Here is a 115,343-nt window from a genome sequence, read left to right as displayed (position 1 = left end):
TATGGTACAATGCGTACAACGGCACCGCATCCCCGAACCTACACGGCAGGCGCATGAGTACGTAAACCTATTACGCACCGGGAAATTAAAGCCCGGTTTTCATAAGGCAGATATACAGGGAAGTTTGTTTTAGTCGAAAGTTTGAAAGTCATAAAGTCGAAAGTCCGGTTCTTACACCTTTCGACTTTATGACTTTAGACCTTACAACTTTATGACTGTCCCACAACCTCTTTTATCTCGTCTATAATACGTATAGCAAGCGCATCAGCTTTCTCCTGTGTTTGCGCTTCGGTATAAATACGGATAATCGGCTCGGTATTGCTTTTGCGCAGGTGCACCCATTCTTCAGCAAAGTCGATTTTTACACCGTCAACGGTTGAAATATCCTCATGGGCATATTTCTCCGTCATGGCTACCAGGATAGCATCCACGTCAATCTGTGGGGTAAGCTCTATCTTATTTTTGCTCATGTAGTACTGCGGGTAACTTGCCCTTAGTGCAGCCACATCGGTAATATTATTTTCTGCCAAATAGGTAAGGAACAGCGCCACACCCACAATAGAGTCGCGACCATAGTGCAGCTCAGGGTAAATGATACCACCATTGCCCTCGCCACCTATAATGGCGTTGTTTTTCTTCATCAGTTCCACTACGTTCACCTCGCCTACCGCGCTGGCTTCGTAAGTACCGTTGTGCTTTTGGGTAATATCGCGCAGGGCACGGCTGGACGACATGTTGCTTACCGTATTTCCCGGTGTTTTGCTCAGTACATAATCAGCTATGGCTACAAGGGTGTATTCCTCGCCAAACATTTCACCGTCATTACTTATAAAAGCAAGGCGGTCTACATCCGGGTCTACCACAATACCAAAATCGGCCTGCTCCTCTACAACCAGCTTGCAGATGTCGCCAAGGTGTTCCTTAAGCGGCTCAGGGTTGTGCGGGAAATGGCCGTTTGGCGTGCAGTACAGGCGCACCACCTCTACCCCCATTTGCTCCAGCAGTTTCGGGATAATGATACCACCAGACGAATTAACGCCGTCTACCACTACCTTATATTTCTTTTCTTTAACCAGGTCAACATTTACCAGCGGCAGCTCCAGCACTTCATCAATATGGATGTCCATATAGGCGTCGTTCGGGGTAATTTCACCAAGGTTATCCACATCAGCAAAATCAAAGGCTTCGTCTTCAGCTATCTCAAGGATTTTAGCACCGTCGGCACCACTAAGGAACTCACCTTTTTCATTCAGCAGTTTCAGGGCGTTCCATTGTTTAGGGTTATGGCTTGCTGTGAGTATGATACCACCATCAGCTTTTTCAAGCGGCACGGCTACTTCAACTGTAGGCGTAGTACTCAGGCCAAGGTCGATTACGTTAATGCCAAGCCCCACCAGTGTATTTACCACAAGGTTGTGTATCATAGGCCCCGAAATACGGGCATCGCGGCCTATAACTACTGTTAATTTATCTTTATTGGAATTGTTTTTAAGGAAAGTCCCGTAAGCAGAGGCAAATTTTACCGCATCTACAGGGGTCAGGTTATCACCGGTATTCCCACCAATGGTGCCACGGATACCTGATATTGATTTAATTAGCGTCATTTTAGGTTATTTTGTTCTAAAAACAAAGATAAGGGTTTTAGATTTTTAGATTGTTGGATTTTTAGATTATTAGATACAGGAACACTGATGACACAGATTCAACTGATGTCCAAAGATTTATATTTTACAATCTGATTAACCTGAAGCTTTTTTGCCAACAACTAACAACCGACAACCAACAACCAAAAATTCCTTATATTCGGGATATGAATTTCCTTGCACACATATACCTTTCGGGGGATGACGACAATATTAAAATCGGCAATTTTATGGCCGACAGCATACACGGCAGGCGCCCGGAGAGTTTCCCTCCCGGCATCTGCAAAGGCATTATGCTGCACCGCGCCATAGATACGTTTACCGATGCCCATCCTATATTCAGGCAAAGTACAAAACGCCTGCATGAAAACTACCACCACTATGCGGGTGTGATAGTTGATGTATATTACGACCATTTCCTGGCAAAGAACTGGCACCGGTACCACCCTCAACCGTTAGATGCGTTTGCAGCAGATTTCTACCAACTGCTTACCGATAATTTTGATGTACTGGCCGACCAGACAAAAGAGATGGTGCCACACATGATTAAGAACAACTGGCTGCTGGGCAATGCCCATCTTGACGGCATTGCACGCACACTGCGGCAGATAGACTACCGTACAAAACAACGTTCGGGTATGACCAATGCCATAAATGAACTTCAACAATACTATACTGAATACGAAGCTGAGTTTATCGAGTTCTTTGAAGAAGTACAGCTCCATGTAAAACAGAAACTATCTGAAATGTAATGGGTTTTACAACAGCACTTACACAAAAACTTCAGGACAAGGCTAATGCCGATATTGCCTTGCCAATGGCAAAATACATGAAAAACCTGTTCCCGTTTTTGGGTATAAAGACTGAGGTAAGGCGCGGTATTTTAAAAGAAGCTATTGCCCTGCATAAAGAAGAAGTCAAAGCCAATTACAGACAGATAGCACAGCAACTGTTTACCCTGCCGGAACGTGAATACCATTACTGTGCCATAGATATTTTACTGAAAGAATGGCCTAAGCACTTCACTACGGAAGATATAGAACTTATAGAGGAATTACTGGTCACTCATTCGTGGTGGGACAGCGTAGACCCCATGGCAAAATACCTGCTGGGTGGTTACCTGAAACAGTACCCTGATGCTACAGATGCCGTAATTAAAAAATTTGCTATCTCAAGTAATATGTGGCTGAACCGTTCGGCTATTATTTTCCAGTTGGGTTATAAAAAAGAAACCGATTTGGCACTGTTATTCTCATTATGCGAAAACTTTAGCACTTCGCGTGAGTTTTTCATACAAAAAGCCATAGGTTGGGCATTACGCGAGTGCGCCAAAACCCAGCCGCAGGCCATACGCGATTTCGTAACATCGGCCACACTGAAACCATTAAGCGTACGCGAAGCCTTAAAAAACATCTAAAACAATAGCTTTTTTTGTAGTAAATGGAGTATTTTTGTGATTTAGATACAATCCTGTAATTCCACTTTTCACAATGCAACAAAGCTTCTCATCAAAAATTGGCCTCGCGCTACGCAAAAACCTTGGCCGTCTTGAAGCTTTTTTCCTGATACTGAAAAGCCTGCTTTCCGAAAGGCATTTTATATACGTTTCGGCAGTACTGGTGGGTGTTTCCACAGCATTTGCGGTAATTATCCTGAAGGGTTTTGCGCATAATGTATTTCGTTTTGCTACCTATATAAACGGTTACCTTAAACTCCCGTACATCAACAGTATACTGCCTATAGTAGGTATTTTGCTTACCGTATTGGTCGTAAAACGCGTACTGCACAATAAGATTGAAAAAGGCAGTTCGCGAATATTGGTGGCAGTAGCGCGCAAGGGTGGTATCATGCCCCGCAAACAGATGTATGCCCAGATTATAACCAGCTCGCTTACCGTGGGCCTTGGCGGTTCTGCCGGGCTTGAGTCGCCCATTACCATAACGGGCGCGGCTTTTGGATCTAACTTTGCACGCAAATACAAGCTACACAAAAAAGACCGCATCCTTATGCTGGCTTGTGGTGTGGCAGCGGGTATAGGTGCTGCGTTTAACGCCCCTATAGCAGGTGTGCTTTTTGCCATAGAAGTAGTTTTGGCCGACGTATCCATAACGGCATTCATCCCTATCATGATTTCTGCGGCAGCAGGCGCGCTTGTGTCTACCGTAGTGCTTGATGAGGAGATATTACTATCTTTCAGGCAAAGGCAGGAATTTGACTACCACAATATTATATTCTACGTATTGCTGGGTATACTCGCGGGTTTTGTATCGCTGTACCATGCTAAAGTATTCCAGAAAGTAGAAGGGCACTTTAAAAAACTGAAAATAACAGGCTACCGCAAGGCGTTGTACGGGGCTATCCCGCTGGCAGTACTTATCTTCCTGTTCCCTACCCTTTTTGGCGAAGGTTACGAAAGCATCCGTACGCTTACGGCAGCAAACCCCCAGGCTTTATTAGACAATACCCTGCTGGAGAACATCAACTGCAAAGAATGGATATTACTACTGTTTGTAACGCTTACTATGCTTATCAAAGCCGTAGCCACGGGGCTTACACTGGCCAGTGGTGGTAATGGGGGCAACTTTGCACCGTCGCTTTTTGTGGGATCGTATTTAGGCTTTATCGTATCTAAATTCTTTAACCTTATCGGGTTGGCAAATTTACCGGTGGGCAACTTTACGCTTGTGGGCATGGCCGGTATACTGAGTGGGCTGTTCCATGCACCGCTCACATCCATATTCCTTATTGCGGAAATTACCGGAGGCTACAACCTTATGGTGCCGCTTATGATAGTATCATCCATTAGCTTTGCCGTATCAAAACAGTTTGAAACCTATTCCATGGATGTAAAACACCTGGCAAACAAAGGCCACGTATTTACATCTGACAAAGACCGTAACATATTGAGCAGCATCGATGTTATGGAGGTTATTGTTACCGACATCCCTACACTTTCTCCATTGGCCAAAGCCGATGATATAGTACAACTGCTTGCCAGTTCACAATACGGGCACTTTGCAGTGACCGACGACCGCAACCGCCTGTTGGGCGTTGTAGATTTTGAACGCATACGTGGCATTGTATTTAATTCTTTTAAAATTAAATACAGCACAATGGACGAGTTGATGACGGTGCCAACTGTGGTAGCTTCGGTAGAGGATTCCATAGAAATGATTATGGAAAAATTTGAGGAAGCCCACGCCAATTACCTGCCCATACTTAAAGACGACCGCTACTACGGCTTCATTTACAAGGAAAAAGTACTGGAAGCCTACCGTGAAAAACACCGCGAAATTGTTATAGAATAATTAGCTGATAAGGTTTCGTTAAAGCGCATGCAACCTACCTAAATGCTTTGCTAACTTTAAGTTATGCAAACAGGAGGATATGCTTTTTACGACGTTATCATCATCGGCGGCAGCTATGCAGGGTTGTCGGCGGCACTGGCGCTTGGGCGTTCGCTGCGCAATGTGCTGGTTATAGACAGCGACAACGCCTGCAACAAGAAAGCCGCATACTCCCACAACTTCCTTACCCGCGACCACTTTCCGCCCGGCGATGTAAAAAACCACGCCCGCGAGCAGGTTATCGTATACCCAAATGTGCAGTGCATAGACGGGCTTGCCACTGATGTTTTTACCGAAGAAAAGCTATTTGGTGTAGTGCTGGATAACGGCAGTATTTACCATGCCCGTAAAGTACTTTTCGCCACCGGAGTAACCGACCTTGTACCGAACATCCCCGGGTTTGACAACTGCTGGGGCATCAGCATACTGCACTGCCCTTACTGTCATGGTTATGAAAACCGTGGCAAAAAAACGGCCGTTATAGGCAATGGCGACCAGGGTTTTGTATTGGCAAAAACCATACGGCAATGGACACCGCACCTTACCCTGTATACTAACGGTACCAGCACCCTTAGCCCTGACGAGGTTTTAAAACTGAATAACCACGGTATACTGGTGGTGGAAAATGAAATAGAATCGGTTGAAGAAAACCACGGGCAAATGGTACGCGTACACTTTAGCGGCATGCCCCCCGAAACACCTGAGGTACTATACATTCAACTGCCGTTTAAACAACAATGCCCCATCCCAGAAAAACTTGGCATGGAAATGACCGACAAAGGCTTCATACTGGTTAATCATTGCATGGAGACCTCCATACCCGGTATATATGCCGCGGGCGACTGCCTGTCGTTCTTCAGGTCGGTGGCACATGCGGTAGCATCGGGTAATAAAGCCGGTGCACTCATAAACAAATGCCTTATAGATGAGGATTTCTAATCCATGATAAGCAATAAAAAAGCCACTGGTTAGTGGCTTATATTTTCTACGGCTTTAGGGTCGTGTTTGTGTTTAAACAATAAGGCAAAGGCAATTGCTATAACCAACGCATACGCTGCAAAGGCCAGCCATATATCGTGCCAGTCCTTCATAAGTACAGGGCCGCTGAATACCCCATCAGAAGATACTGTAGTGCCATGGCTGCCTACAAATTCCAGCATCTTGGCATTATCAGGAGTTGTTTGCAGGAAGCCTGCTAATCCTGTAGCATCGGTAAATGAACGTGTAAAAAAGCGGTCTATAACCCAGCCGGCAGTAAAGCTGCCTATTACAGCCCCAAAACCATTGGTCATCATCATGAAGATACCCTGTGCCGACGAACGTATTTTAGGGTTTGTTGTAGTTTCTATGAACAGCGAACCGGAAATGTTGAAAAAGTCAAACGCCATACCGTAAACTATGCAAGACAGTATTATCATCCACAGTCCGGTAACCGGGTCGCCAAAGGCAAACAGGCCAAAACGCAGCACCCATGCCAGCATACTGATAAGCATTACCTGCTTGATACCGAAACGCTTCAGGAAGAACGGTATTGCCAATATAAACAGCGTTTCGCTAACCTGCGAAATAGACATGATTATGGTAGAATACTTCACCACGAACGATTCTGCATACTTAGGATAGTGCTTAAATTCATCCAGGAATACATCGCCGTAAGCATTGGTAAGCTGAAGTGCGCCACCTAAAAACATCGAGAATATAAAGAACAATGCCATTTTATAGGTACTGAAAAGCTGGAAAGCTTCAAGCCCAAGTGTTTCTATAAGATTGGCATTCCTTGTTGCATTTTGTGGCTTGCACGGTGGCAGTGTAAAGGCATATATACCTAATATAACTGCCGCAATACCTGCTATATAAAACTGGTATTCGTTTGCTTTGCTTCCTGTAAGGTTGGTTATCCACATGGCTACAATAAAGCCAATGGTGCCCCATACCCTTATCGGCGGGAAATCCTTAACCACATCGCCACCATTATTCTTTAACAGCGTATAAGATATGGAGTTGCTTAGGGCTATCGTAGGCATATAACAACACATAGCCAGCAACATCACACCTACAAATGTGGAAGGGTCGCCTACCTGCGGCAGGTAAAATAATACACCTGCATATAGTATTTGCAGTGCGCCATACAGCTTTTCGGCATTAATCCATTTATCGGCAATAATCCCCGTAAGGGTAGGCATAAAAATAGACGCAATGCCCATAGTACCGAAAACAAGCCCAAACTGGGTACCATCCCATTGTTTTGTGCCAAACCAATAATTTGCAATAGTGATAAGCCATGCCCCCCAAACAAAAAATTGCAGGAAGCTCATTAAAACAAGACGGTTTTTAATACCCATATAGCGCAGTATGTATTAACAGTATATTAACGAAGGTAAAACTATCACAATTTTTCGTTTTTAGAAAACAGAAGCCCGTTAAATATTACAACGTTAGCGCAAAAAGTGATTTTATTGCAGGTTTATGGTAAGCCCGAAAAGGCTGGTGGCTGCGGCTATGGTGTAGCGTGAGTAGGAATAATCAAGGCGGAGGGTATTAAAGCGTAGCGAAAAGCCAGCCGATATGCCCGCAAAAGTACGTTTGTCTACAAGGCCAAGTTCCTGCGAGCGGCGGAAATTGTACCCTGCCCTTATATTGAAGCTTTTACCGGGAAACAGCTCTGCACCTACAATTACGTGGCGCATGGCATTATTAAAAAAGCCTACTTTTTCTTCTTTTACAGAGCCGTCCAGGTCTTCTTCTGCCCTGTTAGGGTTGCTGAAGGCTATGTTCCACTGCTGCAGGTTTTCGAGGGTAAGGTGCCAGCGTACCGGTACGTTTTCCACTTCCTGGCTTATACCGGCTATTACTTCCAGAGGCAGCGGTTCGTACTGGCCTGCATAAGTAGTAAACTGCGAACCGATGTTTCGCACCGCAAGCCCTATATTAATGTCGTTATCCTCGTCTATATAAATACCGCCAATATCTACCGCACCACCCCATGAATTATAACTCTCAAGAGTAGATGAAATCACCTTGGCATTAGCCCCCAGATAAATATCCGTATACGGCACATTGTACGCATAGCCGAATGAAATGGCTATTTCACTACCGGAAAAGGAAGCTGTACTGTTTCCCAGTTCATCGTAGCCATCAAAATCGCCATAGTTTACATAGTTTACCCCTACATGGAATGTCTGTACGTGGCGGTCATACGTATAGGCATAAGCCGCCGTACCGTAACTAACTTCGCCAAAATAGCTGCCGTAGTTAACAGACAGGTGATTGTCCATTTCGGGGTTGATGGTTGCTGGGTTAAAGATGGCCTGGTTTACATCTTCGTCGTACAGTGTAACGATTTTTCCGCCCAATGCAGCCTGGCGTGGCGAGGTAACAAGGTTTAAGAACTGGTAGGTGTACTTACCCCCTATCTGGGCAAACGATGCCGTAGTGGCAAGCAGTAAAAATAGTAAGTACCGGTTTTTAAACATCATTATTGTATGGCGATTTGCACTTGTATAACGCAGTTGCGAAGATATTATTTTTTAAACAAAAAAACGGCTATGATTTTTAGCCGTTTTTGTTTGATTTTATCTTAACTGAACCCCGGCCTGTCATTGCGAGGAACGAAGCAATCTCATTATAGTGAAAGCTTAAAGTTGCTCTATGAGATTGCTTCGTCGTGCCTCCTCGCAATGACGGAACGTTTGAGTGAAGCTACTCCCTCTCCTTCGGAGAGGACTGGGGTGAGGCTTATAACGCCTTCGCATTCTTAGCCTTTTGGTTTGTAATGGCGTTTTCCAGCACCTCATGCATATAACGCACGTAGTGGAACGTAACCCCCTCCAGGTAATCCTGTTTTATTTCTTCAATATCGCGCCTGTTTTCCTCGCAAAGGATGATTTCCTTAATACCGGCACGCTTGGCAGCCAGTATTTTTTCCTTAATACCACCCACCGGAAGCACACGCCCACGCAGGGTTATTTCGCCTGTCATGGCAAGATTTTTCTTCACCCTTTTTTGCGTAAAGGTAGACACCAGCGATGTAAGCATAGCAATACCGGCACTCGGCCCGTCTTTCGGTGTAGCGCCTTCAGGCACGTGTACGTGTACGTTGTAATTGTTAATCACATCCTGGTTGATGCCTAAATCTTCGGCATTGGCTTTAATATACTCCAAAGCTATGGTAGCCGATTCTTTCATTACCGTACCCAGGTTACCCGTCATGGTAAGGTGGCCTTTACCTTTGCTCAGTATCGATTCTATAAACAATATATCGCCGCCTACGCTGGTCCAAGCAAGGCCTGTAACCACACCGGCTACTTCATTGGTTTCGTACTTATCACGCTCCATTTTAGGGGCGCCCAGTATTTTGATAACGTCTTCGTCAGTCACCTTAATGTTGTATTCCTCCTCCATAGCTATAGATTTGGCAACATTACGCACCACTTTCGCAAGTTGTTTTTCAAGGCCGCGCACACCACTTTCGCGGGTGTAGCCGGTAACTATCTTTTCAAGTTGTTTTTTGCCAATGGTTACGTCTTTCGCGGTAATACCATGTTCGGTAATCTGCTTTGGCAACAAGTGCTTACGTGCTATTTCCACTTTTTCCTCAATGGTGTAGCCGGTCATGTTTATCACCTCCATACGGTCGCGAAGGGCAGGCTGTATGGTAGCCATATTGTTAGACGTGGCGATGAACATTACCTTGCTAAGGTCGAAGCCCATTTCAAGGAAATTATCGTAAAACTCCTTGTTTTGCTCAGGATCCAGCACTTCAAGCAACGCCGATGATGGGTCGCCCTGGTTGCTGATGCTTAGCTTGTCTATTTCGTCTAACACAAACACAGGGTTGCTGGTACCGGCCTTTTTAAGGCTTTGTATAATACGGCCCGGCATAGCGCCAATGTACGTTTTACGGTGTCCGCGTATCTCAGCTTCATCGCGAAGGCCACCCAATGAAATACGGATATACTCGCGGCCAAGGGCTTCGGCTACACTTTTACCGATGCTGGTTTTACCCACACCCGGAGGCCCGTAAAGGCACAGTATAGGCGATTTCATATCCTTGCGCAGCTTCAGTACGGCAAGGTATTCTATAATACGCTTCTTAACATCGTCCAGGCCATAATGGTCGCGGTGCAGTATTTTATCGGCACGCTTCAGGTCGAAGCTATCAGTACTGTATACGTTCCACGGCAGGTCAAGCAAAAGCTCTATATAATTGCGCTGTATAGCATATTCTGCCACCTGAGGGTTCATACGTTGCAACTTAGCCAGTTCCTTATCAAACTGTGCCGACGTTTTTTCGTTCCACTTTTTGGTTTTAGACTTGGTGCGCATTTCCTCTATTTCCTGGTCGTGGCTTACACCACCCAGCTCTTCCTGTATGGTTTTCATCTGCTGGTGCAGGAAATACTCACGTTGCTGCTGGTCAAGGTCAAAACGCACCTTGCTCTGTATGTCGTTTTTCAATTCCAGCTTTTGCAATTCCAGATTCATAAAACGCAGGGTTTCAAGCGCGCGGTCTTTAAGGTTGCTCACCGCAAGCAGGTCCTGCTTATCCTTCACCGGAAGGTTCATATTGCTGGAAACAAAGTTTACCAGGAATGAATCGCTTTCTATGTTTTTTATGGCAAAAGTAGCCTCGGTAGGAATGTTCGGGCTTTCTTTTATAATCTGTATGGCAAGCTCCTTAATCGAATCGATGATGGTTGTAAACTCTCCATCTTCGGCCTCCGGACGCTGTTCCGAAAACTCACGGATAGTTGCTTTAAGGTACGGCTGGTCGCTAACCACCTCAGCAATTTCAAATCGTTTTTTACCCTGAATGATTACGGTAGTGTTACCATCGGGCATTTTAAGTACGCGCAATATACGCGCAACAGTACCCACGGTATGCACATCGCCTGCACCGGGTTCTTCTACCCTTTCGTCTTTCTGAGCAACCACGCCTATTACCTTACCTTCGGCATTGGCATCGTTTATAAGGCGGATGGATTTATCCCTGCCTGCGGTAATGGGAATTACCACACCGGGAAACAGTACCATATTACGTAACGGCAGTATGGGCAGCGTAGCCGGCAGTTCCTCATTGTTCATTTCCTCCTCGTCTTCGGGAGTCATTAGAGGAATAAGGTCGGCATCAGTATCCAGTTCGTTAAGTGACAAACTGTCAATATTTAGTATTCTCTGTTTAGACATATCGTTTTACAGGTCATTTTGTCATTTATAACCGTACAGGCCAGCATAAGCATTTTATCATAAAACGCTGTACTATGCAAATTTAGCATTTTTATCCTGTAACAGCAGGTATTGCTGCACTATGTTAAGACAATGATTGTGCCAATAAAAAAATCCGCCACAATTATGGCGGATTTTCCTGCTGTTTTTATCGTGGTTTTACCAATCGTATTCTACGTTAAACACCCCGTTTGTAACGGTATGGCTACCTACAGTATAGCTAAAAGTACCGGTTATCCAGCCGTTTTCCCTGCTGGTAATTACTACTGTACCGCTTGTAGCCTGAACTTCGGCATTATCGCCTGATTTAAACCATGCCTTAACTTCACCTGTAGGGCCAGCACCCAGCGTATAGTTACCTACGGTAGCCGTATTGTTAAAGAACAACCTTATTTGGTGGTTATCATCTATACCCTGAAGGGTAATGTCATAGTCAGGAGTGTCTTCCACCGTGCTTACAATAAGGTCGGTACCGGCGTAGTTAAAGTCTGTACCATCTACTTTAGCGCTAAATACCTCATCTGTTGGGGTATTGGTTTCGTCTGTGTAAGGAATGTTTTCAAACGAACCTTCGGTAAAGCTTTTGTTGGCCGAACCTTCAAGGTAACCTGTAAAGCTGAATGTACCCGAAATGGTATGGTTAGTAGTATCTATATCGGTAATGGTTACCGTACCTGTATCTTCTCCACCCGAAAGCGAAAGGTTTGTATATACTATTTCATCGCCGCCATCCGGAGAATAGGCAAACAAAGCCTCCTCTGTATAAGTATCTTCGGTAATACCATCTATTACTATAGACACATATTCGCCTGAAGCTCCCCTGAAACCTGTAACAGTTATAAGGCCGTTACCTACAGTAGCCAGTGTTTCATCAGCAGTGTATTGTGTACCGTCTATTTTTACTTTAAAGAAAGAATCACCCGGCTCAGTTGGCTCGGTAATGGTACCTGTGTAAGTAATATTGGTAAAGATACCGTTAGTAAACACCACATCTGCCTGTGTATCGTCTGTATAAATACCGGTAAAGTTAAATGTACCGGTTATTTTGTGGGTAGTAGTGTTTATCGATGTAATTTTTACAGTACCGTTAAGGCCCTCATCGTCTTCATTTACATAGAAGTTACCACCCGCATTAATATTAGGCGTATACATTATGGTGGCATCGGTATAGGTACCTACGGTTGTCCCCGGTATGGTTATCATAAAGGTGCTTCCGTCAGATTTTACTGCCGATAGCACTATATTACCACTAAGCACCGCTGCCTGTGCGGTATTGGCTTGGTACGTTTGTCCGTTAAAATCTACCTGGAATGCCGAAGGGGCGTTATTACCCGGGTTTTCTCCTGCCAGCGCAGGGTCTATCGGCTCAACATCACACGAGGTGAAGCCTATAGCCATGAACAATATAGTAAGTGTAGAAAGTAACTTTAATCTTTTCATAAATCGAATTTTACCGCCAAATATAATTTATTAATCTACACTCTGCTATATTTTGCTGAAAATTTTATGATGGGGAAACTATTTTTACGGAAAAATACCAACGGGTATATCCACACATATATAAATAAAAAAAACGCCGCAATTTTTTGCGGCGTTTGTATATTATAGTGGTGAACTTCCTTAATTCAGGTCATATGAAACAAGTTCCATAGTGCTTGAGAATTCTAATTCCTCGTTTACGCTTTCTGCTTTTATAGGGCCTACATTTTTAGCAAACCATACGTAGCTGGTAGTACTGCTTTCTACTGGTGGTACACCTGCCATTTCAACAGTTAAATCCTGAACTACTTTTACTTTTATAACATCGTTATATGTAGTGCCGTTTACAGTAACAGAAATACCTTTTTCCTGTATGGTACCCGTAAAATCTATCGTTGTGGTAGAATCAGGCATATCTATAGGGAAATCAGGGATGTTTACTTCGTAGCTTGTAATTTGTGTTACGGTTTCCGTCCAGCCCTGGCCCACGTCAAGATTATCTTTAAGCACTATAAATTCGTACGGAGTAACGGTAATTTCAATACCTTCAGAATCCGGTATAAGAACTGCTACCCTTTGATAATAGGTACCATTCTCTTTTCTTAAATACGTAGTTGCGGTACCTGTTAGGTCATCAGTCCCTGAATCTGTAAATGCATGGTTAATTTTATAATACAGCTTGCCGTTTATGGTTTCTGTACCTATAATTTTCATCGGGTCATCATTCTGTGGTTCAGAACTTTCAAACTGCCATTCGTTGTTAATGGCCATTGGCCAGTAATCTCCGGTTGAGGGGCCGTTATCATCGTCATCATCGTCATCGCCCGGATTGTTGTCATCTGGGTTTTGGCTTACAAGCTCAGAGTCTATGGGTTCCGTTTCACACGATGCCAGTGTTACTAAAAACAGGGCAATAAAAACCCTAAGTACAGTTTTTCTCATTTGTTGGTTCTTAAATAAAGGTATTAGTAATCGATTGTTGTCAAAATTACACTATTTTATCTAAAAAACTAATCTTTTTTAGGCACGCGGAACAATAAAATAATGCCAAACACAAAGAATACTGTTAAAAATACTACAGAATAGCGCATGCTGCCAAAAATCTGGTCTACAGCGCCGTATAGCACCATGCCTATTACTATACCTATCTTCTCGGTTACATCATAAAAACTGAAGTAACTTGCAGTATCTGTAGTCTCAGGAAGGAACTTGCTGTAGGTACTGCGAGACAGGCTTTGTATACCGCCCATAACCAGCCCCACAAAAGCAGCAGTTATGTAAAAATGCACCGGCAGCGTTACAAAATAAGCACATACGCATATAACCGCCCATATGGTATTGATAATTATAAGGGCTTTTATGTTTCCTACTTTTGCCGATAGCTTCGAAGTAAGGATAGCCCCTATTACCGCCACCAGCTGTATAAGAAGTATACTGATAATAAGCCCCGAACTTTTGGCACTATTATCGGGCCAGGCAATTTCCTTGGCACCGAAATAGGTAGCTACAAGCATTACTGTTTGCACTGCCATGCTGTATACAAAAAATGCCCCGAGGTAGCGTTTCAGCTGTTTGTTGTCGCCAAGCTGTACCCATACTTTTTTCAGTTCACGGAAACCGTTAAGCATTACTTGCGTGGTAACTTTATTGGCGCTCTTATTCCCTTTTGGCAGATAGAAATACGTATACTGGCTGAATACAATCCACCATACCCCTACCGATACAAACGACCAGCGCATAACCTTTAGCGCCTGCTCCTCGCTTGAGGAACTCATTAGTATGGCAAGCACACCTATAAGCAACACCACGCTGCCTATGTACCCCATAGAATAGCCACGCGCGCTTACCGAGTCCTGCTGTTCAGGATAAGCAACATCGGGCAGGTAAGAGTTATAAAACACCAGGCTGCCCCAAAAGCCGATAAGCCCCATAAGGTAAGTAAACAGGCTGAAATAGATATTTTCTTTATCAAACCAATACAGCCCCACGCACGACAATGCGCCTATGTAGCAAAATGCCCTGAGGAAGTTTTTCTTATTACCGGCATAATCTGCAATACCCGATAGGAATGGCGATATAAACGCAACAATAAGGAATGCAAACGCAGTGGTAAAGCTCATTAGCGGCGTACTCCTGATTTCAATGCCAAAAACAGGTACCAGGGTGTCTTGCCCCTCTACCTTCGGAAATAAAATATCATAGAAAATAGGAAATACCGCCGAAGCGATTACAAGGCTGTATACAGAGTTAGCCCAGTCGTAAAACGCCCAGGCATTGAGCAGCTTTTTACTGCCTTTTTCAAGTTGTGCCATAATGGTTACCGGTTTTTTAGGTAAACCAAAACTACACTATTTTTTTAAATTGGGTTATACGGTAATGCGGTTATTTGGTTATGCGAAAAGCCACCCCGAAAGATGGCTTTCATTATTTTAAATTATGAATTGTAAATGACAAATAGCCTTAATTACAAATTAACGCATCAACAAATAAACGAATCCACAAACAACCTTTTTCATACCTTTGGGTATACCCAACCACAATATATCATGAAAAAACTTTTATCACTACTGATTATTATAAGCGCCGTTTCGTGCCGACAAGAAACAAAAGCGCAAAAAGCAGAAGAACCAAAAGTGCCTGCCGTACCACAAGGGCTTACTGCTGCCAAACCACCCTACATTATAGGCGACTATAAAATAGACCCGCAAAAGAAAACCATAGGCGTATATACCGAGGTAGGCGGTGTGGCGTGGGACGGCTATGCCTACCAGGAAAGAAAAGGCATTGACTTTACCGATACCCTTTACATTATAGGCAGTACACTTACATTTGACACTCCAAAAGAACATAACGGTAAAGGTTTCCAGTCATTTAAAATCATTGAGCGAAACCCAAATACAATGGTTTATACCGATGGCAATTACATTTACAGCTACCCCACCTGGGATAATGCCGTACCCATTTCCTGTGCAGGTATGAAGGTATATAATACATATTTTTACGAAGACAAAGACGGCAGCCTTTTTTTACTAAAAACAGAAAGGTCTCCGCAACTTCATAAAATAACTGCATTAACAGGGCTTGATAAAAACTCACTCACTAAGCTGAATGAAATCTCTTTTACCGATAAAAACGGGCTTTATTTGTGGGGGTCTGACGGTAATACACCCGCCCAATACACTAAGTTGGAAAGCAGCAACGGCAAAACAATAACCCCTATTGTAGGTAAAGGCGCTATTATTTATGGCAATGCAGTATATTCTACCTATGGCAGGCTTACAAAACTGCCGCTTACAGCCTCTAAAACTATTGAAATAGACCTACCCGCCTACAGAAGTGAAAATGTAATTACCGACGGAAAAACGATGTTTGAAAATAAAGGGCACCACGGATATATAAATGAACCCGGGTTTAACGACTATTTTGTTGTAGCCAATGATTTCCTGAGAAGCGGCATTACAATAAAACATTACCTGCCTGCTTTTACGGTGTTTACCCAATCTGCTGCCGATGCCGGTACATTTTACCTGGCATCTCATTACAGGAAAGCAAACAACAGCAAACCAACAGATATGTACAGCATCATTGCCGAAACAAATCAGGGATTGTATTACATTCCGCGTGCAAGGCAGAAAGCGGTTAAGATAAGAAACCTATTATACTACAATCCACTGACTAAGCGTGATGAAGTTGTGGACTTAAAAAAACTGAAAATTTTTAATCTGCAACTTTACGCATACAACAATCGCCTGTTTAGTAACGGTACCATGGTAAAAGAAACGGTAGACGTTACAAAACTACACGTACTGGCGTCGGGCAGTATAACTACTAATTATTTATCCGATGGAGATAAGCTCTATTTCTGTGCCTACGATAATATTTTTGAAAACGGCATTCAGCTGATAAGCCATAAAAATTATACCATACAAGGTGTACCGATAGATAAAATTAAAGTAGTAAACAGTGATATCCTGATAGATGATACTTTTATATATGTAAGAGGCCAGGCAATACCCATTGCCGCATTAGGCATCCCGGTAGTAGTATTTACAGACTAAAAGTAAAAGCCACCCCGAAGGATGGCTTTCATTATTTCAAATTATGAATTGTGAATTTTAAATTACAGGCAGACTTAATTACAAATTACCGCATCAGCAAATAACCAAATCCATAAACAATCTTAATTAATATTTTACGCCCAGCTTGGCTGCATTGGCCTTGGCTTTAGGTATTTCGTTGGTAATATTGGCAATACGCGTGGCATCGCTTGGGTGGGTGCTTAGCAGCTCAGGCACAGATGAACCACCTGCCTTGGCCGACATACGTTGCCAAAACTCCACTGCCTTGTCCGGGTTATAGCCTGCAATAGCCATTAGGGTAAGCCCCACCTGGTCGGCTTCACTTTCGTGGCTGCGGCTAAACGGAAGCACGGCACCATAGGTAGCACCTACACCATATGCCTGTTGTATTATCTGTTGGGTAGCCTGGCTTTTTCCTTGTGTAGCTACCTGTAGCCCAGCTGCACCCAGCTGTTGTGCCATATCGGCAGTCATACGCTGGCCACCGTGGTTCAGCAGTGCGTGCGCTACCTCATGCCCCATTACTGTGGCAAGGCCTGCTTCGTCTTTGGTAACCGGTAAAATACCGCTATATACTACTATCTTTCCGCCGGGCATACACCAGGCATTCACTTCATCATTTTGCACCAGCTTATATTCCCATTCATATCCGTTAAGATAGTCTGACTGCCCTACCGATGCCAGGTATTTTTCGGCAGCTGCCTTTATCTTTTGGCCTACTGAGGTAACCATGGCTGCCTCTTTAGTACCGGTTATAACTTTATTCTCCTTTAAAAACTGATCGTATTGTGTAAATGCCGTAGGGAACAACTGGCTGTTTGGCACAGCATTAAGTTGTTTTTTTCCTGTAAAAGGGTTGGTGCTGCAGGCGGCAATAGTAAGCGCCAATGCACCGGCCATAGCTATGTTTCTTGTTTTCATGGTGAGCTGTTTTATGTTAAAGGCAAAATTATAAAATTAAGATGATAATATTTTTAGAAAAAATATCCTACAAAGTTAAAGTATTGTGAAGACGAACCAAACCTTTAAAGCAAAAACTATGCATGCATGGTATTTTTGTACCTTTGCATACTTTTATCCTTACAATCAATATACTGATGGAAAGTATAACTACTTCACTACAATACAATGCCTCGGCAAAAGTGCCGGGCATCATAATTACTACCGTAAAATTACTGGAGGCTATTTCGCCAACACTTACTGCTAAATTTGCCATTAAGCTGTTTACCACTCCCATAAAGCATAAGCTCCCTAAGCGTGAATTAGAAATGGATAAGCACAGCGCCCAGCAAAAGCTGTATATAAAATCCATTAAGAAGGATATACACGTATATACTTATGGCACCGGCGAAAAGAAAGTACTCCTTATACATGGCTGGAGCGGACGTGGTACCCAGCTGTGCAGCATAGCAAACAAACTGGTGAAACGCGGCTACACCACCATAAGTTTTGATGCCCCCGCACATGGCAAGGCTCCGGGGAAAACCAGTGATATGACCGAGTTTATGGCAGCCGCCCTGCAACTACAGGAAGAGTTTGGCCCGTTTGAGTTTGCCATAGGGCATTCATTGGGTGCTATGGCTTTGCTTAATGCCATAAAACGTGGGCTATCAATCCAAAAAGCGGTGACCATAGGCGGTGGTGACGTAATACAGGATATCATGGACAGCTTCTGGAAAAAACTGGGCATGAAAGTTGCTACAGGTAAGCTGATGATTCGCCTGTTTGAAAAGAAATTTGGGGAAACTATAAACAGTTATTCTGCGTATGTAGCAGCATCAGATGTACACATTCCCGTACTGTTGATGCACGACGACGATGACGACGATGTACCCGTACAGGCGGCACATCATATAAAAGCCCACCTGGCTGATGCCCAACTGTATATTACACAGGGACTCGGCCACCGTAAAATACTGGGTGACAAAACTGTAATAAAAGAAATACTATTGTTTTTAGGTCTATGAGAAATATAATGATATTGCTGGCTATGGTGCTTACACTAACATCTTGCCAGGGGCAGGAAAAGAAAAAAGATGCCAAACCCGCCACAGCCGAAAAGGCGGAAAAGAAATTCCCCGTTACCAAAACCGACGACGAGTGGCGCGATTTGCTAACATCTGACCAGTATGATGTACTGCGCAACAAAGGTACCGAAATGCCCCATACCGGCGAATATGATGAGTTTTTTGAAAAAGGCTCTTACGTATGTGCAGCCTGCGGCAACCCGCTGTTTAAAAGCGATAATAAATTCCACTCAGAATGCGGCTGGCCGTCGTTTGACCAAGCCATAAAAGGTTCGGTAATTTACCAGCACGATAGCGGCTACGGCATGGATCGTACTGAGGTAATGTGCGCCCGTTGCGGTGGGCACCTGGGTCACGTATTTGACGATGGCCCTGTAAAAACCACCGGGCAGCGCTTTTGTACCAATTCGGTATCTATAAAATTTATCCCGGCACCTTAATTTAAAGGCCGGATGTTAAGGTTACACTATTTGCCGGTGAACGTACGGGTAAATGGCGTAATTTAGTATTGTATAAACAACACGAAAGGAAATAAAAAAATGAGCGATTACAAAGTACAGAAAACCGATGCCGAATGGAAAGAACAGCTTGGTTTAGAACGTTATAAAATACTGCGCCAAGCCGGTACAGAGTTCCCGCACAGTGGGCAGTACAACCTACATTTTGATCATGGCACCTATTGCTGTGGCGCTTGCGGAGAACCGCTTTTCGCAAGCGACAGTAAGTTTAAATCAAGCTGTGGCTGGCCTTCTTTTGACGAAGCCATTCCCGGTAAAGTGGAGTATGTTAAGGACAATTCCTTTGGCATGCAGCGCATAGAGATATTGTGTGCCAACTGCGGCAGCCACCTTGGCCACGTATTTGACGATGGCCCTACCGAAACCGGCCAGCGCTATTGCGTGAACAGTGCTTCGGTGGATTTCAGGGAAGAGCATTGATTTTCTATTGATTATTTTATATTTTCTAACCACATAGGCACATAGTCTGTTTACTTTAAAATATGAATCAAAACAGCGAACAAACAGAAAGGTTAGCTTTTATTGAAAAGCTTCAAAAAAGGATTCAAGAGTCCAAAGAAGGAAATTTAATATCCGAAGAAGAATTGAAAGCCTCTGTAGAAAGTTGGTTCAATTCCTAAAAATATAGTTATAAAACCTATGTACCTATGTGGTTAAAAATTAATTCATGAACTTATTCGAACAAACAAACTGGCCCGAAGCATTTAAACCCTTGGTTGAAAAATACAAAGGGAAGCAACACCCATTACATTACGGAAATATTTACCAGCTGCTGGTTATGGTGGTACTCAGCGCGCAGGATAACGATGCACACATTAACAAAATTGCACCTGATTTCTTCAGGAAATACCCCGACATGAAGGCTTTGGCAAAAGCCAATACGGCCGACCTTACCGAAGCACTGAGCAGTGTGCGTTTCCATACCAATAAGATAGCCTGGCTGCAGGATATAGCTTCTGAAATTAAGGAGGACAAGAACATCCCTACTACAATGAAGGAACTTACCAAGCTGAAAGGTGTGGGCAGGAAATCGGCTAACGTGATTATGCGCGAATTGGGCGTACAGGCAGAGGGTATCGTTGTAGACCTGCATGTTGTCCGCGTAGCGCCAAGGTTGGGCATCACTAAAGGGAAAATTGCCGATAAGATAGAGAAAGACCTTATGGCTGCACTGCCACAAAATATGTGGGGCGATGCCGGAATGGCTATATCATTTTTGGGCAGGGAAACCTGCCGCCCTACCAATCCTAAGCACAGCGAATGTGTAATGAATACCGTGTGCGAATATTGCCTGGAACATAAAGTCTAACCTGTAATAGTATTAAAGGTTATCGCTTTGATACCACTCTGCGTAAGAAGTTTCTGTTTCCTGTAACCTCAGGGAAAACAACTCAATACCTTCCGGCAGCAGCGGCACTATTTTCGACGCGAAATCGATAACCATATTTTCGCTTGTAGGCTGGTAATCTACCAAAATAACATGGTGCCCACGGGTTTGCAGTTCCTGCGCCAGTTCTATATGGGGCGTATTTTGGTTAAACACGGTAGCGTGGTCAAATACATCTACAATCTGCTCCTTTACAATCTTTTTAAGGTCGCCAAAATCTATCACCATACCGTATTTTACATTAGCCGTATCGGTAATCGGCGTACCTATTACCGTAACCGAAAGCTTGTAGCTGTGGCCGTGTACGTTTTTGCATTTTCCGTCGTATCCGTACAGTGCATGCCCGGTTTCAAAAGTAAACTGTTTGGTAATTCTTATTTTAGCCATTGTAAATGTATTAGCGGACGCAAAGTTAATAAATAACCTGTGGAAATATATTGCAAATAATCCTATATTTGACCCCGCATTCACACAACAAATTTAAATGGAAGACCTACAGACCAACCCTCTTTACGAACAGGTAATAGATGGGTTGCTTGAAAAGAACTATAGTATTGTAGACGGTTTTTTCTCCCCGGAAGAAGTATTTGCCCTACGCGCCGACCTGCTGGCCAAATACGAAGAAGATATTTTTAAAAAATCGGCCATAGGGCATAACTCAGACGAACACGTTGCCGAAGCAGTACGTGGCGATTTTATCCTTTGGCTTGATGAAACCTCAGAAGGAGTAGAAAAGATTTTCCTGGACAAAATAGCTGATTTTACAGATTACCTTAACCGTACCTGCTATATGGGTATTAAGCAAACTGAGTTCCACTATGCCCTGTACCCTGAAGGTACTTTTTATAAACGTCATTTAGATAATTTCCACAACAGCAACAGCCGTAAGCTATCGCTTATCTGCTACCTGAATACCGAAAACTGGAAACCTGAATACGGCGGCGAACTGGCCATATATGTACCAAATGCTGACGGGACGGAAGAAACCATAACCGTATCTCCCCTACAGGGAAGGGTTGTAGTATTTGAAAGCCAGCTGCTGGAACACGAGGTAATGCCTGTAAAACGGCCACGTCTCAGCATAACTGGCTGGCTTAAAACAAGTAACTGATTTTACTGCATTTTTACCAAATGTTTTTGTAAAAAAAGTTTGGATATTGCAGATTAATTACACTATATTTGCACACGCAAAATGGGGGATTAGCTCAGCTGGCTAGAGCGCTTGCATGGCATGCAAGAGGTCATCGGTTCGACTCCGATATTCTCCACAAAAAAACCGCAAACATTAATAAATGTATTGCGGTTTTTTGTTTTTAGTTACTTCCTAAAAACTGTACTTTATTTCCTGAAGCGGCTTATAACCCATATTACAAGCACTATAATGGCTATTACAATAAAAATCCCGAAGCCCATACCGGCTTTAAAAATATCGGCTATGGCTTCGCATCCGGTAAGCATAGACAGTACCAGCATAAGCACGCCAAGGTTAGCAATACGTTTCATATTTTTTGTTTTTAAGGTTATTGAATACCTAAAGTTAGCCCGATATACAGGGCTTTATAGTTAACAATAATCTAATTGGCAAAAAATTAAGTTTACCGCACCAGGCTAAAATGCGCCCCGAACGTTTTAGCCTCACCATATTCGGTATAATACACCTTAAACCAATAATCTGAAGCCGGCAAAGGCCTGCCATTATAGGTACCGTCCCATCCCCTACCGGGCGCTTCTACCTGTGCCAATAATTTTCCGTAACGGTCAAATATAATTACAGTGGCTTTTATACCGTGCTTGGGCGTTTCTATATTCCAGGTATCGTGGGTATTATCGCCATTCGGGGTAAAATAATTCGGGTAGCCTATGGTAATGCCCTTCTGTAAAACCTCTACCGTTACTTCTAAAAGGGGACTCTCACATCCGTTTACGGTTTGCGTTACATAATATGTAGTAACCCCTGTTTTTTTAGTAGCCGGTGTGGGTGCGGCAGGTAGTAAATATCCGTGTGCATCATACCATTTTATGTTTTCGCCCTGGGCTGTAAGCTGGGTGGCCACATCAAAATTATTATACACCACGTGGGTTTGTGTATCAGGCGTATCAGTTTCAGGATAAACCAGTACGTTAATTACCTCCCTGGGGCTTTCACAACTTGCCAGGGTTTGGCTTACGTAATATTGGAACATGCCTGCCACATCGGTTTGTGGTACAGGTGCTGTAGCGCTGCCGGTTCCGCCTGTGGCACTATTATACCATAAAAGCCCTGATCCTGTAGCAGTAAGCGGTAAAGCCTGTTGAAACTGGCAATAGGTTAACGAGGCGCCTACAACAGGAGAAGGCAAAATATCATAAACCGTAACTGTTACGGCTACCCGGTTACTTTCGCATCCATTTTGGGTTTGGGTTACATAATAGGTAGTGATACCCGGAACAGAAGTACCAGGTACAGGGGCTAATGCATTACCGGTACCTCCAGAAACTGTGGTATACCATAGCAAGTTTGTACCTGTGGCAGTTAATGCAGTGGCTATATCATTTTTGCAGTAAATTACATTACTTGCCTGTGGCACAGGTACCACATCGGGGGTTATGGTTACCGCAGTGGTAGGTGATTCGCACCCGGCGGTATTTTTTATTTTGATATTATACAGTCCCGGGGCTAACGGTGGTGAAACATTAGATGTGCCCCATGTAAGGCCGTTATCATAACTGTACAAAGTTGCTGCCGAAGAAACCGTAACTGCACCTGTAGCAGAAAAGCAGTTGGGCTGGGTTACCGTTACTACAGGGGCGGCAGGAGAACCTGTTTCAAGGTTTATTACAGCAATAGCAGGCCAGGACTCACACCCGGAGGCGTCTTTAATCTTAACATAATATGTACCGGCGGCAAGGGGTAATGATGTATTACTGCTACCCCACGTAGCGCCGTTATCAAAACTATATGCAGTAGCCGGAGTACTTACGGTTATGGTACCGGTTACAGATGTGCAACCTGTAGGCTGCTGTATTGTATAAAAAGGTGCTGCGGTCAGGTTAACATAATCGGGATACATATAAAAGTACAGCCCCTGCGATGTACAGCCGTTAGCGTCTTTAATTCGTATTTGGTAAGCCCCCGGAAACAGTACGGGCAGTACAGGGTTAGTTGTCCAGGTAGCCCCACCGTCAAAACTGTATTCGGCGGCAGGCGTGGTAACCGTTAAACCGCCACTGGTAGTGCAGTCAGCCAATGTCATGGTATAGGTTGCCTCGGGCAAATAGGTGTCAGGCACGTACACCCAACTCACAACAGATATACAGCCGCCGTCATTTTTAACTGCTACTTCATAAGACCCCGGTGCAAGATTTTGCATTACAGGATTAGTTGTCCACGTAAGGCCACCGTCAAAACTATATTCTGAAGCAGGTTCTGTAATGGTTATACTGCCGTTTGGCCCGCAAGAAGCATTTGTTACCGTAACATAAGGGTATTGCTGATTTGGCGGTATTTCCAGGCGTATTGCCGTATTATCAGACACACACCCCGAAGCATATTTGTAGCGTATGTTGTAGTTTCCTTCCGGCAGGCTTTGTGTGGGGTTGGTCACCCAGGTTACACCATTATCAAAGCTGTAATAATCTGCCGGTTGGTTAACGGTAATACTGCCATTTGCTATACACGTAGGGTTTAAGGCAGTAACATCGGGCGCTTTAAGGGCATCGTTAACATAATACTTAGGGCTTATAAAACAATTACTGCCATCGGTTATTTTAACTGCATAATTACCTGTTTGTAAAGGGCTGTATTGTGCATTTACAGCACCCGGTACAGCTATACCTTCATGGTACCACTGGTATTGCGCCGATGGGCTTACAGGCACCTGCGGGCTTGCCGACAAAACCAGGTTACTGTTACAATACATACCAGTTGCCGTAACAATTGCCCCAAAAACGGCACCTTTATTTAATAACAAGTTGTCAAACAAAAAATAAGGCAATGCAATATAATTATTAACGATAAGCTCATACCCGTTATCAGGAAATGTTGACGGCGGGCCTATCATTATAGCATTAATATTTTGCGATGGTGTAAAACTTATAGTCACCTGCGACCAGTCTTGCGTAGGGTCATAATTTACCTGCCCCAGCACTACCCAATCCGGGTTTGCCGTTTCGGGGCTTAGGTTAGTAAGTACAGGCAGGTCACTGCACTGGGGTGCACCATAGAGGGTTACATCTATAGGACCATAATATATAGAACCGTCATTACCAAGGCTCAACTGGGTATCTGAAGCAAATGAAGCTACATTCATGGTTAAGATATAATTTTCACCCGCCAGTAACGGTTCCATAAGGCAACTGCCTATATATTCTTTATCATCGGGTAAAAAAATAGCCCCTGCAATGCCCTCACCGTCCGGAAACGGCATAAGCCCTAATGCATCTATAGAATTAACACCTACATAGTTACAGGTATTAAAATAGTCTGATGTACCACTTGTGGCCTGTTGCCATTGCGAACAGAAAACCAATTGGGAATGCCAGCTGGGGCACTGGTCAAAGGCTTCAAAAGATGCATTGGGTATTATAGATGTTACGGCCACGCCATTGCACAGGCAGTCCGGGTCATTAAGGTCTGTAAGGCCGTCGCCGTCATCGTCAATTGCATTATTACAAATTTCCTGGCCCGACAGGCATAAACTGCAAAGGAATACTAATGAAGTAATTAAGCTTTTCATGTGGCTGGTTTATTGGTTACCTGCAAAATTATAATTATTGCCTTATGTAATAAAATTTTGTGTTTAAATATTATGCCTTAACTTTACACTCCAAACATTAACTGCATTATGAGCCATAAAATATTGCTTACAGCCCGCGAAGTCAATATCATCCTGCATCGTTTGGCCTGCCAGCTCATCGAAAAACACCTCGATTTTTCTGAAACCGTACTCATTGGCATACAGCCCAGGGGTGGTTTTGTGGCACGCCGCATTAAGCAAATCCTTGAAAAAGAGTACAACGTACCCCATATAGAAATAGGCTTTTTAGACATTACGTTTTTCCGCGACGATTTTCGCCGTGGCGATAAGCCGCTGGAGGCTAACCGTACCGAGATAGACTTTATTGTAGAAAACAAAAAGGTAATTTTTATAGACGACGTGCTCTACACCGGGCGCAGCATACGCGCAGCGCTTACCGCCATACAATCGTTTGGCCGCCCAAGCGAAATAGAGCTTATGGTGCTTATAGACCGCCGTTTTAGCCGCCACCTGCCCATACAGCCCGATTACCGCGGCCGACAGGTAGATGCCATTAACAACGAAAAAGTCAGGGTATCATGGGAAGAAAACGAGGGCGAAGATTCTGTATATATAGTTTAACAAACGCGATAACAACACACTACTACACCAGATGAAAGAACTAAGCGTTAATCATTTATTAGGTATAAAGTATATCAACAAAAATGATATCGACCTTATTTTTGAAACAGCTGACCAGTTTAAGGAAGTAATAAACCGACCGATAAAAAAGGTACCTTCACTGAGGGATATTACCATTGCTAATATTTTCTTTGAAAACAGTACGCGTACCCGCCTGTCGTTTGAGCTGGCACAGAAAAGGCTTAGTGCCGATGTGATTAGCTTCAGCGCGGCGCAGTCGTCTGTAAAAAAAGGCGAAACCCTTATAGATACAGTAAACAACATACTGAGCATGAAGGTAGACATGGTGGTAATGCGCCATGAAAAACCGGGTGCTGCACACTTCCTGTCCAAACACGTTAATGCCAGTATAGTGAATGCCGGAGACGGTGCACACGAACACCCTACACAGGCATTGCTGGACTCGTATACCATCCGCGAGAAGCTGGGCGGTGTTGAAGGCAAAAAGGTGGTTATTGTAGGCGATATACTGCACAGCCGTGTGGCGCTGTCTAACATATTTGCGCTGCAAATGCAGGGTGCCGAAGTGAAGGTATGCGGGCCAAAAACACTGATACCACGCTATATAGAATCGCTTGGGGTAACCGTGGAGCCAAACCTGCGTAAAGCTCTGGAATGGGCCGATGTGGCTAACATGCTGCGTGTACAAAACGAAAGGCTGGATGTAAACTATTTCCCGTCTACGCGCGAATATGCACAGCAGTACGGCCTTGACAAGGCATTCCTTGATTCGCTTAATAAAGAAATTGTAATAATGCACCCGGGGCCTATAAACCGCGGGGTAGAGATAACCAGCGACGTGGCCGACTCACAACAATCTGTAATACTGGAACAGGTAGAAAACGGTGTAGCGGTGCGTATGGCTGTCATTTACCTGCTGGCAAGCAAAATTAAACAGTAATAAAGCTACTGAGCTTCTGAGTTGCTTAGCAGCTCAGAAGCTCAGCGGCTCAGAAGCTTTTAAAATGAAAACAATTATACTTACAGATACCAATGCCGATGCTGTAGCCTATTTAGATAAGCTTACGGCAGGTTACAACGATTTTAAAGATAACAACGTAATTATAGACCTTAGTACACAGGACGGGCTGACGTTTGAAAGCCTCCTGCCCTACCTGCCACTGTCTGACCAGCACCGAAAGGCTAAAAAATCGTTTGTATTGGTGGTGAAGGATTTCGACATTGATGAAAACCCCGATGAGCTTATTGTGGTACCTACCGTACAGGAAGCGCACGACATTATAGAAATGGAAGAAATAGAACGCGACCTGGGCTTTTAGCTTTTAATTAAGGTATAGTTTATTGCTTATTTCGTAACTTGTGCGGCTCGCATCGTTTTTTATCCGATGCGATACAAACACGATTCTAATGACAATAACCATATTGGGCTGCTATGCAGCCACACCGCGTACGCTTACCAACCCTACTTCGCAAGTATTGGAAATGAAAAACCGCATGTTCCTTATAGACTGCGGCGAGGGCACACAGGTACAGCTGCGTAAAAACAAACTGAAATTCAGCAAAATAAACCAGATATTTATTTCGCACCTGCACGGCGACCACGTGTACGGGCTTATCGGCCTTATTTCTACTTTTGCTTTACTGGGCAGGAAAACCGACCTGCACATTTACGGCCCTAAAGGCATTAAGGAACTGATAACCGTACAACTACGCCTTTCTAATTCATGGACTACCTACGACCTTTATTTCCACGAACTGGAGTCGCGCGAACCTGAGGTGATCTTTGAAGACGACAAGGTTAAAGTAACCACCATACCTTTAAAGCACCGAGTATACACTAACGGTTACCTTTTCCAGGAAAAAAACATTGAGCGTAAGCTGAATATTGAAGCCGTGGAAAACTACGGCATAGATACCGTTTACTACAACAAAATAAAATACGGCAGCGATATTACACTGGACAGTGGCGAAATCATCCCGAATGCGGCATTGACTTTCGACCCGCCACCGGCAAAAAGCTATGCCTTTTGCAGCGATACCATTTACCTGGAAAGCATTATCCCCATTATACAAAACGTAGACGTGCTGTACCACGAAAGCACTTTCCTGGAAAGCGAGGCACGCTACTGCGAACCCACCATGCACAGCACCGCAAAACAGGCCGCAGAGCTGGCACTAAAGGCCAATGTCGGCACACTGCTACTGGGCCACTACTCTACCCGTTATGAATCTATAGAGCTTTTTAAGGCCGAAGCCCGTACTGTTTTTGAAAATACCGAGCTGGCAGACGACGGAAAAGTGTTCGAGTTTTAGGTTTACCCATACATAACACACGTATTCTTAAAGTATGTTAAAGTGTTAAATAGACATTAATTGTACCGGTTTTATGGTTCGGTTACAAAATATGTTACTAACTTAGAGGGGAAATATATTACACTTTTTTATAACCTTTAAGTTACTTTGCTATGGAAAGAATTTACAACAGCAACCGTGCCGGAGTAGACCCTGCCGCCATTTCGTATGAAAAGGCCGCAATAAATGCCGAGAAGAGCGTAAACGAGGTTGAAGAAGTGTCGTGCAGCCTGCAATTAAAAAACCTTTTGCTTACAAACCTGAGGCTTTTAAAGCTGAACGACCTGCGATCTATTATTTTTTAATGGAGTAAAACTACACGTTATGGACAACAAACAAAACAACGATAACCGGGAATTTGAAAACCTTAGCGATGCCGAAAAAGAACTGCTAAAGTTAGCCGAAGATGGTAGCGATTACAACGACGGCAGCGAAAACCCGGACGATGACACAGACAAATACCTGGCTATGGAACAGCCGGGTGTAAGTTATTCGCACGATACTAATGCGCTTCGTAATTCAGACAACCTGAAGTATACGGGTAATGAGGAAGACGATGAATGGAATGATGTGGGTGGAAACAGCCGCAACAGCGATGCTTTTAACCAGGATGATTACCTCCTGGAAGACAATATAGACCTTGATGAAGACCAAAACCAATCGGTTTCCGGTGATGACGACGATTTTGAAGAACTTAACGAGCGTTACACTAACTGATACGCTTGCTTACGTCCTCCACAAACAATACGTCCCCGGTAACACTGAGTTATTGGGGATTTTTTATTTGGCAAGCAGCCAATATAAATACTACGTAAAAATACCTATTAGTAAGTTCAGGTAATTTTGCGCTGATGCAGGTAATTTATATTTTAAATATTTGCTGCCACAATCATTAACCGGATTATGGCACATTTTACAAAGACAATACTGAGGCACTCTGCATTGTGGACAGCCCCGGAAATATCAAATAAAAACCTTAATGGTTTTCCTGACGCGGTGCTTTTTAACCGTAATGAGGGCTTTGAAGTACTGCACTTTATAAACCGCTATATGGATTACAAGGGCTGGCAGGCAGAACAAACGTTCCAGAAAATAGAAACGGTTATAAAAACAAGGCTACCGTACATGGTACGCACCCACAAAGATGCACAACAATGGCTGGATACCCACTTTAAACACTAAACGTATGGAGGCCATTATTGAAGAAACAAGGTTTGAAAAAGAACACCTTTTTTATAACTATAACTGGAACAGGAAACAGGTAAAAATACCTGTAGGCAAAAAAACATTTAACCGCAGCCACGGTAACGAAATGCTGCATTTTATAAACGAGTTCTTCAACTCGCATAACCTTAGCAGTACGGCATCGTTTAAAAGGGCTGAGCATTTGTTATACAATCATTTGCCCATAAACATAAAAAACCGCGACGAAGTACGTTCATGGCTCCTTAAATACTGGGATCACGATTTTTACATAAAATAGTTTGCAACGATGTGCATACTTCCTTCCACCAATACACGAAAGGGCCGCTACGAGCGGCCCTTTTACTATTATAATGTAATAAGAATGAGAATCTATTCCTCCGGTTTACTTTCGTAAGCTCCCATATCGGGTAGTGCGCCCCTTGCAGTGCCGGTAATATCGATATTAGGGCTGGTAACCACAGCCGGGTCGGCAGTGCCTTCAGGGCCTTCGCCGTCTGTGCCGGTTATCAGTTGCAGCTTGTTGTTTCGGGCGTCTATAAAATCAGGCCTGTGCTGTGAGCTGGTGCGTGCTACCTTGTTGTTAACGTATTCTACAAGCGCAGGGTCGTTACCTCCAAAAGGATACAGGCTGTCGTTTTCAAGCTGGTTAAAATCGACCACCTTCAGCAATGAATGGTTAAACTTAATATGGAAGTTAGTACCACTCTCGGCCTGTTTTTCCAGTGAAAGCCCCACATTACCCGAACCGTATACAATACAGTTGTCAAAATTAGCGATAAGGTTAGTAACTTCTGTAATAAGTACTTCATTCTCAGTTCTCTGCCTGTAATCGTTAAGCAGCAGCGGTACCTGGTTGTAGCTATTGAAATAATTGGCAAACGTACAGTACTTAAAGTTATACGTACCGCCAAAGGTAAAAGCCGCCGATGCAACACCCGCATTATTTACCACGGTATTTTCGCCGGTAATGTTTGCCCTGATGCCATAGAAACCAAAGTTGGTACAATTGTATATCTGCGAGTTTTTAACAGTAACCCTTGGTATCGGGCTGTCGTCGTTTACCATGGCGTAGATGCCTATATTAGCATTCTTCAGGGTAAGGTGGTTTATGGTATTATCCTGGTCAGACATGATGAGTACCGCACCCCACTGCCCTGCCACATCGGCAAAATCAGGTTCCAGGCGGTCACCCTCAAAGATTACCTCATTCTCCATTTCCTCAGAACTTGACTGCGTACCATTTACCACCAGCCTGCCTCCGGGGCGTACCATAAGCCCGGAATCGGCATGGAAATGCACCCGTGCACCGGGGTCTACCGTAAGCGTTTTACCGGTAGGCACCGTGGCATAGCCATATATTACATAAGGTTTGGTATTGCTCCAGTGGTATTCGTTACCGTTGTTCGGGTCATTATCATCAAGGTAAAAACCGTAAATATTCGTTTCGCTGTCAAAAGGCACACTTTCATAATTCCCTTCATCATCCCGCTGCGGATACAGGAAATATGCATCCTGAACCAGCGTAACCAGTTCTACATTCTGGGTGCCATTGGTACTGGTAAATTGTATCTGGTCGGTATATAAAAAGGTAGTAGTGTTATTGGCGTACTCGCTGTAGTCTATAGTACTTTCTATAAACACAAACATACTGTCTTTGGCCAGCAGCTCCACATTGGTAAACTCCTTGCCCGGCATACCGTCTACCATAAGGCGGTATTTAGAGTTTTGTCCCTGCCCCAGGCGTATGCTCGGTATCTTAATATCCTTGTTGCTACGGTTATATACCTTAAGGGTGTAGGTGCTAGATCCTATGTTAGTAAACACAGTATCAAGGTACACGGTATCTTTACTGAATTGCAGCCCTCCTGTGCTGGTTTCAAAAATAAAATCTTCGCGGCATGAGGTAAACGTAATGCAGAAACCGATAAACAACAGGTATAAGAGTTGGCGCATATGCAATAACAATTTTTGGTAAAAGTACTTATAATATTCCTAAAGTTAAAAACATCTTACAGCTAACGCTTTTTCGCGGCATTTATTTTGAAACCGGTACCGAAACCTACGTTTTTCGTACCTTTACAAAAATTTACCTGTATGGCATTTGACAAAGAAAAAGCACTGAAAATGTGCAACGATTATTGCAGGAACACCCTGATGGACACCCTTGAAATTGTATATACCGATGCCGGCGAAGGCTTCCTGGAGGCAAAAATGCCCGTAAATTCGCGCGTACACCAGCCTATGGGCCTGCTGCACGGCGGCGCCAGCGTGGCACTTGCCGAAAGCGTGGGCAGTGCGGCATCTCTTTTATTTGTAAACCCCGAGCTGCAGGAAGTACGTGGCATAGAAATATCGGCCAACCACCTGCGCAGCAAACGCGATGGCGTAGTTACCGGCACCGCACGAATAGTGCACCAGGGCCGCAGCCTGCACCTGTGGGAAATAAAAATCACCGATGAGGAAGGCAGGCTTGTTTCGCTTTGTAAAATAACCAATATGGTATTGCCCCGCAGGCGCAATGATTAGTAATGGAAGAAATTTTTAAATGCCTGGGGCAGCAAATGGCCGAAGGCAAACCCTTTGCCCTGTATGCAAAACCCGGCGAAGCTGTTGTAAATGCACTGTTCCAACAAACGGATACGCCCCATACACTGAACGGGCTGAACGGAAAGGGTTTTGTGTTTGCTCCTTTTTATAATGGCGAAACGGCTTTTATTCCGCTTAATGAAGCAACCGTGCTTACTGCTGCTATCGGCAATGATAGCATTGCCCATAACCAACCGAATGAACCTGCTATAGATGCTGAAGCCAAAACAGCGTTTGAACACCTTGTGGCGCTGTGCGTAGATGAAATCAAGGCCGGGAAATTCCATAAGCTGGTGGCATCGCGTACTGAGTCCGTGGCAACCGACAAAGACATCACCGCTATATATACCGCCCTGCTGCACACCTACCCTACAGCTTACCGCTACTGTTTTTACCACCCGATAAGCGGGCTCTGGATGGGCGCTACGCCCGAACAGCTGCTTAAAGCCTGTAACAACACCATAAATACCGTAGCGCTGGCAGGCACTCAATTGTTTGATGCCGATAAAGAAGCCGTTTGGGAAAACAAAGAACGTGAAGAACAGCAGTTTGTTACCGATTATATATTGGGCCAACTCGATCCTTTTACCGAAGCCATAACCGCTACCACGCCCTATACCCACCGTGCAGGCGGATTGGTACATATAAAAACAGACATATCGGCTACGCTAAAAGACGGGAACGCATTGACGGATATCATCTCTACCCTGCACCCTACCCCTGCCGTATGCGGGCTGCCTAAGGAAGCCGCACGAGATTTCCTTGTGGCCAATGAAGGTTACGACCGTGAGTACTACAGCGGCTTTTTGGGCGAACTGGATATGGAGGGTACAACCGACTTATTTGTAAACCTGCGCAGCATGAAAATGCATAAGGGTAAAGCCCAATTGTTCATAGGCTGTGGCATTACCAAAGACAGCGACCCCGAAAAGGAATTTTACGAAACGGTGAACAAGAGCAAGACCATGCGCAAGGCATTGTGATTTTAGATTGAATATTTTCTATATATTATTGAGATTGTCTGAAATTCAGGCTATCTTTGCAACGGCTCAGTAGCTAAGAAGCTCAGCAGCTCAGAATCTAAGAAAAAATGAAACTCGACATACTTGTATTTGGTGCCCATCCTGATGATGTGGAACTGAGCTGTGGCGGCACCATAGCCAAAGAAATAGCGCTGGGGCGCAAAGTAGGCATTGTAGACCTTACCCGTGGCGAACTGGGTACACGCGGATCTGCCGAACTGCGTGATGCCGAAGCCGCCGATGCAGCACGCATACTGGGCATACACGTGCGCGAAAACCTGCGTTTCCGTGACGGCTTTTTTGTAAATGACGAAGCCCACCAGCTGGAAGTGATTAAAATGATACGTAAGTACCGCCCTAAAATTGTTATAGCCAATGCCGTAGACGACCGCCATATAGACCACGGCCGCGGCAGCAAGCTGGTTAGCGATGCGTGTTTCCTTTCGGGATTGCGCCGTATAGAAACTACGCTTGATGGTGAGGCACAGCAGGCATGGCGCCCTGAAGTGGTGTACCATTATATACAATGGAAAAACCTGAAACCCGATTTTGTAGTAGACATTACCGGCTTTACCGATGTAAAGGTGGCATCGCTTATGGCATACAAATCGCAATTTTATGACCCAAACAGCACCGAACCAGTAACGCCCATTGCCACAAAAAACTTTAAAGAGAGTATACTTTACCGCTCTGCCGACCTGGGAAGGCTAATAAATACCGAACACGGCGAAGGTTTTACGGTAGAAAGGCACGTGGCAGTGAACAGTTTAGGAGATTTATTGTAAAAAGTGAAAAATTTCCTTGTGAAAACAGGAAAAGCATACTATATTTGCACTCGCAAAACAGGTAATACTGCAAGCGAACTAAAATGGTGATTGTAGCTCAGTTGGTTAGAGCGTTGGATTGTGGTTCCAAAGGTCGGGGGTTCGAGACCCCTCATTCACCCCTAAATGCTGAAAGGCTGTCTATTTTAGGCAGCCTTTTTTTGTACACAAAATTCATCGCTTCTACATTTAGCAATTAAAAATTAATTATCGGATTTTACCCAAAGCTAAGTAGAACAAAAATTAGCTGCATACATCTTTTTGTTACAGATGAGATCAGAACGATTAGTATTTGGCGTTTTTTAACAAAAATATTGTAATTTTTTATTTTGTTTTAAAACAAAATGATACACATAAACCAAAATTAATGTTAAAAAAAGAAACTTAACTTTAATTCGCACAACTTCATTTGTACAAAAATCCCAAATTCACAAAAAACATTAAAAATTTGTCATTTAAATGTTAAATAAATATTTTTGAGTTGCTTAATGAAAAAATAGATGACAAAAAATTACACACTTTGGGCAGGGAGCCAAATTCCTGCCCTGTACCCCGTGGGTTTCCTCCACCCGTACAAAATCAATTCCCAAAAACCGGTCTGTGCTATAATGAGCATAATGCTAATTACACCTACTGCACCACTACGCAGCACCAAAACCAGTTATTCCTTACAACCCTACCATCACCTGCATCTGTAAAGCTGCACTAAATTACCAGTTACTCCATTATGGATTTACACCTTTACTTAAAAAAGCGCCGGACAACCGGGGCCACAGAACGCTTATACCCTGTTTTTGGCATAACATCGTTACTTATGTTAATGTTATTATGCACATCTACAGGTTATTCACAAACAACTTACACGTTGGGTACCGGTACTACCAATAATACAAATCAAGGTATCACGCCTTTTTCAACACTTTACGAAGACAACCGCATACAGTACTTGTACCTGGCTTCAGAATTTACCGGTTTACCTTCGGGTTCTACCTATATCCATTCTATAGCATTTTATATAAGTACTGTAGGCGGGCCGGCACCCGAAAACGTAAATATAAAAGTGGGCACACTACCTGCCGCCACTACTAACATTACTGCACTTACGGCGGGGTTAGCCACCTATTATTCGTCTTCAAGCCTTAATATAACAGCAACCGGCTGGTATACATTTACTTTTACCACCCCTTTTGCCTGGAATGGTACCAGTAATGTTTTGATTGAAGTATGCCGCGACAATAGCAGTTGGTCTTCAAATTTTGGGGTACAAACCACCCAGTTTGCTCAGGGGGTATCGCGTACCTTCGGATATTATGATGATGCCACTACAGGTTGTACTATGACAAGCGTTAGTCCTAATGGTGGCTCGGCTCCCGCCGGTCAGCGCAGGCACAGGCCAAACGCACAATTTGTAGTGGGTCCGATACCGACCTGTATGGCGCCGGTAAGCCCTGCCGTAAGCAGTGTTACCAGTAACTCTGCAACCATAAGCTGGAGTGCACCGTTAAACGCCCCTTCTAACGGGTATCAATACTACGGTAGTACATCGGCAACAGCGCCGGTTGCAGGTACTACACCTACAGGCAGTGTTACCAGCGGTACATCTACTACTGTTGGCTCACTTGCAGCAAACCAAACCTACTATTGGTGGGTACGCTCTAACTGTGGTGGAAGCACCAGTACCTGGACAAGCGGCGGAAGCTTTACTACTATGCAGACTCCAGCCACACTACCTTTAACAGAAGGCTTTGAAGGCACTAACAATTTAACAATCTTAAACGGTAGCCAAACCAATAAATGGTTTATAGGTACTGCACTGAATAACGGCGGTACAAAATCACTTTACATAAGCAATGATTCTGGTACAACTAATGCCTATAATAACGGAGCCACATCAACAGTACATGCATACAGGGATGTAACCATACCTGCAGGTACAACAACTACTGAACTCAGCTTTGACTGGAAAGCAAATGGTGAAATTTACCCTGATCCTGATTTTCCTGAATACTACGATTACCTTACCGTATGGCTGGTACCTACAAATTACACCATAACAAATACTGAAATTACCGCAGGCAGCGGGCGTATACAGGTAGGAGGCATCTTTGGCGGGGTTACTACCTGGCAAAACTACCTTATATCTACACTTGATGTAAGTTCTTTTGCAGGCAGTACCATGCGCCTTGTATTTGAATGGACAAACGATGGACTGTTGGGTACAAACCCACCAGCTGCAGTAGATAACATCAGCCTTAAAATACCTTCGTGCTTTACACCATCGGTGCCGGTAGCATCATCAGTTACCAGCACTACTGCTACAATTTCATGGACTGCGCCTGCTACAACACCATCTAACGGATACCAGTACTACCTTAGTACTTCATCGGTTTCACCGGTTGCAGGCACTACCCCTACCGGCAGTGTTACAAGCGGTACATCGGCAGCACTGACATCATTAACTTCAAGCACTACCTACTACTGGTGGGTACGTTCTGACTGTAGTACAGAAACAAGCAGCTGGATTAGTGGTGGTAACTTCGGTACGCTACAAGTGCCTGCAACATTCCCGTATTCGGAAACTTTTGAAGGTGCTGCGCAATGGTCTTTTACCGGCGGAAGTACTGCAAACTATTGGAATATAGGCACTTCTACTAACAATGGTGGTACAAAATCGCTTTACATTACTAATAATGGCGGTACCAGCAATGCTTACAGCACCGAAGATTCTTATGTAGTATCTCATGCTTACAGGGATATCGAAATTCCTTCGGGTACAACGGCCGGAGCGCTATATTTTGACTGGAGGTCGGTAGGTGAAGAATACTTCGACTATCTTACGGTATGGCTGGTGCCTACCAGCTACACGCCGATAGCCGGCACCTATATAAGCCCGGATACAGGTATTGTACAAGTGGGGGCTGATTTTTATTACCAGGGTACTTATACCACTTACATAAACCCTGAGGTAGACCTGAGCAGCTTTGCAGGTGGCACAGTACGCCTGGTTTTTGAATGGACCAATGATGATAGTGTGGGTTACCAGACCCCGGCAGCTATAGACAACATTAAGTTTAAGCTTCCGTGCAGCGCTACTATATCGGGTGTTACAGACGGAAGCCGCTGTGGTGTAGGAAGTGTTGAGCTTACTGCTGCATCAACAGAAGCTATAGAATACCGCTGGTACAGCGCTGAACTAAACGGCACACTGATAGGCACAAGCACTTCAGGTACGTGGAATACACCTTCGCTAACCTTTACTACTACCTACTACGTTACTGCATTTAATGGCAGTTGCGAATCGGATGTGCGAACAGCCGTTGTAGCTGTTGTAAATGGCGGCCCTAACGATATTGGTGTAAATACTGCCGCGTCACCAACAGGTGCAGATGCGTGTAATACAGATTATGTAGCACTTACAGCATCTAACAACACCTCTGCCAGTGTTATAGCGGAAGGATTTGAAAACAGTGACGAGCACACGTTGTTTACTGCTAATATAGACAACGGAGGCGGGGTATATTATGAACCGTACTACACACAGGGCAGCCGTGCTATTTCGCTTGCAGGAGATGCCGATGTATGGGAAATCGGCGGCCATACGCTACTAACACTAACCACCCCGGTAGACCTTACAAAATATGCGGGCAGTGTAACTCTTACTTTCGACCAAATTTGCGGTACACAGGCGGGTAGTGACTTTGGGGTTGTGCAGTTTTCTACAAACGGAGGGAACACCTGGAGCAGTTTCCCTGCCAGCACCTACCTGGGTTCGGGCACGCTTACTAATGGAAACGTAAGGTTTGATGCCAGCAGCTACCCTGAATGGGCAAGCACTTTTACAAGTGTATCTGCCACCCCGGGTACAGCACCTGCTACGTCACTGTTCAGGTCTGAAACCATAAACCTTACACCATACATAACCAGCAATAACTTTGTGATCCGTTTCAGGCTTAATTTCAATGACAGCAACGACTACTACGGCTGGATACTGGATAACATAAAAATAAACGGTATACCAAAAGTGAGCTGGGCGCCTACAACAGGTTTGTATACTGATACTGCCCTTACCACAGCCTATACCGGCAGTGCAGCAGCTACCGTATACGCATCTGTAAGCGGTGTGCAGGCCTATACCGTCACTGCCGCTTTAGGCAGCTGTACCGATACCGGCACAGGTAACGTAGAGATATATAAAAAGGTATATTCGGGCACGGGAGCTGACTGGGCTACCGGCACCAACTGGACACCGGCAGGCGTACCTACATCATACGACTGTATTACTATACCAGGAGGTAAAACCGTTACGCTGGCCTCGGGTACAGGGCTTTCTAATAACCTTACTGTAGGCGCCGGCGCTACCCTAACGGTAAACACTGGTGCTACACTAAGTGTAGACAACATACTGTCGGTAAACCCTACAGCTACGCTGACCGTACAGAACAACGCGGCGCTACTGCAAGGTGAATCAACCGTAACCAATGCAAACAGCGGTAATATAACCCTTCACAAAACCAGCAACCCGCTGTACAGGTTAGACTATACGCTATGGTCATCACCGGTAACCGGCTGGAATGTAGGGCAGTTCTCACCGGCTACATCAACAGGCCGTTTCTATGAGTACCTGTACACCACCGCAGATGTAGGAGCGTACTCTCCGGTACTTGGTTCAACAGGCTTTACTGCGGCCAAAGGTTTCCTTATCCGTATGCCAAACGTACTGAGCGGCAACGTAACGGGTACCACAGGAGATTATGTTACCACCCCTGCCGAATACATAGCAGGCAGCGATAACTACCTCTTCGACGGTATCTTTACCGGTACACCGAATAACGGTACGGTAACCTATCCGCTAAATAACGACGGCAGGTTTACCGCCATAGGTAACCCATACCCATCGCCAATAAGCGTTGTAGAGTTCTTTGACGGAAACAACACAGTAATCGATGTGGCATCGGGTATCTACCTTTGGAGGAAGCGCAACAACAGCTCTAACTCATCTTACGCAACACTAAGCCAGGCAGGTTATGTGGCTAACCCGGCAGCGGGTGGCGGCTCAGAACAGTCTGTTTACTTCAGTGGTAATGAAAGCGGCTGGACGCTTGCAGCAGGCCAGGGCTTCTTTGTACAAACGGCATCATCGGTAACATCAGGTTCGGTAACCTTTACCAACGCTATGCGTACCACATCGCCGGGTGCTGCACAAGGCTTCTTTAAGTCGGCCGGAAGCAGCGCATCGCGCCTGTGGCTGAATATGGTAGCCGAAAACGGCACCACAAGCCAAACCATGGTAGGTTATTTTGACGATGCCACCCTGGGCCTTGACTATGGTTTTGACGCGAAGAAATTTACCGAGGGCAATGCCGTAGCATTCTACTCATTGGCCGAAACCACGCCTCTTGCCATACAGGCAAGGCCGGGCTTTGAAGTGGCCGACGTAGTACCTATGGGCTTCACCGTGCCAAGCGCTGGTACATTTACGGTAACCCTTGACCATGTAGACGGACTGTTTGAAGACGGACAGAAAATTTACCTTAGGGATAATGTGGAAGGCATAGTGCGCGACCTTACCCAGCTGGATTATACCTTCAGCAGCGAGGCGGGTACGTTTGAAGGGCGTTTTGATGTGATTTACACCACTACAGCCCTTGGCACAGACACCCCTGTGCCGGATGCCAATCAGGTTATTGTATACACCGAAGGCACAACAATCGGCATCAACAGCGGTAACGCCATGATGGAGAATGTTACCATATTCGATATACGCGGGCGCAAACTGTTCAGCCAAAGCGGCATCAACAACACAGAACTGAAAATAAGCAGCCTTACTGCGGAGCAGCAGGTGCTTATTGTGGAAATTGATACTGTAAACGGCAAAGTGAGCAAGCGTATCGTGTTCTAAAAACGGCTGTTTTTTAAGTTAAGCATTTATACCCAAAAAAGAAGCCCCGCTACCATAAGGCAGCGGGGCTCATTTTTTACCTAAACAACTTCATAATTACGCAGTAAGCGCTTTCTTCAGCACAGTGATGGCTTCAGCAGCATTGCTCAGTTGCGCGTACTTTAACGCGGTATAACCTTTACCGTCGGTTTCTTTTACCCTGGCGCCGTTATCCAGCAACAGTTTAATGATCTCTACCTGGTTGTAGCGGGCAGCAAGCATAAGTGGCGTAAGGCCATTACTTTGCTCATTAACATCGGCACCATACTCAATAAATTTTTTCACAGTGTCTACATCGCCTTTCACAATGGCTACAGCAAGCGGGGTATTGTTTCCGTACTCGCCGCGAAGCTCTTTTACAAATGTGTTGTTAGTGATTGTAGCTGCAGTAGCTGCATTAAATGACAGGGCAAGTGCAAGACCTGCGAAAACGATCGCTTTTTTCATGATGATTGAATTTTGATGATTGATATTTAATTTCTTAACGGTTGATTAGGCCGTTTGAAGTAATAGACGCAAGCAGGTACGCAAACGTTACGGCAAAACATGCTTTTAACAAAATTTTAACATTTAACCCATTGAAATAAATACCAAAAACATAGCCGTAAGTACAGGACAGGCAGTACATGTTTTTTCCATATCTTTATTCAAATCACTGAAAACCAATACATGTACAAACCATCAATAGTAAATTTCCTGCCGTTATTTTTTCTTCTTGCTATTTGTAACAATGTTACATTGGCACAGGAAAAAAATATCCCTGTTACCTACCCAAGCCACCATCCTAACGAAGAAGTTTACCTGCAAACCGATAAAAATATTTATGAAACTGGCGAAAACCTTTGGTTTAAAGGCTACGTTTTAGATGCACAAAGCCTCTATCCTTCCCTGCAATCGAAAACTTTGTACGTAAGCCTGCTGCAATTGCCCGATAAAAAAACCGTATGGCAAGAGAAATATGCCGTAAAAACCGGTTTTACCGATGGCCACATTTACATAAACGATACCCTGCAACCGGGTGAATACGCCATAGTAGCACAAACAGGTTATTCGGTAAATACTGATGAACCATCCATTACATTGGTACGCAGGATTGAGGTGATTAAAAATATTTCGACACTGGAAGTCCGTAGTAAAACACCCGCCGTAACCACAAAACCTGAGGTAATCGACTTTAGGCTGCTGCCCGAAGGCGGACACCTGGTAGCGGGCATTACAAGTAAAACTGCTTTTAAAGCCGTGGACAGCAAAGGCAACCCCGTAGATGTAAAAGGGACTATTTACAACGGCAGCGAAAAGATACTCACCTTTGAGAGCCGCCACGCCGGTATGGGCAGTTTTTTTATGACTCCCGATATCGGAGGGAACTATTACGTAAAATTAGACAGTTACCCGCAGCAATTCCCCTTACCCGAAATAAAACCTGAGGGACAAGTGATGCAAATGCTGTACAGCAAAAATGATGTGCTTACGTTTAAAGTATCGCAAAGTGCGAGGCTGCCTGCAGGGCAAATGCATGTGGCGCTGCAAATGCAGGGCGTGGTGTACAACACGGCTACCTTTACCCTAAAAGATGAAAAGCTAATAAAACTGGAAGTGGGTGATTTACCCGCAGGTATTGCGGAAGTTACATTATACAACAATGATTTACAGCCTGTTGCCGGCCGATTGGTTTTTATAAATGAAGACAAGAAGCTGAATATTAGCGTTACAACAGATAAATCCGTGTATAATACTAACGAAAAAGTAACGCTTAAAGTAAAGGCCAAAGACAAAAGCGGCAACCCTGTAAGCGGGCACCTGGGCATGAGTGTGTCGGATGTTATTTATAACGACCCGCGCTATACCGAAACCCTGCAAAGTTACTGCCTGCTCTCGGCACAGGTAAAGGGGCGCATTTACGACCCGGGTTATTATTTCGATGAAAAGAACAAAAGCCGCATGCTCGCGCTGGATTTGCTGTTGCTTACGCAAGGATGGCGCGCCTATAGCTGGAACGGTGAATATTTAAAGCCCCAGGCTGAAAAGGTAAAGCCTTTTGTAACAGATACTATTACGGGAATTATCTACGCCAAAAAGAAAAAGGCCGAAACAGTGCTGGATAAGCAATATGTAATGTCGTATTCGGTAGATGTGGAATCGCAAAACGTTTTGATACAGGTGAATGATAAAGGCGAATATACCATACTTCCCGAAGACATGCAGCAATATGAGCGCGGTTACCTTTATTTCAAGCTCTTTTACGGCACAGGGCTCCTTGGCATCAAAAAGCTGTACGACCCGGCGAATGAAAAAATTACGCAACTGATAACCTCTAATGAAATTGTATTCAGTTTACCGTATATTCCCAAACAAAAAGCCGTCCCCATACCCGAAAAACGCCTTAAGGTAGCGGCTAACGTTAACCGCCTGAAAGAAGTTGTAATAACCAGCAGGGTAAAAAAGAAGCGGCGCTTTGGGGATAAATACATGGGCCAGCTGGACAGTATTGTAAATTCTACCGATTATGTGTGCATGCTGAATGTGCTTAATTGCAGGAACCACCCTTTAAATGGGCGACGGCCTGTAGAAGGTGAAGTTTATAAAAGCCCCGATACTGATTTGCCAATGGCTCCGTACAGGTTTAAAAACTACACTGAAGACGAACTGATGGAGATGTTTAACATTGCCCGAATAAAGTGCTACTACCCTTCTAAGGAATTTTACAGCCCGGTATACGACATAGAAATGCAGTACAATGAAGCCGATTTCCGCAATACGCTGTATTGGAAACCCGATGTGGTTACGGATGAAAACGGTACTGCCGAAATAGAATTCTACACCTCAGATGTAAATTCCGTTTTCAGAATAAACGCCGAAGGTATTACTGCCGATGGGCTTTTAGGAAGTTTTACTAATGAATTTAAAGTGGATTTGAAGCAGTAGCTTCAAATCCACTTTAGTTTTTTTATTGTTTTATCAGTGCTATAACCTGTTGCACACCATTACTTTCATACTTCAGCCAGTAGGTACCTGCCTCCCAGCCGCTGCATTTAATCACTTTGCCTGTAGCAACTTCAGCAGGCGTAGCAATCTCTTTATACACTACCCTACCCAAAGCATCGGTAACGGTTATGCTGCCACCTGCGGTGCTGTCTTTAAGCTGTACGGTAAATGCACTGGCCGACGGGTTAGGATACACCATAATGTTTGCAACATCATTTTTATCAACACCGGCAGTACCCGATACTTCTAACAACGCAGCAGCAGATACAGCTGCATCTGTACAATCGGCAGTAACTATACACCTGTACAGGTTATCATCCATAGCGGTTGTAGCAGTAATGGCCAGCGTAGCAGCATTGGCATTGGCTATATTTATCCAGGTAACACCATCATCTGTACTTACCTGCCACTGGTAGGCAAGGTTATCCACCACTTCGGCAACAACTTCAAACTGTACCGCAGTACCGGCAGTTGTAGCAATGTCTTCGGGCTGCCCAGTAATGTCTATCAGTACATGCTGGTATTCCAGCGCACCTAAATCTACCGCAAGGCTGCTTATCCTGTTATTACCGTCGGCATCTAATAACGGGTTTAACGACAGGTACGAGTTTACCCCCACATTTACCGCAGGGCTACAGGCCGTAAGGCGGTAATCGCCGTTAGCCGCATCTACAAATTCAGGGTCGGTATTTAAAACCACACCGTCAAGCTGGGTGAAAATGGTAGTAAAATCATCGGTTACCATCGAGTTTTGGATGGTAAGGTTAGGATTTGTCATACTCGAAGCAGGAAATACCGCTACAGGGGCTTTACCATTATCGGGATTATCAATAATGGAATTCTTTATAGAAATAATAGCACCCTGGCTGCCTATCATATTACCTGTAACTGCCGCGCTGTTATTAACAAAAGTACAGTTAGTAAGCGTTACATAACATGCATAAGCAGACAGCCCACCCACACTGTAGGTAGATACATTGTTACTAATAACCACACTCTCTGCATTTAACCCTACATTCTGGCCCGGCCCGTTTACAACAATACCGCCGCCACCATTTCCTGTGTTGCTGTCAATTTTTCCACGGCTTAAATTAAAAATTGCACTTGCAATAAAAAATCCCCCTCCCTGCATCCCCGCAGTATTGTCATGGACATCAAAACCATCTATATTTACAGTATAATTTTCATCAGATGATATGGCTCCGCCATACGTTGATGATGAATTATCATATACTTCAAGGTTTGAAATGTTGGCTTCAAATTGCTCAATACCCCAGTTGTAGAAGCCTATGCCCCCACCCTGGTATCCCTGGTTACCACTAATCCTTATATTTTCCATTTCGGCACCGCTGTAATAAAACAGCATACCGCCGCCATATTGTTGCGCATTATTATCCCTTATCCAAAGGTTCTTTAGCGTAGGGTGTGAATCCTGAAGTAACATACCTGCACCTCCTGATTCCGGAACCGGAGCAGGCGCTGCCGAAAGACCATCCTGCAATATAAAACCATTCAGCTCAGCGGTAATATCGTTGTTTTGTGATACCACTACGTGTTTGGCATGCGTGCCATTTTCCATTACTGCGCTCAGTATAGTTTGGTTGGTATCAAAGTTAATGTCCCTTTCATCAAGTGATGTAGCGCCGGACGTAAAGCCACCGTATACCTTTTGGTTATTGTTCAGGTAAAATGCCTGCTGCTCCATCCACCCCATAGTTGTAATTACATGGTATTCACCTTGTGCCACCCATACTTGGGCAGGCCTTACCACAGCGCCGTCTACAGTACAGCCGCATGCCAGGGCATCTTCAAGGCTGTTAAACGCATTGTCCCAGCTCGATCCGTCCTGTACCGTATTGGCAGAATTGGCATCTACATAAATAATATCGCCCCAGGCATTTTGCGATTCTATAGCACCTACATCTACGGCGCTGCCTGCTACACGAGGGTTGCCTTTAAGGTCGGTTGTTTCGGTTATATAATCGCTGTTCCCAAAATCTATATACGCACCACAAGGCTGTGGTGTATAGTTCCCGGCAAGCGGATTTATAAATTCCATAGTGGCAACCTCACTATTCTCTATAATAGCCGACCCCGTAGGGAAACCATAGCTGCTAAGAGAATTATAAAAATACAGGTCATTAGTAACGTTTGAAGCTATGATTTGCATAATAACACTATTCCGTATCGTTAAATCCATACCTTCAAACCGTACCCCTTCAGCCTGGAATTTTGGCCCTACAGTACAGTTAGTTATTGTGGCATCCGCATTGTTACCACTAATGTACAGGTTCCTTCCAAGACCCGTATTGCACTCGTTGTTATGGAAAAGGCATTGGGTTATACTTGCACCCTGCCCACCGTAAATGTTAAGGCCACCGCCATATACAGTTCCCGAAGAGGTGTATTCAAGATAATTCTCAATAAATTTTACGCTAATAATTTCCGGCTCACTTACTACAAACAGGTAAATACCTGCACCGCCCATGTTTTGGCTGTTGCCAGTCAGCTGGTTAGAGGCCACAGTACCACGGTTAAACGTAAAGCTGCCTCCGTAAGCAAAAATACCTGCCCCCGAAGTATTTATCTGCGGTAAACCCGTGGTTTCAACCGTAACCAGGTTATTTGAAACCGTAACGTTATTCAGGGTTACATTGCTCTGGCGGCTAAAAATACCCGCACCTCCGCCAAAACCGTCTGTATTGAGGTTGTTTATAGTAACCTCAATAGTATTATCCTTTAAAATAAGGTTCTGCAGTTCCATTACCGAAGACAGCAGCTGTATACCCGCCCCACCGTTATAAGGGTTTACCAATGCATTGTGTGCATCCTGTATTGTAAAACCATCTATAAGGTTTAGGGTACTGCTTGCATTTTCCGCCTTTAAAATCAGTTTAGCATGTAATGTTTCGGTAAGCTGCCCGCTTAAAATGGTTGTGGCGCCTGTAGTATCGGCGCGTTCGGTAAGCAATGCTTCGGTACCCGAAAAGCCGCCATACAGCTTTACGCCGTTTTTAAACACAAATGAAACATTAATATCCGAAGCATGCGGGGTGTATGTACCCTGCGCAACCCAGATTTCATCGCCACTCTGGGCGTTTTGCAGTGCCGTAGTAAGGCTGCCATAGGCCTGTGCCCACGAAGTACCGTTTCCGGTGCCGTTTGGTTTTACATAAATTGTGGCGCACAAAGCAGTGCAGGCCCATAATAGGGCCGCAAACGTGAAGTAGTTCTTTTTCATAGTCTTGAATTGGAAATGTTTGTCGGAAACTAAAGTAATGAAAAAAAGAATATTCTTACCCGTTTGCACAAAATATTCTGAAAAACAGCTATAAAACAGAAAAGCTTTATAACATCTGAAGCTTTTTAACGTGATTTAAAAGCTTTCGAACCTGAGACATCCTTATCCGTTGCCTGTCGTTTGGGCACAAATTGCTTAGTTGAATTGAGTGAAGTTCCTAAGTCGCTCAGGAACTCAGTTTCTCAGCGACTCTTAAAAACAAAAAAGCCCCGGCGTTAACCGAAGCTTTAAAGTGATCACATCAGGATTCGAACCTGTGACCGTCCCGCCCAAAGCGGGATACACTATCCTGCTCAGCTATGCCCCTAAAACAAAAAAGCTCCGGCATGAACCGAAGCTTTAAAGTGATCACGACAGGATTCGAACCTGTGACCGTCCCGCCCAAAGCGGGATACGCTATCCTGCTGAGCTATGTCATTAAAACAAAAAAGCCCCGGCATGAACCGAAGCTTTAAAGTGATCACGACAGGATTCGAACCTGTGACCGCCTGCTTAGAAGGCAGGTGCTCTATCCAGCTGAGCTACGTGACCCCAAAATATCTTATTGTAAAAATACAAAAAAAAATCCCGCTTGTTCAGCGGGATGTTTTAATTAGTCGGGGTGGCAGGATTCGAACCTGCGACCTCCTGGTCCCAAACCAGGCGCGATGACCGGGCTACGCTACACCCCGAAAAGAAGCGGAGAGACAGGGATTCGAACCCTGGCAACGATTGCTCGTTGACAGATTAGCAATCTGCTCCGTTACCACTCCGGCACCTCTCCTCCTTTTAGCAACCATCGGTGTTATACCGTTTTTGCGAGTGCAAATGTAGCGCATTTTCTAAATCATTTGCAAGTATTTTTAAAGGTTTTTTTACTTTTTTTTCATTTAAAACGGAAACTATTTAACAATCAACCTTATGCGTCCTGAAAAATTTTTACTCTTCTATGCACTTCAGGTTGTCTATAAAGTAAGTTTCGGGCTTATACGTTTTTTTCATGGTTTCGCTTGCCAGCTCCCGCTTCACCGGGTAGTCTACCGTTTCGCCCACGTACTTTACACGGATAAACGATATGGCCGATTCTTTAAGGTCTTCAAGCGAACCTTTGGTAAACAGGAAGGGCCCTGTAAGCGTACGGATGTTGTTCTTCTCAATTTCGTCAAACATCAGGCTGCTGCATTGGTCTTCGGTAGCACTGATAAGCGTTACTATCTTGTTATTGGCCAATTGCAGGTAAATGCGCGAAGCCCCGTCCAGGCAATACGACTTGGGGAAGTCCTTAGACTTGGCAAGTAACTGGAAGTTAACCAACGGCAATCCCTGGCTGTTGCTCAGCGAAAAGAACAAAAACTGCGAGGTACCACCAAATACTTTTTCGTACATAAGGTGGTCAGGAGTGGTTTTAAGTTCCTGTCCCTTAGTAGTATCGTTTACAGAATAAGTACAGTCTTTCTGTGCGAAAAGGCTGCCCGAAATGGCCAAAAGGCCTATTATAAATATCTTTTTCAATGTGTTATAAGGTAATTAAAGGTTAATTAGCGGTGCCAAATATATAAATTACACCAAAGCAAAGATAAAATTGTTGCCGCCTTAATTTTCTGTAAGCTAAAATTTAATAGATTTGGTACAGGACACAATTAAGTAACTATTATGAAACCTCATTTTTTTATATTACCGGCTGCAGCAGCGGCCTTTGCGGTTTTGGGCTTTACTTCAGGGCAGCCTGATACCACTCCCACCAAGAAAAATACCCTGAAAACACCCGAAGAAAACTATGCCAACTACTGTAGCGGATGCCACGGAGAAAAAATGGATGCCTTTACAGACAGGCAATGGAAACACGGCAGCGAAGTTAAAGACCTGATTGTGAGCATAAAAAAGGGTTGGACAGACGAAGGTATGCCTGCCTTTAATAAAACCTTTACCGACAAGGAAATAGAGGAACTGGCAAAATACATTAAAAAAGGCATACAGAATGTATCTACTTTCAACTTTGATAATGAACCTGTTACAGGTACCTTTAAGAGTGAAAGCCTTACAGTGAAGCTCGATACCATTGCTACAGGGATTGACATAGCCTGGGGTATGGCATTCCTGCCCGATGGCAGCCTGCTGGCTACCGAACGCGGCGGTAAATTGTACAAGATTAAAAACAAAAAGAAGCAGGAGATTACCGGCGTACCTGAAGTGTTGGCTGAAGGACAGGGAGGCTTGCTTGACATCATTTTAAGCCCTGATTTTAAGAAGGATAACCTTGTATACTTCTCCTATTCCAAACCGAAAAAAGAGAACGGTAAAACACTGGCTACCACAGCCGTAATGCAGGCAAAACTGGACGACGATAAGCTTACCGGACAGAAGATAATCTTCGAGGCGCTACCCTACTCTACTACCCGCCACCACTACGGCAGCAGGCTTGTTTTTGACAGTAAAGGCTACCTGTTTATTAGCGTGGGCGAACGTGGTAACGAACAACAAAACCCACAATCACTTGATAACAACCAACTTGGAAAGATACACCGTATAAACCCGGATGGCACCATACCTGCCGATAACCCGTTTAAGGACAAAGACGGAAAGCCTACCAGCATCTACTGCTATGGCAACCGGAACCCGCAAAGCCTTGCCATAAACCCCTGGAGCAATGTGCTTTGGGAAACCGAACACGGCCCACGTGGCGGCGACGAAATAAACATCATCAAGCCGCGAAACAACTACGGTTGGCCCGTAACCAGCTATGGTATTAACTACAACGGCACTACCATAACCGATAAGGCCACAGCACCCGGCATTACCGAACCTATACTGTACTGGCTGCCAAGCATAGCGCCATCTGGTATGGCGTTCATAACCAGCGATGTATACAAGCCGTGGAAAGGCGCACTTGTAGTTGGCTCACTGCGTTTTAAATACCTGAATCTTTGCTATTTAAACGGCGATAAGGTAGTTAAAGAGGAGAAACTACTGAAGAACATAGGCCGTGTACGCGACGTACGCCAGGGACCGGATGGCTATATTTATGTGGCAGTAGAAAAACCGGCTTCGGCGATTTACAGGCTGATTCCAATGTAACAATTTATTAATTTTTTAATGTATCAATTTTTATGACCGGATGATTTTCCTTGTTACATTAAAGAATTATAAAGTTAATATTTTTCTTACAAATAATCTTGAATATTCCACTTTTTGTATAGATTTATCTAAAAGCGAGTGGAATATTCTTTTTATTCAAAACACTAAATATCAACAAACTAACAAAAAAACATCCTCTAAATACAGCTAATATTCCACAGCAATTTTATCTTGTTTCCACACTAAAAAATTGCTGAAAATATTTTTGGTTTTGCATTGCCATCCGAAAAATATTATTTTACTTTGCAATTCAAAGTACTTTAAAAATGGAGAATTATTTAAAGGACATCCAGGACATAAAAAAGATGATGGACCGCTCTACGCAGTTCATCTCCCTGAGCGGCCTTTCGGGTATATTGGCAGGTGTATATGCACTTATAGGCGCCTATGCAGCCAAAATGATAGTGGGTAGCAACTACCGCTACATAACCCCTGAAAGCTATGAATTTAAGCTGTGCCTGGGCATTATGGCGGCGGTACTGCTATTGTCGGTAGGCACTGCCCTGATACTCTCGGCAGCAAAGGCAAAAAAACAGGGCACCACACTTTTAAACAGCACCGCAATACGGCTTGCAGTAAATTTTGCCATACCACTTGGCACAGGCGGCGCATTTGCCTTACTTTTGGTACAGTCGCACCATTATGGGCTTATAGCCCCGGTAACACTGATTTTCTATGGGTTAGCCTGCGTTAACGCCAGTAAGTACACCCTGCGCGATGTACGCTACCTAGGTATTACCGTAATAATCATTGGCCTTATAGCCACCTATGCCATAGGCTACGGGCTTGAGTTTTGGGCACTGGGCTTTGGCGTATGCCACATACTGTACGGCAGCATCATGTATTTTAAATACGACCGTAAACAATAGTTTTGAAGAACATTTTACAGCATATAAATAAAGCGTTTGACCATCGCATACGGCTGGGTATCATGAGTATACTCATGGTAAACGAGTATGCCGACTTTAATACCCTGAAGGAACTGCTGGGTGTGACCGACGGTAACCTGGCCAGCCATGCCAAGGCACTGGAAACCGAAAACTACATTACCATAGAAAAGCAGTTTATCGGGAAAAAGCCCAACACGCGCTATGTAGCTACCAATGAAGGCCGTAAAGCCTTTCGGGACCATATAGACGCGCTTGAAAAACTGATACAAAAGAGCTGATATTTTTTTATCCATTTACTTTGAAAAACAAAGTACTTTATAATGAAAAAGAAAATATTTTTAATAATGATAATCATAGTTATAGCCACTTACCTGTACCGCGTGAGGTATATAGCACACTTTGAAATAGTTAATACTACAGATGCCACAATCGATTCGGTAATGGTAACTACAGGGCATGATACAAGCATAGAGTATGTGACTATAAAGCCTTATGATACAATAAAATACAACCTGAATATGTATAACGTACCAAACGTAGATGGTGGTTATGGAATCTCTTATAAAATCAACGGACGAAAAAGAGGTTACGGGTTTGGATATTATACAAATGGATTGCCCCTTGATAATTTAACCACAATAAGCATTACAAAAGACACCATACATATTGATTTTGAATCCCCTAAATACCAATAACCATGAACGATACACTTAAATTCCATATACTGCGAAACAGCAGGCGCTACCTCCCCATCATCCTGCTATCGGTGTTTAGCATAGCACTGCTGCTCATCAGGGTAAAAATGACCCAGTCAGTATTCTACATGTTTCTCATCTGGAACCTGTTCCTCGCCGGTCTGCCTTTGGTAATGAGCATCATAGCCACCAACTTCAGCAGTGTACGGAACAACCGTTACCTGCTCTACCCTACCCTGTTGGCCTGGCTGGTACTGCTGCCCAATGCCCCCTACCTGATTACCGATTTCCTGCACTTTAAACGCGAAACCACCGTGCCGTTCTGGTTAGACATACTGTTGCTGGGTTCGTTTAGCATCAGCGGCTTCCAGTTAGGTTTGGCCTCCATGAAGAATATCTACGTACTGCTTGCCAGGGTTTGGGGCAAAACCTCTGCTATACTATCTATGGGCTGCGTGTGCCTGCTCAGCGGGCTGGGCATCTATATAGGCCGCGTACTGCGCTACAACAGTTGGGACATACTGCGCCACCCCCTTAACCTTGTACAGGAAATAGCCGGCAGCATTACCAATACTGAAACCTGCTATACCGCATGGGGCATCACGCTTGGGTTCGGGTTCCTGCAATTTTTACTGTTCGACCTGTACACCACTTCTAAAAACTAAAAAAATTTATATCTCAACTTTGAAATTCAAAGTAAAATACTATCAATGCAATGGAAACAATGAAAGAAAAAATCGAAGCCGTACGCCGTGAGTTCGACCGCAAAACCGGGAAAATAACTGCCTTTAACCTGCTTAAATATCCTGAGGAAAGCTTTGGTTATCAATTAGGTAAGTTCCTGTTAGGCAGCAACTACGGGCAAAATGTATATGCCTTCCCCGAAGATGCACTGCAAATGTTGGTAACCGGGAAAAGCACCCTTACCGACGAAATAGCCCTGCAATACTACCTGTTCGGCAACGGCAGCCTTAGCCTTCAGGTACTGGCTACCATGTGCGCCGGGCTGGCCATAATGCCGTGGAAGCTGCCCCACTTTTACCGCATGTACCGCAAGGGAAAATCGGCATTAAGGGTATACGACATCGACCATTTGGGGCTGCTGCACCTGCCGGTAAGCCGCATTAAAGAAACCTTCATGATACAGGAGCCATGAAGCGCCTTGGCAAACCAACCATCCTGTTGTGGCTGCCCGTAGTGGTATGGGCAGCCACTTTTACCTACGGCACCTGCCTGCTGTTTTACATGCTGAATGTAGCGTGGGACTATTATAACAGTGACTATGTAATAGGCAGTGCGGCTGTGGTTATTTTTATCAATATCACAACTGTGGTCTTTACAATGATAATGTCCTCTACAGAACGCCCTTACAGGAAAGAACTAAACTACAGGCTGTTACTGCTGTTAACCAATATTCCGGTTGCCTTTTTATACATACAACTGGTACGGGCATACGCATCTTTTTTAAACTGATACTATTATGGAGCTACTGCTGAACTTTTTTAATCCAAAGCATTATGGCAAAATTCCTGATGCTGAAATCCCTCCTTACATTAAAGATTTCCTCAGGATACCGTTAGGGCTTTTTGTAATATCATTTGCCATAGGTACGGTTTTACTGCTTTCCTATCTCATTACCCATTTAGAAAGCCTGATGGTTTTGGGGCTGTTTTACGTATTGGCTGCTGCAATCATCAACCTTATTGTGTTAGGATTCGCCTTAATCATAGCCATTGCCAATTATCATCATGCTTTACTGATACTACAGAAAACATTGGTAATGCTTATGAATATCCCAATAACAATATTGTACATACATCTCATTACACTTTAATAATCAATATAACATAATTCTCATGGAAACAATTAATACACCACAACAGGAACAACCGCAGGGCTTTATGCAAAGCACCACGGCACGCGTAATTATGATAGGCGTACTTACACTCGCACTATTAATCCCGCTGGCTTATGTAGCCAATCTTATAGAAGAACGCCAGAGCCTGCAGGAAAGTGTAAAACAGGAAATTGCCGGCCAATGGGGCGGCAGCGTTTACTTCTATGGCCCGGTGCTTAAAGTGCCGTATACATCCTATACCGACACCCAGGTAATCGACCAAACCACAAAAAAAGTAGTGGTAAACCGTACTGCCACAACCATGTACGCCTACTTTTTCCCGGAAACCCTGAATGCTAATGCAGAAGTAAAAACCGAAGAAAAACACCGTAATAACTACAAGACCACTGTGTTTGGCAGTACTATGGATTTCAGCGGGTATTACAACTCACCCGATTTCAGTAAAGGAGATATAAAGCCCGAGAATGTACAATGGCAGAAAGCTACCGTACTGATTAATACCGATAACCTGAAAAGCATTAAAGATGCCCTGAACATAACCCTGAATGGCAAAACGTACGCCTTTGAGCCGGTGGTACAATCAGCGAAAAGCAAAACCGAAGCACTGGAAACACCCGCACTGGGGATAGACTTGACCTCTGGGCGCATAAAATTCAGCCTGAAGATTGGCTATAATGGTACGGAGAGTATCAGTATGGTGCCGATAGGGAAACTAACCTCTGTAAGCATGCACAGCAACTGGCCCGACCCGAAATTTACAGGCGAATTTTTACCGGCAGAAAAGCATATTGATGCTAAAAAAGGTTTCACTGCCAACTGGAAGGTATCACACCTTAACCGCCCGTTTGTACAGCAGTACTTCGGTTCGCTGCCTGAATTAGATGCCTATAGCCTTGATACCGAATTTCATATAAAAAACAACGAATACCAGCAAAACGAGCGTGCCGCAAAATACGGTTTCCTTGTAATAGGCCTTACCTTCCTGATATTCTTCCTGATACAGACGATAAGCAAAATTTTCATCCACATTTTTCAATACTGCATGATAGGGCTTGCGCTGATCATGTTCTACACCCTGCTCATTTCCATTACAGAACACAGCAGTTTTAACTTTGCTTACCTTATAGCAGGTACGGCAGTAGTAGCTATGATAACGCTCTATACCCGCACGGTGCTGAAACAACAGAAACTGACACTACTGGTAGGTGCATCGCTTACGGTACTGTACACCTTTATCTACGTAATCATACAGCTTGAAGATTATGCCCTGCTGGCCGGCAGCCTTGGCCTGTTTGCCATACTGGGCGCGGTGATGTACTTCTCCCGAAAAATAGACTGGAAGCCAACCCACTAATTATATAACCTACCAATTTATGTCCTGTTTTCCATCCCTGCTAAACCTGTGCGGGGATGGATTTTTAAAAACCTGAAATTATGCTTGTTAATCTACTATTTGTTATACTAATTATCTTGATAGTGGCCTTTTACATCTTCCGGAAAAGGTTTGGTGTATTGGTATTACTCCTGTTTCTTTTCCCTACCGTTATTGTAACCAACCCTTATTGGGGCGAAAGGGGTTCGTCCGGTATTCAGGAAATGGGGATTGCCATACCGCTTTTTAGCTGTATTGATATCCTTATAGAACTTGCAGGCCATAACTATGGTATGATAGCCAATCAGGGTAATCCCTATTACCATATACTTTTTGTGGTAGAAATATATTCCGTCTTCTTGCTTTGGTTCCTGTATGTATGCCTTAGACGATATACCGTTAAAGGGTTTCGTGCCAACTTTGACCTGTTTGCTAAAAATTTCTATACAACGCCTTACTTTTGGGCACCAATGCTTGTGTGTGGAATAGGTATATTATTACTGACAGATTATAGAGCCAATCCCATGACCAGCTATCATTTCAGCAATAAATACCTGGTATTCGAAATGTCTTATATTATTGCTTATTTTGTGGTGTTGTGCCTCATAATGCGTAAGTATTTTTTCCTAACGGCTGAACAAAAATTACTGGCGCTGTTTATGGTACTGTTGTTTCCTGTTACTGGTTTTTCAGCTGAATACAACGCAGTTTCCAATTTCGGCTCTGAAGAATATTACCTCGAAAACCATGTGGCATTATACCCTTTACTGTATTCGTTACCAAAAACGTTGCTGAGCCTTTTTACCTATTTCGCCAACGAAAAATTCAGCATACAAAAAGCCGCTTTTGCATACGGTATTATACAATCAGCCACAGTATTGTACCTGTTCCCCTCACTATTTAACGTGAATAACGAAGATAACTACCGGCCATAATTGGCAATTATATATTCATAAGGAAACCGGTAAGGTTCTCTTTTCGGGGCAAATCCAGTTTTTTACGCAGGCGGTAGCGGGCAAGTTCCACGCCCCCGTCGCTTATGTTCATAATCTCTGCTATTTCTTTGGTACTCATGTTCATAAGCAGGTAGGTAGCAAGGTCCATTTCGCGTGGGGTAACGGTTGGGTACTTCTCCTTAAGGCGCTTCAGGAAGTCAAAATGCACGTTGCGGATGTGCTTCTCCAGGTTGTTCCAGCTTTTATCGGTATTCAGCTCCTTATTGATGGTCTTGTTCAGGCGGTTAAACTGGTTTCGTGTGGCATCATCCATCACCTCAGGATTAATGTCCTTCAGCTTATTGATGATACCGTTCAGCATCTTGTTCTTCTTCACTACCTGTAGTGAGTTGTTAACCAGTTCTTTATCCTTGGTAAGTATCTTCACCTTAAGCTGCTCGTTTTTAAGGCGTTCTATTTCTTTTTCAAGCTCAAATTGTTCCTGGCGTATCTTGGTTTCACGTTCCAGGTACAGACGGCGCTGCTCCAGGGTTTCGTAGTAGCGGTTTTGGCGTATTTTGGCCTTCACCCTGCGGCGTACCACATACACCCCACCTGCCACCAACAGTATATAGGCCACATAAGCCAGCGGATGCCTGTAAAACGGCGGGCTTATTACAAAGGAAACCTTAGCCGGATCAGACTGTTCACCGGAACTGTTACGTACCTTTACCAGCATACGGTAATTCCCTTCGTGCAGGTTGGTGTATTCCTTAACCGAAACATTGGTCCAGTTGCTCCATTTATCGTCAAAGCCGTCGAGCTTGTAAGAGAACTTAATGTTCTCAGGGTTATCATATGTTGGCGATGAAAAGTTAAACTTCACACTATTGTGCTTAAACGGTATACCAATGTCTTTAATGGCAGGGCGGTTGCCGGTATACAGCGTATCCAATCCAAAGGAGAAACTTTTTATAAATGCCTTGGGCTTGGCGGTACTGCCATAATACAGGTTCGGGTTAAAATGCGCCAGCCCCTCTGTAAGGCCTATGAAAATATTTTTATCGTCTATGGTATTTACTGATTCAAAGAAATACACCAGGTTACCTGTTATGGCCGAGAATGGCGATTTCACATCCTTATAGCTGCCGTTTGGCTGTTTCATGAGCATCCCCATAGAAGCATCCCCATAAAAATAACTGATGTTACCCTTTTCGTCTTCAAGGCAATAGCGAATCATGGGCAGCTGGCTGAACAATTCCGTCATGCCCTTATCTTCGGTAAAGTGGTCGGTAGCGGCATTGTAGGTAAAGAAGCGGTTTCTGCCCTGCAGGTATATTTTACCCTTTATCATCTGCACGCTGGTTATGGATTTCACCTCCTTAGAAAGCGATGAATACGTATTAGTAACTACAAAGCGTTTCAGGTCGTTGCTCAGCTTCAGCTTATACAGCACAAAGTTCTTCAGCAGCCATACATTACCACCATCGGTAACAAAACGGCTGTCGCTAATATCAAATCCCTCCACCTGGTTCCGGAACTGCCACCCCGACGGTGTATGTTCCAATACCGCAAAACCGTGGTAATTGCTCGCCATAAGGTAGCCCGGCCTTCCGGGTATGGCTTTAGTGCCCAGGTAACCGCGCTTATCATCGAGCCAGCGCACTGCCCTGCCGCCCGAAATGGTAAACAATCCTCGGTTGTGCAGACACAGCATTTCACCCTCATGCACTTCCAGCGACCACGCCTGCCCTGTAGTACCGGGGGTAAACGAAAAGCTTTCCTCCTTAAACGGCTGGCTCCAGGCATGGCTGTATACCCCTTGGTTTGTAGCCACATACAGGTTGCCCTGGTAAATAGCCGACGAATACACCGAACTCAAATCAAAGCTGGTGCCGAGATAGGTAAACGGCGAGTTGATATTAATATAGGCAATTCCATTATCAAGCCCCAGCCAAAGGTTTTCCATGGAATCGGTATACGAACTTAGGGCGGTATTATTAAACAATCCCTTTTTGTTGTTGATGTGCTGTACAATATCGCCATCGGTATTACAGATAATAACACCGTTCAGCACCGAATTAAGCACTATGAACCGCCCGTTAAGCATCCGACCTCCGAGGGAATTGTTCTTACTGATAAATTCATTGGCGTCGCACTGCCACGGCACCACCTTATTAAAGTCATACAGGTACAAGCCTTTATCCATGGTAATAACCAGCAGTCGGTTATTGGTAAAAGGCAATATGCCCCATACTTCGGTGCCGTTAAACATTTGGGTGCCGGGCAGTGCTGTAAGGGTACCATTTCGGTATTCCAGCAATCCGGCTGCTATATCCTGGAAATACAGGGTACCGTTTGCCATAAATGAAAACTGGAAACGGTTGGGTGGCTCTAATATACTCAGTTTGCCCCTGCTATATATATAGGTGCGGAAAAACGTCTGGAAAAAAACCTCCTCACCTACTATATGTACTTTCCATACAAAGTCAATGATTTTTTTAGAATTGGCCGAAGCCAGCCGCGAAACCGAATGGTATACCAGCTTGCCTTTATCATTTGCCTCAAAATACCCGAACTCATTATAGCCGCCTACGTAAATTCGGCCATTGTCGGCTACCTTCAGCGAACGCACTGTAACATTAGGTATGATGAACTTGCTCCACGAAGTACCGTTAAACTGTAGCAATCCCGCAGTATTGGCAAAATAAAGGTTGCCATTCTTATCCTGGCCTATATCCCAATTTTGCGCTCCGCCCAGATAATCCGACTTTTTATAGTTGATAATCTTGGGCAGCCCTATATTCTTTACCTGTGCCATAACGCTTACAGGTGTTACCAGCAACAGTAGTATGATAAAAATATGTCGTATAAAATGCATTATTGTTGTTTTTGGATGCACTAAAATATTAAATATCCTTCTCTTTTAATAAAACGTTATAGTTGGCAGGCCATTTATAAGGTAAAATCACTCCAAATAGGCCATTTTCGAATATGAATTTTATTACATAATCTGCTAAAAAAACCTCCATTTTTCAACTTTGCTTCAAAAGCTAACAAATTGAAGGATAATCAGCTACAACGTTATAACTACAAATATCATCTTTGTAAGGGTATTTTGTACAAAATTAACAATTTAACTAAGTATAAAAAATATTTTTTATTATTGATAATCAAATATTTAAAAATATTTTGATGTGTTTTTATATAGTACAAAATTTAAAATTGATGTGTTTTTGTAAGGAAAACTGAATGATAAAAACGAAAAAATAGACGTATAATTGCTCATTATTAATAAATAATCAACCCAAATTTTAACGAGTATGAAATTTTTAAAATTACGTATTTTCCATGTAATTTGTCTGCTCTTCGCGCTTACCTCATGGGCGCAGGAAACTGCCATTTCAGGGCAGGTAACAGACGAAACCGGTATGCCGGTTCCGGGTGCTTCTATTAATGTAAAGGGCACCCAAAACACTGTATCGTCAGACATTGACGGTAACTACCAGATTAAGGCAGGCCCAACTGCCACACTGGTGTTTAGCTTTGTAGGCTACACCTCTATTGAAGAGGCCGTAAATGGCCGCACCACCATTAACACTACCCTTGCCCCTTCTGCAAAAACCCTGGAAGAAGTGGTAGTGGTAGGTTACGGTACGCAAAAGAAAAGCGTGGTAACCGGCGCAATTTCCAGCGTTAAGGCTAAAGACCTTGAAAACATGCCGGTAACAACTGTAGGTCAGTCATTACAAGGGCGTGCCTCGGGTGTGTATGTGGCACAAAATGCCGGGCAGCCGGGTTCGGGCGCTACTATACGTGTAAGGGGTATTACCTCTTTTAACAACAACAACCCGCTGTGGGTTGTAGACGGCGTTATTGTAGATAACGGAGGCATCAACTTCCTTAACCAAAGCGACATAGCATCTGTTGAAGTACTTAAAGATGCTGCTTCGCAGGCCATTTATGGTGCACGTGCTGCTACGGGTGTTATCCTTATTACTACTAAAAAAGGACAATCAGGTAAGCTTAGTGTAACCTATAACGGCTTTGCAGGTGTATCAAGCGCTGCAAGGAAGCTCGACCTGCTAAATGCATCGCAGTATGCTTCCCTGAGGAATGAGCAGTATGCAAACGGTTACACCGGCGGCAATTTCCAGCTGCCATTCCCTAATGCTGCTACGTTAGGAAAAGGTACAGACTGGCAGGATGTTGTTTTTCACGATGCGCAAAGGTCGCAACACGAACTGAGCGTTAGTGGCGGTACAGATAAATCTACATTCTACATGTCTGTGGGCCTTACCGACCAGGAAGGTATTGTTATGCCAAGCATATCAAACTATATCCGCAGGAACATCAGGTTAAACTCAACACATAAAATTGGGAAATATGTAACTGTTGGGCAAACACTGGGTTATTCTAATGAGAAAACTATAGGTATCGGTAATACAAACAACGAGTTTGGTGGGCCGCTGGCTTCAGCCATTAACCTGGACCCTACCACACCGGTAGTTATTACAGATCCTTCTATTATCCCTTCACTGCCAAACCCGGGCGACTATGCACAGCAGTATGCCGTAAGAGACAATAACGGTAACCTGTACGGTATTTCTAAAGATGTGGCAAACGAAATGAGCAACCCACTGGCGTATGCCAAAGTGCGCGAAGGCAACTACGGCTGGGCAGACAACTTTATAGGCAATGCTTACCTGGAAATAGCACCGCTTGACGGCCTTAAGCTAAGGTCTACCGTAGGTGGTAAGCTATCGTACTGGGGTAATGAGAGCTTCTCGCCAAAATCGTACCTGAATACGAACCAGAATAACCAGAGCCAAAACAGCCTGTACCGCGAAACGAACCGCGGCTTCGGGTGGAATATAGAAAACACCATTTCGTATACCAAAGAATTTAACGGTCACAACGTAAGCGTATTGGGAGGCCAGGGAGCGTATGTAGACAACGATACATATGGCCAGGGTGTTACCTACCAAAACCAACCGGTAAATACCCATGCTGATGCTTCATTTAACTGGCCTACCGCATCAAGTGATATTATTGCGTGGTCTAACACAGGTAGCAAACACATTGTAACATCGTTATTTGCAAGGCTTAACTACGATTACAAAGAAAAATATCTCGTAACCGGTATTATACGCCGCGACGGTTCTACACAATTTGGTGCTAACTACAAGTACGGTACTTTCCCGTCATTCTCACTGGGCTGGGTACCTACCAAAGAAGATTTCTGGAAAGAAAACAAGGTGGTAACAAACCTTAAAATACGTGGCGGATACGGCGTTGTAGGTAGTGATGCCGGTGCCCCCTTTGCATACCTTGCGCTTGTAGGCGGTAACCGTAACTATACCATAGGACAGGGCGATTATAACGTTACTGTAGGTTACAGCCCTAATGCACCAAGCAACCCTGACCTGAAATGGGAAGAAACTGCCCAAACAAACGTAGGTTTTGAAGCCACATTATTTAATGATTTCTCGCTTGAATTTGACTGGTACAAAAAGAAAACTTCGGGCATACTTCAGGGCATACGCCTACCGGGTTACGTAGGTGCTACCGGTGAGCCTCTGGGTAACGTTGCAGACATGCAAAACACAGGGCTTGATATTTCTGCTACTTACCGTAAACAAATAGGCGGCCTTAAGCTATCGGTTACCGGTAATGCCTCTACACTTAAAAACAAGGTAACATCGGTAGGTGAAGACCGTGAGTTTAATTTAGGCCCAGGCTTTCAGTCTATGGGAAATATAACAAGGTATGAAGTAGGCTCGGCCTATAACGAGTTTTATGGTTACCAAACTAACGGTATTTTCCAGAACCAGGCCGAAATAGACAGCTACACCAGCTCTAATGGTACTATAATACAACCAAATGCACAACCGGGCGACTTTAAGTGGAAAGACCTTAACGACGACGGTAAAATTACTGCCGATGACCGTAAATATCTGGGTTCTCCACTACCTAAAGTTACTTATGGTTTAACCATTAACCTTGAGTATGCTAACTTCGACCTTACACTGTTTGGCCAGGGCGCAGGCGGAAATAAAGTATTCCAGGGCCTTAGGAGGCTGGACCTTAACTATGCCAACTGGCAGACTGCAGCACTAAACCGTTGGACAGGCGAAGGTACTTCTAACAGCTACCCAAGGATATCTACGGTAGATAACAACAAGAACTTTACAAACATGTCTAATTTCTATCTTCAGGATGGCGATTATTTCAGGATAAAAATTGTACAGCTGGGCTACTCGCTTCCTACGGGAATCATATCTAAGGCAGGCCTGGCAAAAGCAAGGATATATGTTACCGGCGAAAACCTGTTCACCTTTACAAAATACACAGGCTACGATCCGGAAATCGGTGGAGACGTATCGGGCATAGACCGCGGTTACTATCCTCAGGCCAGGTCGTTTATGATGGGCGTTAACTTATCGTTGTAATTAAAAAAAATTGAAAAATGAAAACAAGGACTTTAAAAAGAAGCTTAATTATACTTACAGCCACTGTAACGCTGTACAGCTGCTCTGATGACTTTCTTGTAGTAGACCCTAAAGGAAGCTACCTGGAAGACAATTACTATAAAGACGAAGCACAGGCCTATACGGGTGTTGTAGCTGCTTATGATGTGGTAAGGAAACAATCGGGCGGTTTTGAGAACATGATTTCTATACTAAATGCCGGTTCAGATGATTTTTATGCCGGTGGCGGTAGCTCTACCGATGGTGCCGGTATACAAAGCTGGTCTAACTATAGCATAACGCCAAACCTTTTACCACAAAGCTATTGGAGCGATTTTTACCAAGGGGTATTCCGTACCAATGTACTGCTGGCCAAGCTGCCGGGTGTAGATATGGATGAAACCGTAAAAAAACGTTTTGCTGCTGAGGCAAAAGCACTTAGGGCATACTACTACTTCCAGCTGGTAACCATGTTTGGTGATATACCGTTCTATACCACTAACCTTACGCCGAGCCAGTACTATACTATAGAAAAAAGCCCTGCGGCAGATGTGTATGCACAAATAGAAACTGACCTTACTGAGGCAATCCCGGATCTGCCTGCCACGCTAAACCTTGCTACAGAAGCCGGTAGGCTAAACCGTGGTGCTGCACAGGCCATACTGGGTAAAGTATACCTTTTCCAGCACAAGAATGCGGAAGCCGCTGCACAGTTTGCAGAGGTAAACGGTACACCGGGCGGTACTAATCAGTACGGTAACCACCTGCTGGCTAACTTTGCCGACCTATGGGTAATAGACAACAAATACAACGCTGAGTCTATCTTTGAGTGTGCGCATACTAACAAAAGTAATGCAGACTGGAGTTTCTGGGGTTCTGGTTATGATGAGGGTAACTCACTTAACGTAATGGTAGGCCCACGTGGTTACAGCGCTTCTAACAGCAATGCCCCTAACTACAGGACAGGCTGGAGCTTTAACCCTGCTACACTGGGCCTTGTGGCCGTACTAAACGGCGACCCGCGTATGGATGCTACGCTGGCTAACGTAGGTGGCCTTGCCGCTGCCGGCGATGCTGCTTACTCTCCGGGGTATATGGATACGGGTTATTTCCTTAAGAAATTTATGCCGCGTACTACCGATGTAACTGATGGCGGTGGTGCTGCCGACCTTAACTTCAGGCAAAATACCTACATCATCCGCCTTGCTGATACCTACCTTATGGAAGCCGAAGCACTTAACGGACAGGGTGCAAGGGCACAGGCTCTGCTTGATGCCGTTCGCGCCAGGGTGGGCCTTGCCTCTACCCCGGTATCGCTTGATGCTATTTACCTGGAGCGCCGCAAAGAACTGGCAGGCGAAGGCCACCGTTGGCACGACCTTATCCGTTCAGGCCAGGCTGCCACAGTACTTGGGCCACGCGGGTTTGTAGCCGGTAAGCACGAGCACTGGCCTATACCGCTAAACGAGACCCTTAACACCATGATTACCCAAAACCCAGCTTACAACTAATTATCAGGATTATGAACAAGAATTTATTTACTATAAATAAAGCGTTTGCAGCCCTAAGCCTGGCTTCGGCTATACTGCTTGCAGGCTGTACCCCGGACGAGGTGAAAGGCGGCAACCCGCTAACCCAGGCCGACCTTGATGCCAGCTTTTCGCTGGTGCAGGATGCGTCAGGTAACCATATTAACGTTACCGGCGCAACAGACAGCGACATACAATACCACACCTGGAGGTGGTACAACCCTACCGACCCTTCTGAGGATTCGGGTGAAATTAAAGGCAATAATGCCAATATGTATTTCTTTCCCGATGCAGGTACCTATAAAATACAGCACCGCGTTGTGGGCCGCGTAGGTGGTACCAACAGCGTATCTGAACAAACGGTAACTGTAACCACACCAGACCCGGTAGCCGGTAACCTGATACTGAACGGTAAGTTTACCGAAGGGCAGGGAGCATGGCAAATACTGAACATCAGCTCATCTGGCGCTGCATGGACATTTGACGGCGGACAGGCTACCATAACAGTATCGGGCTCTAACCAGCAGGGTATTTACCAGCCGGTACAGGTAGTGGCAGGCCAGCCTTATAAAGTAGACATGAAGGTAAGCGGCAGCGGATCTACAAACACATGGTTTGAAGTATACGTATCGCCTACCGCACCTACACAGGGCAGCGACTACAGTGCAGACGGTATACGCCTGCAACTGAATACCTGGGCAGGCTGTGCCACGTCATCGTTCAGCGGGCTGCTTACGCAGGTAGGTTGCGGCGGTAGTGGTAACCCTATTACATTTACACAAAGCGGCACCGTGTATGTACTGATAAAATCAGGTGGTGCCAGCAGTACCATAAACGTAGACAATGTTGAGTTCAGGCGTATAACTCAATAACATAAACCGCATTTGGGTTAGTTTGCAATAGCCTGTAACCAATTTTTTTGAGTACAGGCTATTTTTCTTAAATACAAACTTGTGCAGCGCTTTGCACGCAAAAATTTTCTAATGAAGAAGAACAGTATCATGGCTTTTGTGCTTTTAGCAACTGCACTGGCTAGCGCACAGCAACCAAAGGCCAAAAAGAAAGAGCACTACAATGCAGCAGGAAAAAATATAACAGTGTACACCACTGCCGAAAATACCGCACACAAACTCACAAGTACAGCTACGGGTACATTTTCGTCGGCAAAGCAACCACTGGAAACAGATATATCGGTGTTTGTAACACCCGATAAGGCATTCCAGCCCATACTGGGTATTGGCGGTGCCATAACCGACGCCAGCGCCGAGGTTTTTGCAAAACTCCCTGCCGATAAGCAACAGGAGTTTTTGGCAGCCTACTATGATGCCAATAAAGGTATAGGGTATTCCCTTATTCGTACCAATATACACAGTTGTGATTTCAGCAGCGGCAGTTACACTTACATTACCGAAGGCGATAAAGAGCTGAAAACCTTCAGTATAGACCACGACAAAAAATACCGCATTCCCCTTATAAAGCAGGCACTTAAAACCGCTACAAATAAGGTAACGCTATATGCAAGTCCGTGGAGCCCTCCTGCCTTTATGAAAGACAATAAAAACATGCTGAAAGGCGGTAAGCTACTGCCCGAATATTACCAGGCATGGGCCAACTACTACGTAAAATTTATCAATGCTTACGAAAAAGAAGGCATGCCGATATGGGGAATCAGTTTACAAAACGAACCTATGGCTACACAAACCTGGGAATCGTGCATATTTACTGCCGAAGACGAGCGCGATTTCCTGAAGAATTATCTTGGGCCAACCATTACCAAAGCATTTAAGGACAAGAAAATCATCGTTTGGGACCACAACCGCGACCTGATGACCCAGCGTGCCGATGTAATATTCTCTGACCCTGAAGCGGCCAAGTACGCCTGGGGTATGGGTTTCCACTGGTACGAAACCTGGACAAAGGCCGAACCATTGTACAACAACGTGGCGCGCGTACATGAGGCCTACCCTACCAAGAACCTTATGTTTACCGAAGGCTGTATTGAAAGCTTTAACGCTGCCCAATACCAGTCGTGGAAAAATGCCGAGCGTTATGGCGAACAGATGATAAACGACTTTAACAACGGCACTACCGGATGGACCGACTGGAACATACTGCTGGATGAGCATGGCGGGCCAAACCACGTGGGCAATTTCTGTTTTGCACCTGTACATGCCGATACCCAGAAAGGCGAACTGATATTCACCCCGGCGTTTTACTACATAGGGCATTTCTCAAAATTTGTGCAGCCGGGTGCCAAACGTATTAGCGCATCCCCAAGCAGGAGCGTACTGCAATGCACCGCGTTTAAAAACACTAACGGCACCATAGCTACTGTGGTACTGAATAAAACCGATAAGCCGGTAGATTACAACCTTATCATCGGCAGCCAGCGTGCGGTTTTCACTATCCCGGCGCACGGCATACAAACACTGGTGTATTAGGCATAATCCCTTTAAACACACAATTATGAAAAAAATACTATTACTAATAACCCTTTTGACAGGTACAGTTGGCTTCAGCCAGGGGTACCTCCATCAGCAGGGGCAAAATATCGTAGACGGTAACGGCAATAACGTACTGCTGCGCGGCCTGGGCCTTGGCGGCTGGATGATACAGGAAGGCTATATGCTGCAAACCTCAAGCTTTGCGGGCACACAGCGCGAAATCCGCCAGAAGATAACTGATGTCGTTGGCGAAAGCAATGCCGAGGCATTTTACCAGAAGTACCGCGACAACGGCATTACCAAGCGCGATATTGACTCGCTAAAAGCGTGGGGGTTCAACTCCGTGAGGCTCCCAATGCACTACAACCTGTACACCCTGCCCATAGAGCAGGAACCCGTATCGGGCCAGCAAACCTGGCTTGACGAAGGCTTTGAGCGTACCGACCAGCTATTGGAATGGTGCGCCGAAAACGAAATGTACCTGATATTGGACATGCACGCAGCTCCCGGCGGACAGGGTAAGGATGCTAACATTAGCGACTACGACCCGTCTAAACCATCGCTTTGGGAGAGTGATGCCAACAAGCAGAAGATGATAGCGCTTTGGCATAAACTGGCCGACCGCTACAAGGACAGCCCCTGGATAGGCGCTTACGACCTGATAAACGAACCAAACTGGAACTTTACCGGTACCAACCAAAACGGTTGCGACGAGGGCAATAACGGCCCACTGCGCAGCCTTATGGTGGACATTACGGCAAGCATCCGCGAGGTAGACACAAACCACATGATTATTATAGAAGGGAACTGCTGGGGTAACAACTACAACGGCATTTTTCCGCTGTGGGACACTAACATGACGCTGAGTTTCCACAAGTATTGGAACAACAATTCAACCGGCTCTATACAGGGCATGCTGAACCTGCGTAACCAGTACAACGTACCGTTATGGCTTGGCGAAAGCGGCGAAAACGGCAATGTATGGTTTACTGATGCCATTAAACTGGTAGAAAGTAACAACATAGGCTGGTCGTGGTGGCCTATGAAAAAGGTGGAAAGCATTTCGGGTATGGCCAGTGTAACCAAACCTGCTGGCTACCAGCAACTGCTGGACTACTGGGGCGGTAATGGCAGTGCACCTGCGGCTGATGAGGCTTTTTCGGCACTGATGCAGTTGGCCGAAAACTACAAGCTACAGAATACAACCATAAACTACAATGTTATCGATGCCATGTTCCGCCAGGTACAGACCACCGATACCAAAAAATACAAAAACCATCCCCTGCCGGGCAAAATATACGCTACGGAATTTGACTTTGGCACCAACGGCTATGCCTATAAAGATAACGATGTGGCTACCTACCATACCGACGGCGGCTCTTACCAGGGCTGGAACCAGGGCTGGCAAATGCGTAACGACGGTGTGGATATAGAAACCGTTAACGATAGCCCGAGTAACGGCTACCAGGTGGGCTTTATTCAGCCCGGCGAATGGATGCAGTACACCCTTGAGGTAACTGCCGATACCGCTTATGACTTTGACATCCGCTATGCGGGTAACGGCGGTAAACTGCACTTTGAGGATGAAAACGGACGCATATCTGAAACCATTATCCTGAGCGGCACAGGAGGTTATACCACCTGGGGAACCGCCACCATTACTGATGTAATACTGCATGCCGGTACCAATAAAGTGAAACTGTACGTAGACGGCACAGGCTTTAACCTAAATTATTTCGAGCTTAAAAACCCTTCAGCTACCACCGATGCGGCTTTTAAAATTATTGATGCCGGTACCAATGTACTAGGCGATAAAATCGAGGTAAGCTTCAACAAGCCGCTTGCTTCGGGCATTGATTTCAGCCAGAGCGCATTGGCACTAAAAGTAAACGGCACGGCTGTAGCGATTTCAGGCTTTACACAAGCGGGAACCAGCGGCTTCAGCTTTACACCTGCTACTGCCATAAACGCTAACGACGTTATTACCCTTACCTACAACGGTACCAACCTGCTTGCCACTGATGCCACTACCCAACAGGCATTTACAGACAAAGCAGTGACTAACCGTGTAGGTACCATACAGGCCATACCGGGCACCATACAGGCAGAAAGCTTCTACGTAAACAACGGCCTTACCCTGGAAACCACTACCGATACAGGCGGTGGCCAGAACATGGGCTATACCAATACCGGCGATTACCTGGATTACCTTGTAAATGTAGCCCAGACCGGTAATTACAAAATAGAATACCGCTTTGCCAGTAATGGCGCTGTGGGGCAGATAAAGCTTCAGCTTATCAACGCTGAAACGCTGGACGTTGAAACCGTAACCCTGGGCGTTACCGGTGGCTGGCAGACATGGCAAACCAAGACATCGCAAGCGCAAATGCCTGCCGGAAGGTACTACATGCGTATGCTGGTAATGAATCCTGAGTTTAACCTGAACTGGCTGCGCTTTACCTACATGGAACCCGATGACGACATGGACGGTGTGCCAAACACCCAGGACCTGTGTGCAAACACCCCTGCGGGCAGTGTGGTAGACTTTAACGGTTGCCCGATATTCACCCTGCCGCAAAATAACTTCACGGTGACGGTAGCAAGCGAAACCTGCCGCAACGAAAACAACGGCAGCATCAGCATCGCCGCATTGGCAAACCATAACTACACAGCTACGCTTACAGGGAATAACTATAACCAGAACGGCAGTTTTACCACAACCAAAACCTTTACTGACCTTGAGGCAGGTAACTACGAGCTGTGCATTACATTGGCAGAAGCCCCATCGTACCAACTTTGCTACGATGTAACCATTGACCAGCCGGACGACCTTGCCGTACTGTCGCGAGTCAGCGGTCAAAACCGTAAGGTAACGCTTGACCTGTATGGCGGCGAAACCTATACCATCGACCTTAATGGCGACAGCTTTACCACCACCCAAAATACTGTAGAGCTAACCCTTGCACCTGGCGAAAACACTGTTAGCGTAAAAACCAATAAACCATGTCAGGGCACGTATACGGAGAAGTTTGTACTGGATGCTTCAGCGGTGATTTACCCTAACCCGGTAGATGGTGCCAACGTGTACATAGACACCCCGTACAAGGCAGATACAAACGTAACGGTAGAAATATTTGATACGCTGGGAAAAAGGGTATACAGCAACAGTTATCCTTCGCAAAAAGGAAGCATGCCTACAGACGTATCTAAACTGTCTCCGGGCGTGTATATGGTGCGCGTGGTTTCGGCAGGTAATGTTACTAACTCAAAAATCGTGAAGCAATGAAAAAGATAATGATAGCCCTTGCAGCCTGCTCGGCAATAGCACTGTCGTGCAGCAAAAGCGATGACGGCAACGGCGGTGGCGGCAGCGAAACCGCAGTAACCCTGTCTGCCCCGGCTAACAATACCGAATGCCTTACCGGTACCGATGTTTCGGCTACGCAAAATAAGGTTACCCTGAGTTGGGAAGCCATAGACGGCACTGAAAAGTACTTTGTATACATAAAAAACCTGAGTAACCAGGCTACGCTGCAAAACAGCGCCGGTACTGCCACAAGCTATGATGCCACGCTAAGTAAAGGCACGCCGTATTCATGGTATGTGGTGGCAAAAAAGACTTCGGGTGAATCGGTTACGAGCCCTACCTGGAAGTTTTACAATGCAGGTACTGCGGTAACCAGCCATGCCCCCTTCCCTGCCGATGTTGTGGCCCCAGCCATGAGCAGCACGGTAAACAGCGGTAACATAACCCTGCAATGGAGCGGCGCCGATGTAGACAACGACATAGCCAGCTACGACATTTATATGGATACTACTACTAACCCTACTACGCTGAAGGGTACAATAACACAATCGCAAATGAGCGTAACCGTAACTGCCGGTACGTACTATTGGAAAATAGTAACCAAAGACCAGGCAGGTAACAGCACCGCATCGCCGGTGTATCAATTCAAGGCCAATTAGAATGTAAGGCCCTTTCCAAAAACGCAAAACTCCCCGAAGCTTCGGGGAGTTTTTTTATTATTCAAATGCGGTAACCTTTACGCCGTCTTCCTTACCCAGCTTAAAGTAAGTACCGGTTACGGTTATCATTTCATCGGTTTTAACGGCCTTATACTGCTTCGGATCCTTCATGTTGGGTATACTTACCGTAGCATTAAAAAACTGCCCTTCAGCCACCTTTAATTTGGCCGTATAGCCATCTTTGCCGTGGGTTATCTCAGTCACCTTACCGCGTACCGTAAGTTCTTCACCCTCTTTAGGGCCGTCGGCAGGGGCAGCAGTGTCATTGGCGGCAGCCACAGTAGCAGTATCGGCAGGTTGTGCCAAATCAGGGTTACCCTTTACGGTGTACGACTTCAGTTCTTCAGGGTTGGCCGTTTCTTCCTGCTTTTTGTTGCACGAAGCCAGGGCTAAAAATGCGCCTAACGAGGCAATAACAAGGTTCTTTTTCATGGTGTGTATGTTTTTATGGCAAAGGTATTTCAAATTCGTTTACGCCATAAAAAAACCGGTACAAAAGCTGTACCGGTTTAAGCATATTTTAATAAAGCGTTTTGCAGGATTAATGCCCACCGCCGCTTACACGGTCGAAACTGATGCCCTGGCGGTTCAGTATGCCTTTTACAACAACAGCATAGATAGCAAGGTAAGCAAAGCAAAGCACACCTACAATGTAGCTGGCCTGTATGCCTATAATACCGGCAATCCAGCCTTGCAGCAGGCTCACTATACCACCACCCATAATCATCATAATAAGTAATGTACTTCCCTGTGTAGTATTTTTGCCAAGGCCACTTACCGCAAGGGTAAAGATACACGGCCATAGCGTACTACAGAACAGGCCGACACTCATAAATGCGTACAGGCTTATAGTACCGGTAGTAAGCATACCTACTATAAGGCCTACAACTCCTAATACAGAAAACAGTGCCAGCATGGTAGCAGGGTTACCTTTACTGATAAAGTCGGCTGCAATAAGCACTACAATAACTGCAGCATAATATTTAAACGGAGCAAGGTCGTGCCCCATAATGGCGCTTGCACCTAAAAACACACCAAAGGCAAGGTATGGCGCTATTATTTTGAAAATAGCCTGCAGGGTTTTATCATTAGTAAATGCACCTACAGCACCACCCCAACGGCCTATCATAAGGCTTGCCCAGTAGAGTGACACATAAGGGCCTACCGCACTTTCTACAAAGCCCAGTTTTGAAACCAGGTACGCCGGAAGGTTACTGGCAGTAGATACCTCTACACCTACATAAAGGAATATGGCAAACATACCCATAACAAGTTGCGGGTATTGCAGTGCCGATGTACGCGCCGGTGAAACATCTTTTACTTCCTCCTCCACTTCAGCTTCAGGCTGGTCTGGCAGTTTAGAAAATTTAAGGAACAAGGCAACAAGCAAAAATGCCGCACCCAGTATAAGGTAAGGTGCTTTTACGCTGTTAATGTCCACATCTGTAGCGGGTGCCGATGCTTTGCCAAAAATGGCAAAACTTATTAATAAAGGGCCTATTGTAGTCCCTAAGTTATTAATACCCCCGGCAAGCGTAAGGCGCTGAGAACCTGTAGCAATAGGCCCTAATGAAATAGCCAGTGGGTTTGCAACGGTTTGCTGAAGCGAAAACCCAAGGCCTACAATAAAAAGGCCTGAAAGCATCAGTGCAAAAGAACCGGTTTCAGCAGCAGGATAAAATAAAAGGGTACCAAATGCCGAAATGGCAAGGCCCACAGCAAGCGAATTTTTGTAGCCAAGACGTGCAACGATATCTTTCTTGGTGGCAGCCGAGATACCGATGTACAATAATGAACCCACGGTATATGCTACATAAAAAGCAAACGATACCAGCTGGCTTTGCCATGGCTCTAAACTGAATGCCTTTTGGAATACCGGGATAAGGATGTCGTTACTCGCGGCAACGAACCCCCAGAAAAAGAAAACTGTGACCAGCGGGATAAACTGTCCCCATTTGGTTTGCTCATTGGATGAACTCATAGTTTGGTTAAATTTGGGTTTAAGAGTGAATAAATGTTTGGGTTACTTATAATTGTGTTTATCTTATTCTGATTTTTTAACCTCTCCACGTGGCCCTATGCCGTTTGCATTAAAGGCTTCTATGGCAAAATAGTAGGCATCGCTCCTGTCCAGGCCGCTAAAGTAATACTCATTTTGCCCATATACCATAATTGAACCGTATAATTTATCAGGTTCTTTACCAAAATAAATCACATAGCCATCGGCATTTGGCTCCTGCTGCCATTTAAACCATACATTGCGGCGCTCTCCCTTAATCCTCGGTGCAGCACGCAGCGGCACAAAGTTATCAACGGCAGCGGGTTTCTCCCCTGCCCCTTTGCCAAAGATACGGAATCCGCTGACAGCAAACTTACCCGTAGGCATTTGTATGTTTTCCAGTTTAAGGTAACGGGCTTTGGCAGGTTTTTCCAGTTCAATGTAATCGTGGGGAACGTCCTGGGTATTCTTGCTCTTATCTATAAGTACTGTCCATTTCTTCCCGTCGTTAGACTGGTAAATGATGTACTTATGCCCGGTAGTGGTTTCGGGCTTGCCCATAAGCTCGGCATCCTGGTCGGCGTAATTAATCTGGATGGCATTAATCGTGCTCACCTCACCAAGGTCGCTGATGATGTATTCGCCTTTTTTTGCCGACTTGGCGCTCCAGTAGGTCTTTATATCCTCATCCGTAATATAATTTGCCTGGTAGCCGCCAAGGGTAGACGACACCTGTACGGGCTTATTGTAGTTAAGCAGCATCCAACCGCTGAAGGATGAAAGGCCGGTATGTCCTTTCTTTTCGGCAGGAAGGTAGGTAGGGTAATCGCCGTAAGCGGTATTGGAATATAAAGTCCCGTCGTTATCAAAACCCGCAGGCCAGATGCCCAGACGTCTTTCGAAGTTATTTTTTGTGGCAATAACTACGGTAGAAACATGCCAGTAACTGCCAAATCCATCTTCATACGTACCGCCGTGGCCTGCACCCTTTGCAAAGCCGCCCGGCTTATACGAAAACGGGTTGAACGACTGGTATACAAACGGGCCAAGGGGTTTATCACTTACAAAAACGCCGTCGCCATACCCGCTGAACTCGGTACCCGGGGCACCATATTGCAGGTAGTACTTACCGTTGTGCTTGTTCATATAAGCACCTTCCATAAAGGGCTGCATAAAGGTATTGTCGTTATGCTCGCCAAAGCGCTCCCAGCCGTGCTCATCGTCGTTCAGGGCAATGAGTGGTACGGGTTCGCCTTCCGGCTGGAAGGTTTTACGGTTCAGCTTTACGCCGTATATCGGGTACAGGTTGCTGCTGCCATAGTAGATATAAACTTCATCAGTATCTTCATCCCAAAAGATGTGCGGGTCCCAGGCACCGGCTTCAAACTTGTGTACCAGTTCTTTCCAGTTGTCGCCATCGGGCTTAGTGCTCATCCATATCGGGAAATCCTTCCCATGGGTAGAGCCTACCACCAGCATGGTATCGCGCACAAACGATACCGAAGGTGCACAAAGCTCATCGTACACCTTATGTTCCGGCCTCAGGAACTTACGCGGGATAAACTTCCAGCTCAGCATGTCCTTGCTGTGCCAGTAGCCCCACTGGTTGGTAGAAAAAAGGTAATACTCGCCTTTAAAAAAGGTAATTACCGGATCGGCCGTAGCACGGTGTTTGCCCTGTGTAACAAAGTTAGGTATGGGGCAATAACCGTAGTCTACGTTTATAGGGTTGCAATATGTTTTTTGCTGGCTGTAGCCAAATGTAAGGTTGGTTAAGATTAATAATACAGTTACAATATGTTTCATTAACGGTTTCTAATTGAGTGGGAAAAAGCTCACCGCCGTTCCCCCTCCTGCTGCCAGCTTCAGCTTCAGCTCAGATTTTGAGGTAACGGTCTGTGTCTTTATTTCGTAGCTCTTAGGGTTATTCTTCCAGTCGGCTTTTTTGCCATCCTGGTAAATAACCGCCTTGTATTTTTTACCCGGCGTAAGGAAATCAAGCGCTACCTTACTTTCGCGGGCATGCTCGTCGGTTATGGCGCCAAGGAACCAGTTTTCGCTGTTTTTGTCCTTACGGGCTATGGTAACATAGTCACCCGGTTCGGCCTCCAGCACTTTGGTATCCTGCCAGTCTACGGCCACATCCTTTATAAACTGGAATGCATCGGCATGTTTCTCGTAGTTTTCAGGCAGGTCGGCAGCCATTTGAAGCGGGCTGTACAGCGTTACATAAAGCGCAAGCTGTTTGGCCAGCGTAGTATGTACCTGCTCGTCAGACCCCGGCTTGTATACATTCATTTTTATCTCGAAGATACCCGGTGTGTAGTCCATCGGGCCTCCTAAAAGGCGTGTAAACGGCAGTATGGTTTCGTGTGCAGGCGGGTTGCCGCTGCTCCATCCGTTAAACTCATTACCACGAGCGGCTTCGGCAGCTATGTAGTTTGGCCAGGTACGGTGCACCCCTGTAGGGCGGCTCGATTCGTGGCTGTTTACCAAAAGCTTGTATTCTGCAGCTCGCTGTGGCACATAGTTAAAGTGGTTTACCATGGTTTGCCCGTCGTGGTATTCGCCACGCGGAATAATACGGCCCACATAACCGGTTTTTACTGCCGGGTAGCCGTACTTCACCATGTTTTCAAGGCCACGGTCCAGGTGGCGCTCATAGCTGGCTACTGCACCCGAAGTTTCGTGGTGCATAATCATCTTTACACCTTGTTGCTTAGCATATTCGCTTATGGCTTTAATATCAAAATCAGGGTATGGCGTTACAAAGTCGAACACTTCATCTTTCCAATGGCCGTTCCAGTCTTCCCAGCCGGTATTCCAGCCTTCAACCAGTACGCCGTCAAATCCGTTCTTTTTGGCAAAGTCGATATAACGCTTGGTATTCTCGGTAGTAGCACCGTGCGGTACACTTATGGCAGCGCCGGTCTGCTGGTTCTGTGCGTTTTGCGAACCCTTGTAATCCCAGCTGCTCTTACCTACGTGCATTTCCCACCAGATACCTACATATTTCATGGGCTTAATCCACGATACATCGGTTATTTTAGACGGTTCGTTAAGGTTAAGCACCATTTTTTGCGAAACTATCTTACGGGCATCGTCGCTTACCATTACAGTACGCCACGGCGTATTAAACGGTGCATGAAGAAACGCAAGGTCGCCCACAGCATTTGGCGCAAGGTTAGCCGTAAGGCTGAAGTTGTTGATGTTCAGGTCAAGGTGCATTATAGGGTAGTTGATAACTGCCGCCTCAAAAATGTTGATGTACAGCCCGTCTTTAGACTTCATCATCAGGGGCGATTGTATCACGTACCTTCCCCCTACCGATTTCAGCGCTATACCGTTGTTCAGGTTCAGCTTGTCGTTGTCTACTTTGCTCAGTGGGGTTTCGTTGTACACGTACTCCTGGCTGTCGTAGTCGCCCGGAATCCAGAATGCCTTGTGGTCTCCCGTAAGGTTAAACTGGGTTTCTTCCTTGCTTACTATAAAGTAATCAAGCTGGTCTTGTTTCGGGAACTCATAACGAAAGCCCACACCCTCGTTAAACACACGGAATACTATATCTACCCTGCGTTTGGTGCTTTGCTGCAACAGGGATACTTTTAGCTCATTATAGTTGTTCTTAATCACGGCCACTTCGCCCAGCACCGGCTTCCACTCATCATTTACAGATGACGACTGGCTGTTTACCACCGTAAAATCCTTATCGAAATCAGGCAGGTCTTTCAGCTTAAAGCCAAGGTAACTGTCTATGATTACAGCCTTGCCTTTGTACGTAACGCTGTAGTAGGGCTTACCTGCCGGGTTAAGTTTAAAATTTACACTTATTTCTTTGGATGGAGATAGTACGGTTTGTGCGGTTGCAACAAAAAATACGAAGATAAATAATGCGGTTAAGCGGAATTTCATGATTAAAAAATTTTCTAAATATACATATATCTAAAAACATCATAATAATTAATATCGCAAAAATAGCACGCCATTTTAAGCACAACACTAAAAACCACCTCTCAAATATTGCCTTTGCTGATATTCTATCAATTCCAATGCTTCGTTACGCAACATTTTAGTAAAAAGGCTGCCCCTAACCCGGGCAGCCTTTTGGAGCAAATTAACCAAACACTTATTTAACCAACTCGAAAGTACTTTTTAATGTAGCGTCAGAGCTTCCGCCAACGTATATTTCGAAGCCACCAGGCTCGGCTACAAACTTCATATTGATGTCGTAGAACCTAAGGTCGTCCGGTGAAATTTCAAACGTTACGGTTTTTGTTTCGCCTTTTTTAATCAGCAGCTTGTTGAAGCCTTTCAGCTCGCGTACCGGGCGGGTAACCGAACCTATAAGGTCGCGTACGTACAGCTGTACCACTTCTTCACCGTCGTAGTTTCCGGCATTTTTCACATCTACGCTCACCGTGATTTTACCGTTAGCCGAAAGCTTTTGTGTGCTAAGCTTCAGGTTAGAATACTGGAACGTTGTATAGCTAAGGCCGTAACCGAAGGCATACAGCGGGCTGTTATCTGAATCGGTGTAACGCGATTTGTATTTCTGTTCTGCATCTTGTGGGCCAAGGTACGGACGGCCTGTATTTTTGTGGTTGTAGTAGATAGGCACCTGCCCTACACTGCGTGGGAATGTCATAGGCAGTTTACCGCTTGGGTTGCTTACGCCGTAAAGCGTTTGTGCAATGGCATCGCCACCCATAGTACCAGGGTACCATGCTTCAAGTATGGCATCCATGTTGTCGTTTTCCCAACTAAGGGTAAGCGGGCGGCCGTTCATAAGTACCAATACAACCGGTTTGCCCAGTTTCTTAAGTTCCGCAAGGAACTCTTTCTGGATGCCCGGCAGGTCGATGTTTACCTGGGATGCAGCCTCACCGGTCTGGTTTTCAAACTCACCCATTACGGCAACAATAACATCGGCATTTTTAGCAGCATTAATAGCCGCCTGTATACCGTCGCGCTTGGTGTCTTTTATCTCAACACCTTTTGTAAACGATACTTTACTCTTATCGGTAACCAGCTTGTTTATACCTTCCTGTACACTTACGGCATAACCGTTACGGTCGCCTGTAGCAGCCCATGAGCCTATAATATTGTACTCATCATTAACCAGCGGGCCTACAAAAGCCACTTTCTGGCTTTGCTTCAGCGGAAGTACGTTGTTGCTGTTTTTAAGCAGTACCATTGATTTATTGGCAGCAGCAAGCGCCGCATCAAGGTATTCTTTTTTATAGATGGTAGCCTTTTCGCGCTTATCGTCGCTGTAGCGGTACGGGTCTTCAAACAGGCCAAGGTCGTACTTGGCTTCAAGGATACGGCGGCAGGCGTCGTCTACCTGTGCCATAGTTACCTTGCCTTCCTCAAGGTTCTTTTTGGTATACTTCAGGTAAATTGCGCCCACCATGTCCATATCGATACCTGCGTTAAGCGAAAGCTCGCCTGCATGTTGTTCGTCTTTAGCGTATCCGTGCGCTATCATTTCGTTCATACCGGTATAGTCGGTAACCACAAAACCTTTAAAGCCCCACTCGCCTTTCAGTATATCGTTCATAAGCCATTTGCTTCCTGTAGACGGCACACCGGCTATTTCGTTAAACGAAGCCATAAACGTAGCCGAACCGGCATCTACCGTAGCCTTAAAAGGCGGCAGGTATACTTCGCGCAGCAGGCGTTCGCTCATGTCTACGGTGTTATAGTCACGGCCTGCCTCAGCAGCGCCATAAGCGGCAAAGTGCTTGGTACAGGCCAATATGGTATTCAGGTCGTGCAGGCTTTTGCCCTGGAAACCTTTTACACGTGCAAATGCCATTTTGCTACCCAGGTAGGTATCTTCACCGGCACCTTCAGACACACGGCCCCAACGCGGGTCGCGGGAAATGTCTACCATCGGTGCAAACGTCCAGTGCACACCCGATGCAGCTGCTTCGGCAGCAGCCACCTCGCTCGATATGCGTGCTACCTCAAGGTCCCACGAAGCCGTTTCACCCAATGTGACAGGGAAAATAGTACGATAACCGTGAATAACATCATACCCGAAAAGGATAGGAATCTTAAGGCGAGAATTGTCCAGGTTCATTTTCTGCACCTTACGGGTATAGTCTACACCTGTGGCATTCAGTATACTCCCCACGTTACCTTTCTTTATTTCGTCTACCCAGTTGGTACCGCTTTTAGGGCCGGTAATGGTACCATCGGCGGTAAACTGCACCAATTGGGCAATTTTTTCGTCAACGGTCATCTTACCCATAAGTTCGGTAATGAACTCGTTTTTCGGTTTGATGGCGGTGGCTGTCTTTTTTCCTTTCTGCGCATAAACCGATATTGTGGTACAGGCCAAAAGGAGAAGTACTGTTCTTTTATTCATTCTTTTTCTTCGTTTGTGGTTTTTATAGTAAAATGTTTATGGACGTTGTTGTTTCAGCATCCATTCGTACACCGCCGGGTCATCATATACCCGTGTCCAGCTGTCGTGGCCGGCATCGTCAAAAATGGTAAGCTCCATGTCTTTGGCACAAGGCTTTAGCTGTTTGTAAATGTCAATGGCATAGTGCACCGCTACCGCATCATCCAGCAAACCGTGGTAGATGCGTATAGGTATGCTGCCCAACTTCGTGCAATCCTCCATCATCGGTACGCTGTCGACATATCCGGCAATAGGCACTAAAGCCGCAAACGCTTCGGGGTGTGCCTGGGCTACTTCCCAAACGCCCCACCCGCCCATGCTAAGGCCTGTGAGGTAAATGCGTTTTGCATCTATGTTATTTTCCTTTACAATTTTCTGTATCAGTCTGTATACCGCTTCTGCATCGTACAGCTCGTTATCGGGGCATTGCACACCCAAAACGTACGCATCAAGCGTATGGGTTTTCAGGTATTTAAACGGCCCGTGTATTTTAAGCAGTTCCGTATCGGTACCCCTCTCACCCGAACCGTGCATGAACACAATAAGTGGTTTCTTCTCTTTTTTGGCATTCTCCGGAATGTGCAGCGCATACGTAAGCTGCCGTGTTACCGTGATTTCCGTTTTAAAAGAACCAGAAACATCTTTTTGGGCAAGCGCCGCTGTACTAAGCATCAGGGCAAAAACCGCAAGGGTTATTTTCTTCATGCCTAAAAGCCGTATTTACCCGAATGGAAGCCAAGGTTCAGTAAGCCCTGTTTTACCTCAGGTGCGTTCATAAACAGGTTCCAAAGCAGGCCGCTGCGGTAATTTTCTATCATTACCGGTGTAGGCCCCTGGTCTATGGCCAGATACCATTTTACGCTCCAGTTATATTGCTGGCTGTGCGCATCATAAAAGCCTGCCGGCCCCCACGCCAGTGAACTGTGGTTTTCGTACAGGTTCCTCATAAAGGCAATGCTCTGCTGTGGTGTGTACACTATAGAACTTGCCGCCGCTGTAGGTGAAATCACACCCGTGTCGTTATTCGGCTGGTGTGCAGTATAGCCTGTAGTGCCATCGGCATTACGTGTATATGAAGCCGTAAGCCCCCAGTAGTCTGCACCGTAACCGGCAAAATGGTGCGGGTTTTCCACACAATATTTATAATCGATCATTACCTGGTTGTAGTTAAGGTCCCAGTAGTTAGCATACTGGTCTGTAAGCTGGTGCGGGTCTAACCCCAGGTAAGAATAATGTGCCCAGAATAGTGGCCCTCCGTACTCTTCGGAGTAGTTGTGCTTCAGGATAAGCGGGTAACCGTATTTGGTATTCGCAGAAACGATATTACCGTTCCTTGCCCAGCCCTTGTGGTACGGTGCGGCTGTAATGCCGTGTGTAGGCGAAGCGCTTGCCAATATGTAAGTAATAAGGCATTCGTTATAGCCTTCCAGCGGGAAATTCATTTCCCAGTTATAGTTAGGTGACCAGTGCCAGTACAGCACATCCTGCCCGTTTCGGTACCAGTCCCAGTCTACACCTTTCCAAAGCGCATCGTAGCGGTTAGCCAGCGCTTTTTCATCGGCAGTACCGTTTTTAAGGTACTCGCGTACACAGATAAGCCCTTCGCAAAGGAAAGCGGTTTCTACAAGGTCGCCGCCGTTATCTTTTGTTCCAAAGGGTTTTACATGTCCGGTATTGCCGTCCATCCAGTGTGGCCATGCCCCGTGGAAACGGTCGGCATTTTCCAGGAAAGTGGCTATTTTGCCCATACGCTCTGTAAACTGCGCACGGGTAATGTAACCACGCGAATCTGCTGCTATAAGCGACAGTATACCGAATCCGCTACCGCCCGTGGTAACAATGTTAGCATCGTTATCAGGGTAATTACCATCCGGATGGTACCTTTCGCGTGCCAAACCTGAATTTGGCTCAGCATAATCCCAAAAATATTTTACAGTCTGCTTTTCAACAAGGTCAATCAGCTGCTCGTCGGTAAGCGGCGTAGCAGGTGTTTCGGGCGTAGTACCCGAAGAGTTTTTAGTGTCTGCGCTGTTACACTGTACAAACAATGCAGCAACCGCAGCTATAAGGGGAAGTTTTATTTTAAAGTTGAAATGATAGTACATAGCAAAAAAAAGTGTCCTTTCCCCCGAACCTCACACAAGGGGGAAAGGACTTTATTAATAATTAATAACCGGGATTTTGTGCCATACCAGGAGTTTGTATCAGCTGGTCATACGGTACCGGGAACAATTCGTGGGTACCTACAGTAAAGGTTTTTCCGGCAGCTGTCATGGCAGCCTGTGCCTGGCCTGTACGTACCAGGTCGAACCAACGGTCGTGCTCAAAGGCAAGCTCCAGGCGACGCTCATTCCATATTGCAGCCCTAAGTGCAGTACCTCCTGCCGCTGTAGAAGCTGCAAGATTTACACGTGCCCTTACTACATTCAGTGCTGTAAGAGCTTCGCTGGTATTACCCAGTTCGTTAGCGGCCTCAGCTTTTATAAGATACACTTCTGCAAGGCGAAGGATACGGATATTTTTATCGGCATCATCGGCACCGGCATTAGCGCTTGAGTACGCTTTTTCATTGTACATAGGGTTTTCTACGGCAGCACTTACTTCGCGTCCATCATATAGTGTTTCACCTGCAAAAATGATTGTAGCATCCCTGCGTACGGCATCACCTTCGGCATTAAACGCATTAAGCAGGTTTTGCGAAGGCGTGTTAAAGCCCCAACCCCATCCGCTGGTACCGCGGGCACCCTGGGTTTGCGTATACTGTTGTACGCCATGGGCAACAACTTCACCACGCGCCTGAACTTCAAAGATAGATTCAGTGCCGTTTTCGGTTTCTACCCTCCATAGCGTAGCGTAATCTGCCTCAAGACCATATTGACCCGAAGTAGTTACAGTGTTGGCCATATCATATGCCTGTTGCCATTTTTGCTCATAAAGGTATACTTTGGCAAGCAGTGCCTGTGCAGCGCCTTTAGTAGCACGGCCAAGGTCAGCCGATGCATATTCACTCTTCTGCGGAAGCTTGGCTATTGCATCAAGAAGGTCTTCTTCAATATAAGCATATACATCTGCTTTAGGAGCACGTACAGTAAGGTCTATGTGTTGCAGAGGCACATCGCCCCAACCCCTTACAAGCCAAAAATAGTGTAGTGCTCTAAGGAATTTAGCCTCACCAATAAGCCTGTTTTTATAAGCTTCGTCTGTAAGCCCATAGCTTTCAGTATACTGGATAGCGTAGGTAGCACGGCCAATGGCTTTGTACCAGTTAGCCCACATGGCACCAAACGAACCCGAACTGCTGGTAAACTGTAGTGCATCAAGCTGGTCTTTATCGCCACCTGTATCGCCGGGTGAGCTGCCTTTATCAGCATTATCTGAAATTATTTCAGTAATACCAAGGTAAGAGAAGGCATAATCCCACTCGGTAAGCATACCGTAAATACCGTTTACATATTCTTCTGGAGTGGTAGCTACCCCACTGTCTTCTTCAGTAATGTTCCTCCTTGAATCTACATCAAGAAAATCATCACAACCGGCCAGCAGCATTGTGCCTGCCATAAGATATATTAAACTTTTATATCGTTTTTTCATAACCAATTTTTATTATAGATCTATTTGAACCCCAAAAAGGAATGTTTTAAGCGTAGGATATGCAGAAAGCTCTATACCTGCTGTTTCACCCGGTATACCGTTATTGTTCAATTCCGGTGTAAAGCCAGAATATTTAGTGAACATGAAAGGGTTTTGTGCTGTAGCATATACCCTTACTTTGGTAATGTCTTTTACTACATCTTTAAAAGTATAACCTACTGTAATATTATTAATCCTGAAAAAATCACCATCTTCAAGGTAGTAGCTTGATGCTATTGCTGTACGGTTTGCACCCGGATTTTTGTTGGTAGAACCCTCACCTGTCCAGCGGCCGTTAAATGTATCAGCAGTAATGTTTTCACCACCGTCTATACGGGTACCTTTAAGGCCGTTGTATACTTTATTACCACCTGCACCGTAACCGTCTACAGAAAAGTCAAGCCCTTTCCAGTTGAAACCAATATTAAGACCTACAGTATATGTTGGCAGGTATGAACCAAAGAATTTTTTATCCCTGTCGTCTATCACACCGTCACCATTCTGGTCTTTGTAACGAATTTGGCCCGGCTGGGCACCGCTTACGTGGGCATTAGCATCAATATCGGCCTGGTTTTGCCATACGCCGTCTGCCTGGTACATCCACCATGCATATACGGGCTGGCCTTCCTGAAGGCGTTTTGTAATTTGTCCGTTTGCAAGGCTACCGCCTGTTTGGCCGTCATAAGCAGGTTTTACATTTTCAAGGGTGTTTTTGTTTTTACCAAAAGTACCGCCTATATAGTAGCTAAAATCCTCTCCAATCTGGTCTTTCCAGTTAAGGGCAAGTTCAAAACCTTTATTACTTACTTCACCACCATGGTCATAATAATTTTCGGTGTAAGGTGAATCCAGTAACGGTTTTACACGCAGTATAGCATTGGTTGTAGTACGGTCATACAAATCTACACTACCTGTTAGCCTCCTGTTTAGTAATTCAAAATCTAAACCGGCATTAAGCTCTTTGGTTTCTTCCCAGCTTACGTTAGCAGCAGGTGAACCTACATAAGCACCACCTACAAGCACCTGGTTAGGACCAAAAACATAGTTGTTGTTGTTACTTCCCGAAGCATTGTAAATTACGGTATTGTTAAACGGTACCTGGGCGTTACCCATTAAACCGTAACCGGCACGGATTTTAAGGAAATCAAGGCCTTTAATATCGCTCAGGAAGTTTTCTTTAGTAAGTGCCCAACCTGCAGCAACCGATGGGAAAGTCCCCCAATAATCACCGTTTTTCTTAAAGTTACTGTTACCGTCCCTCCTTATGTTAGCTGTAAGGAAATACTTCTCATTATAATCGTACTGTACCCTTCCGAAATAAGAAAGTATTTGGGTAGGCGTGGCATAATACTGAGTAGCGGTTATGCTTGCAGGGTCTGCCTGCTCTATATTCCAATATTGTTTTTGTGTAGGAACATCGTAGCCTGAGATAGAAGAATAATAAATATCATCCCTCTTATCTTTAGTGAAACCTGCAACTACAGTAAGGTTATGATTGTCAAAAGACTTGTTAAACGTCAGGAATGTATCCCAGTTGTAACGGAAGCTTTCTGTATCAGCATACGAAAGCATGTTGTTTGCATTGGTGTAGTTACCTTCCGGTGCTCCGGCCTGAAGTGCATCATATTGTGCATCAGTCCTTGTAGGGTCGGCGGCAAGCCATGTACCACGCATGTTGTTGTAAATCCTTGTTTTAGCAAAACTCTTACTTGCACCAAAACGTGAATTTACTTTTAACCAGTCGGTTACTTTAAGCTCGGCATCAAACATACCCTGAAGCTGCGACATTTTAGTTTCTTCATTGTTAAAGTAAACTGACGCAAGAGGGTTGCCTATCGAGTTCAGGCGGCCTATACTTTCGCCGGGGCCTGCGGTGTAACCTACAACACCTGTGTTTTGGTTGTAGAAACTTTGCCCCCATTGCCCTGACTCAAATCGTGTAGGTACTATAGGTGCCTGCCTGTATGCCTCGTCAAACGCGCTAAACGGTTTAGGGTTTGTTTTTGTAAACGAATAGCTTACATTTTGGCTCAACTTAAGCCTGTTATCAAAAAAGTTGTAGCTTGTATTAGAACGTAGTGTGTTACGGGCTATTTTGTTACTGTCTAAAACACCGTCTTCGGTATAATTATTAAAGCTGAAATAGTAGTTACCCCTTTCACTACCGCCCGAAAGAGCCACATTGTTATTTTGGGTTTGGCCAACATCTGTTAAAGCATCATACCAGTTTGTATTATAAGGCTGGTTTGCCGAAAGGTAAACAGGTGCCGGTAATGTAGCTTGGTTTTCGTTGTAGTACTGTACGTACTGGCTGGCATTGGCCATCTTCACCTGGTTAAGGGTAGACCTTGCACCGTAAGAAGAACTAAGGCTGATGTTCATTTTGCCATCCTTACCCTTTTTAGTCGTAATAAGTACAACACCGTTTGCAGCGCTACTACCGTAAATTGCAGCAGATGAAGCATCTTTAAGTATGTCCATAGAGGCGATATCAGCCGGGTTAATATTACTGATATCGGCAGTTACCACACCATCTACAACATAAAGCGGCGTGGAACCTGATGATGCCGTACCAAGACCCCTGATACGTACCGTAGGGGTAGCACCGGGAGCGTCGTTTGTAACAATTTGTACACCGGCCACTTTACCCTGAATGGACTGCATGGCATTGTACTGCGGCTGTTTCTGGAACTGGTCTGCTTTTACAGTACCTACAGCACCGGTAAGGTTAGAACGTTTTTGTGTACCGTAACCTACAACTACTACTTCCTGAAGGTTTGTTGAGGCACTGGCTTTCATTGTAATTTTCATTGGGGCAGCTGTGGCTACTGCCGTAACGGTATCAAACCCCAGCATGGCGAAGGAAAGTTGTGCCCCTTCGGTGGCTGCTATGGTAAAATTACCGTCGAAATCTGCCGTGGCAGACACATTACTGCCTGCTACAGTAATGTACACATCAGGTACAGGTAGGCCGCTTTCATCGGTTACCTGGCCTGTAATTTGCTGCCCGTGGCTGATACCCCACATCAGCAGCAAAAAACCCAGAATAAAGTTTTTCATAAAAGGAACTATGTTAAAAGTTAGCTCTACGAAAGTACAAAGCTAAAACGTTATAGCTGTATTAATTAACACTTCTCAATACTACATCAAAAGGAGTAAAAAATGTTTTAAATAATTGATATACAAAAATTTAAAACTAACCTTTATACATCATTAAACAGGCAAATGATGTAGTGATGATGTATTGAGGAATCCTTAATATAGAGTGAAATTTTAAGAAAATCGAAAATTTAAAATGCTAATTATACGCTTATCATAAATCGAGTAAGGCTCTCTTCGGTAGTTATGCCCAGTTTTTTCCTTAAACGGTATCGGTGCAGCTCTACCCCGCGGAACGATATATTCATAAGCGGAGCTATCTCTTTAGAGGATAAATTCATCTTTAAATAGATGCAAAGCTTAATATCTTTAGATGTGAGTTCAGGATATTTCGACGTAAGTCGGGCTACAAATTCTTCATGGCTTTTTACAAGGTTCTTCTCAAAACTCTGCCATTCATTTTTGCTGATAGAACTGGTTTTTATAATCTTTTTTATACGGGTAACAAGCTTGGCAGCGTCTTTTTCGGCGTCCAGCGCCTCCTGTATGCTTTCTATCATTTCGCTGTGCTTGGCTATGCTCAACGATTTACCGGCCACCTCACTGGCTTTGGTCTGCACTTCCATTTCCAGGCGGTGTTTTTCAAATTCCTGTTGCCTCAGCTTCATTTCGCTTTGGTGCTCCACTTCCATAATCTGGGTCCTGTGGCGCATTTCTTCCTCATTAAGCCTTACTTTTTGCAGGTATTTTAGGTGGTTCCAACGGTAATACAGGAACAGCACCAGCACAGTAAACCCTATATATATCAGTACCATATACCATGAAAAATACCATGGCTTGTTTACGTGAAAATCGTAACGGGATACTAAGTTATACCCTGCCCCATTATTGTAATATACTTCTATTTCATGGTTGCCACTCGCCAGGTTGTTCAGTACTATCTTGCCCGAACGCAGCGGTGTGGCTGCACTGCCGTCTATACTATATTGCAATTCACCCTTCTTGAACCCAAATAATGGCGATATTACATCAATCTCTATAGTAGTATTGTGTTTTATCTCAGTATCATCCGTTACAAGATTACCTTCATAAAAAGCTTCAGTGGTAATTTCAGGCTTTTGCACAGCAGGCAGTTTTTTGGCTATGGTGAAAAAACCGTCATCAAGGTTTACAATGATCTTATCGGGCGAATTGTATACTTGTATGTTCTCTATAATTAGGCGTCCCTGGTAATATTTTTCGGGGATAAGGCGCCACGAAAAGCCTTTCCCTTTCTGGGTTACGATATACAACAGGCTGTTTTTAAATATCAGGAAGTTGTCGTCATCTACAGGGATTACGTCTGATATGGCACCAAACTCGTCATTAAATACCTTATTCTTTTCCAGCTTACCTGACAGTGAATTATAGGTATACCAAGAATTGTTTATAAGGAACAGTACCTGGTTGCGGAAGCTGAATATTTTTACGCCATAGTCGCTCTTTATGTTATTCTCTGCCGAAACGTTCTGTACCTGCTTTACAGTAAAATTATCGTCATAAGTAATGCGGTACAGGCTACGGTAATTGTCTGCCGCCCATAGTTCACCCGGATGGTTTTGGGCTATGTTTCGTATCGGCTTACGAAGTTTATCCAGTATTTTATATTCCGAAAGCTTGTTGATGTCGGTATACACCGCTATGCCTGAATAATTTGCCTGGAAATACACGCCATCAAATTTACTTTTAAGGAACTTCCACCCCCCGTTAACGGGGCTGACTTTATTCAGGCTGTTGCCGTCGTATTCAAAAGTACCGTCGTTATGCCCCAGTATAAACTTATTCCCGTTTTGGTACACGTCCCACACCTGCCCCTGCGAATTTGGTATAGCATCAAGTACACCATCTTTACAGGTAAAAATACCGTGGTTGGTTACCAGCAGGTAGCCATTGGGTATCACTGAAAGCGAATATACCGAACCAAGTATACCGGAATTATCTGTAAATAAACGTATAGGAGAATTTACCTCGACATGTGCAATACCGTTATCAAGCCCCAGCCAAAGATCGTTTTCACTATCAGTATTCATGCTGAGCACCGCATTGTTCTTCAGGGCATTCTTGCGGCTCAGATTTACAAAAGTGTTATCGGTAAGGTTTACGATATAAAGCCCCTGGCGCGATGTACCTATAGCCAGCTTATTATTACCCAAAAACTTGGCCGAAAGAATGATTTCTCCTTTTACAATAGTATTCAGCGGACTTTGCCATGACGAAATACTACTGCCGTTTGCAATAAAAACACCATCACTTTTGGTAAAAATATAAATGGAACCATTATGCGCCTCCATACCGTGGATAATAGCGCCATCACGCAACACTTCCCACCCCTGTACAGGGACAAAAGTGTTACCAGCCAACCTGAATACTCCCTGGCTGGTGGTGGCAGCATAAACCGCATCGTTAACAACATAACAGTATGATATTTGCGACGGGAAATTCAGGCGGAGGGTTTTGCCGTTTTCATGAACATATAGTGCATTAAACGACTGGAAATACAGTTTTTTCCCAAACCGGAAAATCTTCCATATCTCTTCATTACCCGAAAATCCCTTAAAAACTCCTTCATCAGAAAGGGATGTGTACTCCATTTTACCGTTAGTCCTTGTCCAGCATCCAAATTCCTTATACGAACCACAGTATATTTTATCACCTTCACAAAAAATTGACCTTATAATGGTACGGTTTGGCAAGGCATAGTGTTCCCATTTCACACCATTAAAACGTACAAGGAAATGGTTATTGGCAAAATACATGGCCTTATCATTACCCTGAAGCACATTCCATACCTGGTTATCACCCTCGTACTCGTATTTGGTAAAATTCTCTACGAAAGGCAGCATTTGCTGGGAAAAAACGGCTGTCGTATATATAAGTGAAGTAAATAACAGTAGCAGTACGCGAATTTTCATCTGAAAAGGTTTACAAGGCAAATTTACTAACTAATTTAAGGCAAAACAGCCTAAAAAAATACCCCTCTTAATGGAGGGGTACATTTTCTTTTACATATCCGTTAAGGTATTTAAAGCGTGGCGCCAGCCTGCCGTGTTCGGCAATGACCGCCCGCTGTAAAATACCGTCTTTATCATTATTAAAAAACGCCGGGATTACATGCTGTAAAAACATTTCGCCAAAGCCTTCGCTGGAATCACGCGGCAATTCGCACGGCAGGTTATCAACCGCCATTACCACTACCGCCGCAGGATGGTACATGTCTACCTCCTCCCCTGTCGACGTGTTATAACCGTAAAACGGCTCGGCAATGGTAGATGCACGATGCGTACATGCCACCGGGCCACCGGTATCACACGAAATGTCTGCCACAACCTTTAGCTTGCACGCCTTATCCTTCAGCATGGCAGCCGTAAGAATATCGGGCGCATTATTTCCATGAAAATGTCCGGCAATAAATATATCTGCTACATTAGCATATTTAGCAAAATCCGACTCGAACTCCTCGGCACGGGTAAAGAACTCTACATTACCCATTGCAGCCTCGCCGTCTTTGCGCTTGTTGTAGTCCAGCACATCTATATTAGTGTATACCGGCCTATCGTAGTTTTTATTTAGGAAATCAGCGGGGCTCACTTCCTTTATTTTAATTGCATCAAGTATCTCCTTGGCGCCTATGCCCACTTTGCCTTTGCCTGTAAGGACAATTTTAACCGGGGGCATGTATATCCTTTTAAGCCTGGCTACAAGCTCCTCTTTACCGGCAAGTGTTTCGGCCTTTGGCAAATTATGCAATTCAAACTTCATGCAAAACGCCCTGAAAGCATTGTACGTACCTACTATACCTGCGTAACGGCCAAAACCAATAAGCCTTTTACCCGTTTCATCTATTACCGTTTCGTGGTCGTACAGGGTAATGTCTTTGTCTAAAATTGCCTGCAGCATCTTCTGGTTGTGCTGCTGCTTTTTTATAGTATGTGAAAAAAAGAAGTATTTCTTACCCGGTATAAGTTCCGCTACGGGGATTTCCTTAACGCCTATCAGAACATCGCAATCGGCAAGATTATCGGTAATTTCAAAACCAAGCCGTGCATATTCCTCATCTTTAAAAATACGTATATCAGAGCTTTCCACCTTAAATTCCGCATCAGGGTACTGTTCCCTAAAGGCTGCAAGTTTTTCGGGAGAAAACACTACCCTTTTATCGGGCGGGGATTTTCTTTCTTTAAGTAAACCAAATTTCATAGCTTCTAAAACCTTATTGCATTGTTTGTAATTGTTAATTTATCAAATACGAAAACGATATAATAAATATAAATCACTTTCAAAACAAATCAACACGTCAAATATAACAAATATTCAACAGAAAAGAGTTTTCACAGAAATAATTATTTGTTACTTTTGCAACACATAAAAAGGTATGATCTTTGTAAAGATTATACCCGCTTACGGGGTCGACTGGTTTTGACAGCAGGCCGATGTGAACAGTAAGCACGCCGGGAAATGGGGCTGTTCCCGTACATCATTGCTCCAAAACTTTAAACGGCGAAAATAACTACGCTCTTGCTGCTTAATTCTGAACTATAGTAAGAATAGCCTCGTCCCTGCAAGGCAGGGAGGCGGGATTCTCCTGAAAAGCCCTGGTTTATGGCGTTTCGATTAGGAGAACCGTAAAAGTAAACCTGGGGATGGCTTCGCTTCGCGGCTGTCCTGAGACAACTGAAGCTAAGTAGTGTGTGGCGGTTTCCGGCCAAGCATACTATCGAAAACCCAAGCGGAAACTAAGCGTGTAGAAAGCTCTTTACCTCCTTGTTTGGACCCGGGTTCGATTCCCGGCGACTCCACTTTCAGCTTTCAGGCGACTTTTTTAAGAAGCCTGAAAAATGATGAAAACATTTCAAAAAACCCTAAAAACCTGCAAGTTACGTGATTTGCAGGTTTTTTTATTTCCCCTGCAATCACCAAAATTTTTAAAAACGCTCAAAGTTTCTGTGGCAAAATCGTGGCAATTTCTATCTGGCAAAAAAATTGTCACGATTTTGCCACAAAAAATCAATTAAATAACTGATTTACAAGACATAAACAACATTAACAACTTGACTGAAGAACGGCATAATTGTAAATTTATTAATGTTTAAATTTTGTACAAGTCTGGCTATTATTTTTGGTGCAAAATTGATTCGGGTACGCCACTCCACGTCTCCTGTAGCCTCCGGGCTTCCTCCTGTGTGATGCTGATTACACTGCCATGGCGGGGGTTAAAGTCCTTCGTAAAGGATTCGGGTTCTTTTGTAAATAGGAAAAGGTCCGTACTGCGTTGGAATTCGTAGCGTTGATTAGCATACAAGTCGTACATCAGGATATACTCATTTGAACTATTCAGCTTAAAAATACTGGAGCCTTCAACAACTATTGCTTTTTCAGAATAAGCATCAAGATATTTATAATCCTCAATCCACGGTCCTTTAAGGGATTTTGAAGTTGCCTGCTGAATTCCATTTTTATATTCTTTGCCATTCTCATCTTTAGTATAGCTTTTATAAAAAAAGTGATACATTCCATCTTTGTATACAATATCACCATCTATGGCGCCATATTTTGCCCTGAACATTAACTCAGGCTCTTTCTCAAAACCGGAAAAATCCTTATTGGCATACGCACAATAAAAATCAAGGTTAGTATCGCCCTCAAAGCGTACCGTAAAGTATACCATATATTTTTTCTCACGGGTATCATAAATCGTCTGAGGTGCCCATACCCATTTTACATTTGAAAATTTCTTGGGATAGCTTTTTGCGAGGTCAATACTATTATGACTCCAGTTTATAAGGTCCTCTGACTTTAGCAAAACAATACCGGGATTATGGTCCCATCCATTTTTAACGGTATACATATCGGTAGCAGTCATGTAAAATGACTTATTATCATGTCCCCGAAGGATATGTGGATCCCTGATTCCGCCCGTTTGAGAAATTACTTTTGACTCTAACACCGGATTGTTATTGTTAAGGGCGTACCAGTTCTTTGCATCAGCGCTAACCCCGAAACGGAGTTGCTCCTGGTTGGCTTTTGGACCCGACCCTTCAAAATAGGCAAACAGGTAACCTGCAAAATTATCTTGCTGTGCGCAGGCATTGATTGAAAAAACCAAAATTAAAATTCCTATGATACTTTTCTGCATGAGATTCTATTGTAATTTCTTATTGTAATTTGACTGACCATTAATTAATGGAAAAGCCTGCAGGAAACCACTCCTGCAGGCACCCTTGTAAAAAATACCTAAACAAACTCTCAATTTATTTAGTTGCTGTAACCCGGGTTTTGTACCAAATTGCTGTTAGTCTGCAAAATGGCATAAGGTATAGGGTATAATATTTTTGTGGCATCGGATGGGTCATGCGAAAACCATGATTTTGTAGTAAATACACCAAACCTTATAAGGTCTTGCCTGCGGCGGCCTTCCTGGCAAAATTCCCAGCCTAACTCATCGAGCATGCGGCCGTAAATAATATTTGCCCCGCCTTCGTAGGTTTGCGAATATGTGTCGCGCCTTCCGTAGTCGTAGGTGCTGCCTGCTGCCAGTTCGGCATCTGTTACCACCGCTTCGGCAGCGTTATCAAAGTAGCGTGTACGCACCATGCTAACCAATGCCCCTGCACCCGGCTGGCCTGAACGTAGCAGGGCTTCGGCTTTCATCATAAGTATGTCTGCGTACCTGAACATAGGGAAATCATTACTCAGGCGGTTAGTAGCACCAATCTTGTATTCAAATTTACCCCACCTGTATCCGTCATCTTTATCAGACTCATCTATAGAAGGCACCGAATTAGTATAGTTAATGCTAAGCAATTGGCCGGAGCTACTGTATTGCGGTCCCTGTATGTAATTTAAATCAAGGCGCTTATCGTTAGGGTTAAAACTGCTTATAAACTGGGGTATGGCACATACACCACCCCAGGGCGAATTTGTAAACTCATAAGTGCTCTGGTTTTCCTGTGCAAGTGTTTGCATGTGGAAGTCAAATGCATTCCAGTCAGTTACATACTTTTCGTCTAAAGGAAGCGCATATATAATTTCTTTTGAGTTTTGGTTTTCTGTAACAAAAACATTTTTTTGTGAAGGCTCAAGGATATAATTGCCAGATGCCATTACCGCATCGCATTCTGTTACACATTGCTGCCACATAGACTGGCCACGCCAAATTTCGGCATTCAGGTACATTTTTGCCAGCAGGGTGTGTGCCACCCACTTGTTCATCCGGCCGTAATATGCACCGGTAGGTGTTTCAGATAGCAGCTCAATATTGCTGTTAATTTCAGAAACAATGAAATCAAAAACCTGGGCGCGAGTAGACTGCATAGGCAGGCTTGTATCGGCATAGTCAGTTACTATCGGCACATTACCATACAGGTCTACAAGTATATAGTAATAAGATGCTCTTAACACTTTCAGCTCGGCTATAACCGAGTTTTTTATATCATCGGTTGTAAAGGTTATAAGGCCGGTATCTATCTGGTACAATATCCTGTTTACGGTATTAATACCTTCAAAAGTACGTGCCCAGCCCTGATATATACCGTCGTCATTACTGGTCCAGGTATGCTGGTGCCATCTTTTATAAATATAGCCGTCTATCCAGCCTATGCCTATACGGGCAGGTATTACATCCTGATCTGCAGATAGCTCCTGGGTCCTTACAACACCGTTCCATAACAGCATTGTTTTACGCCACGGCACGTAAGCAGCATTTACCAGTGCACTGATGTCCGTTTCCGTTTCGGGGTGGTACTGTTCGCTTACAACACTTCCGTAGGCGTTATCATATACGTCTGTACAAGACGATATGCTTCCTATAATTGCCAAACCGGCAATGATATATAGATTTTTAAGTTTCATTTTCTTTTTCGTTTATGGGTTAAAAATTAGCCTGTACGCCAAAGGCAAATGTCCTTGTGGTAGGGAATTTTTGCCTGCTGTCTATCCCCGGCGAAAGCCCCGATGTGTTCACTTCAGGGTCTATACCTTTATACCCAGTTATAATCAGTGCATTGTTTACAGAACCGTAGAGCCTTAATGATGATATGGTTTTGGTTTTTAGGTTCTTAAAATTATACCCCAAGGTTATGTTATCTATTTTCCAATAGTCACCATCTTCTATGTAATAGCTGTTAAATTCGGCCTGTACATCGCGGCTTAGTGTGGTTTTGCCAAAAACCTTGTCGTTTACAGATGCCAGCCTGTTATCCCTGTAACCGTTTTGTGTACCTTCAAAGTTCATACGGGCTTCGTTAATAACCTGGAAGTTAAATGCCCCCCTCATGTTTACGGTCAGGTCAAGGTTTTTGTAATTAAAGGTGTTGTTAAACCCGGCGTACCATTTAGGTATACCGTTACCCAGGTAGTGCCTGTCTTCGGGCGCGTGGGTAAACTGGTCATAAGGTACCCTTTCGCCATTCCTGTCCAGGTAAATCCATTTGCCGTTATCATCAACATCTACAACTTTAAAACCGTAAAAGTTACCTATAGATTGTCCTACCTGTACGCGGTGCGAGTTAGCCCACTGGCCTTCATAGTTTACAGCGCCGGTGTCAAAATAATCGTAGTCGGTTTTAAACACACTGCCGTTCAGGCTTTTAAGTTTGTTTTCGTTGGTAGAATACGTAATGGTTGTATTCCAGCTGAAATCTTCCGTTTGTACGGGTATAGCATTAATAAGCACCTCTATACCGCGGTTTACCATATTACCGCCATTAGCTACTATGGTAGGGTATAAATAAGGTGGTGTAGGTACGTTATAAGAGTATAGTAATCCTTTTACATCGCGGTTATATACGTCTATGGAGCCAGATAGCCTGCCGCCAAGCGATGAAAAGTCAAGCCCTATGTTTGTTTCGGCTTTTTCTTCCCATTTAAGATCCGGGTTAGGGTTAGATGCCGGGATTACAGTACGTATCCATTGCCCGTCTACATAAGCATAATCGCCATAGCGTAGCAGTGCCACCCCAAGGAACGAACCCGATGGCTGCGAACCGGTAACACCATAGCCTACCCTTAGCTTAAGGTCATCAAAAACCTTCTGGCCCTTCATAAAGTTTTCATTGCTTATGCGCCATCCTGCAGAAACTGCCGGGAAAGTACCCCAAATATTATCTGTGCCCCACAGCTGGCTGGCACCTTCGTGCCTTACACTCGCCATAAATAAATACCTGTCGTTAAACGAGTAGTTAACACGGCCAAAGAAGCTTATAAGGTTAGTAAGCAGTTTACCCGAACTCATTCCGGCAAATCCTTCCTGCAACGCACCGCCTGTGCCTATATTATGCCATCCGCCGAAGTAGTCGTCCTGGAAACCGTAATTGTTCATGCCCCACCATTCGCTGTCATTTTCTATGTAGCTATAGCCACCCAGTACCGTAAACTTGTGCTTCTCGATTTTCTTATCGAAAGTGGCGGTAAGTTCCATTTGCTTCTCAGTATTGGTAGACCCTCCTATAGATGACCAGCCCGGAAACCCGTCGCGTATTGCAGAAACATGGTTTAATGTTTCTGAGTATCCATTAGTTGTAGGGATTCTGCGGAGTGAAAAGTTACCGTTTAACGACAGGTCGCTTATAGGCTTGTAATTTATGGCTCCCGTATACCTCATTTCAGAGCTTTTTACATTACCGCTGCCTTCGTTTAGTAGCGAAAGCGGGTTTACATAATCCAGTTTGCTAAGGTTTTGGTACCAGCTGCCATCGGCATTCCTAACCGGGTCGGTAGGATTATAACGCAGCGACTGGAAATACGCAAATTGGTTAAAACTGCCACCCGGGGCTGTTGATGTATGCCTGTTTTCGCGACCCATTATCCCGAAACGGACAGACAGCTTGTCGTCAAACATTTTGTGGTTTACTTCTATCCTTCCTCGAAAAGTGCTGTTATCTGACTTTAAAAAGATACCTTCCTGGTAGTTGTAGTTAAGGTTTGCAATATAGTTTGTCTGCGAATTCCCACCCTGAAAAGTAAGGTTATGCACATGTATTATGGGTGTGCGGGTAATTTCATCGAGCCAGTCGGTATTGGCGCCATGGTCTGCATCAGGGTAAAGTTCCCTGAACTCGTTTGCAGAAAGGAAATCAAGCTTACGGCTTATTTGTGCAGTACTTACATACCCGCTGTACTCCACTTTGTTTATGTTGCCACCTTTGGCCTTTTTTGTGGTTATGAGTATAACGCCGTTAGTACCCCTTACACCGTAAATAGCCGCAGCCGAACCATCTTTAAGTACGTCTACACTTTCTATGTCTTCGGGGGCTACGGTATTAAGTGCTCCCGGTATGCCGTCTATAAGTACCAGTGGATCGGTATAAGCCCCTGAAAGGGTGTTGTTTCCCCTTAGCTTTATGCTTGTTGTTGCAGTAGGGTCACCGTTAGAATTTGTAACCGCTAAACCCGCAACTTTACCTTGTATCAGTTGGCCCGCATCACGCATTTGCCCCTGGTTAAATTTGTCCGATTTTACGCTTGCCACCGCACTGGTAACATCGCCCACTTTCTGCTTGCCGTAGCCTATTACTACAACTTCGTCAAGCACTTTTGTATCTTCTTCCAGTGCTATAGTAAGCGAATCGGTATTATTAATGGTAATTTCCTGCGTGGCAAAGCCGATGTAGCTTATTACCAATGTACTGCCCTGTGGAGCGTTAATAGTAAACTTACCGTCTACATCAGTAGTTGCCGATGTTTGTGTGCCTTTAATAACTATAGATACGCCAGGCAGCGGCATACCGTCTGTTTTAGATGTTATGGTACCGGTTATGGGCTGCTGTTGCCGTATGTTACCATAGGGCGTACCATGTGCCAGGGCAGCTGGCGTAGCGCATAATGTGGCACCTACCGTGATGCGCATAAGAAACCTGGTGAGGTTCTTACTAATCATGTAATGTTTGTCCATAAAATAAGTGTTTGGTTAAAGTGTTTACGTTTTTTTTACACCACGAATACGTTTTCGTGAAAAGGTTAAAAAAATATAATGGGGAATTTGAGGTTAATGTTTAAGGTATCCACGGCCCGTTACCAGGCCGTGGAATAAGCGGGGATGCTGCCCCTTCCCTTAGTACTTATGTACTACGCTTTATCTTTAAAATTTTATTTCGGTTTTTTTACCCTTGTAGGTTACAGCCTTACTGGTGCCATCCGGTAAAACAATGTTGAATTTCCTGGTTTGCAGTATTCCGCTGTACGTGCCTTTCCTTTCAGATATCACCAGCTTATGTGATTTTTCGTTCCACGAGAATGTAATGTTTGCATACGCTCCTTTTTCGTAGTTGTAGTTGTCAAATTCATCTTCGTACAGGATAAAAGACCCATCGGCACCGGGGTAGATGTTTACAGTAAGGTTATCCCATTTTTTCTCTGTTGCATATTGCACATCAGGCCCCAGGGGCAGTATGCTTCCTGCTTTTACATACACCGGTATAATGTCTATCGGGGTTTCTTTTTCTACCGTTTTGCCGCCCGTAAGCTTTTCATTTGTCCAGAAGTCGTACCAGTCTGTACCGGCAGGCAAATAGGTTTGTCTGGTTTTAACCTTAGAAAAATCTTCCGTTGATTGCTTTTTGCCATCCACAGTGCTTTGCTTTACATACATTGCAGCGGTAACCGGGTTTACCAGCAGGGATTTACCAAACATATATTCCTGTGTGTTTTCCCAGGTTTTACGGTCGTTTTTAAAATCCATGAACAAAGCGCGCATCATGCTTGAGTTATCAGCAGTTACTTCCCTTGATGCCGAATAGATGTAAGGCAGCAAGCTGTAGCGCAGCTTTATGTATTTTTCTACCGCATCATAAACACGGTCTCCTTTTTTGCCAAATTCATAAATTTCCCTTGGGGCATCGGTTCCGTGGGAACGCATCATTGGGCAAAAAGCGCCAAATTCTACCCAACGGGTGTAAAGCTCCCTGTATTCGGCATCTTCATTCTTTTTAGGGAAATCCCTGATAAAGAAACCGCCCAAATCACTGTTCCAGTACGGTATGCCGCTCAGTGAAAAGTTAAGTCCTGCAGGTATCTGGTTTTTAAGGGTTTCCCACGATGCCTCTGTGTCACCAGACCATGTGTTAGCGCCATAGCGTTGCTGGCCTGCAAATGCCGAACGGGTAAGTATGAATACACGTTTGCCCGACGAGGCTTCGCGCTGGTGCGTATACACACCGCCTACAGACATAAGCGGGAAAGCATTGCGCACTTTCCTGAAACTGCCTAAGTAGGTTTTATTGTCATAGTCCTCAGGCTTTATATGTAAATGGTCTGGTTCGCTGGAATCCATCCACCATCCGTCTATCCCTTTAGAAAATAAGCCGTTGTTCAGATAGTTCCAGTAAATATCCCTGGCTTGCGGGTTGTAGGCATCATACACCAGTACGCCGGAAGGATAGTCTGCGTTTGGCGGCCATTTTTCTGAACCCGATTCCGGCCAGGTATCAAAGTTCATTAGCATGTTTTTTGCTTTTAGTTCCCTGTACTGCTTTGTCATAGGGCCAAAAGACGACCATATGGAAATAATCAGGTGGGCATTCTGTGCATGGACTTCATCAATCATTTTGTTTGGATTTGCGAAATCGGCGTTTAAAAAATCCATGGCATTCCATAAGTAATTACCGCCCCAGTATTGCCAGTCCTGTATTATACCATCCAGCGGAACGTTTAATGCCCTGTATTTTTTTACAACATCTACCAGTTCGTTTTGGGTTTTATAGCGTTCCTTGCTCTGCCAAAAACCAAATGTCCATAGCGGGAACATGGGTGCCTTACCGGTAAGTACCCTCATGTTATTTATAACCCCGTCGGCATCTTTACCATACATAAAGTAATAGTCTATGCCATCGGCCACATCTGAGGTAAACGATGTACCGGCTGCATCATCTTTAAAATCTGTAGGTGAATAATTATCCCAAAAGAGCCCGTAGCCTTTTATGGACTGGAAAAAGGGTACCACATCATCTAGGTTACCCTGCTCCAGCCTGTAGTTCTGGTTGCGTTGGCTAAGGTTACCCCTTTGGTGCTGGCCCAGCCCGTATATGGGTTCTTCTTTTTCAAGTTCAAAAGCCTGCCCCGCTGTGTAAGACGGGGTACCGCTATCGTTAAATGGGGTAAAATGTACCCCTCCTGTTTTTTCTTTTAACAGCACCAGCCCATCGGCCTTGTAAAAAGACAGTGTGCCGGTTTGGGTATCAAGGGTAACACTAATTTTCTTTGTTTTCAGTGTAACTACCGAACCCTTGCCTGTAACGTCAAAAGATACACTTTGTGACTTTGCAATTACGGAAAGGCTTTCCTTATGGAATACCTTCCCCGAAGGATATTTAACCACCCTTATGATTTCAGGAGTGTAAAGTTGTAATTCAATGTCATTCCCTGCCACTGTGGCTTTGAGCCCCTGCTTTGTCTTTTGATAGTTTTGAGCTGATACAGCCTGCGCAAGGCCAAAGACCACAAACAAGGTAAAAAAGATGTTTTTCATTATTGTGCTGTTAATACTGGTTACAATTCAGGCCTAACTAAAACGATGTAATTGCTAGGCTATCCGATGGACAATTGTAAAAGTATTATGGAGGCTAAAGCACGGCTATAACATTTGTTGAAACTGTTAAAACAAATGTTGAATTGTCATAAAATACTAAAAATGAGTAAATTAAAAATAAATCTATTTTAAGAAATGTAAATTATTCAATACTATGTCCCCAAAATGTATCAAATCAGGTCACACAGATTTATACTAAATCAGATTTACTGAAATGTTTTTAAGCCTCTTTTGTAACAGTTCAGTTAAAGCGTAAATGTAGTTAAAGAAAATACAGCGGAATATTATTCGTGTTTAGTGACGGTTTTGAATTGCAGTATCTGTCCTGTACTGGCTTGGAGTTTTAGCGAAAGCCTCATGGAAACATTTTGTAAAGTATGAAACGCTACTGAAGCCTACCTCCTGGGCAATGTCCGATACGGGAGTTTGTGTAGTAGTAAGCAGTTCGGCTGCCTTTCTTAGGCGTATCTCCCGGATAAAGGCTATTGGAGAAAGCCCCGTTAAGGCGGTAAGCTTACGGTAAAGCCCCGTGCGGTCCATATTCATATCGGCGCTGAATTTCTCTACGGAATATCCCGGTTGCGAAATATTATCATGGACAAGTTTCAATGCCTGATCCAGAAGTTCTTTATCCAATGGAGTGTTGGTTACCTCTTCTGTACGTATCTCTTTTTCTTCTACAAACGCCCGCCTCCTGGAATCGCGGAATTCCAAAAGCTTACTGATACGCACATTCAATATTGCAATGTCAAACGGTTTAACCAGGAAAGCATCAGCCCCTGAATCATACGCTTCAAGTCGTGCTTCGTCAGACGTCCTGCCGGTAAGCATGATTACAGGGATATGGCTCACTACGATATTCTTGCGTAAAGCAGTACAAAATTCAGGCCCACTCATTTCCGGCATCATCATATCGCAGATTATAAGGTCAGGGCTGTACTTTATAGCATTATGCAGGGCTTCTGCCCCATTACCGGCTACAATGATGTTAAAATTGGTTTTCAACTCACCCGCAAGGTATTCCCGTAGTGCCTTGTTGTCTTCGGCAATAAGCAGTGTCTTACTGTCGGTGGTATGGTGCATTGTACTCAGGTCGTTAGGCTCCTCACGGCTTACGGATAGTATCACTTCAAAACGCGTACCACTGCCCGGTGTGCTCTCTACAGTAACATTCCCCCTGTGCATTTGGGCATACTGCTTTACCATATAAAGCCCTATACCACTGCCCGGTGACTGTCCGTGTTGGTTATCTGCCTGGTAAAAACGGTTGAAAATATTTTCAAGTTCTTTTTCAGAGATACCGGCTCCGGTATCGCGTACAGTTATTTTTAACAGCTCCGCTACGGGGTCATAATCCACATTAACATAAATGGCCCCGCCACCCGGTGTAAACTTCAGTGCATTAGAAAGCAGGTTGCCCACAATGCGTGTCACTTTCTGCCGGTCGATATATATCCCTTCAACGGTATCGCTGATGTCTGTCTGCAAACGGATTCCTTTTTCATTTGCAAGTTGCATATAGCCGTCGCACAGCTCTTCAATAAACCGCAGGCTTTCATAAAAATGCAGGTGCAGTGCTTCGCTGCCACTGTCTATTTTCTTAAATTCCAAAAGCTGGCCTACTGTTTCCAGCATCATCTGGGCACTGCTGTTAATCTGCTGTAATTTCTTTTTGGTTGTACCTTCTGTCATGGTGTCCATCAACGCCCTGAGTGGGGTAATAATCAGGGTAAGCGGGGTACGCAGTTCGTGGCTTATATTGGTAATAAAATCTGTTTTAGCTTCCTCTATGGCACGCTCCTGCTGCTTCCTGCGGCGGGTACGGTTTGCAGTGGTAACACGTACAATTACAAAAAGTGATAAAGCAACAACCATTATAATATACAAACAGTATGCATATACCGTTTTCCAGAACGGGGGTGATATTGTTAGTGCAAGTATCCTTGCTTTTCCTATCCAGTTTATGCCATCGGCACTGGCCTGTACAACAAACGCATATTCACCGGGGGCCACATTGGTATAGTTAGCTTCACCAATACCGGATTCCGGACCATAATAACGCCATCCTTTATCAACACCATCCAGCCGGTAACGGTAATAGGTTTGCGCCGGGTTACTGTAGTTTAACCCCGAAAAGGTTATCCTGAAAAAGTTTTGGTAATAGTCAAGCTCAAGGTGGCTTTTCTGTGCAATGTTAATATGCATCGCGGGATAGGATTTTCGGCTGTTACCCGAAATCTGCAACCCGGTTAATACCGGGTTAAGTGCAGGCAGGCCGCTTTTGTTGCCGGGGGTGATATAATTAAAGCCATCAATGCCTCCTGCAAAAAATGTGGCATCAGCCCCTATAAAAACCGAGCGTTCTGAAAATACATGTTCCAGCACACCGGTAAGGTTATTAAAATTCTGCACATCAAAAGTGTAACCCCCATCGCCTTGTTTTTTAAAAACGTGGCTGATACCCCTGGATGTGGTTACCCAGAAAGAATGGTCAGTATCTTCAATGATACCTTTTATACTATTGTTAACAAGCCCTGTTTCAGTATTCAGTTCGTATAACTTTTGTTCTTTTGTACTCCAAACAGTAAGCCCGTCATAGGTACCCATCCACAAGTCTCCTTGGGCGTCGGGCAGCAAGCACGTATACTTGTGGCTTACATGGCGAAACATCTCAGGCCTATCCCTCCCCTTGTCAAGGGGCAAGCTGAAGGTATTTTTTACAATGTCAGTTACAAAAGGTCCCTGAGAAGATATCCCAATTAGTTTACCATTCCAAATTGCTACCTGTTTCACATTGCCGGGGCTGCTTATTGCTTTAGTTTCCGGTGCCAGGGTACAATCGGACTCTAAAATCCCTTGTGTGGCGGTACACAAGTACATTCGCTTGCCACCGGCAGGTGCAATATAATTGACAGGTATGTCTAATACTTTCTTTGCCCGTTTACCTTCAACAGTATACAATCCGTCTGTAGCTCCAATCCAAATCCTGCCGTTGTAATCTTTGTAAAGCGAATTACACCCTTTGTTGAGCAACGGTAAAGGCCGCATTTCTTTGGCAAGCGGTAGTGTTAACATATATAGCGCAGAGCCGGTACCTACAAGCAGTTCGTTTTTTGCCGTTTGGTGGAAACAGTTAATGGAAAACTCAGTGTTTTCATCCATTCCAATATTACTTTTTTGAAAGCTTTGGAAACGAAAACGGTCAGGATGATAATAATACAGCCCCCTGTTAAGCGTACCAAGCCAGAAACCTCCCTGGTTATCCAAAAGTATGGTACTGATTTCATTGTGTATTTTTGCCCCGCCTACAATATTAATTTCCTTTACCAGTTTTGCTTCACCTGTTTCAGCAGGAATATGCCACAGGCCCTGCTTACAGCTCATGAATATGTCTCCTTTTCTATTGAGTGCAAAACAGTTTAGCCAATAATCATTAGCCTGAATAAGCACCTTTGCTTTTCGGGTAATTATATCAAATTGTACAAGCTGCCCCTTTGAATTACCCACCCGTACAATATAAAGGTTATTATCTGTAACCGTTATATGGCTCCATTCTGTGAAGTCTTTTGTGTTACCGGGGCCAATAGCCTTACTGAAAACTTCTCTCTTTGTTTTGCGGTCGAAACACCGTAACGTGCCTGACTTGTAAAGCAGGTAAATGCTATTACCGGCCCGTACCACATCATATAACAAATCATTTGGATTATGCTTCAGGGCAACATCATTAAGGAACACCGTTTTAACACCGTTCTTTTTTTCCCTGCACAGCAGCATGTTGCCTTTGGTTAATACCCAGATATCTTCATGGTTGTCAATGTATAAATCTGAAAGTTCTTCGGTTATTCCCAGATGCTTTAACACTGCATCAGGTTCTTTCTCACTCCGTTCCCCTACCAGGTCTATTATAGCCAGCTTCCTTCCGTTTTTAAACCATATACGGTTAGATTCAAGATAACTATGGTGGAACCCTGTATAGCCGGGCAGCGCAACTGAATTTTCATCGTCAATATGAATGGTCTTGAAACCTGAACCGTCGTAGAGGTTCAGCATCCCTTCGGTAAACACACCAATCCTGCCGTCTTTGAGCTGTAAAATATTCCGTATCTGCTCTTCGTTAAGCTGCTCCCTCCCCTCAACAGGTGAAAAAAGCATTGTTTGGGCGCTGCCCATATGACAGCACAAAAGCCATAGTGCCAGTATAAATAGCCTATACATTACTTTCTTTCCACTACCGGCAAACCAATTCAGTGTCATTGGAAATAAAAAATTAAGTCAAAATAGTCTTTGGGATTAGTCTTAAGTAGAAACAAATATAAAAAATACATTTATTTTTTATATAAGATATTTTAAATGAAAATAATAAGACTAAAATCCAATATTGCTAATTTTGAAATTAGACTTATGTGATTAAATTACGTTTGTCCCTTCAAATGAAATTTTTAAGTTCTTTATTACCATTGCCCTTTACCAATACTAAGGTTTTACCGGATTTAATGTAGAAGGGTGGAAACAGGTTAAGCTGTGCTGTTAACCTAATGGTATCATACGAAGCTTCTAATACTTTATCCCCTTCAGGTTTACCGGGTCGCATTGGGTTCCCGTATTTTAATTGTTAAAAATGTCCACGCTTTTTTCCTGGTTCATGCTATTTGATTTTTTTTAAAATCTGGGGCATGGCTGCCATATTTTGCTGATGCACATTCGGGGTGGTGGAATTACTATTTTGTCCGTTTATTATGTTGAAAATTGTTGCAAGAAAAAATATCAAAACGCGTTTAATTGTGCTCTTCCTTGCCATACATTCACCAAGCAATTAAACTAGACTGTTAAATTAGTTATGGGGATGGAGGACGGGATTCTGCGATGGGATAGTAATGCAGTAACTGGGATTACTATGGCCGCTTTTGACTTGGAATCGGTTCAATTCTCTTCAAAATTTGAATGTTGTTAAGATTTATTATAGTATAGTTCAATTTTGCTTTTTGTTTCACGAGATAGTACTTGAGGTGACTTGCTATAGCTTTTTTTATTCATCATAATCACATTAAAGAATAATAACTACTCATCGGGTGTTTATTAACACACCATAAAATCATCATAAAATCATCATAAAATCATCATAAATCTAAAAAACCTTACGCTGAAAGCCTCGCCAACACTGACAAATCTTCTATAAAAGTGTTCAAAAATTGTCAGGGCAAGCCACCGATGCCTTTTGCAACTCGCGAAATGTGTTTTTTTATTGTATAATCAGCATAACAAAAATATCATTTCACAGGACTAATTCAGTTTTACTTTCTTAGCGCCAGTACCCACTATATTAAGCTCCACGAGTTTATTATACATTTCAACGCCAAGATATTCTGCCGACTCTTTTGTGAAATGAAGCTGGTCTGATTGCAATTCACCGCGAGACATATCTATTACGTAAAAGTTCTTATCCTCAGCGGCCAAGCGGTACATCGCATTTTCAACATCCGGGCTATATTGCTTATTTGCACGCGATACCGTACCACATATAAATGGGAGTTGGTTATATTTTGCATCACCGGTTTTTACAACAAGGAAATTACGCACGTGCGCCACTACGCTTTTCAGGTTCTCATAATAATGGCTGCCGTACTTACTGTCGCTTTCGCCCTGGTGCCATAAAAATGCCTTAATACTGTAGCCATTTTTCAGCTTAGAGAGTGTATTGTCTATGCAGTCATTAATATTTCCTTCAAAAGAAAGCAGTAATGATTTACCTCCCTTAGTAGTTGGTTTGTTATGCCGTAACCAGTTTTCATCGGCCTGCCAATAGTACTTGCTGTTGCTCACTGCGGCAGTATCTATGGCAGTTCCACCCAATGACCATTTTATAACATACAAATCCTGTTGCAGTGATTGTTCCAGCCAGTAATACGTTACAGCATCATACGCCCATCTGTGCGGGTTATTTTTATTCCTGATTGCGGGCCAAAAAGGTGTAAAAGTACCATTTAAGGTATCGGTAGTGCTGCCTTTGCTTATTTTACAATACCGGTACGCCTGATTTTTGTAAGCATTCAGTATATATCCGGGCAGGCCGTCATTACCCACGCGCCCATCGGTATTGGATTGCCCGGCTGTAATAATTACGGTTGCAGGCTGCTCCCCTTTGATGTGACCGGAAGAACAGGACACTAATATTGCTATTAAACAACTGAAGTAAAACTGCTTCATAACTTCTTAATATTTACAGTGATTTGCCCTCCAAACGGGTCGAAATCAAAAAGCACCTTATCAGGATGAATTACCACACTGAGCTTTTTACTGCCTTGTGTTATGCTTACCTGCTTAATATTCTTTTCATTTATTACAGCAGTCAGCATTTCTGTATACAATTCTTTATTAAGCGGTAATGATGGTGTAAGCACATAATGCCCTTTACTACCTTTTACATCCAGCTTACTATTTTCATACTCTTTCACATAGGCCGCTACTTCCCTGAAAGTACCTACCCAAACTTTGTCGCGCATTTCACTAACCTTTTTCAGATGCTGCCAAAAAAACTCCGGATTGCCAAATGCATCATAACCATAAGTAATGCCATGGGTCATTCCTACCCCCCATCCTTTGTTTTTAATGAGTGAATCTACCCAGGCCGTAAGGTCTTCTGCGGTTGACTTACTGCCTATAGAACGCTGCTCTGTACGAGTTCCCACACGGTTTTTTGATGCTATAGCTACAACTTCAGGATTTTTCCTGTTGCCCGGATAACAGTAGGTACGTGGCAAAATGCCGGTATTGGCCTGTATGGCACTGTCATTCTTATACAGTTCCCTTTCTATTTCTTCAGGTGAACATTTGGTAAGGTTTTTATGCGCCCAGCCGTGGTTAGATACTTCCTGCCCCAGCAAGCTTACTTCCCTTATCTGTGCCCAACTCATGCGCGTAGTATCGGGCTTAGCAGCTGTGCTTACCCGGCTGCCATTAATCCAAAAGGTTCCTTTAAAACCATGCTTTTCAAGCTGGGGTACCACATGGCTGTAATGTTCTGCAAGGCCGTCGTCAAACGTATAGCTGATGGCACAATCCCGGTCGCCACGGTATTTTGCAATATGTATATGTAAGCTTTCCTGTTGTGTCGGAATGAGATACAACAATGCCGAAAATGCTAAAGCAAGTATCAATCTCATAGTTTAGTGTTTCAAGTTAAACAAAAAGTTCAACACACAGGCCCTCAGGCCTGCGTATTGAACTGAAAAAACTACCCAAACCCTTATATTTTGCTGTAAAAAATTATTGTGGGTACCCTCCATTCTGCTCAAGGACAGCCTCCCTGTTCCTTTCAATTTCAGAATACGGTATGGGAAGTAAATTATGATGGGGCTTTACATCGCTATAGTACGGATTGTGGGCTATAGTCCTGGTATAAAGCAGCCCGAGGCGGTTTAGTGTAAGCCTTCTTTTCTCCTCTACGCCAAATTCCCTCATACGTTCATCAAGCAGGTAATCTATGGTTACACTTGCCGGTGCTACAGGCTGCGCATTAGAACGGTTACGTACCACATTAATATCTGCGGCAGCAGCAGTAAGGTTGTTCAGCCTGAAATATGCTTCGGCACGAAGCAGGTAAGTTTCAGCCAGGCGGAACATATACTGGTCAGTATACGTACCCCCTGCTCCGTCTTTTAATTGGAATGTTGCTACGTTAGCATACAGGTTTGCCGGATGGTCAAAGGGTGTTGTAACCTTAGACTGGTATGCGTAAAACGACCTGCTGGGTACTGTTACCCCTGCCGGAGGGTTCTCCGTAGAAAGTATTTGCCCATACAAAGGCGAATCAGGGTTGGTACTTTTAAATTCCCTTACAAAGTTGTGGTTTGCGTTACGGATATCATTACTCCAGTCACTTTGCCAAATTGTATTGCTGAAATACACTGTAGATATAGCCCAGCCTATGCCACGTCCACCGGTATAGTCGCCTACGGGCCAGTTAAACGGGCGCTTACCACCTATTACAATATCTCGGACTGAAGGGGCATGGTGACGCTCATATAACGGCGAACCTGTACGGCTGGCCGACTGCGCACTGCCCCCGGGCACATCAGTTTCAAACTGTATGGCCCACAACGTCTCGGTATTGCCTGTGTGGTTTTGGTTATTACGCTGAAAAAGATCCCAGTATACATCGCCCGGCTGCACATTTACACGATTGCCAAAACGCTGCGTCATAAGGTCTGTAGCAGGGTCGCTAATAACCACACTGGCTGCATCTACTGCATTCTGGTATTGCCCCGCAGCCAGATACACTTCACTTAGCAAGTGGCTCGCTACAAGGCGGTGTACCTGCCCCGGACGTGCCGATGCTTTTGGCAATAAATTTTCGGCGGCATACTGCAGGTCCAGTATTACCTGTGCTAAAACCTCATCTTTTGTAGCCCTGGTAAAATCATATTTCGGCTTAGTAACAGCCTCGGTTACCAGTGGCACTCCACCATAAAGATACACCAGCGTGCGGTAACTGAACGCCCTGAAAAAACGTGCTTCGGCCTCTACCAACAGCCTTTGCTCATCGGTAAGGTCGGCCTCGTTTACACGGCTAAGTATAACGTTAGCTTCAGATATTATCTTGTAAAAGTTTGTCCAGTGCACCACAGCCACGCTGTTACTGTCGCCAAACGGGGTCATGGTAGCCTCGTAATTGGTAAAGCGCATTACATCGGGTTGCCCGTCAAAAACAAGGTCGGTACCATAAATATAGTCCATATTATTACGGTCGCCTTTAGAATAAAATTCAAAACGTACCCTGTCATACAGGTAGTTTAACGAAAACTGGAAATCTTCGTACGTATTCAGTGCATTAGAAGCAGCCAGGAAATCAAGCGGCTCTTCTTCCAGGTAATCTTCCTGGCACGATGTGTAAGTAAACAGCGTTACCAGCAGTGGTAGCAGTATATATTTTTTCATAGTGTTTATATTTTAGAACGTAACATTTAAACCAACAGAATAACTTTTCATTACCGGCCTGCCGTTTTCATCAAAGCCCTGGCCCGTTTCGGGGTCCCAGCCTTCCCATTTGGTCCAGGTGGCAAGGTTTTTACCGCTTACAAACAGGTTAAGGTCTGATATGCCCAGGCCCAGTTTGCTTACCAGGTTTTGGCTGAAGCTGTAGGACAACGAAATGTCCTGAAGGCGAATAAAGCTGCGGTCTTTATATACCGGTGTGCTTATGGCCGGCCCTACCTGCGAGCGCGGAAACGTACCGCCGGGATTGCGTGGCGACCAGTAATCTATGTCAGAAAAGTAGTTGTAGCGTATAGAGTTATCGCTGCGAAGCCCCCCAACGCTTGTAGGCAGCGCATTGCCCAGGTAACCGTCTTTACCGCCCTGCACCGAGTTAAGGAACACATTAAGCGTAAAGCCTTTATAGTTAAATGTGTTTAGCAGGCTTACCCTATAAGCCGGTTCTGTGCGGCCCAGTACTACACGGTCGTCTGCCGTAATTTCGCCATCGCCGTTAGTGTCTACTATGCGCTGGGTGCCGGGGCTGTAACCTTCGGGTATATCATCGCCTATCTGGTACAGGCCATCATAAGCGTAGCCAAACAGGGTACCTTTACTTTCGCCAATAAAAAGCCCGTCGGCGGTAAGGTCATCTTCTACCCCATCGCCATCGGCATCAAGGCCTACAAGCGATACAATCTCATTTTTATTGGTAGAAAAGTTTGCCGTGGTACTCCACCTGAAGTCTTCGCCTTTAATATTTTGTGATGTAAGCTGTATTTCAAGGCCCTTGTTTTTCATTTCGCCAATGTTGGTCTTGGTAGTGGCAATACCTATAATGGTGGGGTTGGCTACATCATATATCAAATCTGTGGTTTTGTTTTGATAGTACTCTACCGTACCGGTAAGCCTGCTGTTGTAAAGCCCAAAATCAAGCCCCAGGTTAAGGCCGGTATTTTTTTCCCAGCGCAGGTTAGGGTTTTCAAGCCTGGTAGAATATTGGCCAAACTCAGGAGTACCACCATCGCCATATACATAGCTTCGCGTACGCGAAAAGGTAGCCAGCGATGAGTAGCGGCTGGTAGTATTGCCGGTAGTACCGTAGTTAGCCCTTAGCTTTAAGAAATTTAGTACCTTGTTTTCTTTAAGGAATGATTCTTCAGATACTACCCAACCCACAGCCGCCGCCGGGAACACACCCCATTTTTCATTTCGGGCAAATCCTGAGAAACCGTCGCGACGCACCGTTGCCGTTAGCAGGTAGCGGTCTTTAAGCTTATAGTTTACACGCCCCATTTGGTAATTTAGCGTTTCCTTCCACGCGCCCGATGCCGCAAACTGGTTAATACCCTGCTCAAGGCTGTTGTAGCCCAGTATAAGGTTGGCAATATCAGTCGAGTTACTCTCCGTAGTGCTGTTTTGCCTTTCTATTGCGCCATACAGCAGCGTTACATCTACATTGTGTATACCAAAGCTGTTTTTGTAGTTTACAATATTATCTATGGTATAGTCGCTGTAGCGTGTATGGTTTTTATAGGCAGCCCCGGTAAGGCCGGCGTCATATTTACTGGCGCCAAAGTTTTCGCCTATCCTGTAGTTGTTACCGTAATTTACACGGTAGGTAAGCCCCTTAACCGAAGGTATGCTAAGCACGCCGTAAAAGTTGCCAAAGAAATCGTTCTGTGTAGCATGGTCCTGCACATCGAGGGTTAAAAACGGGTTGGGCACGTTAGTTAACGTAGGCGATGGTACAAGATTACCGTCGGCATCATAAGGCGTTAAAAAAGGAGCCTGGCGTATCAGGGCGTCAAGGTCGGGTTCGGCACCGCTGTAATCATTTAGCGCCGCGAACGACTGCACACCCACCGTAAGCCAGTCTGTAGCTTTGGTCTCCAGGTTAACCCTGATGTTTTTCCGCTTAAAATTATCGTTAATGATAAAGCCTGTCTGGTCTGTAAGCCCTGCTGAGATAAGGTAATTAACATTTTCTGCCCCGCCCGATACGCTTACTTCATGCTTTTGTATCTCGCCGGAGTTGGTTCCTCTGTCCCACCAGTTAAAGTTGTTATCCCTTATATTATTGTTTTCGTCAATCATGGTGTTATCCATATACTCAACAATATTAAAATCAGGATTAGGTGTAGTGTATTCCGGCGCCAGGAAAGCGTTATCATAGTTCAGGTCGCGTATTTTCTCCAGGAACTCACTGCGGTTCATGGGCCTTAAGTCTACCGTAGGGTTTTGCGAAGCATACGACCAGTTGTAGCTGATTTTTGGTTTGCCCTTTTTTCCTTTTTTACTGGTAATAAGCAGCACGCCATTACCGGCCTGAGCGCCATATACCGTAGCCGAACTGGCATCTTTAAGCACCTCTATAGATTCTATGTCGTTAGGGTTTATAGAGGCCAGCGAACCGTTGTACTGTATACCGTCAAGTACTATAAGCACACTGTCGTTACCGCCAAATGTATTGGCCCCGCGTATTTGTATAGACGGCGTGCCACCGGCCGAGTTAACCTGGCCTATGTTTAGCCCCGGTACCGTACCCTGCAAACTTTGTATAATGTTTACATTAGGCGCTTTCCTGAAGGCTTCAAGGTTAGCGCTGGATACCGCTCCGGTAAGGTCTTTTTTCTTCTGGGTACCATAGCCAACTACAATTACCTCATCAAGCACTTTTGGGTCGGGTTCCAGTGCAATAGTCAGTGTGGTTTCACCGGCAACGTCCACAGCTTTTTTTACATAGCCCAGAAAAGAGAATACCAGCTCAGGGTTTTGGGTACCTGTAGGGATGCTGACAGAGAAATTCCCGTCCATATCGGTAGTTGTTGCCACAGGCGTACCGGTCAGGGTGATGCTGACACCGGGCATGGGCATGTTCTGCTCGTCATGCACGGTACCGGTTACTACCGTATCCTGAGCGTTTATGCCCCAGGATGTGAGTAGCAACAATAAGAAAAGTAATGTAATTTTATGTTTCATATGTATTCAGTTTGGTTAATATTTATGTTCTTATTATGGTTTCTTTTGGGCAAGGATTTACCTGCCCGCATAATCGTTCGCGATTTTACGGGTACTACGGTTACAGTAAATTATGGCTGATGAAGCGCTGTGCCTGTTGCGGCGATTTAGCTATTTTACTTTTTCATATACTTCAGCTTCTACAATGCGCAGCTGGCCTTTGGCATCGGCGGCATTAGGGTCTTTATAGAGGTCGAGTTCTTTATTGCCGGTTATCTCCACGATTTCTCCATAGGCATCTTTGTCCTGGCTCTGCCCCCTGAGCTGTATTTTTACAAAGCGTCCTTTGGTTGGCTTTATGGGTATGTTTATGTAACCAAGGCTTTTTTCGGTTTCGCCTGTGTACACTTCTTTACCATCTATGCTTATGTTTATGGGGTAACTGCGCATCCTCCAGCCGGTAAGCTTTAGTTCTATTTCGCTTATTTCGGCATCGCGCTCCAGTTCGTAGGTTATCCAGCCGGTTTTTATATCGCCGTTGTTTGTCCATTCGCTCAGTTCGTTGTCGTCATAGCTTTGGGCAATATTACCACTGTTTGCACCGGCCAGGGCATTTACAATTTTAATGGCCTTGCGGCTTTCTTTATACGAAGGCGTGGCAGGCGTAGCGCCCCTTTGCAGGTTAGACGGCTGGTGGCTGCCACTTATATATGCCGATAATCCATCTTTACTTTTTGCGGCTACCGAGGTTAATTCCAAATTGGCAGCAGCTAAGCCTTTGCCGGTTGCCGTCAGTGTTATTTTACCGGCTTTATCCGTAGCACGAACCAGTACACGGTTTACGCCGCACTCTACAGGCAATACCTTAGAAAGTATATAATTGTCTTTTCCTTTGGCTATGCCCCCCCTCCATTCGGCTGGGCCATTCAGTTCAAAGGCTATTTCATCGTTAGACAACGGGCAACGGTTACCGTTGGCATCCACCACCTCAACCTGAATTAGTGCCAGGTCGGCTCCATCGGCTTTAAAGCCATCGGGTGCGTGCATTTCTGTTAGCTTTATGGCCACGGGCTTGCCTGCGGTTTTAAGCACGGCACGGCTCAGTTCTTTCTTAGCGGCATCATAGCTTACGGCTTCTACGGTACCTTCCTGCCATTTTATATTTTTAAAAGTGAACAAAAAGCCGTTACTGCGTTCGCCCATGCCCTGCGATTTTCCGTTTACAAATAGTTCTGCCTGCTCTCCTGATGATACTACATAAACATCCTTAACCACATCGGGCGTGTAGTTCCAGTGGCCTATAATGTGGGTACGATACTTTTCTACATCTACCCAGCCATCCCACATAACCTGATGGGCAAAAAAGGCATCTTTCGGTATGCGCATAGGGTCTACCTCGCCACTTCTGCGATAATTCTCCGCCCCACGGAAATGGGTATTGGAATCAGAGAATATAATATTTACCCCACCCGAGCTTACCCTGCTGCCGGTGCCGGGGCGCACCCGGTAATAATCCCACCAGCGGGCAATGTCTTCTTTGGCAAACGAATCCTGGTTTTGGTTATACGCCTTGGCATCGGGCTTTTTCTCGGTAGTATTGGTTACGGTAGATTTATATGCCTTAGAACCATCGCCGTTTTTATGGAACGGGTACGAATAGTCATCCCAATAGATGCGCAGCGCCTCATCTCGGCAGTACTCTGTAGCCCACATGGGTATGTGCGCGCTTTTGTTGATGTACAGCATTTCGCCGCCATACTCGGCTATCTTACTGTCCAGCATTTCTCGGGATCCTATAGCACGGCCACCGTAAGGGTCGTACGCATCGCGAATGGCTTTCATTTCGGCCATGTGCGCCTCAGATATCGATTCGTTACCGCATTCATAAAAAATAATACTGGGGTTGTTGCGGTTGTATATAATGGCATCGCGCATAAGTAGTGTACGCAGCTCCCAGCGGCGGCCTTCCACGTCTTTTTCTGAGTCGCCCGCCGGCATGGCCTGCATAAGACCTACGCGGTCACAGCTTTCTACATCCTGTTTCCAGGGGGTTACGTGCATCCAGCGCACAAGGTTGGCATTGCCGTCTACCATCAGCTTGTTAGAATAATCGCTGAGCCAGGCCGGTACGCTCATACCCACGGCGGGCCACTCGTTACTGGTGCGCTGTGCGTAGCCTTTCATTTGCAGTACGCGGTCGTTTAGCCATACCATGCCGTCGGCAAAGCGTGTCTTGCGGAAACCGGTGCGGGTAGTTACCACATCAACGGGCTTGTTGTCTACATAAAGTGTTGTATGCACATTGTACAGGTAGCCGTAGCCCCAGCTCCAGAAGTTAAGGTTGCCTACCTCCTGCTCTGCTGAGAGTGTTGTGGTTTCGCCCGGCTTTAATGTTATGGCAGGGCTGCCAAAGGTTTTTACCACCTTGCCGTCCATATCTTGTACAGCTACCTCATATCGGACACTTTTAGCAGTTTTATATTCATTCCGCACTTCCGATTCAGCGTGAATGGTAGCTGTTCTGTTCGTAATATTTATCTGTTTGGCATAAATGTAGGTGCCCGTGGTACCCAGGTTACTGTACAGCGGCAGCGTTTGGTACACATTATCTTTTACATGCAGGTATACGTTTTTAGGTATGCCGCCGTAATTGGCATTAAAGTTTTTGTCGTTCCACTGGTAATTAGACTCCGTGGCACGCTCTTTATATTTCCATGAATTGTCTATACGTACCGCAATTACATCGTCCTTGCCATTAGCATTAAGGTACGCCGTTACATCAAGCCCTACTGCCATAACCCCATTTTCGTGTATGCCGACTGATTTCCCGTTGATGTAAAACTCACCACCAAAGCGTATGCCTTCAAACTCCAGGAACACTTTCTTACCTTTAGCTTCTTTCGGCAGGGCGAAGTGCTTACGGTACCACACTATGCCTGTACTAAGGCTGTCAATGGGTACCTTAAAAGCTTCGTCTTCATTAAAGGCACGGGGCAACGTAACTTTTTTCCAGCTGTTATCGGTTAGTTTCGGGTCGGCACCGTTTTCTACCTCACCAACAGCTACCAACCAGCCGCTGTTAAAATTATATTTAGCCTGCCGTGCATTCTTAGGCTGTGAAAAGAGCTTTGGCGTATTAAAAACTATCAATAAAAATGCAATTACTACTTTTAAATGTTTGTTCATGGTTTTATTTTAAAATAGGAATACTATATTCCTGTAGACTGTTATTTGTATGTAAAAAACAAATTACGAAAACGTTATTGTTAACAAGGCAAATGTATAATATCAGGTAAAAGTGAACCCGTAAAATCGTCCCGAAATACGGGTAAAAACAGTTCAAACTCCTGAAAATACAGGTTAAACGCAAAAAAACATCAGAATTTTTACAGGTAGAAAAATTTTGAACTTTAATTTTTACCAAATGTATATTTACACTACTACGCCCGCTTGTTTTTTATATAATCGGTAGGTGCGAGTCCAAATTCTGATTTAAAGCATTTCCTGAAATAATCGGTATCGCTAAAGCCTACCATATACGCAACCTCATTTACCGTAAATTTAGATTCAGACAACAGTTGCTGTGCCTTTTTAAGGCGTATCTCCTTCAGTATTTCTGATAAACTTAGCCCCGTGAGGTCTTTCACCTTTCGGTAAAGCTGGCTCCTGCTTACCCCTACCCCAGCGCAAATAGCATCTACCCCCAGTTCGGTATCTGAGAGGTTACTTTCTATAAAAGCCAGCAACTTTTGCAGCAGCTTTTCATCGGCAGATAGGGGAACATCGTGTGTAGGCTGAAACGAAATTTCTTTACGGTATTTTTCTTTCAGGTTTTGCCTTGTGGCAAGCAGGTTTTGTACCCGCGCCGAGAGGGAAGACAGGTTAAAAGGCTTGGTAATATAATCATCGGCGCCGGTTTCCAAGCCTTCAATTTCAGATTCCACGGGTGTTTGCGCGGTAAGCAGTACTACCGGTATATGCGATGTTTTTATGTTGTTTTTCAGCTTGCGGCACAGTTCAAAGCCGTCCATGTGCTCCATCATTACGTCTGATATAATAATATCAGGCACCTCATTCACGGCGGTTTCAAATCCTTCAGTACCGTCAGCCGCTTCCTTCACGTTATAAAAATTGGAAAAGTAATCTTTTAAGTAGGCCCTTAATTCAGGATTGTCTTCAACCAAAAGCAGGGTGTACGGTTTATCGGTTTTGGCAGCATATATATCTGTTATAGCAGGTAGCAGCTCCTTATCGATATTGATATGTTCAACCGTAACCTGCGGTGCGGTGCCAACAGCAGTAGAAACCAAAGGCAGTGTTATTGTGAAAGTAGTCCGGCTTTCGTTTGGCCTTACATAATTACTTTCTACAGTTAGCGTACCGTTGTGCAGTTCCACAAGCCCTTTGCTATAGGCCAGGCCGAGGCCGGTACCGCCCGTACTTTGCTTTTTTCCCTGCTTAAACGGCTGGAAAATAACCTCAAGGTCGTCTCCGGCTATTGGCTCATTGCCACGGTTGATAACTTTGATTACCGCATTTTGGTTATTTTCATCAGATGCAAAAGAAAAGTTGACTTCAATATATCCCGCAGCAGGTGTAAACTTCAGTGCATTAGACAACAGATTATACAATACCTTTTCGAGCTTATCTTCATCGTAGCCGAATACGCAGCTGTTTACATCGTGCACCAACCTAATTTGAATATTTTTTGCTTCGGCACCACTCCTGAACGATGCTATTACCCCACCCAAAAACGCTATAACATCATTGTTTTGCAGGGTTAGCTGTAAGTTACCGGTTTCAAGCTTGCGGAAATCAAGGAGCTGGTTAACCAATTTTACCAGCCGGTCTCCGCTAAGCTGCATGGTTAACAACTGCGAGTATATGGCGCGGTTCTCTGCAAACATACCCAAAAGCCTTTCTAACGGCGCCTGTATGAGGGTAAGTGGTGTTTTAATTTCATGGGAGATGTTTGTAAAAAACTGTAGCTTGCTTTGGTACAACTCGTGTTCCTGATGATGCATAAGCTCTTCATAGGCTAATTTTGCCTTAAGCCGTGTAACCCTCAGCGAATACCTGTGGTA

The 115,343-nt window shown here is 44.6% G+C and carries 78 protein-coding genes, 6 tRNA genes and 1 other RNA gene (2 of these 85 only partly in view); 43 read left to right on the top strand and 42 right to left on the bottom strand.

Translation table 11 applies throughout. The annotated features are described in order from the left end of the window. Positions 1–133: the 3' end of a deoxyribonuclease V gene (nfi, locus tag ACZIX4_RS04895; protein WP_463334485.1), read on the top strand. 584 nt of this gene lie to the left of the window's left edge; only the last 133 of its 717 coding nucleotides appear in the window; its start codon lies beyond the left edge, outside the window; it ends in the stop codon at positions 131–133. Between the two features lie 76 nt (positions 134–209). Here nfi and glmM read toward each other — a convergent pair whose 3' ends face one another. Continuing rightward, positions 210–1,604, bottom strand: a complete 1,395-nt coding sequence (glmM, locus tag ACZIX4_RS04890) for a phosphoglucosamine mutase (protein ID WP_463334484.1) — start codon at positions 1,602–1,604, stop codon at positions 210–212. Between the two features lie 206 nt (positions 1,605–1,810). On the opposite strand from glmM, the gene ACZIX4_RS04885 reads away from it, so the two are divergent. The 4 genes from ACZIX4_RS04885 to ACZIX4_RS04870 all read left to right on the top strand — a co-directional run bounded on the left by ACZIX4_RS04885 (position 1,811) and on the right by ACZIX4_RS04870 (position 5,929). Further along, entirely contained in the window at positions 1,811–2,395 is a 585-nt protein-coding gene (locus ACZIX4_RS04885) for an acyl carrier protein phosphodiesterase (protein ID WP_463334483.1), read from the top strand. Then, entirely contained in the window at positions 2,395–3,060 is a 666-nt protein-coding gene (locus ACZIX4_RS04880; RefSeq protein ID WP_463334482.1) for a DNA alkylation repair protein, read from the top strand. Before ACZIX4_RS04885 ends, ACZIX4_RS04880 begins: the two co-directional genes overlap by 1 nt. Before the next feature lie 73 nt (positions 3,061–3,133). Further along, on the top strand, positions 3,134–4,951 hold the full coding sequence (locus ACZIX4_RS04875) for a chloride channel protein (RefSeq protein WP_463334481.1): 1,818 nt from the start codon (positions 3,134–3,136) through the stop codon (positions 4,949–4,951). A 63-nt stretch (positions 4,952–5,014) separates the two neighbouring features. Then, entirely contained in the window at positions 5,015–5,929 is a 915-nt protein-coding gene (locus ACZIX4_RS04870) for an NAD(P)/FAD-dependent oxidoreductase (protein ID WP_463334480.1), read from the top strand. Between the two features lie 29 nt (positions 5,930–5,958). Here ACZIX4_RS04870 and ACZIX4_RS04865 read toward each other — a convergent pair whose 3' ends face one another. From ACZIX4_RS04865 to ACZIX4_RS04840, 6 genes are all read right to left on the bottom strand, one after another. After that, positions 5,959–7,332 (bottom strand): nucleoside permease, encoded by a 1,374-nt coding sequence (locus tag ACZIX4_RS04865; RefSeq protein WP_463334479.1) that lies wholly within the window; start codon positions 7,330–7,332, stop codon positions 5,959–5,961. Positions 7,333–7,443: 111 nt separating this feature from the next. Next, positions 7,444–8,463, bottom strand: coding sequence for a type IX secretion system protein PorQ (porQ, locus tag ACZIX4_RS04860; RefSeq protein WP_463334583.1), 1,020 nt, complete (start codon positions 8,461–8,463; stop codon positions 7,444–7,446). Positions 8,464–8,725: 262 nt separating this feature from the next. Then, positions 8,726–11,176 carry an endopeptidase La gene (lon, locus tag ACZIX4_RS04855; RefSeq protein WP_463334478.1) on the bottom strand — a complete coding sequence of 817 codons (2,451 nt, stop codon included), beginning with the start codon at positions 11,174–11,176 and terminating at the stop codon, positions 8,726–8,728. 198 nt (positions 11,177–11,374) lie between these two features. Then, positions 11,375–12,655, bottom strand: a complete 1,281-nt coding sequence (locus ACZIX4_RS04850) for a DUF6252 domain-containing protein (RefSeq protein WP_463334477.1) — start codon at positions 12,653–12,655, stop codon at positions 11,375–11,377. 180 nt (positions 12,656–12,835) lie between these two features. After that, positions 12,836–13,636, bottom strand: coding sequence for a hypothetical protein (locus ACZIX4_RS04845; protein ID WP_463334476.1), 801 nt, complete (start codon positions 13,634–13,636; stop codon positions 12,836–12,838). A gap of 68 nt (positions 13,637–13,704) precedes the next feature. Continuing rightward, on the bottom strand, positions 13,705–15,006 hold the full coding sequence (locus ACZIX4_RS04840) for an MFS transporter (RefSeq protein ID WP_463334475.1): 1,302 nt from the start codon (positions 15,004–15,006) through the stop codon (positions 13,705–13,707). A gap of 234 nt (positions 15,007–15,240) precedes the next feature. Between ACZIX4_RS04840 and ACZIX4_RS04835 the strand changes: the two genes are divergently transcribed. After that, a complete protein-coding gene (locus tag ACZIX4_RS04835; RefSeq protein WP_463334474.1) occupies positions 15,241–16,752 on the top strand; it encodes a hypothetical protein in 1,512 nt (503 codons plus the stop codon). Positions 16,753–16,878: 126 nt separating this feature from the next. Here the strand turns inward: ACZIX4_RS04835 and ACZIX4_RS04830 are convergent, their stop codons facing one another. Next, complete coding sequence (locus tag ACZIX4_RS04830) at positions 16,879–17,694, bottom strand: M48 family metallopeptidase (RefSeq protein WP_463334473.1); 816 nt, start codon at positions 17,692–17,694, stop codon at positions 16,879–16,881. Between the two features lie 176 nt (positions 17,695–17,870). On the opposite strand from ACZIX4_RS04830, the gene ACZIX4_RS04825 reads away from it, so the two are divergent. From ACZIX4_RS04825 to ACZIX4_RS04810, 4 genes are all read left to right on the top strand, one after another. Further along, on the top strand, positions 17,871–18,740 hold the full coding sequence (locus tag ACZIX4_RS04825; protein WP_463334472.1) for an alpha/beta fold hydrolase: 870 nt from the start codon (positions 17,871–17,873) through the stop codon (positions 18,738–18,740). Then, a complete protein-coding gene (msrB, locus tag ACZIX4_RS04820; protein ID WP_463334471.1) occupies positions 18,737–19,240 on the top strand; it encodes a peptide-methionine (R)-S-oxide reductase MsrB in 504 nt (167 codons plus the stop codon). Before ACZIX4_RS04825 ends, msrB (ACZIX4_RS04820) begins: the two co-directional genes overlap by 4 nt. Positions 19,241–19,339: 99 nt before the next feature. Further along, entirely contained in the window at positions 19,340–19,738 is a 399-nt protein-coding gene (gene msrB / locus ACZIX4_RS04815) for a peptide-methionine (R)-S-oxide reductase MsrB (protein WP_463334470.1), read from the top strand. Between the two features lie 247 nt (positions 19,739–19,985). Continuing rightward, positions 19,986–20,627 (top strand): endonuclease III domain-containing protein, encoded by a 642-nt coding sequence (locus ACZIX4_RS04810; protein ID WP_463334469.1) that lies wholly within the window; start codon positions 19,986–19,988, stop codon positions 20,625–20,627. A 12-nt stretch (positions 20,628–20,639) separates the two neighbouring features. On the opposite strand, the gene ACZIX4_RS04805 is transcribed toward ACZIX4_RS04810, so the two are convergent. Beyond that, positions 20,640–21,092, bottom strand: a complete 453-nt coding sequence (locus ACZIX4_RS04805) for a 6-pyruvoyl trahydropterin synthase family protein (protein ID WP_463334468.1) — start codon at positions 21,090–21,092, stop codon at positions 20,640–20,642. A 97-nt stretch (positions 21,093–21,189) separates the two neighbouring features. On the opposite strand from ACZIX4_RS04805, the gene ACZIX4_RS04800 reads away from it, so the two are divergent. Continuing rightward, positions 21,190–21,816: a 2OG-Fe(II) oxygenase gene (locus ACZIX4_RS04800; RefSeq protein ID WP_463334467.1), complete on the top strand. Its 627-nt coding sequence runs from the start codon at positions 21,190–21,192 to the stop codon at positions 21,814–21,816. 83 nt (positions 21,817–21,899) lie between these two features. Further along, positions 21,900–21,973, top strand: a tRNA-Ala gene (locus ACZIX4_RS04795). A gap of 70 nt (positions 21,974–22,043) precedes the next feature. Here the strand turns inward: ACZIX4_RS04795 and ACZIX4_RS04790 are convergent. Then, entirely contained in the window at positions 22,044–22,208 is a 165-nt protein-coding gene (locus ACZIX4_RS04790) for a hypothetical protein (RefSeq protein ID WP_463334466.1), read from the bottom strand. A gap of 92 nt (positions 22,209–22,300) precedes the next feature. Next, on the bottom strand, positions 22,301–25,420 hold the full coding sequence (locus ACZIX4_RS04785; RefSeq protein WP_463334465.1) for a T9SS type B sorting domain-containing protein: 3,120 nt from the start codon (positions 25,418–25,420) through the stop codon (positions 22,301–22,303). A 108-nt stretch (positions 25,421–25,528) separates the two neighbouring features. On the opposite strand from ACZIX4_RS04785, the gene pyrR reads away from it, so the two are divergent. The 8 genes from pyrR to ACZIX4_RS04745 all read left to right on the top strand — a co-directional run bounded on the left by pyrR (position 25,529) and on the right by ACZIX4_RS04745 (position 29,918). Then, positions 25,529–26,062, top strand: coding sequence for a bifunctional pyr operon transcriptional regulator/uracil phosphoribosyltransferase PyrR (gene pyrR, locus ACZIX4_RS04780; protein WP_463334464.1), 534 nt, complete (start codon positions 25,529–25,531; stop codon positions 26,060–26,062). Positions 26,063–26,093: 31 nt separating this feature from the next. Further along, complete coding sequence (locus tag ACZIX4_RS04775) at positions 26,094–27,023, top strand: aspartate carbamoyltransferase catalytic subunit (RefSeq protein WP_411407946.1); 930 nt, start codon at positions 26,094–26,096, stop codon at positions 27,021–27,023. A 64-nt stretch (positions 27,024–27,087) separates the two neighbouring features. Beyond that, positions 27,088–27,402, top strand: coding sequence for a ribonuclease Z (locus ACZIX4_RS04770; RefSeq protein ID WP_463334463.1), 315 nt, complete (start codon positions 27,088–27,090; stop codon positions 27,400–27,402). A gap of 88 nt (positions 27,403–27,490) precedes the next feature. Further along, on the top strand, positions 27,491–28,396 hold the full coding sequence (locus ACZIX4_RS04765) for a ribonuclease Z (protein ID WP_463334462.1): 906 nt from the start codon (positions 27,491–27,493) through the stop codon (positions 28,394–28,396). Positions 28,397–28,548: 152 nt separating this feature from the next. Further along, positions 28,549–28,740, top strand: coding sequence for a hypothetical protein (locus ACZIX4_RS04760; RefSeq protein ID WP_463334461.1), 192 nt, complete (start codon positions 28,549–28,551; stop codon positions 28,738–28,740). A 19-nt stretch (positions 28,741–28,759) separates the two neighbouring features. Further along, a complete protein-coding gene (locus ACZIX4_RS04755) occupies positions 28,760–29,152 on the top strand; it encodes a hypothetical protein (protein WP_463334460.1) in 393 nt (130 codons plus the stop codon). Positions 29,153–29,338: 186 nt separating this feature from the next. Continuing rightward, positions 29,339–29,617, top strand: coding sequence for a hypothetical protein (locus tag ACZIX4_RS04750; protein ID WP_463334459.1), 279 nt, complete (start codon positions 29,339–29,341; stop codon positions 29,615–29,617). Between the two features lie 4 nt (positions 29,618–29,621). Then, positions 29,622–29,918, top strand: a complete 297-nt coding sequence (locus tag ACZIX4_RS04745) for a hypothetical protein (protein ID WP_463334458.1) — start codon at positions 29,622–29,624, stop codon at positions 29,916–29,918. 92 nt (positions 29,919–30,010) lie between these two features. On the opposite strand, the gene ACZIX4_RS04740 is transcribed toward ACZIX4_RS04745, so the two are convergent. After that, positions 30,011–31,594, bottom strand: a complete 1,584-nt coding sequence (locus ACZIX4_RS04740) for a hypothetical protein (protein ID WP_463334457.1) — start codon at positions 31,592–31,594, stop codon at positions 30,011–30,013. A gap of 141 nt (positions 31,595–31,735) precedes the next feature. Here ACZIX4_RS04740 and ACZIX4_RS04735 point away from each other — a divergent pair, with 141 nt between their 5' ends. From ACZIX4_RS04735 to ACZIX4_RS04715, 5 genes are all read left to right on the top strand, one after another. Beyond that, positions 31,736–32,167, top strand: a complete 432-nt coding sequence (locus tag ACZIX4_RS04735) for a hotdog fold thioesterase (protein WP_463334456.1) — start codon at positions 31,736–31,738, stop codon at positions 32,165–32,167. A 2-nt stretch (positions 32,168–32,169) separates the two neighbouring features. Further along, the gene (locus ACZIX4_RS04730; protein WP_463334455.1) at positions 32,170–33,210 is read left to right on the top strand and encodes an isochorismate synthase; all 1,041 of its coding nucleotides are present in this window, start codon (positions 32,170–32,172) and stop codon (positions 33,208–33,210) included. A 107-nt stretch (positions 33,211–33,317) separates the two neighbouring features. After that, positions 33,318–34,034: a bacillithiol biosynthesis deacetylase BshB1 gene (bshB1, locus tag ACZIX4_RS04725; protein ID WP_463334454.1), complete on the top strand. Its 717-nt coding sequence runs from the start codon at positions 33,318–33,320 to the stop codon at positions 34,032–34,034. Between the two features lie 85 nt (positions 34,035–34,119). Further along, a tRNA-His gene (locus ACZIX4_RS04720) sits at positions 34,120–34,195 on the top strand. A 692-nt stretch (positions 34,196–34,887) separates the two neighbouring features. Further along, a complete protein-coding gene (locus tag ACZIX4_RS04715; protein ID WP_463334453.1) occupies positions 34,888–39,972 on the top strand; it encodes a T9SS sorting signal type C domain-containing protein in 5,085 nt (1,694 codons plus the stop codon). Between the two features lie 96 nt (positions 39,973–40,068). On the opposite strand, the gene ACZIX4_RS04710 is transcribed toward ACZIX4_RS04715, so the two are convergent. Continuing rightward, positions 40,069–40,458, bottom strand: coding sequence for an ankyrin repeat domain-containing protein (locus ACZIX4_RS04710; protein ID WP_463334452.1), 390 nt, complete (start codon positions 40,456–40,458; stop codon positions 40,069–40,071). A 291-nt stretch (positions 40,459–40,749) separates the two neighbouring features. Here ACZIX4_RS04710 and ACZIX4_RS04705 point away from each other — a divergent pair, with 291 nt between their 5' ends. Beyond that, positions 40,750–42,936, top strand: coding sequence for a hypothetical protein (locus ACZIX4_RS04705; protein WP_463334451.1), 2,187 nt, complete (start codon positions 40,750–40,752; stop codon positions 42,934–42,936). A 22-nt stretch (positions 42,937–42,958) separates the two neighbouring features. Here ACZIX4_RS04705 and ACZIX4_RS04700 read toward each other — a convergent pair whose 3' ends face one another. The 6 genes from ACZIX4_RS04700 to ACZIX4_RS04675 all read right to left on the bottom strand — a co-directional run bounded on the left by ACZIX4_RS04700 (position 42,959) and on the right by ACZIX4_RS04675 (position 47,788). Continuing rightward, positions 42,959–46,237: a choice-of-anchor Q domain-containing protein gene (locus ACZIX4_RS04700; RefSeq protein ID WP_463334450.1), complete on the bottom strand. Its 3,279-nt coding sequence runs from the start codon at positions 46,235–46,237 to the stop codon at positions 42,959–42,961. A gap of 408 nt (positions 46,238–46,645) precedes the next feature. Then, positions 46,646–46,708, bottom strand: a tRNA-Gln gene (locus ACZIX4_RS04695). A gap of 46 nt (positions 46,709–46,754) precedes the next feature. Beyond that, a tRNA-Arg gene (locus ACZIX4_RS04690) sits at positions 46,755–46,828 on the bottom strand. A 65-nt stretch (positions 46,829–46,893) separates the two neighbouring features. Continuing rightward, positions 46,894–46,968, bottom strand: a tRNA-Pro gene (locus tag ACZIX4_RS04685). 8 nt (positions 46,969–46,976) lie between these two features. Beyond that, a tRNA-Ser gene (locus ACZIX4_RS04680) sits at positions 46,977–47,060 on the bottom strand. 155 nt (positions 47,061–47,215) lie between these two features. Beyond that, positions 47,216–47,788 (bottom strand): hypothetical protein, encoded by a 573-nt coding sequence (locus ACZIX4_RS04675; protein WP_463334449.1) that lies wholly within the window; start codon positions 47,786–47,788, stop codon positions 47,216–47,218. A 141-nt stretch (positions 47,789–47,929) separates the two neighbouring features. On the opposite strand from ACZIX4_RS04675, the gene ACZIX4_RS04670 reads away from it, so the two are divergent. From ACZIX4_RS04670 to ACZIX4_RS04625, 10 genes are all read left to right on the top strand, one after another. Next, entirely contained in the window at positions 47,930–49,351 is a 1,422-nt protein-coding gene (locus ACZIX4_RS04670; RefSeq protein WP_463334448.1) for a PQQ-dependent sugar dehydrogenase, read from the top strand. A 326-nt stretch (positions 49,352–49,677) separates the two neighbouring features. Further along, entirely contained in the window at positions 49,678–50,280 is a 603-nt protein-coding gene (locus ACZIX4_RS04665) for a hypothetical protein (RefSeq protein WP_463334447.1), read from the top strand. Between the two features lie 2 nt (positions 50,281–50,282). Then, positions 50,283–50,579, top strand: coding sequence for a winged helix-turn-helix domain-containing protein (locus ACZIX4_RS04660; RefSeq protein WP_411407978.1), 297 nt, complete (start codon positions 50,283–50,285; stop codon positions 50,577–50,579). Positions 50,580–50,621: 42 nt separating this feature from the next. Then, positions 50,622–50,996: a hypothetical protein gene (locus ACZIX4_RS04655; RefSeq protein ID WP_463334446.1), complete on the top strand. Its 375-nt coding sequence runs from the start codon at positions 50,622–50,624 to the stop codon at positions 50,994–50,996. Between the two features lie 2 nt (positions 50,997–50,998). Then, the gene (locus tag ACZIX4_RS04650; protein ID WP_463334445.1) at positions 50,999–51,661 is read left to right on the top strand and encodes a DUF1361 domain-containing protein; all 663 of its coding nucleotides are present in this window, start codon (positions 50,999–51,001) and stop codon (positions 51,659–51,661) included. Positions 51,662–51,720: 59 nt separating this feature from the next. Further along, positions 51,721–52,152: a hypothetical protein gene (locus ACZIX4_RS04645; protein WP_463334444.1), complete on the top strand. Its 432-nt coding sequence runs from the start codon at positions 51,721–51,723 to the stop codon at positions 52,150–52,152. Then, entirely contained in the window at positions 52,149–52,469 is a 321-nt protein-coding gene (locus ACZIX4_RS04640; protein ID WP_463334443.1) for a hypothetical protein, read from the top strand. The genes ACZIX4_RS04645 and ACZIX4_RS04640 overlap by 4 nt, the downstream gene beginning before the upstream one ends. Before the next feature lie 7 nt (positions 52,470–52,476). Next, entirely contained in the window at positions 52,477–52,830 is a 354-nt protein-coding gene (locus tag ACZIX4_RS04635; protein WP_463334442.1) for a hypothetical protein, read from the top strand. A 22-nt stretch (positions 52,831–52,852) separates the two neighbouring features. Next, positions 52,853–54,208, top strand: coding sequence for a cell envelope integrity protein CreD (gene creD, locus ACZIX4_RS04630; RefSeq protein ID WP_463334441.1), 1,356 nt, complete (start codon positions 52,853–52,855; stop codon positions 54,206–54,208). Between the two features lie 80 nt (positions 54,209–54,288). Beyond that, the gene (locus ACZIX4_RS04625; protein WP_463334440.1) at positions 54,289–55,161 is read left to right on the top strand and encodes a hypothetical protein; all 873 of its coding nucleotides are present in this window, start codon (positions 54,289–54,291) and stop codon (positions 55,159–55,161) included. A gap of 7 nt (positions 55,162–55,168) precedes the next feature. On the opposite strand, the gene ACZIX4_RS04620 is transcribed toward ACZIX4_RS04625, so the two are convergent. After that, complete coding sequence (locus ACZIX4_RS04620) at positions 55,169–58,042, bottom strand: triple tyrosine motif-containing protein (protein ID WP_463334439.1); 2,874 nt, start codon at positions 58,040–58,042, stop codon at positions 55,169–55,171. Positions 58,043–58,484: 442 nt separating this feature from the next. Between ACZIX4_RS04620 and ACZIX4_RS04615 the strand changes: the two genes are divergently transcribed. The 6 genes from ACZIX4_RS04615 to ACZIX4_RS04590 all read left to right on the top strand — a co-directional run bounded on the left by ACZIX4_RS04615 (position 58,485) and on the right by ACZIX4_RS04590 (position 69,570). Continuing rightward, on the top strand, positions 58,485–61,613 hold the full coding sequence (locus tag ACZIX4_RS04615; RefSeq protein ID WP_463334438.1) for a SusC/RagA family TonB-linked outer membrane protein: 3,129 nt from the start codon (positions 58,485–58,487) through the stop codon (positions 61,611–61,613). Positions 61,614–61,630: 17 nt separating this feature from the next. Then, positions 61,631–63,142 carry a RagB/SusD family nutrient uptake outer membrane protein gene (locus ACZIX4_RS04610; protein WP_463334437.1) on the top strand — a complete coding sequence of 504 codons (1,512 nt, stop codon included), beginning with the start codon at positions 61,631–61,633 and terminating at the stop codon, positions 63,140–63,142. 11 nt (positions 63,143–63,153) lie between these two features. After that, positions 63,154–64,032 (top strand): hypothetical protein, encoded by an 879-nt coding sequence (locus ACZIX4_RS04605; RefSeq protein WP_463334436.1) that lies wholly within the window; start codon positions 63,154–63,156, stop codon positions 64,030–64,032. Positions 64,033–64,143: 111 nt separating this feature from the next. After that, entirely contained in the window at positions 64,144–65,601 is a 1,458-nt protein-coding gene (locus ACZIX4_RS04600; RefSeq protein ID WP_463334435.1) for a glycoside hydrolase family 30 protein, read from the top strand. Positions 65,602–65,626: 25 nt separating this feature from the next. Further along, entirely contained in the window at positions 65,627–68,890 is a 3,264-nt protein-coding gene (locus tag ACZIX4_RS04595) for a carbohydrate-binding protein (RefSeq protein WP_463334434.1), read from the top strand. After that, on the top strand, positions 68,887–69,570 hold the full coding sequence (locus ACZIX4_RS04590) for a hypothetical protein (RefSeq protein WP_463334433.1): 684 nt from the start codon (positions 68,887–68,889) through the stop codon (positions 69,568–69,570). The genes ACZIX4_RS04595 and ACZIX4_RS04590 overlap by 4 nt, the downstream gene beginning before the upstream one ends. Positions 69,571–69,627: 57 nt before the next feature. Here the strand turns inward: ACZIX4_RS04590 and ACZIX4_RS04585 are convergent, their stop codons facing one another. From ACZIX4_RS04585 to ACZIX4_RS04535, 11 genes are all read right to left on the bottom strand, one after another. Further along, the gene (locus ACZIX4_RS04585; protein WP_463334432.1) at positions 69,628–70,062 is read right to left on the bottom strand and encodes a hypothetical protein; all 435 of its coding nucleotides are present in this window, start codon (positions 70,060–70,062) and stop codon (positions 69,628–69,630) included. A 109-nt stretch (positions 70,063–70,171) separates the two neighbouring features. Next, positions 70,172–71,611, bottom strand: a complete 1,440-nt coding sequence (locus ACZIX4_RS04580; protein WP_463334431.1) for an MFS transporter — start codon at positions 71,609–71,611, stop codon at positions 70,172–70,174. Between the two features lie 63 nt (positions 71,612–71,674). Beyond that, positions 71,675–73,435: a family 43 glycosylhydrolase gene (locus ACZIX4_RS04575; protein ID WP_463334430.1), complete on the bottom strand. Its 1,761-nt coding sequence runs from the start codon at positions 73,433–73,435 to the stop codon at positions 71,675–71,677. Positions 73,436–73,444: 9 nt separating this feature from the next. Then, positions 73,445–75,541 carry a glycoside hydrolase family 97 protein gene (locus tag ACZIX4_RS04570; protein WP_463334429.1) on the bottom strand — a complete coding sequence of 699 codons (2,097 nt, stop codon included), beginning with the start codon at positions 75,539–75,541 and terminating at the stop codon, positions 73,445–73,447. 214 nt (positions 75,542–75,755) lie between these two features. Beyond that, the gene (bglX, locus tag ACZIX4_RS04565) at positions 75,756–78,002 is read right to left on the bottom strand and encodes a beta-glucosidase BglX (protein ID WP_463334428.1); all 2,247 of its coding nucleotides are present in this window, start codon (positions 78,000–78,002) and stop codon (positions 75,756–75,758) included. Between the two features lie 36 nt (positions 78,003–78,038). Next, a complete protein-coding gene (locus tag ACZIX4_RS04560; RefSeq protein ID WP_463334427.1) occupies positions 78,039–78,746 on the bottom strand; it encodes a carboxylesterase family protein in 708 nt (235 codons plus the stop codon). A 2-nt stretch (positions 78,747–78,748) separates the two neighbouring features. After that, entirely contained in the window at positions 78,749–80,146 is a 1,398-nt protein-coding gene (locus ACZIX4_RS04555; protein ID WP_463334426.1) for a glucoamylase family protein, read from the bottom strand. Between the two features lie 61 nt (positions 80,147–80,207). Beyond that, positions 80,208–81,632, bottom strand: coding sequence for a RagB/SusD family nutrient uptake outer membrane protein (locus ACZIX4_RS04550; RefSeq protein ID WP_463334425.1), 1,425 nt, complete (start codon positions 81,630–81,632; stop codon positions 80,208–80,210). 12 nt (positions 81,633–81,644) lie between these two features. Further along, positions 81,645–84,731 carry a SusC/RagA family TonB-linked outer membrane protein gene (locus tag ACZIX4_RS04545; RefSeq protein WP_463334424.1) on the bottom strand — a complete coding sequence of 1,029 codons (3,087 nt, stop codon included), beginning with the start codon at positions 84,729–84,731 and terminating at the stop codon, positions 81,645–81,647. Between the two features lie 242 nt (positions 84,732–84,973). Then, complete coding sequence (locus tag ACZIX4_RS04540) at positions 84,974–87,721, bottom strand: ligand-binding sensor domain-containing protein (RefSeq protein ID WP_463334423.1); 2,748 nt, start codon at positions 87,719–87,721, stop codon at positions 84,974–84,976. Positions 87,722–87,788: 67 nt separating this feature from the next. After that, positions 87,789–89,006 carry an NAD(P)-dependent oxidoreductase gene (locus tag ACZIX4_RS04535; protein WP_463334422.1) on the bottom strand — a complete coding sequence of 406 codons (1,218 nt, stop codon included), beginning with the start codon at positions 89,004–89,006 and terminating at the stop codon, positions 87,789–87,791. A 205-nt stretch (positions 89,007–89,211) separates the two neighbouring features. On the opposite strand from ACZIX4_RS04535, the gene ssrA reads away from it, so the two are divergent. Next, positions 89,212–89,608, top strand: a transfer-messenger RNA (tmRNA) gene (gene ssrA / locus ACZIX4_RS04530). A 311-nt stretch (positions 89,609–89,919) separates the two neighbouring features. Here ssrA and ACZIX4_RS04525 read toward each other — a convergent pair. From ACZIX4_RS04525 to ACZIX4_RS04475, 11 genes are all read right to left on the bottom strand, one after another. Then, complete coding sequence (locus ACZIX4_RS04525; RefSeq protein WP_463334421.1) at positions 89,920–90,942, bottom strand: glycoside hydrolase family 43 protein; 1,023 nt, start codon at positions 90,940–90,942, stop codon at positions 89,920–89,922. A gap of 119 nt (positions 90,943–91,061) precedes the next feature. Then, positions 91,062–92,657, bottom strand: a complete 1,596-nt coding sequence (locus ACZIX4_RS04520; protein ID WP_463334420.1) for a RagB/SusD family nutrient uptake outer membrane protein — start codon at positions 92,655–92,657, stop codon at positions 91,062–91,064. 19 nt (positions 92,658–92,676) lie between these two features. Continuing rightward, positions 92,677–95,697: a SusC/RagA family TonB-linked outer membrane protein gene (locus tag ACZIX4_RS04515; RefSeq protein WP_463334419.1), complete on the bottom strand. Its 3,021-nt coding sequence runs from the start codon at positions 95,695–95,697 to the stop codon at positions 92,677–92,679. 186 nt (positions 95,698–95,883) lie between these two features. Beyond that, positions 95,884–98,268 (bottom strand): glycoside hydrolase family 31 protein, encoded by a 2,385-nt coding sequence (locus tag ACZIX4_RS04510; RefSeq protein ID WP_463334418.1) that lies wholly within the window; start codon positions 98,266–98,268, stop codon positions 95,884–95,886. A gap of 354 nt (positions 98,269–98,622) precedes the next feature. Further along, positions 98,623–102,480, bottom strand: a complete 3,858-nt coding sequence (locus tag ACZIX4_RS04505; protein ID WP_463334417.1) for a hybrid sensor histidine kinase/response regulator transcription factor — start codon at positions 102,478–102,480, stop codon at positions 98,623–98,625. A 1,128-nt stretch (positions 102,481–103,608) separates the two neighbouring features. Next, entirely contained in the window at positions 103,609–104,532 is a 924-nt protein-coding gene (locus ACZIX4_RS04500) for a sialate O-acetylesterase (protein WP_463334416.1), read from the bottom strand. After that, positions 104,529–105,488 (bottom strand): polysaccharide deacetylase family protein, encoded by a 960-nt coding sequence (locus tag ACZIX4_RS04495; RefSeq protein WP_463334415.1) that lies wholly within the window; start codon positions 105,486–105,488, stop codon positions 104,529–104,531. The genes ACZIX4_RS04500 and ACZIX4_RS04495 overlap by 4 nt, the downstream gene beginning before the upstream one ends. Before the next feature lie 103 nt (positions 105,489–105,591). Next, positions 105,592–107,262, bottom strand: a complete 1,671-nt coding sequence (locus tag ACZIX4_RS04490) for a RagB/SusD family nutrient uptake outer membrane protein (protein WP_463334414.1) — start codon at positions 107,260–107,262, stop codon at positions 105,592–105,594. 12 nt (positions 107,263–107,274) lie between these two features. Further along, positions 107,275–110,280, bottom strand: coding sequence for a SusC/RagA family TonB-linked outer membrane protein (locus ACZIX4_RS04485; protein ID WP_463334413.1), 3,006 nt, complete (start codon positions 110,278–110,280; stop codon positions 107,275–107,277). A gap of 150 nt (positions 110,281–110,430) precedes the next feature. Continuing rightward, positions 110,431–113,445, bottom strand: coding sequence for a sugar-binding domain-containing protein (locus ACZIX4_RS04480; protein ID WP_463334412.1), 3,015 nt, complete (start codon positions 113,443–113,445; stop codon positions 110,431–110,433). Positions 113,446–113,699: 254 nt separating this feature from the next. Beyond that, positions 113,700–115,343, bottom strand: the 3' end of a protein-coding gene (locus ACZIX4_RS04475) for a hybrid sensor histidine kinase/response regulator transcription factor (RefSeq protein ID WP_463334411.1). It continues 2,019 nt past the right edge of the window; the window shows 1,644 of its 3,663 coding nt (coding positions 2,020–3,663); the start codon falls outside the window, past its right edge — the gene reads right to left on this strand; the stop codon is at positions 113,700–113,702.

Source organism: Flavobacterium niveum (genome assembly GCF_055231775.1).
This window is presented reverse-complemented; position numbering and strand designations above follow the sequence as displayed.

What these genes read in the sequence shown, in the direction of transcription:
- ACZIX4_RS04785 (WP_463334465.1), bottom strand. Translation starts at nt 25,420, where the DNA reads ATGAAAAGCTTAATTACTTCATTAGTATTCCTTTGCAGTTTATGCCTG.
- ACZIX4_RS04845 (WP_463334476.1), bottom strand. Translation starts at nt 13,636, where the DNA reads ATGAGAAAAACTGTACTTAGGGTTTTTATTGCCCTGTTTTTAGTAACA.
- ACZIX4_RS04875 (WP_463334481.1), top strand. Translation starts at nt 3,134, where the DNA reads ATGCAACAAAGCTTCTCATCAAAAATTGGCCTCGCGCTACGCAAAAAC.
- ACZIX4_RS04805 (WP_463334468.1), bottom strand. Translation starts at nt 21,092, where the DNA reads ATGGCTAAAATAAGAATTACCAAACAGTTTACTTTTGAAACCGGGCAT.
- ACZIX4_RS04570 (WP_463334429.1), bottom strand. Translation starts at nt 75,541, where the DNA reads ATGAAATTCCGCTTAACCGCATTATTTATCTTCGTATTTTTTGTTGCA.
- ACZIX4_RS04765 (WP_463334462.1), top strand. Translation starts at nt 27,491, where the DNA reads ATGACAATAACCATATTGGGCTGCTATGCAGCCACACCGCGTACGCTT.
- bglX (WP_463334428.1), bottom strand. Translation starts at nt 78,002, where the DNA reads ATGAATAAAAGAACAGTACTTCTCCTTTTGGCCTGTACCACAATATCG.
- ACZIX4_RS04835 (WP_463334474.1), top strand. Translation starts at nt 15,241, where the DNA reads ATGAAAAAACTTTTATCACTACTGATTATTATAAGCGCCGTTTCGTGC.
- msrB (WP_463334471.1), top strand. Translation starts at nt 18,737, where the DNA reads ATGAGAAATATAATGATATTGCTGGCTATGGTGCTTACACTAACATCT.
- ACZIX4_RS04715 (WP_463334453.1), top strand. Translation starts at nt 34,888, where the DNA reads ATGTTAATGTTATTATGCACATCTACAGGTTATTCACAAACAACTTAC.
- ACZIX4_RS04485 (WP_463334413.1), bottom strand. Translation starts at nt 110,280, where the DNA reads ATGAAACATAAAATTACATTACTTTTCTTATTGTTGCTACTCACATCC.
- ACZIX4_RS04540 (WP_463334423.1), bottom strand. Translation starts at nt 87,721, where the DNA reads ATGAAAATTCGCGTACTGCTACTGTTATTTACTTCACTTATATATACG.
- ACZIX4_RS04635 (WP_463334442.1), top strand. Translation starts at nt 52,477, where the DNA reads ATGGAGCTACTGCTGAACTTTTTTAATCCAAAGCATTATGGCAAAATT.
- ACZIX4_RS04740 (WP_463334457.1), bottom strand. Translation starts at nt 31,594, where the DNA reads ATGCGCCAACTCTTATACCTGTTGTTTATCGGTTTCTGCATTACGTTT.
- ACZIX4_RS04700 (WP_463334450.1), bottom strand. Translation starts at nt 46,237, where the DNA reads ATGAAAAAGAACTACTTCACGTTTGCGGCCCTATTATGGGCCTGCACT.
- creD (WP_463334441.1), top strand. Translation starts at nt 52,853, where the DNA reads ATGGAAACAATTAATACACCACAACAGGAACAACCGCAGGGCTTTATG.
- ACZIX4_RS04650 (WP_463334445.1), top strand. Translation starts at nt 50,999, where the DNA reads ATGAACGATACACTTAAATTCCATATACTGCGAAACAGCAGGCGCTAC.
- porQ (WP_463334583.1), bottom strand. Translation starts at nt 8,463, where the DNA reads ATGTTTAAAAACCGGTACTTACTATTTTTACTGCTTGCCACTACGGCA.
- ACZIX4_RS04790 (WP_463334466.1), bottom strand. Translation starts at nt 22,208, where the DNA reads ATGAAACGTATTGCTAACCTTGGCGTGCTTATGCTGGTACTGTCTATG.
- ACZIX4_RS04755 (WP_463334460.1), top strand. Translation starts at nt 28,760, where the DNA reads ATGGACAACAAACAAAACAACGATAACCGGGAATTTGAAAACCTTAGC.
- pyrR (WP_463334464.1), top strand. Translation starts at nt 25,529, where the DNA reads ATGAGCCATAAAATATTGCTTACAGCCCGCGAAGTCAATATCATCCTG.
- ACZIX4_RS04840 (WP_463334475.1), bottom strand. Translation starts at nt 15,006, where the DNA reads ATGGCACAACTTGAAAAAGGCAGTAAAAAGCTGCTCAATGCCTGGGCG.
- ACZIX4_RS04510 (WP_463334418.1), bottom strand. Translation starts at nt 98,268, where the DNA reads ATGAAAAACATCTTTTTTACCTTGTTTGTGGTCTTTGGCCTTGCGCAG.
- ACZIX4_RS04625 (WP_463334440.1), top strand. Translation starts at nt 54,289, where the DNA reads ATGCTTGTTAATCTACTATTTGTTATACTAATTATCTTGATAGTGGCC.
- ACZIX4_RS04750 (WP_463334459.1), top strand. Translation starts at nt 29,339, where the DNA reads ATGGCACATTTTACAAAGACAATACTGAGGCACTCTGCATTGTGGACA.
- ACZIX4_RS04665 (WP_463334447.1), top strand. Translation starts at nt 49,678, where the DNA reads ATGGAGAATTATTTAAAGGACATCCAGGACATAAAAAAGATGATGGAC.
- ACZIX4_RS04595 (WP_463334434.1), top strand. Translation starts at nt 65,627, where the DNA reads ATGAAAAAAATACTATTACTAATAACCCTTTTGACAGGTACAGTTGGC.
- ACZIX4_RS04885 (WP_463334483.1), top strand. Translation starts at nt 1,811, where the DNA reads ATGAATTTCCTTGCACACATATACCTTTCGGGGGATGACGACAATATT.
- ACZIX4_RS04605 (WP_463334436.1), top strand. Translation starts at nt 63,154, where the DNA reads ATGAACAAGAATTTATTTACTATAAATAAAGCGTTTGCAGCCCTAAGC.
- ACZIX4_RS04830 (WP_463334473.1), bottom strand. Translation starts at nt 17,694, where the DNA reads ATGAAAACAAGAAACATAGCTATGGCCGGTGCATTGGCGCTTACTATT.
- ACZIX4_RS04775 (WP_411407946.1), top strand. Translation starts at nt 26,094, where the DNA reads ATGAAAGAACTAAGCGTTAATCATTTATTAGGTATAAAGTATATCAAC.
- ACZIX4_RS04730 (WP_463334455.1), top strand. Translation starts at nt 32,170, where the DNA reads ATGGAAGAAATTTTTAAATGCCTGGGGCAGCAAATGGCCGAAGGCAAA.
- bshB1 (WP_463334454.1), top strand. Translation starts at nt 33,318, where the DNA reads ATGAAACTCGACATACTTGTATTTGGTGCCCATCCTGATGATGTGGAA.
- ACZIX4_RS04825 (WP_463334472.1), top strand. Translation starts at nt 17,871, where the DNA reads ATGGAAAGTATAACTACTTCACTACAATACAATGCCTCGGCAAAAGTG.
- ACZIX4_RS04495 (WP_463334415.1), bottom strand. Translation starts at nt 105,488, where the DNA reads ATGAGATTGATACTTGCTTTAGCATTTTCGGCATTGTTGTATCTCATT.
- ACZIX4_RS04545 (WP_463334424.1), bottom strand. Translation starts at nt 84,731, where the DNA reads ATGAAAAACTTTATTCTGGGTTTTTTGCTGCTGATGTGGGGTATCAGC.
- ACZIX4_RS04580 (WP_463334431.1), bottom strand. Translation starts at nt 71,611, where the DNA reads ATGAGTTCATCCAATGAGCAAACCAAATGGGGACAGTTTATCCCGCTG.
- ACZIX4_RS04585 (WP_463334432.1), bottom strand. Translation starts at nt 70,062, where the DNA reads ATGAAAAAGAACCTTGTTATTGCCTCGTTAGGCGCATTTTTAGCCCTG.
- glmM (WP_463334484.1), bottom strand. Translation starts at nt 1,604, where the DNA reads ATGACGCTAATTAAATCAATATCAGGTATCCGTGGCACCATTGGTGGG.
- ACZIX4_RS04515 (WP_463334419.1), bottom strand. Translation starts at nt 95,697, where the DNA reads ATGGACAAACATTACATGATTAGTAAGAACCTCACCAGGTTTCTTATG.
- ACZIX4_RS04555 (WP_463334426.1), bottom strand. Translation starts at nt 80,146, where the DNA reads ATGTACTATCATTTCAACTTTAAAATAAAACTTCCCCTTATAGCTGCG.
- ACZIX4_RS04520 (WP_463334420.1), bottom strand. Translation starts at nt 92,657, where the DNA reads ATGAAACTTAAAAATCTATATATCATTGCCGGTTTGGCAATTATAGGA.
- ACZIX4_RS04590 (WP_463334433.1), top strand. Translation starts at nt 68,887, where the DNA reads ATGAAAAAGATAATGATAGCCCTTGCAGCCTGCTCGGCAATAGCACTG.
- ACZIX4_RS04880 (WP_463334482.1), top strand. Translation starts at nt 2,395, where the DNA reads ATGGGTTTTACAACAGCACTTACACAAAAACTTCAGGACAAGGCTAAT.
- ACZIX4_RS04550 (WP_463334425.1), bottom strand. Translation starts at nt 81,632, where the DNA reads ATGAAAAAACGATATAAAAGTTTAATATATCTTATGGCAGGCACAATG.
- ACZIX4_RS04645 (WP_463334444.1), top strand. Translation starts at nt 51,721, where the DNA reads ATGAAAGAAAAAATCGAAGCCGTACGCCGTGAGTTCGACCGCAAAACC.
- msrB (WP_463334470.1), top strand. Translation starts at nt 19,340, where the DNA reads ATGAGCGATTACAAAGTACAGAAAACCGATGCCGAATGGAAAGAACAG.
- ACZIX4_RS04490 (WP_463334414.1), bottom strand. Translation starts at nt 107,262, where the DNA reads ATGAAAAAATATATACTGCTACCACTGCTGGTAACGCTGTTTACTTAC.
- ACZIX4_RS04535 (WP_463334422.1), bottom strand. Translation starts at nt 89,006, where the DNA reads ATGAAATTTGGTTTACTTAAAGAAAGAAAATCCCCGCCCGATAAAAGG.
- ACZIX4_RS04870 (WP_463334480.1), top strand. Translation starts at nt 5,015, where the DNA reads ATGCAAACAGGAGGATATGCTTTTTACGACGTTATCATCATCGGCGGC.
- ACZIX4_RS04655 (WP_463334446.1), top strand. Translation starts at nt 50,622, where the DNA reads ATGAAAAAGAAAATATTTTTAATAATGATAATCATAGTTATAGCCACT.
- ACZIX4_RS04620 (WP_463334439.1), bottom strand. Translation starts at nt 58,042, where the DNA reads ATGCATTTTATACGACATATTTTTATCATACTACTGTTGCTGGTAACA.
- ACZIX4_RS04850 (WP_463334477.1), bottom strand. Translation starts at nt 12,655, where the DNA reads ATGAAAAGATTAAAGTTACTTTCTACACTTACTATATTGTTCATGGCT.
- ACZIX4_RS04505 (WP_463334417.1), bottom strand. Translation starts at nt 102,480, where the DNA reads ATGCTTTTTTCACCTGTTGAGGGGAGGGAGCAGCTTAACGAAGAGCAG.
- ACZIX4_RS04480 (WP_463334412.1), bottom strand. Translation starts at nt 113,445, where the DNA reads ATGAACAAACATTTAAAAGTAGTAATTGCATTTTTATTGATAGTTTTT.
- ACZIX4_RS04600 (WP_463334435.1), top strand. Translation starts at nt 64,144, where the DNA reads ATGAAGAAGAACAGTATCATGGCTTTTGTGCTTTTAGCAACTGCACTG.
- ACZIX4_RS04615 (WP_463334438.1), top strand. Translation starts at nt 58,485, where the DNA reads ATGAAATTTTTAAAATTACGTATTTTCCATGTAATTTGTCTGCTCTTC.
- ACZIX4_RS04810 (WP_463334469.1), top strand. Translation starts at nt 19,986, where the DNA reads ATGAACTTATTCGAACAAACAAACTGGCCCGAAGCATTTAAACCCTTG.
- ACZIX4_RS04560 (WP_463334427.1), bottom strand. Translation starts at nt 78,746, where the DNA reads ATGAAGAAAATAACCCTTGCGGTTTTTGCCCTGATGCTTAGTACAGCG.
- ACZIX4_RS04670 (WP_463334448.1), top strand. Translation starts at nt 47,930, where the DNA reads ATGAAACCTCATTTTTTTATATTACCGGCTGCAGCAGCGGCCTTTGCG.
- ACZIX4_RS04735 (WP_463334456.1), top strand. Translation starts at nt 31,736, where the DNA reads ATGGCATTTGACAAAGAAAAAGCACTGAAAATGTGCAACGATTATTGC.
- ACZIX4_RS04525 (WP_463334421.1), bottom strand. Translation starts at nt 90,942, where the DNA reads ATGCAGAAAAGTATCATAGGAATTTTAATTTTGGTTTTTTCAATCAAT.
- lon (WP_463334478.1), bottom strand. Translation starts at nt 11,176, where the DNA reads ATGTCTAAACAGAGAATACTAAATATTGACAGTTTGTCACTTAACGAA.
- ACZIX4_RS04865 (WP_463334479.1), bottom strand. Translation starts at nt 7,332, where the DNA reads ATGGGTATTAAAAACCGTCTTGTTTTAATGAGCTTCCTGCAATTTTTT.
- ACZIX4_RS04575 (WP_463334430.1), bottom strand. Translation starts at nt 73,435, where the DNA reads ATGAAACATATTGTAACTGTATTATTAATCTTAACCAACCTTACATTT.
- ACZIX4_RS04745 (WP_463334458.1), top strand. Translation starts at nt 29,622, where the DNA reads ATGGAGGCCATTATTGAAGAAACAAGGTTTGAAAAAGAACACCTTTTT.
- ACZIX4_RS04760 (WP_463334461.1), top strand. Translation starts at nt 28,549, where the DNA reads ATGGAAAGAATTTACAACAGCAACCGTGCCGGAGTAGACCCTGCCGCC.
- ACZIX4_RS04640 (WP_463334443.1), top strand. Translation starts at nt 52,149, where the DNA reads ATGAAGCGCCTTGGCAAACCAACCATCCTGTTGTGGCTGCCCGTAGTG.
- ACZIX4_RS04710 (WP_463334452.1), bottom strand. Translation starts at nt 40,458, where the DNA reads ATGAAAAAAGCGATCGTTTTCGCAGGTCTTGCACTTGCCCTGTCATTT.
- ACZIX4_RS04610 (WP_463334437.1), top strand. Translation starts at nt 61,631, where the DNA reads ATGAAAACAAGGACTTTAAAAAGAAGCTTAATTATACTTACAGCCACT.
- ACZIX4_RS04770 (WP_463334463.1), top strand. Translation starts at nt 27,088, where the DNA reads ATGAAAACAATTATACTTACAGATACCAATGCCGATGCTGTAGCCTAT.
- ACZIX4_RS04500 (WP_463334416.1), bottom strand. Translation starts at nt 104,532, where the DNA reads ATGAAGCAGTTTTACTTCAGTTGTTTAATAGCAATATTAGTGTCCTGT.
- ACZIX4_RS04800 (WP_463334467.1), top strand. Translation starts at nt 21,190, where the DNA reads ATGGAAGACCTACAGACCAACCCTCTTTACGAACAGGTAATAGATGGG.